Below are 114,471 nucleotides of genomic sequence, written 5' to 3' on the forward strand. Positions count from 1 at the left end.
CGCGGTGCCGGAATTGAAGGCGGCGCTGAAGAAGCACGGCCGCGAGGACATCATGATCATCGTCGGCGGCGTGGTCCCGCCGCAGGACTACGACGCACTCTATGCAGCAGGGGCCGAAGCGATCTTCCCACCCGGCACCGTGATCGCTGATGCCGCCGAGGAGCTGATCCACAAGCTCAACGTGCGCCTCGGGCATAGCGCCGCTGCGGAGTAGCTCAACGAGGCCAAGGGCTTTCCGGCAGAGAACCGGAACGCACCTTGCGGCGACCAACCTTCACGAGCGGGTGTCCGCCCGGCGCGTTCTGCGTCGGTTCATCTTGTGGCGCCTATGTCATGGCGCGGTCATGCCGGCGGCGTCCAAAACGAACATGAACTCATGGGTACTGATGTGACATATCATCGTGCAACCACGCGCGCAGGGCTGCTCCTGCGGATCGCGTTCCTCTCAGCCCTCGCGACGCTCGTCATCGCCTCGCCGTCCCATGCGGCTGATCCCAAGCCCGATGCGATCATCAAGAACAGGACCATCGAAGCCCGCGTGCTGCTCGACGACCAGATCAAGGCCGATCCTGCGCTCGCTGCCGATTGCCTCGCCGAGGGCAAGAAGTGGCTCGAGAAGAATGCGGCCGATGCCGCCGCCTCGCGCAAGCAGGATCCGCAATTCTTCCAGAACGGCGGCTGGGATTTCGAGCGCAAATACACGATCCGCTCGGTGGTTGCCGACCGCTATGTCAGTCTGGTCCGCGCCGACTACATGGATACCCACGGCGCGCATCCGAATTCGGGCGTCGACACCATCCTGTGGGACAAGTCGCAGGCCAAGCGTATATCGATCCGCCCGTTCTTCACCGAGACCGCCGACAACGGCGCGACGATGAAGGCGATGCAGAAGGCCGTGATCGCCTCGCTGCGAATCGAGAAGAAGAAGCGCGATGCGGGCGAGACGGCCACCAACGAGTGGTTCAAGGGCGTCGAGCCGAGCCTGCTCAAGATCGGCGCCGTGACGCTCGCGCCTTCGACCGAGGCCGGCAAGAGTTCCGGTCTCACCTTCCACTATCCGCCCTATGCTGTCGGCCCCTACGCCGAAGGCGAATATGTCGCCTTCGCGTCGTGGGAGACGCTGAAACCCTATTTGACACCGGAAGGCGCGCGGATTTTTGGTGGCATGCGACCGAAGGGCGACGAAGACGACGGGCAGTGATTCGTTGCGGCATGAACGAGGCGTTGCTCACAGCGCAACTGGTCCGGCCAGCTTGCCGCGCTGGTGCAAAGCTGCCAAAAGTGTCGCCATAGACAGGGCGTCCGACGTTACAGGCGCCTCTGGAAGGTGCTCATGTCTGCCATCACGCGCCGCGCCTTCGCGGCATCGTCCGTCGCTGCCGCCGCTCTTGGACTCAAGCCGGCACGCGCTGAGGCCTATCCGGCGCGGCCGGTGACCTTGATCGTGCCGTGGGGTGCGGGCGGCGGCACGGATGCAACTGCGCGCGTTCTCGCGACGATGCTGGAGAAGGAGCTCGGCCAGCCCTTCAACGTGGTCAATCGGGTCGGCGGCTCGGGCGTCGTCGGCCACACCGCGATCGCAACTGCCGCTCCCGACGGCTACACGATCGGCATGCTGACCGTGGAGCTCACCATGATGCACTGGCAGGGGCTCACCGACCTGACGCCGCGGAGCTTCACGCCGCTCGCCATGATGAACGAGGACGCGCCGGGCATTCAGGTTTCCTCTTCCTCGCCTTACAGGACGGCCAAGGAACTGGCCGTGGCCATCAAGGATGCGCCGCCCGGCAAGTTCATTGCGTCAGGTACCGGTCAGGGCGGCATCTGGCATCTCGCGCTGATCGGCTGGATGCAGGCGATGGGACTGCCGGCCAACCAGGTCGCCTGGGTGCCGTCGAACGGTGCCGCACCCGCGATGCAGGATCTTGCGGCTGGCAACATCGATCTCGCCACCTGCTCGGTGCCCGAGGCCCGTGCCACGATCGATGCCGGGAAAGCGCGCAGCCTCGCCATCATGGCGCAGGCGCGCAACCCTGTTTTCCCCGACGTGCCGACCCTGAAGGAAGCGATGGGGGTCGACTATTCGACCGGCGGCTGGCGGGGCATCGGCGGACCGAAGGGCCTGCCTCCGGAGATCGTGGCCAGGCTCACGACGACGGCGAAGAGGATCTTCGACTCCGCGGAGTTCAGGACCTTCATTGCCAATCGCGGCTTCGGCATGGCGTGGCGCGATGCCGGCCAGTTCGCCGACTTCATGGACAAGAGCGATGTCCAGATGGGCGCAACGATGAAAGCCGCCGGCCTCGCCAAGGGCTAACGTGTCGAGCAGGGTAAAGCCGGCCGCGTTGATCCCGGCCCCGGCCCTCGCCTGTCCCGCCCGGCCGTTGTAAAGCAGGGCATGACTCAGAAGAAGGCTTCGCTCGACGTCAAAGCCCTCGCCCGGGACGTCCGTTCCGGCAGCCGCGCGGCGCTCGCCCGCGCCATCACGCTCGTGGAGAGTCGGCGCGGCGACCATCAAGCGGCCGCGCGCGAGCTGGTGCAACTGCTGCTGCCGGACACCGGTAAGGCGGTTCGCGTCGGCATCACCGGCTCGCCGGGCGTCGGCAAGTCCACCACCATCGATGCGCTGGGCACCTATCTCATCGCGCAAGGCCACAAGGTCGCGGTGCTCGCGGTCGATCCGTCCTCGGCGCGCAGTGGCGGCTCGATCCTCGGCGACAAGACCCGGATGGCGCAGCTATCCGCGTCCGAGCACGCCTATATCCGCCCGTCGCCGTCATCCGGCACGCTTGGCGGCGTCGCCGCCAAGACGCGCGAGGCAATGCTGCTCTGCGAGGCGGCCGGATTCGACGTCGTGCTGGTCGAGACCGTCGGCATCGGGCAGTCCGAGACTGCGGTCTGCGACATGACCGATTTCTTCCTCGCGCTGATGCTGCCGGGCGGCGGCGACGAATTGCAGGGCATCAAGAAGGGCCTGGTCGAGCTCGCCGATATGATCGCGATCAACAAGGCCGACGGCGACACCCTCAAGCGCGCCAACATGACTGCCGCGGACTATCGCGGCGCGCTGCACATCCTCAGCCCCCGCTCCGAGCATTGGCATCCGCCGGTCGAGACCTATTCGGCGCTGACCGGCAACGGCATCGCAAAACTCTGGCAAAAAATCCTCGATCATCGCAAGGCGATGAGCGCGTCGGGCGATTTCGCCCAGCGCCGGCGCGAGCAGCAGGTGAAATGGATGTGGTCGATGCTGGAGCAGCGCATGCTGTCCCGGCTGCGCACCGAGGCCTCCGTCCGCACCAGGGTGAAGAAGATCGAGGCCGAGGTGGCCGACGGCCGTGTCACGCCGTCGCTCGCCGCCGAGCACATCATGGAGCTCCTGCAATGAGCGGCAAGCTTCGCGTCCTCCTCACCGGCTTCGGTCCATTCCCCGGCGCACCCTATAACCCGGCGCAGCCGCTGGTCGGGCGGCTGGCGCGGCTGCGCCGTCCGGCGTTCGACGGCGTCGAGCTTGCGACCCACATCTTCCCGGTGACCTATGCCGCGGTCGACCGGCAATTGCCGGAGGTCCTCGCGAAGGCGAGGCCCGATGCGCTTCTGATGTTCGGCCTCGCCGCGCGCACCTCGTACCTGCGCATCGAGACCCGCGCGCGTAACGCCGTCACCATGCTCTGGCCCGATGCCGCCAATACCCGTTCCCGCAAAGGCGCGATCAGGGCAAACGCGGACGCGATGATGTTCGGCGCGCACACCGCAAAGCTCTTGCGGGCCGCGCGACTGACCGGGATCGATGCGCGGGCCTCGCGCGATGCCGGCGCCTATCTCTGCAACTATCTGAGCTGGCGCGCGATCGAGAGCGTGAACGCCGGCGGGCCGAAGCTTGCGGCATTCATCCACATCCCGCTGCTGGCACGCACTGGCGCAGCACGGCGCAAGGGAGCGCCGCGCATCACGCTGGAGGAACTGGTCGATGCCGGCGAAGCTATGCTGATGGAAATGGTGAAGTTGGCGCGCCGGGATGCAGCTGCGTAGGGTGGGGTTAGCGCTCCGCGGGCTCCGTACTCGCGTTGAGATTATGGTGGGTTACGCCTTCGGCTGACCCACCCTACGGCACCGTGTTTGCGTAAACATTTAACCCTACCCAAAACAATTCTGCCGCCTACAGCCGCCCTGCCCCATTTCTGCGCTACCTAACGCTCGCGGATGCGTCCCGCGTCCGCTGGAGGACGCGTTATGGACCTCAGTCGCCGTCATCTCATCGGAGCTTCCACCGCCGGCGTTGCCGGTGCGCTGGCCATGCCCGTCGATGCCGCGCGCGCAGCCCCTCTGACGTCCGTGCTCGGGCGCGACGCCACACAGTATGGCGTGCGGCCCGGCAGCAGCGAGGACCAGACACGCGCGCTCCAGCGCGCCATCGACGACGCGGCGCGCGCGCAGGTGCCGCTGGCGCTGCCACCCGGCATCTACCGCACCGGTATGCTGCGGCTGCAAAACGGCTCGCAACTCGTTGGCGTGCGCGGTGCCACGAAATTGGTCTTCACCGGTGGTCCTTCGATCCTCCTCAGCGAAGGCGCCGGCTCGATCGGCCTTGCCGGCATCACCTTCGACGGCGGCGGCATTGCGCTGCCGACACGGCGCGGCCTCATCCACTGTCTCGGCGGACGCGACGTCCGCATTCTCGATTGCGAGATCACCGGCTCCGGCGGCAGCGGCATCTGGCTCGAGCAGATCGCCGGCGACATTTCGGGCAATGTCTTCACCAACATCGCCGTGACGGCTGTGGTCTCGTTCGATGCCAAGGGACTCATCGTCTCGCGCAACACGATTCTCGGCACCAACGACAACGGCATCGAGATCCTGCGCACCGCCATTGGCGACGACGGCACGCTGGTCGCCGACAACCGCATCGAGGACATCATGGCCGGCCCCGGCGGGTCCGGACAATACGGCAACGCCATCAACGCCTTCCGCGCTGGCAACGTCATCGTGCGCGGCAACCGCATCAAAAATTGCGATTACTCGGCGGTGCGCGGCAACTCAGCCTCCAACATCCAGATATCAGGCAACAGCATCAGCGACGTGCGCGAGGTCGCGCTCTACTCGGAGTTCTCGTTCGAGGCCGCGGTGATCGCCAATAACACGGTGGATGGCGCCGCCGTCGGCGTCTCCGTCTGCAATTTCAACGAAGGCGGCCGCATCGCGGTGGTCCAGGGCAACATCATCCGCAATCTGATCCCGAAGCGCCCCATCGGCACCGCACCCGACGACGATGCCGGCATCGGCATCTACATCGAGGCGGACACCTCCGTCACCGGCAACGTGATCGAGAACGCGCCGTCCTACGGCATCGTCGCGGGCTGGGGCAAGTATCTGCGCGACGTCGCGATCTCGGGCAACGTGATCCGCAAGGCCCTCGCCGGCGTCGGCGTGTCCGTCGTGCCAGGCGCCGGCACTGCGCTCGTCAACAACAACATGATCTCCGAAACTCCGCTCGGCGCGGTCGTGGGGCTCGACCATGCGCGCACCGTGACAACGGATTTGTCGGCTGACAGTGCGCAACGGTTTGCGCAGGTGGTAGTGGGTGGGAATGCGGTGCGGCGGTAAGTGCGACGACGCTAAAGTGGCTCCGCCGCGCGTGCTGACGCCACACCGTCATTGCGAGCACAGCGAAGCAATCCAGAATCGTTCCGCGCAGACAATCTGGATTGCTTCGCTGCGCTCGCAATGACGGAGGATGCGGACCTAAAACGCATTCCGCAGCAGCGGATATTTCGCTTCGATGCCGTCGAGGCTGAAGGTGAATTCGACCACGTGTTCGGGGATTGCGGGCACCGGCTCGGGGGCGATCGGGGCTTCGGTGATCCCGGCAAGCCGTTCGGGCATGCCGGCGAGGCCGACCGGCACGACCGTCTCCGGCACGATGTGCACGGCCTTCGGCTGTACGGTCTGGGCGTGCTCGCGCCGCACCGTTTCGCGTGACAGGACCGCCGGCGACCAGCCCAATGCGAACGTCCCGACGGGGCTCATCGCGGGCACGTCAGCGCCGTCGGCGAGCGCCCGCCACGTCTGCACGGCACGCTTGGCTTCCTGGATGTTTTCGAGAAAGGCGACTTCGGAGTGATAGCGGCGCCAGCGTCCGGTCTCGAACATTTCAGTGAGATGTTCCAACCGTTGCTCGGCGAGTGCGCACCAGCGCTCCGCGATGTCGCGGCCGCGAGCCACGCCTTGGCGATGTGTCATGAATGAGCCCGTCAGGAGAGAACAACGGACGCGGGACGCAACGCAGACGAATCAATTTAGACGTGACGTGATTATTTTGTGGAAAAGTTTTGACTTGTCCAGCGACGACACAAATTTCGGCGCGAAATTCCGTAGTCGTGCGGAGATTTCGTGGGCTTTTGTGGTCAAGCCCCGCACAAGCATGGCGGACTTGCAGCGCAATGCGCCGGGCGATTCGCAAACGATCATGTGCGCTGACTCAACCCGGAGCTGAAAGGCGGAGCGCTTCGGAAGATCGAGAGCCAAAAAGAAAAGACCCGTCCGGGGGGACAACCGGACGGGTCAAGCCATATGGGCGCTTGGGGTGGATGGGCGCTCGCGCCTGATATGACTGATGGGGAGGGATGACCGCTCCCACATCATTTGGTCGTGGCACAGAGCCGAACGTTCAAAACCCGCCGCGTGATTTTTTAACCTTCGCAGTCCGCGCATGTTTGCGGACAACTATCGTGCGGCAGGTCTATCCGATTGAGAAAGCGTGGATTTATCGCCGGCGCTGGACAGCGAGGGTTGCGCCAGCGCGCGTGTTCCAGGCTCTTCGCGACGTTCCGACGCATCTTCACGTTTTGTTGTCCCCGGCACCGCCGCAACCGGCGTCGCACCATCGACCGCAACCGCCATGACCGCGGCGTAAGCATCAGCCTCGCCGTCGCCGAACAGATCGTCGCGGCCCGGCGTTCCCAGGTCGCGGGCGGTCTTTACAAGAGTCAGGCGCAGCGCTTCCGGCTTCAAAGCGTAGTTGCGCTCCAGCAGCAGCGCCGCGACGCCGGAGACATACGCCGCCGAGAACGAGGTTCCCGATGTCATCTGGTATTTGCCATCCGGCGCCGGCAGGAAGATGTCGACGCCGGGCGCGGCGAGCGCGATGTGGCTGCCGCGATTGGAGGCGGAGAACAGCTTGTCCTGCGCATCGGTCGCGCTGACCGCGATCACGTTGGGATTGGCCGCGGGATAAAGCGGCGGCGATTTCGCGCCGGCATTGCCGGCCGCCGCAATCAGCACCAGCCCGCGCGCGGCGGTCGCCGCGATGGCGCGCTCGATCACCGCGTCCTTCGGACCTGCAAAGCTCATATTGACGATCTGCGCGCCGTGCTCGGCGGCGTAGTTCAGCGATCTCAGGATCACATAGGATGAGCTTTCGGCGCCCCCCGTGGTGCCGCCGAAGGCGCGGATCGCGATAATGCGCGCCTCGGGCGCGCTCCCCATCAGACGCGCATGCGACACGATCGCACCAGCGATACCGGTGCCGTGGACGTGCGGCCCTTCCTTGCTGCCGAGCGCATCGAAATTGTCCGCGATCGAGTTGGCAAGCTCGGGATGGCTGGTGTCGATCCCGGAATCGATCACCGCGACCGTGACGTTCGCGCCATGGACCAGCATATGCGCCTCCGGCAGGCGGAGCTTTGCCAGCGCATATTGCGCGGGGTCGCCTTCCGCGGGCACGCCCGCCTTCTGGTCCTGAAGCATGTAACGGAAATTCGGCTGCAGCGAGCGCACGCCGTTCGCAGCAGCGAATTCGCGGCGCACGGTGTCGTAGGGCCGGCCGTCGGTGATGCGGAACAGCCCGATGGTGGCGCCGATCAGCGGAAAGCTCTCCGACGCAATGCGGGTCAGGCCGTGGCTGCGCGCAAGCGCGTCGGCATCGGCCGTCGAAAGGTTGCTGTCGAGTTCCGCCACGAACTCATTGGCGATACTGCGCGACGTGGTCGCCGCCTGCGCCGTGTTGCGGCCGGAATTGCCGGCGCCCTTCTTGCCCGATTTGCCCGAACCGCCGCCGGCCGCACTCGGCTGGTCCAGGCATTCTCCGTCGGCGTCGCGATTAGGCGCGCTACAGGCCGGATAGAGATTGGGCGAATAGCGCACGTAAGGCAGCACCGCCGTGTGGGCCATGCGCGCCGTCAGCCGGGGCACCACCCTGGGTCCGCGATCGACGCTGGTTATCGCCCGCCCGGTGACGACGGGACCGCCGCGCCCCGTCACCGTCGGGCTGATGGTCGGAACGCGCGAGGGAATGCTGATTGTCGGCGTGCGCATGATCGCCTGCGCGTGCGCGACTTCGCCGCCGAAAGCGCCAAGCAAGAGAACTGCGCCCATCGACGAAGCGAAGACGCCCGCTCTCGACACGCTTTCGGACTTACGCTTCATGACTCTCGGCGCTTAGGGGGCCGCCACGGCGAGGTTGACGATCTTCTCGCGCTGCATCCTGCCGAGCAGCGAGGCAAGCTCGTCGTTGTTCATCGCCTTGTTGAACTGGAGGCGGAACATGCCGCCCTTGGCGCCGTCGACGATCGATGCCTGGTAGCTGTCGAGCAGCGTGGTGATGTCGGCGATGCGCGCGTCCGGCGTGAACCGCACCAGCGCATGCGCCGACGCCCCAGGCGAGGCACCGAGTTCGCGCGTGATCGGCGCGTTCGTGGAGAGCGAGGCGGTCTGGAAGGTCGAGCTCTGGTTCTTCACCAGCACGGCCCCGATGATACCGGCCTGGAGCAGCAGCGCGATCGCGCCGAGGCTCGCCGACCAGGCGAGCGTGCGTGGCGACAGGCTCGCGAAAAACGTCGAGATGCGTGTCGAGAGCGACAGCCCTCCGGGCCCGCGTGCGGGCTCCGCATCGATCGCGGCGAACAGTTTCTGCATCGCGCCGGCCGACGGAGCACCCAGGCTCTCGTTGAGATGGATGGTCTCTTCGTATTCGGCGCGGATCGCGGCGTACTGCCTCGCCAATTCAGGATCGCCGGCGAGGGCGTCCTCGACCCGGCGCGCGTCGCGCGGGTTCAGCGTGCCGGCAGCATGCCATGGCAGCAGCATCTCAATTTCACTGGGCTCTTGCTCCAGCATCTTCTTGCTCAATGCCATCATGGCCAGCCTCGCTCAACACCGGCTGCCTTGAGCAGCTCGGCCAGTTTCTTTCGCGCATAGAACAAGCGCGTCTTCACGGTGTTCTCCGGTATCCCGACGATTTCGGCCACCTCTTCCACGGACTTCTCGTGGTAGTAGACGAGATCGACGATTTCCCGATGGTCCGGCGACAGTGCCGTCAAACACTCTCGCAACGCTTCACTGGTATCCTTCTTCTGCACCGCCGTTTCCGGATCGTCGGACGTATCCTCGATCGCGTTGGCGGCCTCTTCGTCCAACTCAAGATCCTTCCTGCGCCGAAGCGCAGACAGGGCCTTGAATCGGGTGATTGCCAGCAGCCAGGTGGAAACAGCGGATCGGCCCTCGAACTTTCCGGCCTGACGCCAGACGTCGAGAAACACCTCACTGATCAGGTCCTCAGCGACCTGCTCATCGCGCACGAGCCTAAGCCCGAAGCGATAGACCCTGACATGGTGCCGCCCGTACAGCACCTGCATAGCGAGCCGGTCGCCTTGGGCGATCCGGGCGATAAGGACTTCGTCCGAAGCCGCCTGTGTCACGCTCAAAGGCCGTCTCGCAAAGTTGGTCGGGTCGAAACGGCAGGCGGTTCGACGGGTGATGCAAGAATCTTCAACCTACCGCGGTTGCACGGGGACATGTGTGATGTACCCCACATACGCGCGTATTCTTGCAGCCCCTGGGGGCTCGCTAAAAATGGTAACATAATACTATAACTTTTCCCTGCGGAGCGCACACGGGCGCGGCCCGATCTTACCAAGCCTCGATCCATAACGCAGCCTTGTGCAGCGTATTCGCCGGCCAATTGACTGTATCTCTGGACCTTACCGTTGACCTTATCCGTGGCCCATTGCCTGGCCAATTCCCTGGCCTATCGCCGACAATCCCTAATCGCTCGCTAATTTCCGTGTCGGATCAAGGCACTTACCCGGGCGGCCGGCCCGGATTCGCACCGCAAGGATACCAAACCTAAAGGCTTGCCACGTAGATTTTTGGACTGACATTCACCAATGGCAGGTTCATGAGCACGGCCGCGACATCCATCCCGGAGCGGAATGCCGCAGAGGTCGCGGATCTCGTCCTGTTTCCCGACCAGGCCACGCCAGAGGTCGTCGCGCGCCGCATGCGGCAGCGGCGCCAGATGTATGTCGGCCAGGCCGCGAGCTATTCGCTCGGCACATCCGTCCTGTTGATCTACGCCTATGGCGGGGCGATCTCGATGATCGTGCCGTCGCTGTTCTGGTTCGGCGGGCTGATGATCATCGGCAGCTTCGCGGTGCTGTCGGAGGCCGGCGTCGGCGAGCGCTACCGGGACCACTACCTGACCGTCTTCCAGATCTCGGCGCATATGGCGCTCCAGCTCGTCTTCCTGCTGGCGGTTCCGACGATCGGGGTCGCCTTCATCAGCGTGCTGTTCCTGATCTTCGCCTTCGGCACGCTGCGCATGACCTCGCAGCAGGCGATGCTGACCTGGGCGCTCGCGACCATAGGGCTCGGCTTCGTCTTCCTGATCTCCGACCTGCCGATCGGCATGCCGGTGACGAGCCGGCTCGAGCGCCTCGCATCGATGCTGTGCTTTGTCCTGGTGATCGGCCAGTGCGCCTTCCTCGGCCTGTTCGGCAGCACGCTACGCAAGATCCTGTACCGGCGCAGCATCGAGCTGAAGGCCGCCTATCAGCGCATCGAGGAGCTCGCCGAGCTCGACGAGCTCACCGGCTCGCTCAACCGCCGCTCGATCATGCGCGCGCTCGATGAAGAGATCGCCGGCGTGCGCGAGGCAAAAGCGCCCTGCTCGGCTGCACTCATCGATCTCGACTGGTTCAAGCGCATCAACGACGTCCACGGCCATCCGACCGGCGACGAGGTGCTGCGCACCTTCGCCATCACCATCTTCGCCAATATCCGCCCCAACGACCGTTTCGGCCGCTACGGCGGCGAGGAGTTCCTGCTGCTGATGCCGGACACGTCGGGCGAGGCCGCCATGCGCATGCTCGACCGCCTGCGCATGATCGTGGCCGAGCTCGACTGGAGCGCATTCGCGCCCGGCATGCATGTGACGATTTCCGCAGGCGTCGCAGCGCTGCGCGACAATGATAATGCCGACTCATTTCTCGCGCGCGCCGACAGCGCGCTCTATTCCGCCAAGGCGCAAGGACGCAACCGCATTGCGACCAGCTGACCAATCCATTTTTGCCCGGTGGCGCAGAAAGAGCCCCCGGACCGAACGCTCCAGGACAGGGCCATGAGATCGAAAGCCGCCAAAGTTTCCGAAAACCTGCTCGACGAATTGCAGGCGACGCTGTCCCACGGCACGGTTGCGCGCCGGGTCGAGACGCTGCGCCGCGTCACCGATCTCTTCATCACCGGCGCGGTGGACTATTCGGACGACCAGGTCGCCGTGTTCGACGACGTCTTCCAGTGCCTGATCGAACATATCGAGACCTCGGCCAAGGTGCTGCTCGCCGAGCGCCTGGCACCGATCGACACGGCGCCGGCCGTGACCATCCGCACGCTCGCGCTCGACGACGTCATCGACGTCGCCGGCCCTGTGCTGTCGAAGTCGGAACGGCTCGACGAAGCGACCCTGATTGAGATCGCGCGCAGCAAGAGCCAGGCGCATCTCGAGGCCATCTCGATGCGCCGCGTGCTGTCCGATGCGCTCACCGACGTGCTGGTGGCGCGCGGCGATAACGAGGTGGTGCAGTCGACGGTCAAGAATCCCGGCGCGCAATTCACGGAAAAGAGCCTTAGCGACCTGGTCGGACGCGCCGAACGCGACGACGACCTCGCAACTTGCGTGGGCCTGCGCCCGGACCTGCCGCGCCATCATTATCTGAAACTGATCGCGAAGGCGTCCTTGAGCGTGCGCAGGAAGCTCGAAGCCGCCAATCCCGGCCAGTCCGACGCGGTGCTCAGCGCGGTCCACGAGGCGGCGCAACGCGTTCGCGCGGCGACCATGACGCGGCAGACCGAAATGGCGCGCGCGCTGGTGAGATCGCTGTTCGATGACGGCCGTCTCAACGAGCACCAGGTCACGGCCTTTGCCGAACAGGGCAAATTCGACGAGGCCAATGCCGGGCTCGCGGCGCTCGCGGGCGTTCCGGTTGCGATCGCCGAAAACATGATGATCGAAACCCGCACCGAGGGCGTGATGATCCTCGCCAAGGTCGCCGGGCTCTCGTGGTCGAGCGTGCGCGCGATCATCGCCATGCGCGACAAGCTGTCCGGCCGCGATTTGACCGACCTTTTGAGCGCGCGAGACACCTACGAAGCGCTGCGCACCTCGACGGCGCAGCAGGTGCTGCGCTTCCACCGCATGCAGCAGAGCACGGCACCGGCGTAGCCGGTGCTAGTACTTCAGCACTTTTGATCCGATGAACGCGCCGATCGCGGTCACGAACGCGGCGGCGAGCGTGTACCAGGTCGCCACGAACAGCGGCGAATCATCGGTGCAGTGCGAGGCGTAGAGCGTCGCCGCCAGCCCCGCCGACAAAAGGCCGGCGAGCGCGCCGGCAAGCGCGGGCCGCGACGGCGCGCCGTGACGCAGGCCGAACAGCGCGCCCGCCAGCAGCGGTAGCGACATCGCAGGGATCGCCGACAGACACACCCTTGAATTCTTGCCGACGAGCCGCATCGTCATCGGCATCGCAGGCGCCATCATCATCTCGCCGCCGATCGCCACCGCAAGCAAGGCCACGGGGAGCAGCAGCAGCCAGCCCCAGCCGCGCATCAAGGCCTCGGGCCGCGACAGATGCAGACTGATCGCGATCGCGGGGATCGCGAGCGACAGGGTGACCGCGAACTTCATATCGAAGAACGGATTGTGCATCGCGCTCATCACGTCCGGCCGCACGCCGAGGAAGGTGGCGAAGATCAGGATCGAGAGCGGCGCGGCCACCAGCAGCGACAGCGCCAGCACGGCACCGACCTTCGGCGCACGATGAGCGTTGTCGGCCGCGAGCGTGCGAATGAGTTGATCGGTATCCATCTCATCTGTCCGGCAGTTTGGCGGTAAGCGCGGCCAGCCCCCGATGCAGCGCGACGCGCACCGCGCCTTCGCTCATCGACAACTTTGACGCGGTGTCCCTGATCGAGGCGCTGTCGACCGCAATCGACTGCAACACGTCACGCTGGCGCTGCGGCAGTGTCGCAAGCTGCGCCGCGACCTCGCCTGCGGAGGCCGTCTCCGGCGGAGCCTCGCCCGGCAACGTCTCGGCGAAATCGTCGATATTGACGAAGATCCGCCTGCCCCGTCGCCTTAGCGCGTCGATCAGCTTGTTGCGGGCGATCGCGAACAGCCAAGGGGCGAGAGGCGCTTCGCTATCCCAGGTATGCCGCTTCAAATGCACCGCCAGCAAAATGTCCTGCACGATATCCTCGGCTTGATCGGGAGGCTGGCCGGCCCGCGCGAGTCCGCGCCGGGCGGCAGCCCGCAGCACCGGCGTGACCGCCTTCAGCAGGCGATGATACGCCGCATCATCCCCTGCCATGGCCGACCGCATCAGGCCGGTCCATTCGTCCTCACGTCCGCGCACGCGCGCTCCCACCTAGCAATTCGGCCGCTCTTTCAATTTGTTACGCCCGCACCGCCCAGATCACGACTTCGTGATCAAGCTGAGGGTGTAGAATCCGGCCCGGCCCGCAAGTCGGGGAGGCTCATAACACCGATCCCTCCGGCTGGCATCCATCGGGCGCTTTGCGGGCCACCAATTGCCCCGGTTTTGCCCGGTCCAGCCCGAAGATTCCCTTTTTTTGCCCAGCTGTGGTCACGCCCAGGGGTCTCTGTTCGCCCCGGGATGGGCCAATTGGGGAGATCATCACAATGATCAAAGCCAGCGGGCGCGTAGCGTTGATTCTCGCCGCCGGACTCTTCGTCGCAGTCGGGGACACCGCACAGGCTGCACCGACCGCCGCGAGCGACACCAAGTCGGACAGCGCGAGCAATTCGAGCGAGACCGTCAAAGAAACCAAGCCTCGGCGTCACCACGCTCGTCACCACACCAGCAAGACGGCGGAGAAATCCTCCGACGACAAGGCAGGCAAGAGCGATAATAAGGACGCCGCGGCCGCCGAGAGCATCGCGCCGGCCTCCAGCGCCATGCCGCCCGCAGTCGCCAACGCCAATGCGCAGCTCGCCTCCGCCGATACGCCGACCGCCGCTGCGGCCACCGCCATGACGTCGCGGGCCAATGACAATTTGCAGGCCGCGGCAGACCAGGCGGCTGCAGCGCCGGACAGCCAGGTGGCCGCGTCAGATCAGCCGGATGATGCCACCCAGCAGCAGGATAACCCGCCTGCGCAAAAGGCCGTCGCGGCGACCGATGCACAGCCGCGCCCGGCTCCGGTGATGGCTGCCGCGAGCAGCGAAAACTCGGCCTGGGACCAGAGCTCGCTGATCGGCAAGATCTTCATCGGCTTCGGCGCGCTCCTGACGCTGGCCTCGGCCGCGCGCATGTTCATGGCTTGATTCTTGGCCTGATTCTTCGCTTGATTCTTGGCCTGAGCCGGTTCCGGGACGCGCGGCTCGCGCGTCCCGTCAGGCGTTTTCGCCCTCTTGAAGCCCACCCCGCCAACGGGCACATTGCCCGCTGAAATCGAAAAACGCGTGGGTGGAGCATGAGCACGTTCGAGCACATCATCGTCGAAAGCCAAGGCGCGGTCGGCATCATCAAGCTGAACCGCCCGAAGATGCTCAACGCACTGTCCTTCGGCGTCTTCCGCGAGATCGCCGCCGCCGTCGACGATCTCGAGGCCGATGACGCGATCGGCTGCATCGTCGTCACCGGCAGCGAGAAGGCATTCGCCGCGGGTGCCGACATCAAGGAGATGCAGCCGAAAGGCTTCATCGACATGTTCTCGGAAGATTTTGCCGCCATCGGCGGCGACCGCGTGGCGCGCTGTCGCAAGCCGACGATCGCCGCGGTCGCGGGCTACGCGCTCGGCGGCGGCTGCGAGCTCGCGATGATGTGCGACATTATCATCGCCGCCGACACCGCGAAATTCGGCCAGCCCGAGATCACGCTTGGCACCATTCCCGGGATCGGCGGCACGCAGCGCCTGACGCGCGCGATCGGCAAGTCCAAGGCGATGGACCTCTGCCTCACCGGCCGCATGATGGATGCGGCGGAAGCCGAGCGAAGCGGCCTCGTCAGCCGTGTGGTCCCTGCCGACAAGCTGATGGACGAGGTGATCGCGGCTGCCGAGAAGATCGCCGCGATGTCGCAGCCGGCGGCCGCGATGGCCAAGGAAGCGGTGAACCGCGCCTTCGAGACCACGCTCGCCGAGGGCATGCAGGTTGAGCGCAACCTCTTCCACGCCACCTTCGCGCTGGAGGACCGCTCGGAGGGCATGGCCGCGTTCATCGAGAAGCGCAAGCCGCTGAACAAGAATCGGTAAGGTTGGTGTAAGGCTCCCCATCCCTTCCCGCAAAATCCTGTGACGTAGCTGCAACAAGCGCGGATTTCATGGGACATTCACCCGCGGCAGTTTGCCTGCGGGACCGGCGCTGGTTAAACAGGTAAGAGGGCCGCCGTCGGCGGGGGCGGATAGCCGGGGTTGTTACGGGATCAGATGAAGGGGCGTGCCGCCAGAACTGGCCGCGTAAGGACGCGGCGCCGATCGGGCGTGGGTCATGTCCTTGTCACATGGACCGCGCTAACGGTTTCCTGCGCCCTCCCGGCCGCTGCGCTGGCCGAAGCGCTGCCGGAAGCGCTGGCAAAAGCCTATCAGACCAATCCGCAGCTCAATGCCGAGCGGGCGCGCCAGCGCGCCACCGACGAGAACGTGCCGCAGGCGCTTGCCGGCTACCGGCCGCAGATCGTGGCTAGCCTGAGCGCCGGCCTGCAATCGGTGCGCAACCTGCTTCCAGACAACACCATCCAGACCGCGACGCTGAAGCCCTGGACCATCGGCGTCACCGTGACGCAGACCCTGTTCAATGGCTTCCGTACCGCCAACAGCGTGCGCGTCGCCGAGCTCCAGGTGCAGTCGGGCCGTGAGGCCTTGCGCAATGTCGGCCAGGGCGTGCTGCTCGATGCCGTGACCGCCTACACCAACGTGCTCGCCAACCAGTCGCTGGTCGAGGCGCAGCGCTCCAACGTCGCGTTCCTGCGCGAGACACTCGCCGTCACCCAGCGCCGGCTGAACGCCGGCGACGTCACGCCGACCGATACGGCGCAGGCCGAGGCGCGCCTCAACCGCGGGCTTTCCGATCTCAACGCCGCCGAAGTCGCGCTTGCCGTCAGCCAGGCGACCTACGCCCAGGTGATCGGCAACCCACCGTCGCAGCTTCGGCCCGCCGAGGTCGTCGACCGCTATCTGCCGAAGAGCCGCGAGGACGCGCTCGCCATGGCGATCCGCGAGCACCCGGCGGTGATGGCGGCAGGCTTCGACGTCGACGTCGCCTCCACCAATATCCGCGTCGCCGAAGGCGCACTGCTACCGAGCGCCAATGTGCAGGGCAGCGCCAGCCGCAGCCGCGACGCCGACCCGACGCTCAGTACCCTCGGCACCGACCAGGCCTCCATCGTCGCCAACGTCACCGCGCCGATCTATGACGGCGGCACGGCCGCCTCGCAAACCCGGCAGGCCAAGGAGGTGTCGGCGCAAAGCCGCCTCGTGCTCGACCAGGTGCGCAACCAGGCGCGCACCGCCGCGACCAGCGCCTGGGTGGCGAACGAAGGCGCCAAGATCGCGGTCTCAGCCTCGGAGTCCGAGGTGAAGGCGGCGACCGTCGCCCTGCAGGGCGTGCAGCGCGAAGCCGCCGGCGGACAGCGCACCACCGTTGACGTGCTGAACTCGCAGGCCGACCTGATCCAGGCCAAGGCCCGCCTGATCGGCGCGCTGCGCGACCGCGTCATCGCCTCCTACACGCTGCTCAGCGCGGTCGGCCACCTCGACGTCAAGACCTTGAGCCTCAACACGCCCGACTATCTGCCCGAAGTGCACTATCACCAGGTGCGCGACGCCTGGCACGGCCTGCGCACGCCGTCGGGGCAGTGAATCGGGTAGGCTCCTCAAAACATCGAAAACAACCCCATGCAAAGTAGAATGGCTTCGCCGGCCAGGATTTGACGCGTCGGGCAAATCAGCAGCACCACTCCATCGTGAGCGGGGCCCACGACCGCGGTTCGCTTCAACGCCAAATCAACTCGCGCTAGAGTAGCGGTCCAATATCAACCGACTCATCCCGCGAGGCCTTTTGATCACTGGAATTCCTCGAGGTGCGGCCAAGCTGTGCGGCGCCCTCGTGCTGCTGGTCGTCGCAGCGGTCATCGCATTCCGGCTCGCGGCTTCCGCTCGCGAGACGGCAGGCCGTGCCGATCACGCGCCGTCGAGCGGGCATTGGGTGACGACGCGCTCGGGTGACGTGTTCATTCAGGAGAAAGGCCCGCCGGCCGGAATTCCGGTCGTGCTGTTTCACGGCACGGCGGCCTGGAGCGAGTTGTGGCGGGCGACGAGCGAAGCGCTCGCCGCCGGCGGTTATCACGTGATCGCGCTCGACCTGCCGCCGTTCGGCTTCTCGGATCGGCCGGGCGGCTACACGCGACAGGATCAGGCCGAGCGCGTCAGCGACGTGCTCGAGAAGCTCAATGCAGCACCCGCGATCATCGTCGGCCATTCCTTCGGTGCCGGTGCCGCGATTGAGCTTGTGCTGCGCTTCCCGGCGCGCGCCCGCGCGCTGGTCTTGGTGGACGCCGCGCTGGGGCTGACGGCCGAACCGTCCGATCCACCGGCAGCGCTGCGTCCGAAATGGCTGCGTGAAATGCTGGTGTCACTGACGGTCACTAATCCACTTGCCACGAAGATGCTGCTGCAATCGCTGATCGCGAAAAAGGATCGCGCCTTGCCTGAATATGTCGAGGTCCTGCAGCGGCCACTGACACGCCAGAACTCGACATCGGATATTGCCGACTGGGTCTATTATTTCGCAGGTACAGATCGCGGCGCGATCAGCGCCGACCGCGGCGCCTACGCGCGGCTCAAGCAGCCCGTCGCAATCCTCTGGGGCGAGATGGACACCGTGACGCCGCTCGCCCAGGCGCGCGACTTGAATGGTCTGCTGCCCCAGGCGCACCTCACTCTGCTGCCCGGACTCGGTCACATTCCGCAGATCGAAAATCCCGGCCAGTTCAATGACGCCCTGCTCAAGGCGCTCGGGACACTCTAAACTCGATCAAGATTCGAACTCACCGGAGGACTCATGGACATCATCAGATTGTGCGCCCTTGGCTATGCCGCACTGCTTGGTTTCGTGATCCTGACCGGTTACATCCCCGCCTTCATCGACCAGAACGACATGATCTTCGGCCTGTTTCGCCGCACTTGGTACGCCGACGGCCTGCATCTCGTCTCCGCGCTGTGGGCCCTTGCCTCGGCGCTGACCTCGCGACGCGCATCCGAGCTGTTCTTCCAGCTCTTCGGCGTCTTCTATTTCGCCGATGGCGTGCTCGGCCTCCTCACCGGCAGCGGCTATCTCGATTTCGGCATCCTCATCAACGGCGTGCTGAACCTGCCGCTGTCGACCCGCATCTTCGCCAATGCGCCGCATCTCGGGCTCGGCGGGCTTGCCATCCTGATCGGCTATCTCCTCGCACCGCGCACACGCCCGGCCCATGCTTAAGCGCTTGCGTCGCATCGTCCTCACGCTAGTCGTCCTGATCGTCGTCGCGATCCTGGGGCCACTCGCCTATATCGAGGGGACCTGCCAGCCCACATCCGACATTGCATCTGCGGTGACGGCCGCAGACCCGCTGCCGCCGATCGGCGAGAAGGGCTATCGCCGGCCGCTCGACAACACCTATTTCACCTTCCCCGAATGGTACATCGTCTATTCCTTCGAGGATTTTGGCCGTTTCCTCGACCAATCGAGCGAAAGCCATTTCGGCTATTTGCGTCACATCCTCGGCTTCTGGCAGAGCTTCTGCACCATCAACCGCGCGGTCCCGGCGAGCGCCGAGTCGCGCTTCGACGTGAAGATGATGATCTACGTCATCGGCATCAGCTACTCCGCCGAATACGCGATCAAGGGATTTTACGAGAACACGATCGGGCGCGCGTTCGAATGGATCAGGGGCGAGAAGCTCACGCCGCAGGATGAATATGCCCGCGCGGTGCTGCAGGACTATGCGGCCTTCCTCTACACCATTCCCTGGTACAAATATCCGTTCCGCGACACGCTGAACGGGCTAACGGCGATCTCGGCACCGACGCCGAGTGATTTGCGCACGTGGGAGCGCAATTTTGCGCTCGGCACCGAGTATTTCGTCAAGATCGGCTACGCCGCCGCGATTCAGAAGGCGCTCGATGCCAGCGATGACGACGAGCCACGCGACATCATGTTCGTGGTCGCGACGCTCCCGCAGGACGTGCTTGGCGCCGAGCCACGCATCACCCCGGTCCGGACGCTGCCACCGGATTGGCAGCTCGTGCAGGCGCCGCGCTACAAGGCGCTGAGCGAGATTTTGAACAAGCTGCTCGATGGCGGCCACCGCCTGGCGGAGATCGCCGGCAATCACGATATCCTCATCACCGTGATCGCGCCGAAAGGAACGGCTCTCGATATTCCCGACACTACGGAACTGTTTTCACTGGATCTGGACGCCAAACCCGGCTTCCGAAGGGCCGGCCTTAAGGCTAGGATCGACCGGCTCGTCGAGATCAAGCGCGAGCTGACGACCAAGGGTGCGAGCCTTGAGCACTTCTACGACTACTAGCCGGACGACACCCCGGCCGCTCCGCAGGGTCGCGTTTGCGGTCTCGCTCGTCGTCGCGGGCTGGCTTGCGCTTGTCGTTGCCCTGACTTTCGGCTCCGCGCCCGGCCGCTCGCTGGCCGTGATCGGGCCACAGGCGCAGGCGATCGCGGCAATCGCGAAGGCCGACGGTCGCGTATTGGCCTCGTACGCCTACGTCACCATCGCCCGCTCCAACGCCGCCGACTTCGTCGGCCGGCTCTACGCCGCCGGCGCCCTGCTGGTGCTCGATGCCGAGCAGGCCGGCGGCTGCAACGGGCTCGTGCCCAAGCGAAGCTGACGCGTCGTCAACTTGCCTCGTTCGCAGGCAATGCCAGCGGCCGTCGCCTCTGCACCCAGCGCCAGATCAAGTAGGCGAAGGCGATGAGTGGGGCCGACACGTAAAGGTATGGAACGCGAAGCTCGTTTTGGCTGAACAGGGCCATCGGATAGCGAACAGCAAATATTGGAATGACCTCGCCAGCCGAGTTGCTGGCGGCCTCCATCACCCAGATGTACGCCGTGTTCCAATTCACCGCGAGAGTCGGCGTGAGCCCCAACGGCATCGCGACGATGAGCGCCCACCTGCGCCAGCCGGTATGCCGCCTGAAGGCGATGGCGATCGCCCAGGCGGTGAGTCCGATCACGGATATCCAACCAGCAAGAAACAGGTACTGCACCGGCCCCTTGCCGAAGAAATGAAACGCGTTCAGCTCCCTCAGGGGCAAGGTATTGGAGGTGATGAAGAGGCCAGTGAACCGCTTTGAGGTGCCTTGCGTCTTGATCGTTGCGTCCACGATCACCCATTTGCCGGTCAACGTGTATTCCAAGATGATCCGGCTGTTGCTGTTGCCGTCGCCGCTTTGAACGAAGTGGGTTCCGGTCGCCGAGATCGTCTCGATCGAGGTCGGTTCGCTCGCGCCGATCAGGTCTGACATCTGACGCAGCTTGTCGTCGGGGGCTTGACCGATACGTGGATCGAGGCGCTCTCGGAACGCCGCAAGATCCTTCCCTGCCAGCAACGAAATGGTGGCCTTCGTCAGCGCGATATCGTCAGATATTCGCGCGTCCTCTGCGTCCAGCGCCATTGCCGGCACGGCCCAAAAGAGCAGTATCAAATCTGGTCATGCGCTGTGCTCGCAAATAAGGGGCGCTCACAATCCGCCGAGGCGGTGGCGGCGGCTTAGGAGGCGTATTTCTGATACATCGTGTTGGTGAAGAGACCGGCCGGGTCGTACTTGCGCTTGGCCGCGAAGAAGTCGTCGATTTGCGGATAGGACTTCTTGAGCTGATCGCGCGAATAATAGAGCTGGTACGGCAGGAAGAAGCGTCCCTGATTGGCGATGGTGAGATCGATCAGCTCTTCCGTCACCTTCTTCATGCGGAGGTTGCCCTCATCATCCGTCGGCTGGTTGATGTAGAGCACCAGCGAGAACGCCGGCTCCGGAGAGTATGTGAGGAAATTCTCCTCCTTGTGCACGACGCGGACCGACGCGTTCAGCAGGTTGGTCTTGTTGTCGAGCATGATCTTGCGCATGCCGTCGACGAACGCGACGAAGTTTTTGCGCGGGATGAAGTATTCGTGGAGAATGTCAGTCTCGTCCTGCAAGGCGTTGCGCAAGTACGGCACGGAGTCGTGCATGGGATTGTTGCGGCTGACGAGGCAGGCTTCGCCCGAGGCGATCGCTTTGGCGCGGGTGACCGTGCAGGTCTCCATCCGGTGCTCGATTTGCTTCTCGGACAGCCACTTCAGCTCCTGGAAGAATGGCCCCTGCTTGGACAGGTTGATGGTGAGCCGCCGGAGCTTCGTGCTGCTGACCTCCCCGAGCTCCTCGATCGCGAAATCGCTGCCGTCGACCTTGGTGTAGGTGTAGAGCAGCATCTCTTGCAGAAAGCTGCTCGGCGCGGTCGAGAGATGGCCGTACATCAGGCCGATGTTGGTGTCCTTCTCGATCTCGCCTGCGAACAGCGCCGGAAACGCCTTGTAGTCCAGCACGCGCCGTCCGGTCTGGTAGACCGCATTGTCGGCGATATCGAGCTCGGCCTCGACAATGACGCCGAACAGGCCGTAGCCGCCCACCACGAGGTTAAACAGCTCCTGGTTCTCCGTCGGCGAGGCGTTTTTGATCGAGCCGTCGGCCAGCATCACCTTCATCGCCTTGATCGAGCGGGCCAGCGCGCCGGCCTGGTGGTCCATGCCGTGGGCATTGACCGAGATCGAGCCGCCGACGCTGAAGATGTCGGTCGATTGCATCGCGCGCACAGCAAAGCGCGGATGCAGCGCGATCTGAATGTCGTGCCAGGTCGCGCCCGGCTGCACGGTGACGCTGTGCGCCGCCTCGTTGAGCGTGATGCGGTTGAAGCCGCGCATGTCCAGCACGATGCCGCCCTTGCGGAACGCCTGGCCGCCCATCGAATGGCGCACGCCAGCCGTCGTCACCGGGAGCTTGTTGGCGCGGGCGAATGCCAGCGTCTTGGCGATATCATCGACGCTATGCACCTCGACCACGCCAAAAATCTCGGTGCGGTTGAGGCAGCTCGCATCATTGATGCTGCCGCCGAGCTGGGACCACTTCACGCCTTGAAGCGGCGCGATCGCCCTCACCTTCTCCAGCTCGACCTTGCCCTGCTCGCCGATGTCATCCGCAGCACGGCAGTCCTTCGGACCGGTCGGATCGGCCGCCAGCGCCTGAAGCTTGCGGAAGCCATAAACACCAAACAGCGCGACGAGGACGGCAGCGGCCGAGACGCCTGCTTTGAACTTGCCAAAAGATTTTTGCATAAAGTGATTCCGGTGGGAGGGAGATGATCCGGGAGCGCGGATCATTAGTCAAACCGCCAGCCGTTGGGTTCAAGTCATTCTCGGGAAGCGATCATGAAAAGCTGCCGCATTCATCTGACGGGAGCGTCGGGCTCCGGCGTGACGACGCTCGGCCGGGCGCTTGCGGACCGGCTTGCACTGCCGCATCACGACAGCGACGATTATTTCTGGCTGCCGACCGCGCCGCCCTACCAGACCCTTCGCCCCATCCCTGAGCGCCTGCGTCTGATGCGCGAGATGTTCCTGCCACGCCTCGATTGGGTGCTGAGCGGATCGGTCACCGGCTGGGGCGACGAGTTCGTCGCGCATTTCGATCTCGTCGTCTTCGTGGTCACGCCGCGCGAGTTGCGGCTGACACGGCTGCGCGCCCGCGAGGCCACGCATTTCGGTGCAGCCGCAGTCGCGCCCGATGGCTGGCGCCATGAGGAAACCGAAGCCTTCATCGAATGGGCCTCGCACTACGAGGCCGGCGACCGCGAAGGCCGCAATCTCGCAAAGCATGAGGCGTGGCTCGCAGGCTTGCCCTGCCCGGTCGTGCGCGTCGACGGCGCGAGGCCCCTTGCAGAACTTGTCGAACAGCTATGCAGCGACGTGCGGCGACTGCCGGGCTGATGTGATATCGTCGCCGATACGTTCTCGGAACAACGAAGCAAGGAGACAACCATGCTCACCCGACGCAGCGTTCTGCTCGCCTCCCTGGCTGCCGAATGACCAGCAAAGCCCATGCCCGGGCGTCGCAGCCGTCGACATCAGTCAATTTCGACGTCCCGGCCCATGCCTGCGACTGCCACACCCACATCCACGGCGATCCCGAGAAATTCCCCTTCTTCGCCGGCCGCGTCTATACGCCGGAGCCGGCGTCACCAGAGGAGATGGTGGCGCTGCACAAGGCGCTGCATATCGAGCGCGTGGTGATCGTGACGCCGAGCGTCTACGGAACCGACAATTCGTCCACCCTGTTCGGCATGAAGGCCCGCGGCGCGACCGCACGCGGGGTGGCCGTGATCGACGACAAGACGACGGAGGCCCAGCTCGATGCGATGGGAGAGGACGGCTTCCGCGGCATCCGCATTAATCTGGCAACCGGCGGCATCAGCGATCCCAATGTCGGGCGCGCACGCTTCACGGCAGCCGTAGAACGCATGAAGTCGCGCGGCTGGCATGTGCAGCTCTACACCACGCTGCCGATGATCTCCGCGATCAAGGACCTCGTGACGGCCGCGCCGGTGCCGGCGGTGTTCGATCATTTCGGCGGCCTGGTGGCATCGCTAGGGATGGACCAGCCCGGATTTTCCGACCTCCTCGAGCTCGTAAAATCGGGCAAGGCCTATGTGAAGATCTCGGGCGCCTATCGCTCGTCAAAGCTCGCGCCCGACTACCAGGACATGGTGCCGTTCGCCCGCGCGCTGATCACGGCGAACCCCGACCGCATCGTCTGGGGTACGGACTGGCCGCATCCGGACTCCAGCCATGTCGAAGGACGAAAGGCCACGGACATCGCCCCGCTCTACCAAATCGACGACGGCCGCCTGCTCAACCAGCTCCCGGTGTGGGCGCCGGATGCAGACATCCGCAAGAAGATTCTGGTCGACAATCCAGCGCGGCTTTACCGATTTTGAAGGGCGCCTGGCACGCTGGCGTGCTCGTTCAGCCAGCGCGCGGATTTGCGGAGACCACCGAACGGGAACAAATGGAAGCCGATGATCTGCGAGGTCGCGGACTTCGGTGCGGCCTCGAGCCCGCGCACCACCTCGTCTGGCCCCGTCTCGGTGAGCAGCCGGCCATAGCGGCCGATCTTATTGCGCACGGCGCGGATCGAATTGCCGACGCCGCAGCGGAGTGCGAATTTCATCAGCGTGGCCGGACTCGCAGGACCCGCGAGGCCGATCACCACGGGAAGATCGATGGCTGCGATGCGAAGCTCGCCGAGCCAGTTAAGGATCGGCGCGACCTCGAAGCAGAACTGCGTGACGATGTCGACGGCAACTTGCCGCTCCCTGCCCCAGTCGCGCGATGCGGCGAGCGACTTCATCGTCTGCGCCGTATCGAGATAGGGATGTCCCTCAGGATGGCCGGCGACGCTGACGCGCGAGAAGCCGTGCGCCTCGATCAGGCCGCTTGCGGCGACATCGCGGCTCGACTTGAACGGCCCTTTGGCGATGGCGAGGTCGCCGGCAATCAGGAGGATGCGGTGGACGTCGGCCTCGCCGCGTAGCCGGCGGAAGAAATCGTCCAGCGCTTCGCGCGAGGTGATCTCGCGCGCCGCGATGTGCGGGACGGGGTTGAAGCCGGCGCGGCGCAGCGCGGCGGCAGTCTCGACATTGTGCTGGTAGTGGTCGCCCGGCAGGAAGGTGATGCTGACATCGATGTCGGGCGAAAAATGCTCGTGCAGCTCGTCGAGCTGATGCCCGCGCGAGGAGATTTCCACCGACGCCTTCGGCAGAAGTGCAGCGAGATCGCCGGAGAGAGACTGTTCGAGCGTCATCGTCATCGCGCGCTCCGATCGTTTACGCCGGCGCCCGGCGACGCGAGATCACATAGGTCTCGTCGTTGAACCAGAGCCCGCCGTGTTTTCTCACCACGCGATCGGTCGCCTCGAGATAGCGGCCGTCACGCACGACCTCGGACAGCCTGTCGTCCTCGATCTGCGCGACATAGATCGCAGCGTTCCAGGCCGCGAACAGTGTCGAGGTGCCGATCGGGCCGGAGACTTCATCGGGCAGCGTGTGCATGCGGTAGCGGAAGATCGCGCGCGCATCCGACGACGCATTGAAATTGTAGTGCCGCGCCGCCGAGCCGAGCTCGCGCTTGACCTCGCGCAGGATCGCATAACGGTCGGTGCCAAAGGGATCATCGCCGGGCCAGACCTGGTCGATGATCTCCATGCCGGGATCGCGGCCATGGGAATGGATGCCGATCAGACGACCGCCGGGACGCAAGGACCGCACCAGCGGCGTCACCACCTTCGAGGCCTTGAATTCGACGCTGGCGCGCGCCCGGTAGGGCTGTGAGGCGATAACGAGATCGTAGTCGGCCATCACGCGGCCGGGCCGCGGCATGATCGGATCGAGCAGGAAGGAATGGTCTTCGCGCCTGAGCGTCAGGATCACCGGCCGCATATAGACGGGATTGCCGGTCTTCTGGCTGATGCCGGCGCGCCAGTTCTCGGCGAGGAACGGCTCGAGCTCGCCGATCTGCTCGGCAAAGCCATGCGCGGTGTTGCCCGCGAGCGCGACGTCCTTCCACAGGAGGCCTTGCGCCGCGGTCGCCGAGCGCGGCGTCAGCCAGGGCGCTTCGCCGTAATAGAGGTTGGTCACGACCAGCACGGTTGCAGGATGCTCGAACAGGCGGTCGGCCATCTTCTCCAGCATCATGCGGACGTCTTCGTAGGAGATCTCCTTGGCCACGACATAAAGAGGCATTGCGGGGAAGCGCGCATGCAGCGCACGCATCACCCGCGACAGCACGGTGCCGTCACCGGAGCCGGCGTCGAACAGCCTGAGCGCCGGCGGCGACGGCTGGAGATTGGAGATCTCCAGCGAGATGCGGTTGGCGACCTCGGTCTTCTCGCTGCAGGTCGAGACGAACAGGAGATATTTCTGCCGGTTGTCGAAGAAGCGGAAGCCGGGCGGCGCGGCCTCGACCACGGGCGCCACGCCATTGGCCGCCTTCAGCGCGACGGTCGCGGAGCTGCCTGATGGCTCCGGCCGGTGCTCGCTGAGATAGGCGCGCACCTTGTCGAGCGTGCCTGTCGTGATCCTGGCGCCGTCGCGCAGGCGGGATACCAGCTTGCCGTCATTGACGACGAGCCGGCCGAAGGTCGATTCCGCCGTTCGGGTCGCACGGCAATAGTCCCGGATCTCGCCCAGGATCTGCTCCGCCGTGGCGGCCCCCCTGCCCGCCTGTTCCTCCATCCGCATGGCTGGTCTCTCCCGCGGTTTCCCTTGCCTCTAATCAAGGAACGCTGGGGGAGTTCGTCAACCACAAACCGAGTGGGCAGGAATTGTGGGCGTGTGCCCACAGGGGGATTAAACTAGCGGGCGCGGCGCGAGAAGAAGGAGATCAGGACCGGCAGCGTCACCAGGATGACGATCGGCGCCAGCATCATGCCGGTGACGACGACGACCGCGAGCGGCTTTTGCACCTGCGAGCCGATGCCTTCGGACAGCGCGGCCGGCAGCAGCCCGACGCCGGCGACCACGCAGGTCATCAGCACCGGGCGGAGCTGCAACTCACCGGTGCGCACCACCGCTGTCATGCGGTCAAGGCCTTCCTCAATGAGCTGGTTGAACTGCGAGATGATGATGATGCCATCCATCACGGCGATGCCGAACAGCGCGATGAAGCCGATCGCCGCGGAGACGCTGAACGCCGTGCCGGTAATCAGCAGACCCAGCACGCCGCCGAAGATCGCCATCGGGATCACGCTCATGGCGAGCAGCGTGTCGGTCATCGAGCCGAAATTGAACCAAAGCAGGATGCCGATCAGCGCCAGCGAGATCGGCACCACGATCGACAGCCGCCGAATAGCGTCCTGGAGGTTGCCGTACTCGCCGACCCATTCCATGTGCGATCCCGGCGGCAGTTGGACCTGCTCGGCGATCTTCTGCTGCGCCTCGCGGATCGCGCTGCCGAGGTCGCGCTCGCGCACCGAGAACTTGATCGGCAAATAGCGCTCCTGCTGCTCGCGGTAGATATAGGCCGCGCCCGAGACGAGGCTGATCGTGGCAACCTCGCTCAAGGGAATCTGCGTGACGGTGCCGTTCGGCCCGGGCGCGCCGATGCGCAGATTCTGGATCGCCTCGGCGCTCTTGCGGTATTCCGGCGCCAGGCGAACGATGATCGGGAAATGGCGGTCCGAGCCCGGCTCGTAGAGATCGCCCGCAGTGTCGCCGCCGATCGCGACCTTGATGGTCGCGTTGATGTCGCCGGGCGCCAGGCCATAGCGCGCGGCCTTGGCGCGATCGATATCGATCTGGATCGTCGGCTGTCCGAGCGAGGTGAACACCGCAAGGTCGGTCACGCCCTGCACCGTCGACAGCACCGATTTGATCTTGTTGGCAGTGTCGGTCAGCGCCTTCAGGTCGCTACCGAATAGCTTGATCGAGTTCTCGCCCTTCACGCCGGAGACGGCTTCCGACACGTTGTCCTGCAGATATTGCGAGAAGTTGAACTCGACGCCGGGGAAGTGGTCGTCGAGTTGCTTGAGCAACTCCGCGGTCAGCACTTCCTTGTCATGGGTGCCGGGCCATTCGCTTGCCGGCTTGAGCGGCGCGAAGAACTCGGCGTTGAAGAAGCCGGCGGCATCCGTGCCGTCGTCGGGACGGCCGTGCTGCGACACGACGGACTCGACCTCCGGCCGGGCGCGGATCAGCTTGCGCATCTCGTTGACGTAGGTGTTGCCCTCCTGGAGCGAGATGGTCGGCGGCAGCGTGGCGCGGATCCAGAGGTTGCCTTCCTCGAGCTTCGGCAGGAATTCGAGGCCGAGCAGGCGGCCGAGCGCCAGCGTCATGACGACGAGGCCGATGGCGGCACCCAGCACGATGTTGCGGTTGCTGACCGCCCAATGCAGCACCGGCGTGTAGATCCGGTGCAGGAACAGCATGATCCTGGTCTCGGTCTCCTCGACATGCGCAGGCAGGATGATCGCCGACAGCGCCGGCGTTACCGTGAAGGTCGCAAGCAGGCCGCCGGCGAGCGCATAGGCATAGGTGCGCGCCATCGGGCCGAAAATGTTGCCCTCGACGCCGGAGAGCGTGAACAGCGGCAGGAACGCCGCGATGATGATGGCCGCGGCAAAGAAGATCGAGCGCGACACGTCGGCCGCGGCCGACAGAATGGCATGGCTCTTCATGCCGAACAGCGTCTCCGGCGAGGCATGCTCAAGCTCGGAAAGCGGCGTGGTCTGCGTCAGGCGGCGGAAGATGGCCTCCACCATGATGACGGTTGCGTCCACGATCAGGCCGAAATCGATGGCGCCGACCGACAGCAGGTTGGCGGACTCCCCGCGCAGCACCAGGATGATCACGGCAAAGAACAGCGCGAACGGAATCGTGGCGCCGACGATCAGCGCGCTGCGCAGATCCCCCAGGAAGATCCACTGCAACAGCACGATCAGCAAAATGCCGACCACCATGTTGTGCAGCACGGTGTGGGTGGTGAGGTCGATCAGGTCCTTGCGGTCGTAGATGCGCTCGATGCGCACGCCGGGCGGCAGGATGGTCGAGTTGTTGATCTGCGCGACGAGCTGCTCGACGCGCTTGATGGTTGGCGTGCTCTGCTCGCCGCGGCGCATCAGCACGATGCCCTGCACGATGTCGTCGCTGTCGTCGAGGCCGGCGATGCCGAGCCGCGGCTTCTCGCCGACCGTGACGGTCGCGACGTCCTTGACCAGCACCGGGTTGCCGCCAGTCTGCGCCACCATGGTGTTGGCGAGGTCGTCGATCGAGCGGATCAGGCCGACGCCGCGCACCACGGCGGATTGCGAGCCGATATTGACGGTGTTGCCGCCGACATTGACGTTGGAATTGCTCACCGCCTGGAGCAGCTGCGGCAACGTCAGGCCGTTGGCCATCAGCTTGTTGAAGTCGACCTGGAGCTCGTAGGTCTTGGTCTTGCCACCCCACCCGGTGACGTCGATCACGCCGGGCACGGCGCGGAAGCGGCGCTGGAGGATCCAGTCCTGGATCGTCTTCAGATCGAGCACGCTGTAGTTCGGCGGGCCGACCAGGCGATAGCGGAAGATTTCGCCGATCGGGCTGAGCGGCGAAATCTGCGGCTGCACGTTGCCGGGGAGCGGCGCGAGCTGCGCCAGGCGGTTCAAGACCTGCTGGAGCGCCTCGTCATAGGTGTAGGCAAAGGAGAACTGGAGTTTGACGTCGGACAGGCCGTAGAGCGAGATGGTGCGGATGGTCGTCAGATTCTTCAGGCCTGCAACCTGGGTCTCGATCGGGATCGTGATGTAGCGCTCGATCTCCTCCGCCGACAGGCCCGGACTCTGCGTCACGATGTCGACCATCGGCGGCGTCGGGTCGGGATAGGCCTCGATATTGAGCTGGTTGAACGCGATCAGGCCGCCGATCAGCACGGCGACGAACAGGCCGACCATCAGGTAGCGGCGATTGACGGCAAGGGCGACGAGGCGATCCATTACAGGTCAGTTTTTCGCTGTGCGCTAACGGCAGTTTTGATGGCGCATGATCATGCGCTAGCTGCCAGAGGCCGCGCGATCGATGAACAGGCTGCCCTTGGTTACAATCTGTTCGCCCGGTTTCAGATTGCTTGTGACTTCGACGAGATCGCCGTTGACGAGTCCGATCTTGATCTGGCGCAGCTCGACCGACTTGTCCTCGCGCGCGACCCAGATGCGGACCTGGTCGCCCTCATAAATCAGGGCCTGCTTCGGCACCGCAGGCGCCGCGCGATCGCCGGCCGAATAGATCGTCACGTTGGCGAACATCTCCGGCTTCAGCAGATTTTCCTTGTTGTCGATGGTGGCGCGGACCAGAAGACGGCGGGTGTTGGGATCGATCGCGGCGGCGACGTAATTGATCTTGGCGGTGAAGGGACGGCCCGGCAGTGCCATCACATTCACGGTAATGTCCTGCCCGACACAGACGGCGGCCGCATCGCTCTCGCGCACGAACGCCGTGAGCCACACGGTCGAGAGATCGCCGATCACGAACACCGGATCGCTGGCGCCGGCGCTGACATACTGCCCGGGGCCGATCTTGCGCTGCACGACCGTGCCCGAGATCGGTGCGTAGATCGTGATCTCCGGATTGATGCTGCCCTTGTCCTGAAACGCCTTGATCGATTCGTCGGTGAAGCCGAGGATGCGCAGCTTGTTGCGCGCGGCTTCCAGCGCCGTCACCGACGAGCGCATGTCGTTCTGCGCCTGCACCTGCGTCGCTTCCGCCTGCTGATAATCCTTCAGCGGAACGGCGTGGCCTTCATAGAGATCCTTGGCGCGCTTGAACTGGATGTCGGCGAGCTCGAGCGCCGATTTTGCCTTGTTCTGCGAGGTGATCGCCGTGATGAAATCGTTCTGGGCCTGCACGGTGTCGGCGGCCTCGATCAGGAATAGCGGCTGGCCCTGCTTGACGCTCTCGCCGGGCTTCACGAGCAGCTTGGTGACCCGCCCGGCATAGGGCGAGAACACCGGCGTCGAACGGTCCTCGTCGACCGCGACCTTGCCCTCGGTGACATATTCGGCGCGGAAGGCCTTCTGCTTCACCGGCTCGATCGACAGCGTTGCCCATTCGGACGGCGTCGGCGTGAAGTTCTGCGCGTTCTTGCGCGACTGGCTGGAGACTTCCGAGTGGTTCTTTTCCTTGCCCCCCGCGTAGAGGTAAGCGGCGCCGCCAGCGGCGAGCATCAGTAAAACTACGGACGCGATCAGCCGTTGCTTTGTAAATACCTGCAATTGCTTGGTATTTTTGACTAACATGGGCCCCGGTCATTCTCGCGATGATTTCAGCAAGATACCTGCCTCATCGGTCGCGCTAATAGTGCCGATTTGCGATTTCAGACAACCTAAAAAACGCCGGTCGCCTTTCGGTTTGCGTTAAAATTTTGCCACGTCAGTTCTATGTCAGCTTCGTGTCAGCTAAGGCTCGGCCATTCCGGCGGGTGGCTGCCGAGCGGCATTGCCGGGCGCAGCCAATCGGCCGGGGTTTTCGACAGCATCGCCGAATGGCTGACCGCTTTCAACGTTCCGAAACCGGATGGCATGGTCTTGATGAACGCAGGATGTATGGCCGGCCCCGTAAGATCCGGGGTCTTCAGGCCGTCCGCGAGTCGGCCGAGATTCCACAACCAGCGCCCGGTTTGCGCCAGCGACACGCGCACGTGCCAGCTACCGCCCTCGCGGGCCTGACGTGCCTTCGCCATCATCGCGCCGAAGGCCATCAGATAGCCGGTGGCGTGGTCGAGCATCTGCGCGGGCAATTCCTTCGGTCCTTCGACCTCCGCGGCCTGCCCCTCTGCGTGGTTGAAGCCGGTTGCGGTCTGCACCAGCGAGTCGAAGCCGCGCCGCTCCGCCCAGGGACCGGCATGGCCGTAGGCCGACAGCGTGACATAGACGATGCCGGGATTGATCTTTGCCGCATCTTCCGGCGCGAAGCCGAGGGTGGCGAGTGATCGTGGACGATAGCCCTGCGAAAAGATGTCGGCCTCCGCGAGCAGCGCGCGCAGCTGCTTGCGCCCCGCATCGCTCTTGAGCTCGATGAAGGTCGTGAGCTTGCCGCGCCCGGTGTCGATGGTGAGCCAGGGAATGGCGGGAAGCTCGGGGCCAGACACCAGCAGCACATCCGCGCCATGGACGGCAAGCGTACGGCCCGCAACGGGGCCCGCGATGACTCGGGACAGATCGAGCACGCGCAGTCCAGCGAGCGGACGATCGCCTTTGGGCCAAGGCTTCGGCGATGCCTCGCCGATCTTCTCGATCGAGACGAGCGGCAGCTCGGCCAGCGCGCGCGCCTGCGGCAGCGCCATCCATTCGTCATAAGAGCGCATCAAGGCAACGACGCCGCCCGCCGCATAAACCGCGGTTTCGAAGTCCTCACCTTTCCATTGCATCAGCGCGGCCTGCACCTTTTCGCGCTCAGCCTCGCAACCGAGCACCTTGCAGACGGCGTCGCGATGGTGCGGGAAATTGGTGTGGCAGCGGACAAAGCGGCCGTCACCGGCCTTGTAGATTCCTGCGATCGCGTCCCATGCCGGTGGCGGCGGCTTGTCGTCGACACGCAAGTAACGTTCGGAGCGGCATTCGACGACGGCATGGCGCATGTCCACAATGACATCCTGCGCTTCGCCCGCGCGCAACTTCCATATCTCAGCGGCAGCGAGTCCCGCCGCAGCAATGCTCGCCTGCGCCGCAGCGGCGACCCGGAATGAGGACGGGATTTGCGGCTCCTCGCCGCTCAGCCGCACGCGCTCGACCACAGCGGCCTCGCCGCCGGCGGAGGTCCAGATGTCCTTCAGGATGTCGGCGGGGCTTTGCATGGCCATTGCTCTCCCGATAATTTCGGCAACATCGCATTAGCACGGAAAGGACTGCAATGGCTGCCATCGATCCCCTCACCGCGGGTGCCGTGTTGCTCGCCACCGCCGCCACCGATGCGGTCTACGTCATGTTCACCTCCGCCGTGGTCGCGCGCAAGCGCGTGCCGGCGGCGACCTGGAGCGCGATCTGGTACCTGCTCTCCTCCTACGCCGTGATCAGCTACACCGAGAACGCCACCTACGTCGTCTTCGCCGCGATCGGCTCCTGGGTCGGCGCCTTCGCGTCGCTCACCTTTCTGCATCGCCCGCCCGGCGGCCCGCCCGTGGGCGCGGCGCCGGAGTGACGGTCGAAACCCATTCGGAAATCGTAGGGTGGGCAAAGCGAAGCGTGCCCACCGCTTTCGTGCGGATTGAAGATGGTGGGCACGGCGCAAGCGCGCCTTTGCCCACTCTACAACTCGCGAGATGAAGCAGCTACATTCCACGCGACCAACAAAAAGGAGCCAACAATGGATCTCGGTCTCAAAGGGAAAAGCGCCGTCGTGCTGGGTGGCACGCGCGGCATCGGGCGGGCGATTGCCGCGACGCTGGCCGGTGAAGGCGCCAACGTCGCGGTGTGCGCCCGCAACGCCGAGCAGGTCGCAGCCACCGTGACCGAATTGAAAGCGACCGGCGTGCGCGCGACAGGTAGCGCGGTCGATGTGACCGATGGCGCGGCCCTGAAATCCTGGATCGACGGCGTCGCCGGGGAGCTCGGCGGCATCGACATGATGTTCTCAAACGCCGGGGCCATGGCGCAAGGCAACGACGTCGCCTCATGGGAGCAGAATTTCCGGCTCGATGTGGTCGGCGCGGTGTATGCATTCGAAGCGGCGCGGCCGTTCCTCGAGGCGAGCGGCGAGAAGGCTGGCGATGCAGCCTTTGTCATCATCTCGTCGATTTCAGCAGCGCAAGCCGATGCGGCCGGCTCCTACGGCCCGATCAAGGCGGCGCTGATCCACATGGCCAAGGGGCTGGCGCGGCAACACGCGAAGAAGAAGATCCGCGTCAACGTGGTGTCGCCCGGCACCGTCTATTTCAAGGGCGGCGTCTGGAACATGGTCGAGCAGAATATGCCCAAGCGCTACGAGGACGCCCTCGCCCGCAATCCGACGGGGCGCATGGCCACGCCGCAGGAAATCGCGAACGCCGCGGTGTTTTTGGCAAGCCCGGTGTCGTCGTTCACAACCGGCTCCAATCTCGTCGTCGATGGCGGAATCTCGAATCGGGTGAATTTCTAGGGGCTGGCGCGAGAGCGCTCACACGCATTCGATGTCATCCTGGCGAAAGCCAGGACGACGTTGGGGAGAGAGCGGATGAACCTCAATGAAAATCCCGCGACGGCGGCAGGATGCGGACATCGCGGGGGTGGCGGATTTTCTGCGCGGGCGCATCAAGGTGGTCGCGGCGGTCGTCGTTGAGGGGCTCGATCAGGGCGGCGCCCGCTGGCACCGGCTGCTTGCGGCTTAACGCATCATTGGCCAGCCCGACCAGATTGTGCGAGCGGTCGACCATGCGCTGGGCGATGAGATGCGTCACCTTTTCGGGGCTGCTCTGGATATAGCCCTCGACCAGGATGAGGCGCGCGCCCATCACCTCCTTGCGGTATTGCTCCATGATCTTGGGCCACACCACGACATTGGCGATGCCGGTTTCGTCCTCCAGCGTCATGAACACGACGCCGCTGGCGCTGCCCGGCCGCTGCCGGACCAGCACCACGCCGGCACAGCGAACGCGGCGCCGCTCGTTCTCATGACTGACGTCCTTGCAGGCGATGACGCGCTCGCGCGTGAACATCTCGCGCAGGAACTCCATCGGGTGGCCCTTCAGCGACAGGCGGATGGTCTGGTAGTCGGCGACGACCTGCTCCGGACGCGGCATCACCGGCAGCGGTTTTGCGTGCTCGTCCGGCTGCTCGCGCGCGGTGGCCGCCTCGAACAGCGGCAGCGGCACGTCATCGGGCAGGCGCCGCACCTGCCACAGCGCCTCGCGGCGGTCGAGCCCGAGCGAGCGGAAGGCGTCGGCATCCGCCAGCAGGATCAGCGCGCGCTTGGGCAGACCGGTGTCGCGGGCGAAGTCTTCGAGCGAGGTGAAGAGCCGGCGGTTGCGCGCAGCGACGATGCGGTCGGCCCAGTCCTGGGTTTTCTCCGTATTATTCCGAGCCGTTTCCACATTGTCATTCCGGGGCGCGCGCAGCGTGAACCCGGAATCTCGAGATTCCGGGTCTGGTGCTAACGCACCATCCCGGAATGACGGTGTTGTGGGCGCGCCCCCATTGCGCACTTGCGCAATGTGGAATGACAGCTGAGAGTGTTTCAGCCTCTCCTCATCCTCATCAAGCCAATGGAAGCCGTCGATCTGGCGGAAGCCCAAGCGCACGGCGCAATATTTGCCGTCGGTGTTCTCCAGCGTGTTCTGCGCGAAGCTAAAGGACACGTCGATCTCGCGCACCTCGACGCCGTTCTTGCGGGCGTCGCCGACGATCTGTGCCGGGGCATAAAAGCCCATCGGCTGCGAGTTCAACAGCGCGCAGCAGAACGCGTCGGGGTGATAATGCTTCAGCCAGGACGAGATGTAGACGAGCTGGGCGAAGCTCGCGGCATGGCTCTCCGGAAAGCCGTAGGAGCCAAAGCCCTTGATCTGGTCGAAACAGCTCCGGGCGAAGTCGGGGTCGTAGCCGCGCGCGACCATGTTGCCGATCAGCTTGTCCTCGTACTTGCCGATGGTGCCGACATTGCGGAAGGTTGCCATCGAGCGGCGCAGGCCGTTGGCTTCCTCGGAGGTGAATTTTGCCGCCTCGATCGCGATCCGCATCGCCTGCTCCTGGAACAGGGGCACGCCCATCGTCTTGTGCAGCACCTTGTAGAGCTCATCCTTGTCGCCATGCTCCGGTGACGGAGATGGATAGCTCACTTTTTCCTGGCCGTTCCGCCGCCGCAGGTAAGGATGCACCATGTCGCCCTGGATCGGCCCCGGGCGCACGATCGCGACCTCGATGACGAGATCGTAGAAGGTCCGCGGCTTCAGGCGCGGCAGCATATTCATCTGCGCGCGACTCTCGACCTGGAATACGCCGAGCGATTCTCCGAGGCACAGCATGTCGTAAACCTTGGGATCGTCCTGCGGGACGCTCGCCAAAACCCACCGCTGACCTTTGTGCTGGTCGATCAAGTCAAAACTCTTGCGGATGCAGGTCAGCATGCCCAGCGCCAGCACGTCGACCTTCATCATGTTGAGCGCGTCGACGTCGTCCTTGTCCCATTCGATGAAGGTGCGGTCGTCCATCGCGGCATTGCCGATCGGCACATAGGTGTCGAGCCGGTCTTGCGTGAGCACATAGCCGCCGACATGCTGCGAGAGATGGCGCGGGAATTCGATCAACTCGGTCGCAAGCTCGACCGCGAGGCTGATCATGGGATTGTTGGGATCAAGCCCGGCCTGCTTGACCTGCATGTCGTTGAGGCCCTTGCCCCAGCTCCCCCATACCGTGTCGGCGAGCGCCGCCGTGACGTCCTCCGTCAGGCCCAGCGCCTTGCCGACATCGCGGATGGCGCTGCGTGGACGGTAGTGGATGACGGTCGCGATGATCGCGGCGCGATGGCGGCCGTAGCGGCGATAGACATATTGCATCACCTCCTCGCGCCGCGAATGTTCGAAATCGACGTCGATATCAGGCGGCTCCAGCCGTTCCTTGGAGATGAAGCGCTCGAACAACAGATCGACCTTGGTCGGATCGACCGAGGTGATGCCGAGCACGTAACACACGGCCGAATTCGCCGCCGAGCCGCGGCCCTGGCACAAAATGTTCTGGCTGCGCGCATAGTGGACAATGTCATGCACGGTGAGAAAATAATGCGCGTATTTCAGCTCGGCTATCAGCGCGAGCTCCTTGTGCAGAGTGGCGCGGAGCTTGTCGTCGATCTTGCCGCCGAAATAAGTCTGCACGCCGGCCCAGGTCAGGTCCTCCAGATGCCCTTGCGCGGTCTTGCCCGGCGGCACCGGCTCGTCCGGATATTGGTATTTGAGCTGGTCGAGCGAGAAGTCGATGGCGCCTGCAAAGCGCATGGTTTCTGCGATCGCCGCAGGGAAATCGCGGAACAGCCGCGCCATTTCTCGGGGTGTTTTCAAAAACCGTTCGGCATTGGCCTCAAGCTTCCTCCCGATCGCCTCGATCGTGGTCTTTTCCCGGATGCAGGTCAGCACGTCCTGCAAGGGGCGGCGCGCGGGATGGTGATAGAGCACCTCGTTGGTCGCGAGCAGCGGCACTTTTGCCTTCACTGCGAGAGCATCGAGCCGCGCGAGGCGACGCCGGTCGTCGCCGCGATGGAGCAGGCTCGCCGCCAGCCACACGCCCTCGGCGCGGCTTGTCTTCAGTTTTCCCAGAACATTTAACGCTTGCCCCGCGTCAAAGCGATGCGGCAGCGTCAGGACCAAAAGCTGGCCTTCGGCAAACTCCAGGAGATCGGCGAAGGTGAGATGGCACTCGCCTTTCTCGATCCGCGTGATGTCATCGCCACGCTTGCCCCTGGTGAGAAGCTGGCAGAGCCGACCATAGGCCGCGCGATCGCGCGGATAGACCAGGATGTCGGGCGTATCATCGATGAAGACGATGCGCGCGCCGATCAGGAGTTTTGGCTTGTGCAGCACTTCCGTATTGTCGAGCTCTTTGTAGGCGCGGACGACGCCGGCGAGCGTATTGTGATCGGCAATCCCGATCGCGGGAATGCCCAAAATGCTGGCCTGATGCACATAGGCGCGCGGATCCGACCCGCCGTGCAGGAAGGAGAAGTTGGTGGTGATGCCGATCTCGGCATAGGCTGGCGTATTCATGCGAAGAGACCGTGCACAAACCAGTTGGCGGGAACGGACCTGCCCTCCTCGTCCACGAGCTCGCTGTCGTAGAGACCATCGCGAAAGATCCAGAACCGCAGGCCTTCGGCATCCTCGACACGAAAGTAGTCCCGCGTGAGCTGCTTGCCGTCCTGCCGCCACCATTCCATCGCGATGCGCTCGGGCCCTTCCACCCGCACCACCGCATGCAGCGCGCGCCGCCAGGTGAATTGATGTGGCGCTCCGTCCGGCACGGTCGCGAACGGCACCTTGATCGGTTCCGGCTTATCGAACAGCCGCAACGGGCGTAGCGGCGGCTCGCTCTCAACGCGCGATGGCCATTCAGTCTGCGCGGCAGCGGCGAGATGATGCTGCGCAGGCGCGGCGAGCACCGCGCACTCGGGAATATGCGTATCCTGCGGCAAGTGTACGACGACGCGCTTTCCGCCGATCCTCGCGGCGATGCGGTCGATCAGCGCGGCGAGTTCGTCATTGTCATGGACGTGCGCATCGAGATCGCGCTGCTCCTGCACCACAATCTCGGTGCGGCTCGCCGAGAGACGGACCATGTCGAAGCCGAAACCGGGATCGAGGGGATCGGCGAGCGCATCTAGCCGTTCGCGAAAGAGACGGTCGACGACTGCGCTTCGCGTCACCGGCCGCCCTGTCTCGACCATGATCGCGCGCACCATGCCGTCGGTGCGGAAGAAGGACGCCTCCAGCCGCCGCGCGCCCTTGCCTTGCTTCTCCATTGAGGCGATCAGCGTATCCGCGAGCCGCGACAGCGTCATCGCGATCATGGTGTCGGTCGCGATCGGCTCGGCGAAGCGTTTTTCCACGATGTAGTCAGGCAGCGGCTTTCGCGGGCTGATCGGCGCATCGCCCTGCCCCAGCGCATGCGCGAGCAGCGTCGAGAAGCGCGCACCGAAGCGCGCCGTGATCTCATGGGGGCTGCGCGAAGCGACATCGCCGATGGTCTTCAGGCCGGCGCGGCGCAGACCCGTGGTGATGGCGTCATCCGCGCCGAGCGCGGAGACCGGCAAGGCACTGATCGCTTCCGCCTCCGCGCCATCGGCGACGATGGTGCTAGGTGCCTGCCGCGTCAGCGTGCGCGCACAGATCGAGGTCGAAGCGATCGCCGCGCTGACCGCAAAACCCTGCCGCACCAGTGTACGGACGAGCGCCTGCAACAGGTTGGCCTCGCCGCCGAACAGATGCGCGCAGCCGGTGATGTCGAGGAAGAGGCCATGCGGGGGATCGAGCGCCACCAGCGGCGTGAAGCGGTCGCACCAGTCGGCGATATCCTCGAGCGTCCTGGCATCCGCCGCGACATCGGCGTCGAACACCTTTAATTCCGGACAGATGGCGCGGGCGTTCGCCAGCGGCTGGCCGATATGCAGGCCGAAGTGTCCAGCCGCTTCATCGAGCGCGTAGATCGAAAGCGCGTTGTTTTCCTTCGCAACGACGATGCTCGGCCCATCTTTTCGTTTTAACGCGTTTTCTTCACGCGAACCGGTGTCCACTTCGCTTGAAAACGCCTTATCCGGCCTTTCGCTGATGAGCGAAAGCACCCGCTTGATGCGATCGATGGGCAGGCGCGGCAGCCACAGGCTGAGGATACGCCGACGATTCACTGAACAGGCACTCATCACTTTTCCATTCCATGATCCACCGGCCGACTGGGCCATGACGATTGCGAACGAGCTCGGCATCGAAGCAAGGCGCGCCCCAGGCGCTCCACTGAGGTCCCGGCGGTGAATGCGCCGCCCGCAACATCCATCTGGTTTCCGCGGTCGACGGCAGAGGGTTTGCTGCCATCCGCAGCAGCAGCCCGGTCACGCCGGAAGCCTGGGCTGCAAGCGTCAGCTTGCGGCTCGCCACGAGATCGAACTGTTTCGTCTCGCCCCAGAGCTCGAGCACGACGGCGCCCAGCGCATCGCAGGCAAGCGCATCGGCTGACGTCCGCAGCGCGCTCTCGATATCGGCAGCGCGCACCATCACCACGCGGCGCGGATCGAGGCCGAGTTCGGCAAGCCCGCTCATCGACAGTGCGCCTGCCTCGATTTCCGAAAAATCCTGCCGCACCCACAGCAGCGGGCGATGCGCCATCACGCGCCCCGCAAGTCCGGTGACAAAACCCGTCGCGGCCGTGCCCTGGCGTCCCTCGCAAAACACTTCGTGGATCGCCGCACGTGCCAGCCCACCCTGCAAGGCCAGATCTGCCTGGGGGTGGCCGAGCGCCACGCGATCGCGATGATGCGCGGCATCCGACGTCTCGATGCGCTCGATCTGGCCGCGCAAAGCCGCAAGCGCGCTTGTGCGTGCGCTCATGCTCGCCGCTCCTTCTCGTGATGGTCGCCAGGATCGTCAGAAAGACAAACGATCGGCTGGCTCATTTGTTCATGATATGTTCTAATATAAAGCTAACAGCGCCGCCGGAGTCAATCGAATTGGCGGGCTCTCGGATTCATGAGCGAAATCAAGAGGATTCAAGTGCCATGTACCTCACCACTCTCGATCATGAGACGGATTTCGACGGCTGGCGCAAAGCCGCACGCGCGCTGGCACTGCATCACATCGCCCCCGTGGACGTGACGTGGGGCGTGCAAGGCCAGATCAAAGATCAAATGCCGCCCGGCCTGTCCGAAGCGCCGAGCCTGCCGCCGATCGAGATCGAAAGCACCTTCAACGTGCCGGCCAATTTCATCGAGCTTGCGCGCGTCGCGATCCTCAATCGCGACAGCGAACGCTTTGCGCTGCTCTATCGCCTGCTGTGGCGGTTGAAGGCCGATCATGACCTCTTGGGACGGATGACTGACCCTGATGTGGCGCTGGCCACCGCGATGGCAAACAGCGTGCATCGCGACGTGCAGCGGATGCGCGATGTCATCCGTTTTCGCGAGATCGGACGCGAGCAGAAGGCGCATTACGCCGCCTGGTTCGTGCCGGAGCATCACATCGTCGAATTCGCGGCGCCCTTCTTCGCGCGCCGCTATGCGGACATGCCCTGGTCGATCCTCACGCCCGACATCTGCGCCCATTGGGACGGCCACGTGATCTCGTTCACCCCGGGGATCAGCCAGACGGAGATGCCCGCACCAAGCCGCCTGGAGGAAACCTGGCGGCGCCACTTCCGCACCGACCGGCCGATCGCACCGGAAGCGCCAAAAAAGCGCGCGAGGAACCTCCCGGAAGCCTCGATACTTGAACCTCTGCTCGCCGATGCCGAACGCTGGACCGGCGGACGGAGCACGCCGCGTCCGGAGGCAGCCATGCCACGCAAACCCGCCGCCGATGATCTCGAAACGCTGCGCGAGGAAGCCGCGCATTGTCGCGCCTGCCCTCTCTACAAGGATGCGACGCAGACCGTGTTCGGTGAAGGCCCGAAGAGCGCCACCATCATGCTGGTCGGCGAACAGCCCGGCGACAAGGAAGACCTCGCTGGCTACCCCTTTGTCGGGCCCGCTGGAATGATGCTCGATCGCGCGCTGGAAGAGGCCGGCGTCGATCGCAAGAAGGTCTATGTCACCAACGCGGTGAAGCATTTCAAGTTTGTACCGCGCGGAAAAATCCGCCTGCACCAGAAGCCGAACACGCCGGAGATCCGCGCCTGCCGGCAATGGTATGAACGGGAACTGTCGGCCCTCCAGCCCAGCCTCGTCGTCGCGATGGGCGCGACCGCCGCGCAAAGCGTGTTCGGCAAGATCACGCCGATCGGCAAGAACCGAGGCCGGCTGATCGATCTTGCCGACGGCCGCAAGGCGCTGGTGACGGTGCACCCGTCCTATCTGCTGCGGCTGCCGGACCCCAAGGCCAAGGAGCTGGAATATCAGCGTTTTGTCGACGACCTGAAGATCGCAGCCGGATTCCGGGAAAAATCAGCACGGGCAGCGTGATGTAACTCACGCTGCGCCGCAGCGGATACCCGTGGAGAAACGTCGTCATTTCAACTGCCTGTCACATGCCGCGCGCAAAGTCGGGGCACAGGGACAGGAGAGTTTTCAATGAGTGACCTTGCTTTACCCGGCTCCATCGAGCCGGCCTTGCGGAGGGGCCCCGACCTCGACCGCGGTTTTCATCCGCTGACCGGCATTATCTACATGGGGGTCATCGCCGCGGCGCTGCTCTTCGTCGCCTACAGCATCTGGGTCGACGTCGATGCGACCGGCACGCAGGTCAAGAGCATTGCGCCCTTCCTCATGCTCTTCGTCGCGCTGCTGATCGCGCTCGGCTTCGAGTTCGTGAACGGCTTTCACGACACCGCCAATGCGGTCGCAACCGTCATCTACACCCGCTCGCTGCCCGCCCACGTCGCCGTGGTCTGGTCCGGCATGTTCAACCTGTTCGGCGTGCTGCTCTCGAGCGGCGCGGTCGCGTTCGGCATCGTCTCGCTGCTGCCGGTGGAGTTGATCCTCCAGGTCGGCTCCAGCGCGGGCTTTGCCATGGTGTTCGCGCTGTTGATCGCGGCGATCATCTGGAACGTCGGCACCTGGTATTTCGGCCTGCCGGCGTCGAGCTCGCATACGCTGATCGGCTCGATCATGGGCGTCGGCATCATGAATGCGGTCCTGCACGGCCGCAGCGGCACCTCGGGCGTCGACTGGACCCAGGCCACCAATATCGGCAAGGCTTTGCTGCTGTCGCCGCTGTTCGGGTTCGCGCTCGCCGCCGGCCTGCTCCTGATCCTGCGTACCGTGCTGCTGCGCGCCACGCCCGCTTTGTTCGGCGAGCCGAAGGGCGACCAGCCGCCGCCGTGGTGGATCCGCGGCATCCTGATCCTCACCTGCACGCTGGTGAGCTTCTTCCACGGCTCCAATGACGGCCAGAAGGGCATGGGCCTGATCATGCTGATCCTGATCGGCACCGTGCCGACGGCCTATGCGCTCAATCGCGCACTGCCGGCGAGCCAGATCGAGGCGTTCGTCGCGAACTCGGAGGCCGCGAGCAAGGTGATCGAGGCCAAGGCCGCCGGCTACAACGTCATCGGCAATCCGCGGCCTGCAGTGACCAACTACGTCGCTCAACACGAGGTCAACGGCGGCACGTTCCCGTCGCTCGCCGTGCTCGTGCGTGACATCGCAAAGCAGGTCACCACCTACGGATCGCTGGCGAAGGTGCCGGCCGAAGTCGTCGGCAACACCCGCAATGACATGTACCTCGTCTCGGAAGCAATCCGCTTCCTGATGAAGGACAAGGAGGCCGAGCTCAGCGCCAACGACGTCGCCGTGCTCACCGCCTACAAGGGCTCGCTCGACAGCGCCACGAAGTTCATCCCCGGCTGGGTGAAGATCGTGGTCGCCATCGCACTTGGACTCGGCACCATGGTTGGCTGGAAGCGCATCGTCGTCACGGTCGGCGAAAAGATCGGCAAGACGCACCTGACCTATGCGCAAGGCGCCTGCGCCGAGATCACCGCAGCCGCCACCATTGCCGCCGCCGACGTCTACGGCCTGCCGGTCTCGACCACGCACGTGCTGTCGTCCGGCATCGCCGGCACGATGGCGGCCAACGGCTCGGGCCTGCAATGGGCGACGATCCGCAACATCGCGATGGCCTGGGTGCTCACCCTGCCGGCCGCGATGATCATCTCCGGCGTGCTCTACTACGTGTTCTCGCGGGTGTTCTGAGCGCTACGCCACTCAACGACAAAGGGCCCGCGCATCGCGCGGGCCCTTTTTCCATTTCACCCTGGCTTGTGTGTGCTTACGAGGCCGCCAGCGAGCTTTCCACCAACTTGATCCAGTAGGACGTGCCGTAGACGATCGCCTCGTCGTTGAAATTATATGCGGGGTGATGGAGACCCGCGCTGTCGCCGTTGCCGCAGAAGATGAAGGCGCCGGGGCGCGCTTCCAGCATGTAGGCAAAATCCTCGCCGCCCATCAGCGGCGGCATCTCGTGCACGTTGGCATCGCCCGCGACCTGTTTGGCAACCGTCCGCGCGATCTCGGTCTGCGCGGCATGGTTGTTCACCACGGGATAATTCCTCTTGTAGTGCAGATCGATTTTCGCGCCGGTGATCTGTGCCACGCCCGCCACCACTTCGCGCACGCGCTTCTCGACGAGGGCGCGCACCTCGGGCGTCAGCGTGCGGATCGTGCCCTTGAGCTCAGCCGTCTGCGGAATGACGTTGCGGGCATTGCCGGCGTGGAATTCGCAGATCGAGATCACGGCCGAATCCAGGGGATCGATGCTGCGCGCGACGATCGACTGCAGCGCCGTGATGACCTGCGCGCCGACCAGAACGGAATCGACGCATTTGTGCGGGCGCGCGGCGTGGCCGCCGAGACCCTCGATCTTGATGTCAACCTCGTCAGTCGCCGCCATGATCGGCCCCTGCCGGATCGCGAACGAGCCGATGGGAATGCCGGGGCCGTTATGCATGCCGTAGACCTGGTCGATGGCAAAACGCTCCATCAGCCCGTCCTTGACCATGGCCGCGCCACCCGCGCCGCCCTCCTCGGCTGGTTGAAAGATCACGACCGCATCGCCGGCGAAATTGCGGGTCTCGGCGAGATAGCGCGCCGCGCCAAGCAGCATCGCGGTGTGGCCGTCATGGCCGCAAGCATGCATCTTGCCCGGATTCTTCGAGGCGTAAGGCAGGTTGGTCTGTTCCTCGATCGGCAGCGCATCCATGTCGGCGCGGAGGCCAATGGTCTTGATGCCCTCGCCCGCCGGCTTCTTGCCCTTGATCAGCCCGACCACGCCGGTCTGACCCATGCCGGTGACAACCTCATCACAGCCGAACTCGCGCAGGCGGTCCGCAACGAATGCTGCGGTGCGGTGAACGTCGTACAGCAGCTCCGGGTGCTGATGGATGTCCCGCCGCCAGGCCTGGATGTCAGGTTGAAGGTCGGCGACGCGGTTCACGATGGGCATGGAGGATCTCAAGCTTTCAGTTGGGAATACAGGACTGTCTACCATGCAAGCGGCGGTCCACCTAACTGCTTCGGACATGGCCTTGCCCGCCGTCATGCTTGGGCTTGTCCCGGACATCCACGACCGACTATTAGGACGGCAAGCGCGTGAATGCCCGGGACAAGCCAAAGACCGAGCCTGGGCATGTCGACCATCTGGGTGGAAGCAGAATGCCAAGGCGGCTCGAAGGTGAGTTTGACTACATTGTCGTCGGGGCCGGCACGGCGGGCTGCATCGTCGCCAACCGGCTCTCGGCTGATCCGAAGAACCGCGTCCTCATTCTCGAGGCCGGCGGCGACGACAACTGGATCTGGTTCCACATCCCCGTCGGCTATCTCTTCGCTATCGGCAACCCACGCTCGGACTGGATGTTCAAGACCGAGGCCGAGCCCGGGCTGAACGGCCGCGCGCTCGCCTATCCCCGCGGCAAGGTGATCGGCGGCTGCTCGGCGATCAACGCCATGATCTCGATGCGGGGACAAGCCGCCGACTACGACCATTGGCGCCAGCTCGGGCTCACTGGCTGGGGCTATGATGACGTGCAGCCGCTGTTCAAGCGGCTGGAGGATCACTTTCTTGGGCCGAGCGAGCATCACGGTGTCGGCGGCGGCTGGCGCATCGAGGCGCCGCGGCTGTCCTGGACCATTCTCGACGCGGTCGGAGATGCCGCAGAGGAGATGGGCATCAAGCGCATCCCGGATTTCAACACCGGCGACAATGAGGGCACGAGCTATTTCCACGTCAACCAGAAGCGCGGCCGGCGCTGGTCCTCGGCGCGCGGCTTCCTCAAGCCCGCGCTGAACCGGCCCAATCTGCGGCTCGAGAAGCACGTGCTCGTCGATCGTCTCATCATCGAGCAGGGCCGCGCCGTCGGCGTGCGCTTCATCCAGAATGGCGAGACCATCGAGGCGCGCGCCAGGCGCGAGGTGATCCTCTCGGCCGGCGCGATCGGCTCGATCCAGGTCCTGCATCGCACCGGCATCGGACCTGCCGACTGGCTGTCGCCGCTCGGCATCGACGTCGTGATGGACCGGCCCGGGGTGGGACGCAATTTGCAGGACCATCTGCAACAGCGCGCGATCTACAAGGTCGAGGGCGTGCGCACGCTGAACGAAACCTACTACAATCTGTTCCGCCGCGGCCTGATGGGGCTCGACTATGCTTTCCGCCGCCGCGGCCCCCTCACCATGGCGCCGTCGCAACTCGGCATCTTCACCCGTTCCGATGCGACGCGCTCGCGCGCCAACATCCAGTTCCACGTGCAGCCACTCTCGCTCGACAAGTTCGGCGATCCCCTGCACCGCTTCCCCGCGATCACGGTCAGCGCCTGCAATCTCCAGCCGACCTCGCGCGGCTCCGTACGCCTGCGCGCGGCGACGCCGGACGAGAAGCCGATCATCGCGCCGAATTACCTCTCGACCGAAGACGACCGCCAGGTCGCCGCCGACGCCATCCGCACCACGCGCCGCCTGATGCAGCAGAAGGCGCTGGCAAAATATCACCCGAGCGAATATCTGCCCGGCCCCTCCGTCGGCGATGACGATGCCTCGCTCGCCAAAGCCGCCGGTGATATCGGCACCACCATCTTTCATCCCGTCGGCACGGCGAAGATGGGCACGGCCAACGATCCGATGGCCGTCGTCGACGAACGCCTGCGCTTCTACGGCCTCGGCGGCCTGCGCATCGTCGATGCCTCGATCATGCCGACGATCACGTCAGGCAATACCAACACGCCGACTGCGATGATCGCCGAAAAGGGCGCGACGATGATTTTGGAAGATGCGAAGTAAACGCACCGCGGCATGATCACTCAGCATCGCCATTCGATCGGACCCGCCGGCGCGCAGATTGCGCTGGTGCAGTGGGGAGAGGGAGAGCGGCGCAAGCCGCCCGCGCTGCTGCTTCACGGCACCGGATTCGTCGCCGACGTCTGGAACGAAGTCGCCCACGATCTCGCATCGAGCTACACCGTCTATGCGCTTGATCGCCGCGGCCACGGCGCGAGCCACAAGCCCGGCGCCTATCACTTCCTCGATTACTCCGACGATATCTGCCGGGTGATTGAAGCGCTCGATCTCTCCGACATCTACGGCATCGGCCACAGCGCCGGCGCGACCGACCTGCTGCTCGCGGCAAAGCTCCTGCCCGCCCGTTTCACGCGCCTGTTCGTGATGGAGCCGACCGTGATGGACCCGCGCCAGCCGCGCGATGCATCGGCGGGATTGAGCGAATGGGCGAGCGCTGCCGTGCAAGGCGTGCTGCGGCGCCAGCGCGAGTTCGACGGTTTTGATGCCGTCTTCAAGCGCTACCGTGCCGCGCCTGCATTTGCGGATTGGACTGAGGCCTCGCTCTGGGCCTATGTGAAGCACGGCTTCAACCCCCTCGCGGATGGTCGGGTGCGGCTCTGCTGTACACCCGAGATCGAGTCCGCGATCCTGCGTCCCATCTTCGAAGCGATGGAGCAGATCTACACGGGCGATACGCGCGGCAACCCGTTCGGATACCTGACCGAGATCGACTGCCCGGTGCGCATTACGACCGCCGAGAAGTCGGGCGCGATCTACAAGCAGATGGCATCCCGCGCGGTGTCGCTCATTCCGCGCGTCAGTGCGGAGACCTTCGACGGCGTTGGCCATTGTGTGGCGCAGGAGGCGCCGGCCCTCGTGGTGCAGGCCGTGCTGGAGTTCTCGGCCTAGCCCTGCGGCCCTTTGCGAAACCTGAAGTCGCAGCAGGCTCCGCCTTCCATGATCGTCTGGCTGCGGGACAGCTCGAGTTCGTCGTTGAAGCCGGCCAGCATGGCATGGTCTCGATTGCAGTGGACGCGGGCGCCGAGATCCGCGAGACCCAGCTCCTTGTAGAACTCGGCGTATTGACAGCGCGTGACATTGAAATCGAGATGATCTTCGGACTCCGCGACCACCGTGACATCCATGCCGCCACCGCCGGCCCAGAGCTCCTGCGCCACGGTTCGCAGCGACGCAGTTGACTTTCCATAGGCTGCCGCCCACCTCGCGCCGTCCTCGGCGGCGAGCCGACGTATCGTTTCGTCAACGACTTCGCGCATTGCGCTTTGACCAAATCGGTCGCGCAACACCTGAATGAACGGAATCAGCACGCGCCCTTCGATCTTCCGGCGCTGCAGGTGGCTGATGGCAACTTCGCTCGTATCAACCATTGTCGACCGCCTCTTTCATGGACTGACATGTTTGTTTCACGCCGCCATCCACGGATCAAACCAGATCTTCTGAAGCGTTGACTTAGATTTTCTATGCCACGAAGATGTGCGCTTCCGGAGCGAGAGGGCGCTTTGTGCGATGGGCTATCGGTTCCTCCCCTGAACGGTCTGCGAGCGTTAGGAGCATCGGCACGTCACCTCAGCCCGTGATGCTGCCAGGACTGGCCGGATGCCGTGAGGTCCGGGCGCTCCGCAGGCTCCTCACACACATCTAGGGCATCGCCTTTCGGCCGTTGAGGCGTTGAGGACATTCGAGGTGCTGGCTTGACGATGCTGACGGAATTCGGTCGCGATATCTGGATCGCAGATGGTCCACACGTCTCGGTCGCGGGATTTCACTATCCCACCCGAATGGCTGTCATGAGGCTCCCGGACCAAAGCCTTTTCGTCTGGTCACCGACGAAGATCACGGAGAGCTTGCGAGAAGCCGTCGATGCCGTTGGCCAGGTCCGGCACATCGTTGCGCCCAATTCACTTCATCATCTCTTTCTTCCCGAGTGGAAGCGCGCCTATCCCGGAGCCAAGCTCCACGCCCCGCCTGGCCTGCGACAGAGGCGCGCCGATATCAGCTTCGACACCGACCTCGGCGATGTACCGAACGCGGATTGGGCCGGGCAGATAGATCAGGTCCAGGTGCGCGGCAATCTGATCACGACGGAGGTGGTGTTCTTTCATGCTGAGAGCCGAACCGTACTTTTCACCGATCTCCTCCAACAAATTCCATCTCATCTGCTGTCGGGGTGGCGGGCGACCGTTGCGAAGCTGGATCGCATGGTTGGGCCCGAGCCGTCGGTGCCGTACAAATTCCGGATTGCGTTTGCCAACCGACGCGTGGCGCGAGAAGCCCTCACGCGCGTTCTCGCGTGGCCTGCCGAAAAAGTACTGATGGCCCACGGAACGCCGATCGAGACGGATGCATCAGCATTTTTGCGGCGCGCATTTGCGTGGCTGAGCCCTTAAGCGGCAGATCTGAGGCCGCTGGACTTGCGGCCCTCGCTCACGAATTCGTCATCCCATCCAGGAATAAACCCGCCCCTCCCCCGATCACCTCCTCCGAAGCCCAATTCCGGGCGCAAGGAGAGGCGTGATGAGCGGACACGACCACGGGGACGACGGCGTCAACCGCCGCAAGGTGCTCGAATGCATGACCTGGGCCGGCACCGGGGTGCTCTGGACCATCACGGGCGGCGTGCCGCGCTCGCTCGGCATCGTCGATTCCGTCCAGGCCGCAGAAGCGCCCGGCATGACCTTTCTCCAGATCAGCGACAGCCATGTCGGCTTCGACAAGCCGGCCAATCCCAACGCGCTCGGCACGCTGGAGGAGGCCGTCAACAAGATCAATGCGATGCCGGCAAAGCCGTCCTTCATGATCCACACCGGCGACATCACCCACCTGTCGAAAGCCGCCGAGTTCGACAATGCCGAGCGCATCATCTCGCAGACCAAGCTCGACGTGCACTACGTGCCGGGCGAGCATGATTTCCTCGACGAGGAGGTGAAGTTCTATCGCGATCGCTATGGTCGCGGCACCAAGGGCCAGGGCTGGTATTCGTTCGATGCCGGCGGCGTGCATTTCGTCGGCCTCGTCAACGTCGTCGACCTCAAGGCCGGCGGGCTCGGCAATCTCGGCACCGAGCAGCTCGCATGGCTCGAGGACGATCTGCGCGGCAAATCGAAATCCACTCCGGTCGTGCTGTTCGCCCACATCCCGCTCTGGACCGTCTATCCGCAATGGGGCTGGGGCACCGAGGACGGCGCGCGCGCGCTCGAATACGTCAAGGGCTTCGGCTCGGTCACCGTGCTCAACGGCCACATCCACCAGGTGATGCAGAAGGTCGAGGGCAACGTCACCTTCCACACCGCACGCTCCACCGCCTTCCCGCAGCCCGCGCCCGGAGCTGCCCCCTCACCCGGCCCGATGAAGGTCGAGGACGCAAAGCTGCGCTCCATGCTCGGGGTCGCCAGCATCAACTTCAAGCAAGGCGATCAGCGCCTCGCCATCATCGACACGCCGCTCCAAGGTTGATTCAAGGCTGAACGGAAGCTGACCATGAAGACTCTCAATCGCCGCGACTTCGGTGTCGCCGTGGCCGCGGCCGTGCTGCTGCCCATCACCAACGCCCGCGCCGACGACATGGAGGTGCATATCGACAATTTCACCTTCCAGCCGGCCGAGCTCACGGTGAAAACCGGCACCACCATCACCTGGATCAACCGGGACGATATCCCCCACACCATCGTCTCGGCCGGCAAGTTCAGGTCGAAGACCCTCGACACCGACGACAAATTCGCGTTCACCTTCACGGCGGCCGGCGATTACAAGTATTTTTGTTCGCTGCATCCCCACATGACGGGGTTGATCAAGGTTGAGTAACGGCTCAAACCAAGGCATCACCATCCTGCCCGGCCAGTGGATTGACGCTGGCCGGGCGCGCGCGTCGAAAGCCGGCACCGGCGAAAAGGCAAAGCGAGCGGCGATGCCCTCCACCAGCGACGATCCCGACAAGGCGCGGCGCTTCCGTGAAGCGGCGCTGCCGCATCTGGACGACGTCTATACGCTCGCGCGCTATCTGCTGCGTGACGCCTCGGATGCTGAGGATGCCGTGCAGGAGTGCTACCTGCGCGCGCTGAAGCATTTCGACAGCTATCGCGGCCCGGCGATGAAGCCGTGGCTGTTCGCGATCCTGCGCAACGTCTGCAATGCCGAATATGCGCGTCGGGCGCATTCGCCCGCGGCGATCGAGGATATTCCCGAAGCGGCCGAGCAGCCGCCGATCTGGCGCGAGACTGAAGCAAATCCCGAAATTGACATGCTGCGCACGCGTGACGCGACGGCGATCAGAAAACTCATCGAGGCTTTGGCCGAACCGTTCAAGGAAACTTTTGTGCTGCGGGAGATCAACAACCTGTCCTATCGCGAAATCGCAGACGCCGTCGGCGCGCCGATCGGCACCGTGATGTCCCGCCTTGCCCGCGCCCGCGCCATGCTGCGCTCAGCCTGGATGGCGGAAGAGGAGCAACCGAAATGACCTGCGACGAGGCAAAGCTTCTGCTTCACGCACTGATCGACGGCGAGCTCGACGCCGGCCATACCAGCGAGGTCGAGGCGCACATCGCGGCCTGCCCGGCTTGTGCGGCCGAGCTCGCCGCCCAGCGCGAGATGAAGCACGTGCTCGCCGATACCGATTTGCGCTACACCGCGCCGGCAAACTTGCGTGCCCGCATCGAGGCCTCGCTGCCGCAGCCGCGCCAGCAGAGCCGCCGCGCGGTGCTGCGCGGCTTTGCGATGGGCTCGGCGGTCTCGGCGCTCGCCGCCACCGGCCTCGTGGCCATCGTGCTGCGCCAGGATGACCAGCAGCGCATCCTGTCCGAGGTCGTTTCCGCGCATCTGCGCTCGCTTCAGGCCGGTCATTTGACCGACGTCGTCTCCACCGACCAGCACACCGTAAAACCGTGGTTCAACGGCAAGCTCGACGTTGCCCCGCCCGTGATCGACCTAACCGCGCAGGGCTTTACGCTGGTCGGCGGCCGGCTCGATTATATCGACGCCCGCGCGATCGGCGCTGTGATCTACCGGCGCCGCCAGCACATCATCAACCTGTTCGTGTCGCAGACCGCAAGCGCCGAGCACCGCCCGCCGAAGACCCAGACCATGCAGGGCTTCAACTGCCGCCGCTGGGGCGACCGCGGCCTGAACTTCTGGGCCGTCAGCGATATCGGCGCCGACGAGCTCGCGGAATTCGTCGACAAGTTCGAGAGGGCGATGAAGGCGAATGTGGAGGGGTAAGGTTCCGTCGAACCACAACAACGTGGTTGCTGGCGCGCAAATCCTTTCCAAGGTCGTCCTGGCGAAAGCCAGGACCCATTACCACAGAATGCAGTTCTGTGATTGGTACTAGCCCCGAAGTTCTATGAGAGATCACGCGGTATGGGTCCTGGCTTTCGCCAGGATCGTGGAACCGATAGGTGGTCGCAATCCCGATCGCTATTGCGGCAAAGTAAGCCTGCCTACGCCGACCGCCTCACCGCATTGTCCACCAGCGTCTTGCCGAGCGACCAGATCGCGCCGGGGACCTTGTGGCTGCCGGCGATGACGTCGTCGAACGCCTTCTCGATCCAGTTGCAGTCTTCTTCGGTGATGGTGAGCGGCGGCAGCAGCTTGATGGTGTGGCTGCCGTGGCCGGCGACTTGCGTCAGGATCTTGTGGTCCTTGAACAGCGGCACGGTGATGAGCTGGCAGAACAGGCCCTTGTTCGCCGTCTCCAGCACGTTCCAGGACGCCCTCAAGCGCAGCGATTTCGGCGGGCCGAATTCGATGCCGATCATGAGGCCCTTGCCGCGCACTTCCTTCATCAGCTCATAGCCGGGCACCATGCGGGTGAGCGCGAGGCGAAGCTCGGCACCGCGCTTGGCGGCAGCCTCGATGAGCTTCTCGGATTCCATCACGTCCAGCGTGGCGATGCCGGCGGCCATCCCAAGGTCGTTCTTGGAGAAGGTCGAGCCGTGCACCACCGCACGGTCCATCTGGTTGAAGATCTTGTCGAAGATGCTTTTCCGCGTCAGCACCGCGCCGACCGGCACGTGGCCGCCCGAGAGCGACTTCGACAGCAGCACCATGTCGGGCTCGACATTCCAGTGCTCGACCGCGAGGAAGCGGCCGGTGCGGCCCATGCCGGTCTGGATCTCGTCGGCGATGAACAGCGTGCCGTATTTCTTGCAGAGCGCAGCCGCGCCCGGCAGGAACTCGTCGGTGGGCATGTTGACGCCCTTGCCTTGGATCGGCTCGACGATGAAGCCTGCGACCTCGCGCGAGGACAGCGCCTTTTCCAGCGCGGCGAGATCGTTGAACGGGATCGAGGTGCAGCCGGGCAGCAACGGCTCGAAGCCGCTGCGGAAATTCGAGTCCCCCGTCAGCGACAGCGCGCCGTAGGTCAGGCCGTGATAGGCGTGGGCGCAATAGACGATGCCTGGGCGCCCGGTGGCACCGCGCGCAAACTTGATCGCCGCTTCCACACTCTCCGCACCCGAATTGGCAAAGAACGCCTTGTCGAGATAGGGCACATATTTGAGCAGCCGCTCGGCGAGCACGCCGGCGAGCGTCGAGACGTCGAACTGAACGAGATTGGGCAGATCGGCGTCGAGCACGCTCTTCAGCGCCTCGCGCATCACGGGATGGTTGCGGCCGATCGCGAACACACCAAAGCCGGACAGCAGGTCGAGATAGCGCGCGCCATCGCGGTCGTAGAGGTACTGCCCCTGCCCCTTCTGGAAGCCGACGTCATAACCGATGGTCTTGAGCACCCGAACGAACTGCTCGTTCAGGTGACGCGTATGCAGGGAGCTGCGTTGCGCCTCGCGGTCAGCAAAGAGCTGGGCCATGTCTGGATTTGGAGTGTGCATCCGCTACATACTTCGGTTGATGGTCGTGTCGTCAACAGAAAACGGTCGTTGCGGCCTTTTGCCCTTTTTCGGACCATCTTCGCAAGCACAGCTTTAAATCATGTTGCACTGCCAAGGAACTATCATGCGTTTGGCCCTTTACTCCGGAATAATACTGGTTAGCGGTTTCAGCTGTTTGAACCCGGCCTTCGCGGCCGATCCGACCGGCGACTGGCGGGTCGCCGACGGCGTCGCCAACATCCGCGTGGCGCAATGCAATGGCAGCATGTGGGGCGCGGTGTCCTGGGAGAAGACCCCCGGCGGCCGCGATGAGAACAACCCGGATGTCTCAAAAAAGAGCAGGCCGACCCTGGGCATGGCGATCCTGATCGACATGAAGAAGAAGGCCGGCGCCGACCAGTGGGAGGGCCAAGTCTACAACGCCAAGGATGGCCAGCTCTACGCGTCGACCATCACACCCGCTGGCACGGACCAGCTCGAGATCAAGGGCTGCGTGCTCGGCTTTCTCTGTGGCGGCGAGACCTGGACCCGGGTCGGGCCGCCGATCCCGTCGAGCCCCGCCAACAGCATGGCCAAGGGCGCGCCGAAGACCACCGGCGCCGCGCCCAAGATGGCAGCGCCTGCCGCTCCCAAGAGCACCGGCGCGAGCGCAAAACCCGGTCAGAAGGCTGCCGCCGATCCCGTTGGCGACATCTGCCTACTCCCTGAGATTGCGGGGTTTGCCCATTAGGGCCGGCTGAAACAGCAGCACGGCGGCGAGCGTCGTCACCAGCGAAAGCGCGAGCAGCTTGCCCATGCTGGACGTGCCGGGATGGCTCGACAGCCACAGGCTGCCGAACGCGGTCGCCGTCGTCAGCGCGCTGAAAAAGATCGCCCGCGTCAGGCTGGTCTGCAGCAGGTTTGTCCTGCCGGAGCGCCAAGCCACGACATAGTAGATCTTGAAGGCGACGCCGACGCCGAGCAGCAACGGGAAGGCGACGATATTGGCGAAGTTGAGCGGCAACCCGATCAACACGCAGATCTCGAGCGTCACGGCTCCCGCAACCAGGAGCGGCACCAGCGTCATCAGCACGTCGGTGAAGCGCCGCAAGGTGATCCACAAGAGCAGGCTGATGACGACCAGCGCATAGATGCCCGCCATGATGAAGGCGCGCACGACCGTATCGCCCGATTTCAGGATCGACACCGGACCGCCGATCGCCATCGGCTCCGCTGCGAGCACCGCCGCGGCGAACTTGCGCAAGGTGTCGTTGTCGTTGGGATCGCCGCGCGGCAGCGCCTCGACGCGGATCACGCCGTCCTTGCTCTTCCAGGCATTGACCAGATCAGACGGAAGCGACTTCAGCGTGACCGGCTCGGCCTGCATCGCGTTCCTGAGCTGATCGAACACGATCTTCATCGGCGTAATGAAGACGTCCTGTGCCTTGTTGCGGGTCGCCTCGTCCGCGTTGGCCAGCTTCTCGAGCCCATCCGCAAGCCGCCGCGAGGCGGTAGCACCGGGTCCCTTGTCGTTGCCTGCAGTCCTGCGCAAGGCCTCGACCGAGGATTTCAGCGAGTCGACATTTTCCTGGTCCGAAGGCGCAGCGTCGACCTGATCCGGGTTGAGCGCGGGATTGATCACCTTGGCGCCCTGCGCGATCAGCTTCAGCTTCGGTGCCTGATCCGATGGCACGAAGCTGTCGAGGGACATCACCCGCAGCACCTCCGGCAGCTTCTCGAGCCTCGCCTCGATCTGCGTCGCCTGCTCTTCCGAATTGGTCAGCACGTTGATGGCGTTGGCGCCGGTGTTCGGATCCTTGCGCAGGTCAAGGAAGGTCGCGATCGACTCCGCCCTGGGGTTGCGCAGGTTCATCGGATTGAAGTCGAATTTCATGTAGTAGAGCAGCGGCAGGCCGCCGACGGCGAGGAGCAGCGTGCCGCCCACGATCACCACGCGGTGCTTCTCCAGGAAGTGATCGAGCGGCGCCAGGAAGGCGTAGCCGACCGGCTCCTTCTCGCCAGGCGGGTTCAAGAGCTTCAACAGTGCCGGCAGCACGGTGATCGAGGAGAGGAACGCCACCAGCATGCCGACACCGGCGATCTGGCCGAGCTCGGAAATACCCTTGTAATCGGTCGGCATGAAGCAGAGGAAGCCTGCGGCAGTCGCCATCGCGGCCAGCGACAGCGGGATCGCCGAACGCTTGGCGCCCAGCACGAGCGCAGAAGTGAGATCATTGACCTTGTAGCGTTCCGAGCGATAGCGGACGCTGTACTGGATGCCGAAATCGACGCCGAGACCGACGAACAGCACGGCGAAGGCAATCGAAAGCAGGTTGAGCGAGCCGACCATCATCAGGCCTGCGGCCGTCGTGATCGCGAGCCCGACGAACAGGTTCACGAACACGGCGAAGATGATCTTCGCCGAATGCAGCGCGAGCCAGAGGATCAGCAACACCACCAGGACGGTGCCGATGCCGTTAACGACGACGCCTTCCTGCACCGTGGCGTATTCCTCATTGGCGATGGGGACCGGACCGGTCAGGCGCACCCGCGCCTGGTACTTGGTCGGGAAATCAAGGTCGGCCGCGGCCTTGCGGATCGCATCCGTCGCGCCCTTGCCGGGCTCGAGCGCGTTGTAATCGAGGACCGGCTTGAACTCGATGAAGGCGCGCTTGTCCGAGTCGGAGAGCGGCTTGTCGCTGACGAGCTCGCGCCAGGAGAAGATTGCGTTGCCCTTGTTCAGGACCGTCTCAACCGTCTGCGCGATCAGGTTGAAGGGACGCTCGGTGTTGTCGAGCTTCACCTGGCCCCGTTTGACGCCGGCAAGCCCGGTCTCCAGCGCGCCGGTGAGGCCGCGGATCGAGGGATCGCCCGCCATGATCTCGATCAGGGGCGCTGCCGACTCGAACTGGCCGGTGATCTTGCCGACCTCTTCGGTCGGCAGGAACAGCAGCCCGTTCTTCTCGAAGAATTCGCCGGTGCCGAGCTGCTGCATCGACACGAAATTGGTCTTGTCGTCCCTCAGCTTGGCGTAGAGCGCGTCGGCCGCAGCCGTCGTCATCTCGGGCGTCGCCGCCTCGACGACGGCCAGAATGGTGGCGTCGCGATCGAAGGCACGATCGAAGGCCTGGTCGCGCTGCCGCCAGTCGAGATTTTGCGCGATCAGCGAGTTGATATCGGTGTTGATGGCGAAATGGCGCGCCGCGTAGTAGCCCGCGCCCACCGCCAGCAGGAGCCCGGCGATAACGACGAGGGTGGCAAATCGGGTGCAGGCTCGGACGATCGCAACGACTATAGTTTGCAGCACATCTATTCTTTCTGGCTTTCAAACAGCTTGCCGGAAACGCCCGCTGTTTATCGGAGTTCCCCGGCGAAACCTATCGCTGTTTTGGGCGGTTTGACCCGTCGGGAGGTTCGAGGAATTGACGGAAGTCAACGATCGCGCGGGCGGGTATAGACGGCCAGTTGAGGCGGTAAAGTGACGAAGGGGTGAGGATCTGCCTTAACCTTGCCGCATCATAGTACCGTTAATGGAACCGAGGACGCGATCCGCCTTCCCTCGCGGCCGTTTTTTTGACACAAGGCCCTGTGCCTCCATGCGCTTGGGGCCAAACGGACGGGTGGGCGGCTACCACCGGTGCGGAACCAATGGTGCGGATATTGCACTATTGGTGAGTATCGGGGTGCCGCCGGGGACAACTGAACGGATTTGGTGCAACTTGCGTGATGGACACCCTATGGAAATTTATCTAGCGCAGCCGCGCGGCTTTTGTGCCGGCGTGGTGCGTGCCATCGAGATCGTGGAGCGGGCGCTGGAGAAGTACGGCCCGCCCGTCTATGTGCGCCACGAGATCGTACACAACAAATACGTCGTCGAGAGCCTGAAGCAGAAGGGCGCGATCTTCGTCGAGGAGCTGTCCGAGGTTCCGCCGAAGGCAATGACTGTTTTCAGCGCCCACGGCGTGGCGCGCAGCGTCGAGGAAGAGGCTGCCGCGCGCGACCTTCCTGTGCTGAACGCGACCTGCCCCTTGGTCACGAAAGTTCACAATCAGGGGAAACGCTACATCTCCAAGGGCCGTACCCTGATACTGATCGGCCATGCCGGCCATCCCGAGGTCGAGGGAACCATGGGCCAGGTTCCGGGCCCCGTGCTGCTGGTCCAGAGCGTCGAAGAGGTTAAGGCCCTGATGCTGCCGGCCGATCGGCCAGTGGCCTACATCACCCAGACCACGCTGTCGGTGGACGACACCAGGGACATTATTGCGGCCCTCCAGGCCCGATTTACAGATATTCAAGGCCCTGACATCCGGGATATCTGCTATGCGACACAGAACCGCCAATCTGCGGTAAGGGATTTAAGTAAGCTGGTCGACGTGATCTTGGTGGTGGGCGCTGCCAATAGTTCCAACTCGAACCGGCTCCGCGAAATCGGCACTGAGGCCGGCGTGGCGAGTTATCTGGTCGCCGATGGCCGCGAGCTCAATCCGGAATGGTTGAAAGACGCCAAGACCGTCGGCATCACAGCCGGCGCCTCGGCACCTGAGGTTCTCGTGGATGACGTGATCGAAGCCCTGCGACGGATCGGACCGGTTTCGGTCTCGGTGCTGCCAGGGCGCGAGGAAAACATCGAATTTCGGCTTCCGGCGGAACTCGCCGCAAGCTGACCTACCTGAATTCCAAGCCCAGAAAGAAACGTGTGATGGCAATACCCTTCTTCAAGGAAATGCGTATCGGCGGCTATTTGGTCAAGCAGAAACTGCTTGGCCGCAAACGCTATCCGCTCGTGTTGATGCTGGAGCCGCTGTTTCGCTGCAATCTCGCCTGCGTCGGCTGCGGCAAGATCGACTATCCGGACGCGATCCTCAACCGCCGCATGACGGCGCAGGAGTGCTGGGACGCCGCGGACGAATGCGGCGCGCCGATGGTGGCGATCCCCGGCGGCGAGCCGCTGATCCACAAGGAGATCGGCGAGATCGTACGCGGCCTGGTGGCGCGCAAGAAGTTCGTCTCGCTCTGCACCAACGCGCTTCTGCTCGAAAAGAAGCTAGACCTGTTCGAACCCTCCCCGTACCTGTTCTTCTCGGTGCATCTCGACGGGTTGAAGGATCACCACGACAAGGCGGTGTCGCAGAAGGGCGTGTTCGACCGCGCCGTGTCCGCGATCAAGGCGGCGAAGGCGCGCGGCTTCACGGTCAACGTCAATGCGACCATCTTCGATGGCCATCCGGCGGAAGAGATCGCAAAGTTCCTGGACTTCACCACCGAGCTCGGCGTCGGCGTCTCGATGTCGCCCGGCTACGCCTATGAGCGCGCGCCGGACCAGGAGCACTTCCTCAACCGCACCAAGACCAAGAAGCTGTTCCGCGACGTCTTCGCGATGGGCAAGGGCAAGAAGTGGAACTTCATGCATTCCGGCCTGTTCCTCGACTTCCTCGCCGGCAACCAGGAATACGAGTGCACGCCCTGGGGCATGCCCGCGCGCAACATCTTCGGCTGGCAGAAGCCCTGCTATCTGCTCGGCGAAGGCTATGCCAAGACCTTCAAGGAGCTGATGGAGACCACCGACTGGGATTCCTACGGCACCGGCAAGTATGAGAAGTGCGCCGACTGCATGGCGCATTGCGGCTACGAGCCGACGGCGGCGACGGCGGCGCTGACGAACCCGATCAAGGCGGCCTGGGTCGCAATGCGCGGCGTCAAGACCTCGGGTCCGATGGCGCCTGAGATCGACCTCTCCAAGCAGCGTCCGGCGCAGTACATCTTCTCGGAGCAGGTCCAGAAGAAGCTCTCCGAGATCCGCCGCGACGAGGCGCTCGCCGCCCAGGAGAAGGCCTCGACCGCCGCGTAAGCGGCTGGACATCGACGACAACAAAAAGGCCCGATCGCGTTGCGATCGGGCCTTTTTTGTTTGTCCGCTTCGAATAGTTTGTCCGATTCAAAACCGCTCAGACGGTCTCGGGAACAGGCCCCTCGCTGCCGATCAGGAAATCGCGGCTGACGCGCAAGGAGCGCAGCGCACGGTTGAAGTCGATGCCGGTCGAGACCAGCGCGCGCACCGTCGCCGGATTGCGCACCACGCCGAACAGGATGGTCGCCACATCGATCTGTCCGTTCGGCTTGATCGCGGCACGCGCCAAGGCCGGCAGCGCACGATGGGCGGGATCGCTGATGACCCGCAGCGCGGCGAACGGCAGGCCCGCCTGAGCGGCATAGGCAGCCGCGATATGGCTCTCCATGTCGACAGCTGCTGCACCGGTTTCCGAATGGAGCGCGGCCTTGCATGACCGGCCGGTGACCATCTCCTCGGCGCCGGCAAGGCTGCCGCGCACGACCCGGCGGCGACCGGAGGTCAGCTTGTCGATGAGGTCTTCGCTGAGCGACAGGCCGGCGGCCCAGCGGGCATCGCCCGCCAGCACCTCGGTCGCGACCACGACGTCGCCCGAGCGGAGCGTCGGGTCCAGCCCGCCTGCCACGCCGAAGGAGATCACGCCGCGGATGCTCTCGGGATCCACCACCGTGAGCAGCGCTCGCAGCTGCGTCGGGCTGCTGGAAGAGCAGATAACGGCCATGCCCGGGCCGGCCGCGATGCGGGCCTCCTGAACCAGACCGGTCACAATAAGTATCGGCCGCAGGTCTATTGCATTACCCGCGGAGCCCCCGTCCCCCGTCCCCAAAGTCACATTCCGACCCCTACCACCCTGCTGTTGGTGTTCCGCAAGTTCCGATACCGCGCCAGCGCCCACAGCGGGAAGAACTTCGGGTAACCATGATAACGTAGATAGAACACGCGGGGGAAGCCTGTGGCGGTATACCGCTGCTCGTCCCACAGTCCTTTTTCGTTCTGTGTTGCAATCAGGTACTCCACCCCACGGGCGACGGCCGGGTGATCAACCTCGCCTGCCGCCATGAGAGCAAGCAAGGCCCATGCCGTTTGCGAGGCGGTCGAGGGAGCGGCCTCCCAGCCCTTGTAGTCGAGCCGGTAGCTAACGGCGTCCTCGCCCCAGCCGCCGTCCTTGTTCTGGATCGAGACCAGCCAGTCGGCGGCCTTGCGAATCATCGGGTCGGTGTGGCCGATGCCGGCCGCATTCAGCGCGCACAGCACCGACCACGTTCCGTAGATGAAATTCATGCCCCAGCGGCCGTACCAGGAGCCCTCCGGGTGCTGGGTCCGCCGGAGATAGGCGACCCCATCGGCCATGTGCTTGCTGGTCTTCTCGGTCTCGCCCAGCTGGGCCAGCATCGAGATGCAGCGCGCGGTAACGTCCTCGGTCGGCGGATCGAGCAGCGCGCCATGGTCGGAGAACGGGATGTTGTTCAAATAATATTCGAGGTTGTTCACATCGAAGGCAGCCCAGCCGCCATCGTCGCTCTGCATGCCCTCGATCCATTCCCGGCCGCGGTCGATCGCGGCGTCATAGCCGGCCGTGCCGTGCTCCCGGCGCATGCGGTCCATCGACATCACCACGACGGCGGTGTCGTCGAGATCGGGATAGTGGGCATTGTTGTACTGGAAGGCCCAGCCGCCGGGACGCGTCTCGGGCCGCTTCACCGCCCAGTCGCCCTTCACATCGAGCTCCTGCTTTGGGATCAGCCAGTCGAGGCCCTGCTTCGCGGCCGGTACGGCTTGTGTGCCGCCGGCCTCGAGCAGCGCGTGAGCGCTGAGCGTCGTATCCCAGATCGGCGAGACGCAGGGCTGGCAATAGGCTTCGTCGTCCCTGATCACGAGCAGCTTGTCGATGCCCCGGCGCGTGGTCGCGCGCGGCGGATAGCTCTCGTCCTTGCCGAGCGCGTCATACATCATGACGATGTTGGCCATCGGCGGATAGATCGCGCCCATGCCATCCTCGCCGTTCAGCCGCTCCTCGGTGAAGGCGAGCGCCGCGTCGATCGCGCGCTTGCGCAGGCTCTTGGGAAACATCGGCTCGATGACGCGCAAGATGGCATCGAGCGAGCGGAACAGCACGAACCAGGCCATGCTCTGGTGCGGCGCCTTGGCGGTCATGCCGATCGAGCGCGGATCCTGGAGGAACAGCTCGTCGATGCCGACGCCTTTCGGATTCCGCGCGCGCGGCTTGAGCGCCGCAAGCACCATCAGCGGCACCATGGTGGTGCGCGCCCAATAGGAGATCTTGTTGAGGTGAAACGGCGACCAGAACGGCAACAGCACGATCTCGACCGGCAGCACCGGCACTGCGCGCCAGCTCACCACGCCGAACATCGCCAGCGTGAAGCGGGTGAAGACGTTGCTATGAATCGCACCGCCGCGCGAACGGATCGCCTCGCGCGCCCGTACCATGTGCGGCGCATCGATGGAATCGCCGATCATCTTGAGCGCAAAGTAAGCCTTCACGCTCGCGCTCATGTCGAACTCGCCGTCATGCACCAAGGGCCAACCGCCATGGGCGCCCTGCACGCGGCGCAGATAGTTGCCGATCTTGGCCTCGAGCGCGGCATCGACCGGCTCGGCCAGATGATGCCGCAACAGGACATATTCGGCCGGAATGGTGCAATCGGCCTCGAGCTCGAACACCCAATGGCCGTCGGATTGCTGGAAGCCGAGCAACCCTTGCGTGGCCGACGCAATGCTCGATTCCAAGACTTCGCGGGTAGTCGCGCTCTTGTTCACGGAATGCATCTCGCTCGATATCTCCGATAGTTGTCTGGATAATTGACCGGGACCAAAGCCCGTCAGGTCCGCTGTGCGGCCAGGACCAAATCGGCGGCGCGATCGCCGGACCGGACCGATCCCTCAATGGTTGCTGGCAATCCCGTAGCAGTCCAGTCGCCGGCAAGAAACAGGTTTTTCAGCGCGGTGACCGGCCCGGGACGCAAGGCATTCTGCTCGGGCGTGGCGGCAAAGGTGGCGCGGCGCTCGCGCACGATCTGCCAGGGTGGCAGCTCGCCGGCAACGCCGCCCGCCATGCAGACATCGTTCCAGATCGTCTGCGCGAGTTCTTCGCGCGGCATCTCGACCAGCCGGTCGCCATTGCTGATGGTGACGGACAGCCGGTTCGGGAACGCGAACAGCCACTCTACGACCCCGCCGATGACGCCCAGGATGGGGGCCGAGCCCGGCGGCGGCTCAAAGCGGAAATGCGCATTCACGATGGCGCGGAATTGCGTCGGCGTTTTCACACCCGGCAGCAGCGAAGCGGCGGCACGTGGCGGCACCGCCATCACGATCACATCGTCTGGCGCGATCGCGACGACGTCCTCGCCGCCGAAATTGAGCGCGCTGACCTTGCCGTCCGTGGTCGTGAACGAGCGCAGCTCGTGGCCGAGCTGCACGGAGTGACCGCGCTCGGTCAAGAACTTCACCGCGGGCTCGATCAGCACAGCGCTCAGACCGTCGCGCGCGATCAGCGGGCGGCAGGCCTGACCGCCGGCGAGCAACGTCTCGCGCACGATCGCGCCGGCAAGCCCCGCCGAACCCTCGGGCGGATCGACGTTGAGCGCCGCGAGCAACAGCGGCTGCACCAGGCGCTGATACAGCACGCCCTCGCAGGGGATCGACTTGCCGACCAGCGTCTCCTCCGACGCCCAGATCAGCGGCGCGAGCTTGAGATAGTCGGTCAGTCCGGTGTCGGGGACACGGCGGCTCTCGTCGAACACCCAGCCCGGCAGGCGGCTGTCGCCGAGATCGAGCTGCCAGCGCTGCCCCGTCTTCAGATCAACGAAGGGAAACTGCGCGCGCGCCGGGCCCACCAGCCCCGCTTCGGTGCCGATCGAGCGCGCATAGGCGAGCGCGTGGCGATTGCCCGACAACAGGAGATGGTTGCCGTTGTCGATGACGAGATTGGTCGCGCCGTCGAAATAGGAGCGGCAGCGGCCGCCGGCCTGCTGCGTCGCCTCGTGCACGGCGACCTTGAAGCCGGCATTGGCGAGCCGCACGGCGGCAGAGAGGCCGGAAATTCCGGCGCCGATGATGTGAGCTGTCTTTGACATCAGAAAATTGCGTAGCGGAGTAGGATGGCGATACGTGTGATCTTGGATACACGCACCGGCGTGCGGGGCGCGGCAAAGCCGCGTTCGAGCAAGAGGTCCAGAATGGCGTGATAATATTTCGACATGATCCGCGGCGCACGCACCGCGCGGCGCTTGTTGCGCGCCATGATCTCGTCCGACTTCTCGAAATGCGCTTTCGCGCGCTGGGCGAGCGGCAGGCAGACCTTTGGCAGGGCGCGCTCGGCGATCACGCGCTGCGGATCATTGGAGGTGATGCCGGCATGCAGCAGGCCTTCGCGCGGCAGATAGAGCCGGCCGAGGCCGGCGTCCTCGTCGATATCGCGCAGGATGTTGGTGAGCTGGAGCGCGCGGCCGAGATGATAGGCGAGCAGGATGCCATCCTCTTCCGGCATGCCGAACACCCGCACCGACAGGCGTCCCACGGCACTTGCGACGCGATCGCAGTAAAGATCGAGGACTGCCATGTCCGGCGCGCGGATGTCCTGCGGCACGTCCATCTCCATGCCATCGACGATGGCGAGGAAATCCTCCCGCTTCAGTCCGAAGGTCTTCACGGAAGCGACGTAGTCGGCGAGCCGCGCCGGCGGATGGCCCTGATAGAGCGCATCGATGTCGTTGCGCCATTCCTGAAGCGCGGCGAGACGTTCATCGCGCGGGCCGTTGGAATCGGCGATGTCGTCGACCTGGCGGCAGAAGCTGTAGATCTGGAACATCGCCTCGCGCTGGTCGCGCGGCAGGATCCGCATCGCGGCGTAGAACGAGCTGCCGGATGCGGTCGAGCCATAACTGGCGCCGGGCGTGGTCGCCTCAAGCGTCATGGGCCGGCCCCGGATTGGAGATTGGCCTGCGCCCGAAGGCGCGACGGCCGATTTCACCGGCGATGCCGGCGAGGCTGAAGGTAAGGAGCTCGAGCTTGTTCAGATGCACACGCTCGCGCAGGGGATCGCGCACCTTGAGCAGGCGCACGATGCGGTCGGCATAGGCCTGGATCACCGAGATATCGACGCCCAGGCGGAAGTCCCGCACTTCCGCGGAAAGCGACTTGCTCTCGTTCAGGAGCTCTTCGTTGCGTGCGGCGAGCGCCTGGAGGCAGGCCAGCATCTGCGGCGGCGAATGATCGCCGCCGAGCTGCTCGACCGAGGCGCCGCTTGCGGCCAGCGCATCGCGCGGCAGATAGACGCGGTTGAGCGCGCGAAAATCCTTGCCGCAATCCTGGAGGTGATTGTTGATCTGCAAGGCGGCGCAGAGCGCATCCGAAGCGACCCAGGTCGAGGTCGCCTCGCCGTGCACGTCCAGCATGAAGCGGCCGACCGGCATCGCCGAATAGCGGCAGTAGTGGATGACCTCGTCCCAGGTCTCGTAGCGCAGCTTCGTCACGTCCATGCGGAAGGCGATCAACACGTCGAGCGCATGACGCGGCGGCATACCGCGCTCGGCCAGCGCACGGCGGAGAACGACGGCCTCGGCCTGCGTGTCGCCGTTGCCGTTGAGCTCGGCCTCGAGCAGGTCGAGATAGGCGAGCTTCTCCTCAGGCGGCAACGTCGCATGGTCGGCGATATCGTCGGCGGTGCGGACGAAATTGTAGAAGGCGAGGATCAGCGCGCGGTGACGCGGATGAATGATCCACGACGCGACGGGAAAATTCTCGTCGCGGTCACCCTTGCCGGATCGCAATTCGCTCGCAGAGGTCATCGAGGACTGGTTAACAATCGTCTGAACAGGAAGGCTTTTTTAGGCGCGGCCGGCCGAGCCGTCGCGGCCCCCATATAGGGGAATATGCCCGCAAAACCAACCTGTCTCGCGGGTCCCTGCCCTCACGAATCGAGGCCGCCGCAAAGGCGGGCCCGTGAACGCTCCACGGGCCCCGCGAAAGCTTACTGGTTGTGGGTCTTCAGGACCTGATCGCAAGCCTGCGAGATCTTGGCCCGATTCTCCTTCAAGCAGGCCAGAATCGTGAAATCGCCCTGATCGATGACCGGACGGCAGAATTTCTGCACGTCGCGCGTGCAGGCCTTCTGCTCTTCGGCGGTGCCGCGCCCCTGCTGGGGCTGCTGGGCGAACGCCGCGGTCGAAAGGGATGCCGACAGCAGGGTGAGAGCGAGGAGATATTTACGCATTGTAGTCCTTCATTCTGGCGGCAGAATCTCTCCGTTCCCGGACAGCACAGGGCGGACGACCGGAACGGATTGTTCTGATGGCGTTGCCGCGGAGCGCGCAGCAGTGGAGACAGCACAAGCACTGGTAAATGCGGCCAAATTGGCACCAAATCCACCAGATCGCGCCTTCGCACGGCCTTCATTGGCAGATCTAAGGGATTGATACTATGAGATTATTTAGGCAGGCGGTGTTTTGCCATGGACCTGTTGCAGACATGCATCGCAAGCCCTTGCGCACGTCATCGAAAAGGCACAGCTGAAACCCTGCGCGGAACGGCGAAAACGGCCGCAATCGTTCGCCGTCCTGACACCTCGCAGGGTTATGGTTTGAACCTGCCAGCAGATGGGGACACTAAACCTTCGATGCGGCGAGACGTTCTGTTAGGAGCGAACGTCATTCAAAAAACGGGATATTCGAACATGAAATTCTTTGGACGGTCTGGACTGGCGATCAAGGCGGCAGGCATTGGCGCCGCGCTGCTCTTCTCGGTTTCGGCGAGCCATGCTCAGTCGTCCGGACCCTTTGCCGGCTTTGACGGCGCGTGGTCGGGCACCGGCACCGTGGCGCTGTCCGACGGCTCGACCGAGCGCATCCGCTGCAAGGCGGACTACAAGGTCGCGGCCAGCGGTCTCGGCCTGAAGCAGGCGCTGCACTGTGCTAGCGATAGCTACAAGTTCGACCTCACCAGCGACGTGACGAGCCAGGGCGACCGCATTTCGGGCAATTGGAGCGAAGCCAGCCGCAACATCTTCGGCAATCTGCAGGGCACCGCCGGCGGCGGCCAGATCGACGTGTTCGTCGAGGCCAACGGTTTTGCCGCTAACCTGACGCTGCGCACCAACGGCAACAAGCAAACGGTGCAGATCAGCTCCAAGGGCGAGATCCGCGGCGTCAACATCACCATGGTGAAGAGCTGAAGCGCTTCCCTCACCCGTTGACTGGACAACATGGCCCCTGGTTCTCGCGAGCCGGGGGTTTTTCATGACATGGACCCTATTCGCAGAACCCTGCTCAAGGCGGTCGGCTTCCTCGCCCCGCATGCCGCCTTCGCGGGTGATGCGCCGGTGACGGAAATGCAAGCGCCCGCAGTCAAGCCGCGTCACGTGCTCTGCTTTCTCGGCCAGGACGAAAGCCTGCTGCATCCGCCGAGGGACGTCGTGAAGACGATCGAGGATTTCGGCTTCGAGATCGACCGCACCTATTCGCAAGCCAAGCCCGATCCGCATATGCCACGGTCGTTTTCTGTCTGCTGGGATCGCGTGTTTCCGCTGGCCTGGACGGCCGCCGATGAGCAGGCCGTGGTCAACCACAAGTCGGTGCTCTACCTGCTGAGTCCTCCGATGGATCAGCAGAAGCGGTTGCCTATTCGGCGGCGGCCCTGCGCATCGTCGAGGAGATGATCGAAGCGGGCGCAACGGCCGTGAAGGGCGAGAGCGCGGGGGTCGCGCATGGCCTCGAGCGTTGGCGAAACCTGGCTGATCAGGCACGCAAGGGCGCGACAACCGGCCAGGGTCTTGCCGTGACTCCCGCCTTGGCCAAAGCGTGCCGCCTCGCCTTTGCCAAGCGCCCGCTCAGCGGCGAGCGCTACAACGAGACGGTCGGTTACCACCTCGTCGGCCTGCTCGAGGTCTATGTCGCCAGAGCCGGCGACGGCGATTGGGGCACCGTGATGATCATGGAGGAGATCGCCAACGAGATGGCCGAACGCGGCATCGAGGCGACGCTCAAGGCGCGCAAGCTCGCAGTCTCACACGAGACGAAATACCGCGAGGACGACTTCAAGTTCGATCCGTACGGGATCGTCCGTATCGAGGCGTGAGCAAGAGGCGGCATGAGCCGTCTCGCTCAGATCGCGCGCTTGTCCGGCCCTTGCAGCTTCTCGTGCAGGTTGATCAGCCACATCGCCGTCGGGCGCAGGATGAAGAGGTCGGCAACGAGCGCTGCAACCATCGAGAAGGCGCTGAGCCAGCCGAATAGCCGCAGCGACGGCAGGTCCGAGAACACGGTGACGACGAGGCCGCAGGCCAGCACCACCGTGGTCAGGATCAGCGCCGGGCCGACCAGCACGGTCGCGCGCTCCACCGCGAGCGCCGAACCGACGCCCGGCTTGCTCTCCAATCGCAAGCGGTTGAGGAAGTGGATGGTTGCGGAGAGGCCAAGGCCGAATGAGACGGTGAGCGCGACGACGCTGGCGAATTGCAGCCCCTCGCCCATCGCCCACAGCACCGTTCCGGACATCACGACCGGGAAGATGCCCGGCAGGATGCAGGCGAACATCACCACCCAGGAGCGGAAGGCGAGACCAATGAAGATCGCGACCAGCGCGAATTCGACGGTGAGGCCGCGGTTCAGCTTCTCGATCATACCGGCCGAGTTGCGCGCGGCGATGGCGGCGAGACCCGTGACGGCGACCTCGTAGCCGGGATGCTTCTTGCGGACGGCGTCGAGCTCGGCATCGAGCTTGTCGACGATCGGCAAGAGCTGGCTGGAGTCCTTGTCCGGCACGCGGCCGGCCACGACCACCGCATCCTGCTCGGCGTCGATGAAACGCCGCACCAGATGCTCGGGGATGACGTTGACGTATTCCTTCAGGGTCGCGACATCGTCGCTGCCGGCCTTTTCCGCCAGCCATCGGCGGAGCGTCTCCAGCGACCAGACGTTGCCGACACCCGCCGCCTTCTCGACGGTCGCGTGCACATCCGCGATGGTTTGCAGCGTCTCCGGCGAATAGAGCGATTCACCCTTGGGGAACGTGATCAGCACGTTGACCGGGTTGGCGCCGGTCAGCTTGGCGTCGAGCCGGTTGCTGGCGGCAACCGCCTGGCGCTTGTCCGGCACCTGGTCGGCGAGCCGGTAGCGCGGCTGCAGATTGGCGTAGATGACGCCGAGGCTGGCGACGAACAGCAGCGCAATCAGGCTGAACAGGCCGGGCCGGCCGACCATGCGCACCGCGATCCAGTAGCAGAAATTGCGCAGCGCCTGCACACCGGCATCAGCGCTCTGGAACTTGACCGCAAAGATCTTCTCGTTGCGCACGAAGAGAACGCCGAACACCGGCACCAGCGACAGCACCGTGACCAGCGCGATGATGGTGGCGGCAAGGCCGGCCTCGCCGAACTTGCGGATCAGGTCGGAGTCGGAGAACTGCAGCGCGATGAAGGAAATGCCGGCGGTGCCGTGCGTCAGCACGCAGGCCGGGCCCACCACCAGCACCGCGTTCTTGAACGCGGTGAACTTGTCCTGGCCCGCGATCAGCCGGTCGCGCGCGGCGAAGGTGAGCTGCATCGAGTCCGAGAAGCTGATGACCATGATGAGCGGCGTCATCACGTTCAGGAACATGTTGAGATTGAAGTTGGCCCAGCCGAGCGCGCCGAGCGCGATCAGGATCGCGATCATCGGCGGGAATGCCGCCACCACCATGAACGAGATCTTGCGGAAGAAGATGATCGCGATGATGCAGCCGGCGAGAATGCCGAGGATGTTGTAGGTGAGGCCGTCGCGCTCGACCGCGTTGCGGATTTCGAGCTGCATCACCGGCACGCCAGAAAGCTGCACGCTGAGGCCGGTGTCGCCGAGATCCTCCTTCATCAGCGCGCGGATGTCGCCGACGGTCTTGGTCAGCTTGCTGGAGGCGACCACTTCGGGATCGAGCGAGAGCACGATCAGCGCGAGCGTGCCGTCCTCGGACAAGAGCTTGCCGCGGATGATCTCGTTGTTTTTGACGGTCTCGATGAACTGGTCATAGGCCGCGCCCTCGGGCAGCTCGGCCGGGAACAGCGCCGCCGGCAGCTTGCCCGGCGCCGGCGCCTGGCGTGCCGAGAACAGCGAGACCAGGCCGCGCGTGCCCTCGACCAGCTGCATGTCGGTGACGAAGTCACGCAGTTTCTCGAGGTTGTTGCGCGCCAGCAAGGTCTTGCCCTCGACCACGACGAGGACGTCGAACTCCTCGGCCGGGAACTTCTTCGTCACCTCTTCGTACTGGCGGAATTCCCGCGTGTTGGAGCGGAACAGCTGCGACAGCGAATCGTCGATCTTGATCCGCTCGATGCCGAAGACGGCACCGACGATCAGTGCGATCAGGATCAGGCAGGACAGGACCGGCGCGCGGACGGCAATCAGCCCGATGCGTTCAAGTCCAAAAGCGATGGAGGACGAAGGTCCCTGCTCGACCTTGTCGACATGAACCTCACTCTCGCTGTGCTTTTCGAGCATGCCTTGTCCAGTTCCTAAATCGGCTCGGTTGGTGAGCTTATGCGCCCCGCATATCGGCTGGAAAACGCCACACAGATGGGAGGCTTGCCCTTTGAAAAAGCGCGGGAAATCGCCGCGAGGGGTTTAGCAGGTCGGCACGCCCCCTCGCAAGCGCGCGCTGGGCAACAAAATCGATCAAGATGCGGCAATTTCGGCCCTTGATGGCTCATTCTGGCAGCGCTGTGCCGATTCGCGCCGGCAGATCGCCGCTCTCGTCCTTCAGCGCCACGCCGGTCACGTCCCGCGACAGGCCTGCGCGGACCAGCCAGGCGATCTTGAAGGCCGCCTCGTCACAACTGAGCCCAGCCCGATGGATGTTGGAGACGCAATTGCGCTCGGCATCGGTACGGCCGGGTTTTGGCGCAAAGGTCAGATAGGCCCCGAGACTGTCGGGGGCCGACAGGCCCGGCCGCTCGCCAATCAGCATCACGACCATGGCTGCGCCGAGAATGGCGCCGATTTCGTCGCCCAGCGCCACACGTGCGCCTGAGGCGACAACGATGTGGTCAACTGCGACAGGCGGCGTATCGGCGAGGTCCGGCAGCAGCGCGCGCAACAACCCAATCGCGTGCGCATGCACCGCCGTCGGCGACAATCCGTCGCCGATCACGATTACAAGCCGGCCGGGATCCGCGGCGCGCGACGCGAGATGCTCGGCGCATGTCGGCTCGAGCTGGCGTCCGAGATCCGGCCGCCGCAGATAGTCGCCGCGATCGGCGGCGCGGCTCCTCGTCGCAACAGCGGGAACGCCGAACTCGGCGAGTTCGGCGATCATCCGCTCGACATCGAAGACGGCATGCACGGCGTCGCGGGCGCGCGCGTGATCGAGCGTGAAGTCGAGCAGCGGCTTGGTCGGCAGGCTCGCCCCGCTGCGCCCGAGCGCCACGCGCGCGGGCGTCAACGTCCGCAGGTCCAGGGTCGGGCGGCTCGGAACGGCAGGGCTAGACATGTCGCATCATTCAGCGGGAACGGACGCCTCGCGCAGCCGCAGCGAGTAGTTCGACGCGTTCTGCTGGCCGCTCGATGCCGCGCGCGCAAAGGTGATGAGATGGTGCGCGATCATGGTGCACCCGATCAGGCCTTCGAGATCGCCGCGCCTGATCCGGCCCAGCGCAAACTTCCAGAACACGCGTTTGTAGTCGCCGAGCACGCCGACCTTCCAGAAGATGTTGCGCAACATGACGAGACCGCGCCTGATGTTGGGCCAGGTCTTCATCTCCGCAGGCACCGGCACCTTGATGCGGTTGGCATAGGTGTAGTCACACTGGTGCTGATAGCGCGCATAGACCTTCTCGGGCGCGTAGGCCCGCTCCATGCAGAACTTCCAGGACGCCACGACATCGTCATAGGGCAACAGGAAGTTGACGTTGGAATCGCGGCCTTCATCGTTGATCAACCGGCCCTCACGCTCGAGCCGGTCCCACAGCGGCGTCTTCGGCAGCGCCTGGAGCAGGTTGATCGTGAGCAGCGGAATGCGGGATTCCTCGACGAACGAAAGCAGCGCATCCGACGTGTTCGGCTTGTCGGTGTCGAGCCCCATGATGATGCCGGACACCACCTCCATGCCGTAGGAGTTGATGGTACGCACGCCCTCAAGGATCGGGACCATCATGTTGTGGTCCTTCTGCATCGCGTGCAACGCGTCGGGATCGGGCGTCTCGATGCCGCAGAAGATGGTGATGAAATAGGCCTCGCGCATCTTCTCGAGGATTTCCGGGCGCTTGGCGATGTTGAGCGTCGCCTCGCAGGCGAGCCGCATCACATAGCCGGTCTTCTTCTGCCACTCGATCAGATGCGGCAACAGGTCCATCGCCGCCTTGCGGTTGCCGATGAAATTGTCGTCCACGAAATAGACCGTGTCGGTCATGCCGCATTCGCGCAGGCGGTTGAGTTCGGCGATGATCTGCTGCGGCGTCTTGATGCGCGGGTTGCGCCCGTAGAGGCCGGGGATGTCGCAGAACTCGCACTGATAGGGACAGCCGCTGGAATACTGGATGCTGCCGAGGAAGTATTTCTTCACCTCCGCAAGCTCGTAGGCGGGGATCGGAAACTCGGTCATCGGCACGCGGTCGTTGGTCGTCAGCACCACCTGCTGCGCCGGGCGCGCGATGTCGCGCGACAGGATCGCGATCAGCTCATTGGTGGCGTCGCCGAGCTCGCCGACATGGAGATAGTCGAAGGACGGATAGTAATCCGGGCAGGCGCTGACCGAAGGGCCGCCGAGCGCAACCGGCAGATCGTGCTCATGGGCGCGGCGGCAGATGTCGTTCATCTGCTGGCGCTGGATGTGCATGCCGCTGACGAAGACCGCCTCCGCCCATTCGAACTCCTCCTTCGTCGCCGGACGGAGGTTCTCGTCGACGAACTTCACCTGCCACTCCCTGGGCAGATAGGCGGAGATCAGCAGCAGCCCCTGCGGCGGCATGAAGGCCTTGACGCCATCGGTCAGGGGATAGGCGTGCTCGAATGTGCCGAAAGACGATGTGTAGCGCGGAAAGACGCAGAGAATGTGCCGGACCGTTCCGTTGCTTTCAGCGCGCATCGAACTTCCCCCAACGACCTTCTACAAACCGTGCAGAACAGACATAGAGACACATAACGTAACGCTGGGCCCGAAATTCCTCAATATTGTGGCATGGGCCTAATTCATGAGACGCCGCAATGGTTTCCCCGGTTCACGCTGATTGTCCGTGATCATGCGAAATTCGGGCCGGCTTCAAGCAATCAGGCGTGAGGCAAAATCGGGTAGCAGCCCCGCATCACGAGCAAGTCGGAAATCGGCACCCGCAATCCCGCTCTTCGCCAGCCAGTCGTCGAACTCCGGCGCGCGGTGCAGGCCGAAGACGTCGCGGACGTAAAGCGCGTCATGGAAGGAGGTCGACTGATAGTTCAGCATGACGTCGTCGGCGCCCGGCACCCCCATGATGAAGGTGACGCCGGCGGCAGCCAGCAGCGTCAGGAGATTGTCCATGTCGTCCTGGTCCGCTTCGGCATGGTTGGTGTAGCAGATGTCGACCCCGAGCGGCAGGCCGAGCAGCTTGCCGCAGAAATGATCCTCGAGCCCGGCGCGGATGATCTCCTTGCCGTCATAGAGATATTCCGGGCCAATGAAGCCGACCACGCTGTTGACCAGCAGGGGCTGATACGAGCGGGCGACCGCATAGGCCCGCGCCTCGCAGGTCTGCTGGTCGACGCCGTGATGGGCATTGGCCGACAACGCCGAGCCCTGGCCGGTCTCGAAATACATCACGTTCTGCCCGACCGTGCCGCGCCTCAGCGACCGCCCGGCCTCGTGGGCTTCGCCGAGCAAAGTGAGATCGATGCCGAAGCTGCGGTTGGCGGCCTCGGTCCCGGCGACCGACTGGAACACCAGGTCGACCGGCACGCCCTGCCCGATCAGCGACAGCGTCGTCGTCACATGGGTGAGCACGCAGCTCTGGGTCGGGATGTTGAGCCGCGAGATGATCTCGTCGAGCAGCCCCAGCAACTGGCCGATGGTCGCGGGGTCGTCGCTCGCCGGGTTGATTCCGATGCAGGCATCGCCCGCGCCGAGCAGAATGCCGTCAAGGATCGAGGCGGTGATGCCCTTGGCGTCGTCGAAGGGATGGTTGGGCTGGAGCCGCGTGCTCATCCGCCCCTTCAGCCCGATGGTGTTGCGGAACGATGTGATCACCTCACATTTGCGCGCCGCCAGGATCAGATCCTGGTTGCGCATGAGCTTCGACACCGCGGCCGCCATCTCCGGAGTGATGCCGTGGGCCAGCATTCGCAAACCTTCCGTCGTCGCGGCGTCCGACAGCAGCCAGTCGCGGAAGCCGCCGACGGTAAGCGCGGCCACCGGCGCGAAGGCCCTTGCATCGTGGGTGTCGATGACGAGGCGCGTCACCTCGTCGGCCTCATACGGGATCACCATCTCCTGGAGGAATTGGCCAAGCGGAACGTCGGCGAGCGCCATCCGCGCCGCGATCATCTCTTCGGCGCTGGCAGCCGCGATCCCGGCCAGCCGGTCACCGGAGCGCGGCGGGGTCGCCTTGGCCAGGAGGTCGCGCAGATCGGCGAAAACATAGGTCGTGGCATCGATGGTGTGGCGGTAGACCAAAAGCCCCTCCGGCGTCAGTCGGCCAATGGCCGATGCAGACCTAACCCAGCTCCGAGGAATACGTGCCTGGCGGCAGCCGTGCATGCCGATCTTTGCAGCATGTCAGCCTATCCCCGGACGCGCATTGCCCAAAACCGACAGCGTCTCCAACAGACTGATATCCCTTGTATTTTCTAAGACAAAGGACGGACACGCAACCCGGGCGCGTTAACGGCGCGTCCACCTTCATTCTGCATAGTTTTGTATCAATTTTACCGTTCGTGCTCACCGATCGCACGTAAAGGCCATTCGGATCGCTGGAAGCCATGACAACTGACCGCACTGGGAATGCCGCCGGCCTGGCAGGCCGTTTCACCCTTGCTACCAGGCTCTATTCGATTTTCGCGCTGTTTGCGCTGCTCACCGCAGGGATCGCGGTGCTGTCGGACTACAACAGCCGCCGCGGTGCCGAGCTCACGGCTGCGATCGAGACCGCGAACGCGGCAGCGCTCAACGTCGAGCGTGTCAACTCGCTGGTTTACGCCGTGGTGATGGAATCCCGCGGCGTCTACATGTCGACGGATCCAAAGGCCGTGAAGAAGTTCGGGGACGGCCTGCTCAAGTTCAACGACGAGATCCTCGGCGTGGTGAAGGGCTGGGAAGCCATCGTCAGGACCGACGACGCCGAGCAGTTCGCAACGTTCAAGAAGCGCATCGAGCAGTTCATCGACTTCCGGAAAGAACTGGTTCGCCGCGCCTATGAGATCGGTCCGGCTGCTGGCCGCGAATGGGGCGACAACGACGCCAATCGCAGCGTGCGGTTGGCGTTGAACAAGGATCTCGAGGCGCTGTCCAAGGTCTACGCCCAGCGCGCCAAGCAGATTGCGCAGGAGACCGAGACCAATCGCACGCTCTCCTTCGTGCTGACGTGCCTCGGCGGCGTCGCGCTGGCGCTCGTCGTCATCGGCATCGTCATCATCGCGCGCTCGATCGCCCGTCCGCTCTCGGCGATTACCGCGACCATCAAGCGGGTCGCCGACGGCGAAGAGAATGTCGTGGTGCCGCATACCGAGCGTGCCGACGAGATCGGCGCGCTGGCGCGCGCGATCCGGCTTTTTCAGGAGGCGATGGACCGCAATCGCAACCTCGCCTCGCAGGTCTCCCAGGACTCCGCGGCGCGCGACGAGCGCGCTCGCCACATCGAGACCTCGGTCGAGGCCTTCCGCGAAGCAATCGGCATGGTCATGCGGGGCCTCGCCGACAACGCGTCGGCGATGCGCGAGACCGCGCAGACCATCACCCGCGTCACGGCAGATGCCAACACGCGCGCCGGTACGGCGGCGAGCGCCACCGAGCAGGCCTCGCACAACGTCACGGCGGTGGCGGGTGCGGCGGAAGAGCTGTCGGCATCCGTCGAGGAGATCGGCCGTCAGGTGCGGCAATCGGCGAGCGCCGTCGAGCAGACCGGCCAGCGCACCGAGAAATCGATCTCCGAGATCGAGAGCCTGGCAGCCGCCACACAGCGCATCGACGGCGTGCTCAATCTGATCCAGGCGATCGCCGAGCAGACCAACCTCCTCGCGCTCAACGCCACCATCGAGGCGGCGCGCGCCGGCGACGCCGGCCGTTGCTTTGCCGTCGTCGCCCATGAGGTCAAGGCGCTCGCGGGGCAGACGGCGAAGGCGACCGCGGAGATCAGCGAGAACGTCGGCATGATCCAGTTCTCGACCCGCAACGCGGTCGAGGCCGTGCGCGAGATCGGCGGCGCTGTGCGCGAGATCAACGACGTCACCTCGGCCATCGCAGGCGCCATCGGCCAGCAGGACTCCGCGACCCGCGAAATCTCCGCCAACGCGCAATCCGCTGCGCAAGGCAACGAGACCCTGGTCGCCAACATCACCTCGCTGCGCGACGCCATCGGCGAGACCGACACCGCGGCAACCTCCGTGCTGACCGCGGCAGGCAGCCTGACCGCAACGGCCGAAACCCTGTCGCGCGAGGTGGAAAAATTCTTCCAGAATTTGCGCTCGGGCCCGGCCGAGCGCCACATCGCCAAGGCGAGCTAGCTCCCCGCATCATTCGACGCTGCGCCAGGAGCCCTTGTAGGAGCGTCGCAGCAGCGCGAACAGACTTCCGCCGGTCACCGCGCCTAGCAGATAGACGACGACGGTGAGCACCGCGAGCGGCAGGCTGAGGTTCACCCTGAAGAACGAGACCTTCACGGTCTCGAAATTCTGCGCGGCGAACACCACGATCGCGACCGCGAACAGGATGATGATGGCGAGATAGACCCAACGCATGAAGCACTCCCCTTCGGCCGCGCGCAGGATCGCGCGGTCAACCGCGACTTGAAAATCAGCCCTTCCTCGCGCGCCTTAAGTGCCGCGCCGCAGGCTGAAGCCGAGGCTCAGCCAGCCCGCGCCGGCAAAGATCAGGTCGATGCCGAGGAACAGGCCGAGGATGTAGACGCTGTTGACCGGCCAGCGAGCCAGGATCAACAGGCCGAGCAACAGCGTGATGACGGCCGAGAGCGCGACCCAGATCCAGGGGCTCTCCCGCTTCATGCTGAAGGCAAGAAACAGCCTGACGACGCCGGAAGCGATCAGCGAGGCACCGAGGAACAGGGTCAGCAGCACCGCAGCAAACAGCGGGTTCTCGAAGGTCAAAAAGCCCGCGATGACGTAGAGAACGCCGAGCAGCGCCCAGATCAGGAACTTGCCCCAGCTCTTCATCTGGAAAGCGCCGATCACCTCGGTCACGCCAGCCACGATCATCATAACGCCGACCACCAGCACGCTCGCGACCGTCGCGATCACCACGCTGCCGAGCGCAATGAAGCCGGCAATGACGTAGACGACGCCGAGCGCGACGATCCAGCCCCATTTCGGGCGCAACGCCGCGATGCCGGAGCCCAAGCCTAGTCTGTGAGACATATCCGAAGCAGTTGTCATGACGGCCACTCCTACATGCGAGCCCCCACGGCACACGTCAGGATAGCATGAGCCCGGCGGGGGCGACAGCCAGAAGAGCAGCCGCCGCAGGCGCCACCGTTGATACAGGTCAAGGCCGCCAAGGCGCGCTTCAGGCGCGCGACCGCTCCATCTCAAGCTCGGCCTTCAGACTGTCGAGATCGCGATAAATTGACGCGACCGCGAGCACACGGCCGCCGTTCCGGTACCGGAGCAGGCAGTCCTTGCCCGGGATGCTGCCGTCGACCTTGATGTCTTCCCAGCCTTCGGCGTGGCCGACATAATTGATCGGCACGTCATAGTGCTGGCTCCAGAAGAACGGCACGGCGTCGTAGCGTTCGCGCCGGTCGAGCATGTTTCGCGCCGCGGTCTGCCCCTGCCGCTCGGCAACCACCCAGTGCTCGACGCGAATGTTGGTCCGAGAATGCGGGTCCGGCCAGCGCGCGATGTCGCCGGCCGCAAAGATGCCGGGCGCGCTGGTTTCGAGGTAAGCATCGACCGTCACGCCGCGATCGATCGCAAGCCCGGCCCGCTCGGCCAGTTCGAGGCGCGGCTTGACACCGATGCCGACCACCACGAGGTCCGCCTCGATCACGCCGCCACTTTTCAGGTGCGCGCGGCGGCCATCGAGTTTCTCCACGGTGTCCCTGAGGTGGAAATGGACGCCGTTCTCTTCATGAAGAGCACGGACGAAATCGCCCATCTCGGCTCCCAGGATGCGCTCCATCGGCCGTTCCTCCGGTGCGACGACGTGAACCTCGAGCTTGCGCGCCCGCAAGGAGGCGGCGACCTCGAGGCCAATGAAGCTCGCCCCGATCACCAGCGCGCGTTTGGCGCTGCCCGCTGCCGTGATGATGGCACGGCTGTCGGCGACCGATCGCAGGGTGTGGACATGCGGCTGGTCGGCACCAGGAATCTGTAGCTTCACGGGCTCGGCGCCGGTCGCCAGCAGCAGCCGGTCGAACGGCACCTTGTCGCCGTTGCCCAACGTCACATGACGTTGTTTCGGATCGAGCGCGGCGACGGAAGTGTCGAGCCTGAGCTCGATGCCTGCGTCCGCGTAATAATCCTCTGGCCGGAGCGGCAGCCAATCTTCCGGCGCATTGCCAGCCAGATAGTCCTTCGACAGGTTCGGCCGGTCGACCGGCAAGGCACTGTCGTTGCTGAGCACGGTGATGCTGCCGGCAAAGCCCTCGCGGCGAAGCATTTCGGCCGCTGCAAATCCCGCCGCGCCGCCACCGACGATGACAAACCGGTCCGGCGTCGGCGCGGAGCGATGCGGCGCGGCCTGTGGTGGCGCCTCTCGCTTGCGACGCACGATGATCTCGTCCTTCTCGCGTTCGACCTCCCAGACCGCCAGCGCATTCAGCGCCGGCGCTGCGACCGCCTCGCCGGTGCGCAGCGAGAAGCAGGCGTGATGCCAGGGGCATCGGATGGTGTCGTCGACCACGAGCCCCTCGGCGAGCGGACCATGATAGTGCGTGCAAGCCGGTTCGATCGCCACGACCTCGGCGCCGAGCTGCACCAGGAGAACGTCTTCGCCACCGACATGGCCGAGCAGCTTTCCGTTGTTGAAATCGGCGAGGTTCACGCCCTTGGCTAGATCGGGTCCACTCGGCTTCTTCTCATCGCTCATGCGCCGTCTCCCGTGGCTTTGCGTCTCAATCGTCCGAGTTGGCGAGGCCCAGCAGCTCCTGCCGCGTCAACGCGTTATCGCGAAACACGCCGAGCATGCGACTGGTGACGAGATCGGTGCCCGGTTTGTGCGCGCCGCGCGTGGTCATGCAATGATGCGTGGCCTTGATAATCACGCCGACGCCTTGCGGCCTCAGCACGTCATTGATCGAGTTGGCGATCTGCGCCGTCATCTTTTCCTGGATCTGGAGGCGCCTGGCGTAGATGTCGACCACCCGCGCGAGCTTGGAAATGCCGACGACGCGCCCCTGCGGAATATAGGCGACCCAGGCACGTCCGACGATCGGCGCCATGTGGTGCTCGCAATGGCTCTCGAAGCGAACGCCGCGCAGCACGATCATCTCGTCATAGCCCTCGATCTCCTCAAAAGTCTTTTGCAGGATTTCGGTCAGGTCCTGCTCGTAGCCGGCAAAGTATTCCCGAAACGCACGCGCCACCCGGTCCGGCGTCTCGCGCAGGCCGTCACGTGCGGGATCATCGCCCGCCCAGCGGATCATGGTACGGACGGCGTCCTCGACCTCCGCCTGGCTCGGGACCTCTGCCGGCGCTTGCGCGAGTGCAACGCGTTCCAGCCGTCGCGCTTGTCTTTCCATATGAACTCCTCCCCCTGACTAGCCGCTGGCAATTGCGTCGCGGTACCAAGGCTTGGACGGCGCCAACGGAAAAAGGTTCCGGGGATAGGGGAAAAATCAGAGCGGCTCGGAACCAGGCTTACCTGTTTGCGGCCTTGCGCAGGTCGAGCACGGCCTGCGCCCATTCGGCGGGCCGCTCCTGCGGCAGGTTGTGACCTGCCCCGTTGAACACGCGCCGTTCGAAAGAGCCCTCGAACTTGTGCGCGTGATGGGCGGTGCCACGAATGACGCCGTCGTGATCGCCGTCGATCGCGATCGTCGGCACGCGGATCGGCGGCTGCATGGCAAGCTGTACCTCGATTTCCGCATAGGCGGGATCGCCCTCGACCAGCGCATAGCGATGCCGGTAGGAGTGGATCACGACGTCGACGAAGTCCGGATTGTCGAAGGCAGCTGCGCTTCGGTCGAACGTCGCATCATCGAACGCCCAGGTCGGCGACCACATCGACCAGAGCTGGCGGGCAAAGCCGCGCCGGTTGCGCTCCAGCGCGCGCCGGCCGCGTTCGTTGTGAAAGAGATATTGATACCAGAGCGCGGCTTCCTCCGGCGGCGAAGCCGGCTCCATCGATCGCGCGATGTTCTGGATGTTGTAGGAATTACCGGAGACGAGCCCGACCACGCGCTCCGGATGGAGCGCCGAGACCACGCAGGCCGCGCGCCCGCCCCAGTCATAACCGCCGACCATTGCGCGCTCGATCTTCAGAGCATCCATGAACGCCAGGAGGTCAGCGCCGAGCGCCGCCTGCTCGCCCGAGCGCAACGTCTTGTCGGACAAAAACCGCGTCCCGCCGTATCCGCGCAGCGACGGCACCAGCACCCGCGCACCGGATTGCGCGATCAGCGGCGCGGTCTCCGCATAGGCGTGGACGTCGTAGGGAAAACCATGGCTCATGATGCAGGGCCAGCCATCCGGCGCGCCGAATTCGAGATAGGCGATTTCGAGAACGCCGGCGGTCACTGTTTTCGGTTGCATTCTTGCGACAACCCTCTTGCAAAAAAACGATATTGTAGCCCGGATGAGCGTAGCGATATCCGGGACCGCGGAGCGAGCAACCCGCATGTCGCTCCGCTCATGCGGGCTACGCGGCTACAAGGCTCCGACCTACTTCTGCGGTCCCGACAGCGGAATGTCGCGCTCGGCGCGGAACACGTTGCTGTAGAGGTTGGCGATCCACTGCCGGCCGATGTCGGTCTGGTTGAGATAGCCGATCTCGGTCTGGATATGCGGAGCGACGCTGTCCCAATAGAATTGCGGATAGCGATGCACGATGTCGGCGGGCGAGTCGTAGCCGAGCTGGCGGTTGATACCGACCTCCTCGAATTCATAGTAGAGCGCGTTGGCCTTGCGCAGGTAGTTGGGATCGCCGAGCTGGCCGATAAAATCAGCAGCGCGCAGGATCGAGGCGTCGGCATCGTAGTCCTGGCCGTCCCGGGCCGGAAACCGCGTGCCTTCGATGGCGCGCGCAATGCGCTCCGGGTCGAGCCCCGGAATGTGCTGCAGCCGCCGCATCACGTAAAGCTTCGATCGGTCGACGTGATACATCATCAGGCTGGCATCGGAGGAACCACGCGGCAGCGCGATCTTGGTGCCGGCGGCGTCGATCAGGAAGCCATCCTTATCATCCTCCTCGAACAGGCCGCGCACATAGCCGATGTCATGGGCAAGGCAGGCGATCAGGACGTGGATGAAATCCTCCGCCTCCATGTGGGTATGGAGATATCGGCCATTCAGGATGGCGTGGCCCGCCAGTGTCACGAGCATTGTATGCTCGATATTGTGATAGAGCGCATCGCTGTTGCCGATACATTCCATCGCGGTACGCGTCGCGCCCTCGATCGTCCTCGCGGAGGACTCGTCGTACCGGCGACGCATGAACGAGCCGAGCAGCTTTTCCAGAGATTCGGCAGCCAGTCTCGGTAACGTGATCATGGATGCAGCCCCGTCGTCGGTGGTGTTCCCACGCCAACTCCTGACGCCTCGTTTCTCCTCGCCCCGGGGGCAGCATAGCCCATCTCGGCCCGGCTGACCAAATCTCCAATGGAGACGTAGCGAAAAGATTTGTGTTGCGCGACGGTCTTCCCGTGGTCAGCGGTGCATCTGGTGACAATTCCTACTCCACCAGCAGCACGTCCACGGCGACGCCGAGCTTCTGCTTCGGCGAGCCGACGATGATGCCGTCGACCGGCGAGACGTCGGAGAAGTCGCGGCCAACCGCGAGCACGATGTGATCGTTGGCGACCAGGAGATCGTTGGTCGGATCGAGCCCGACCCAGCCGAGCTCAGACCCGCACCATAGCGACACCCAGGCGTGCGTGGCATCGGCGCCTTGCAGGCGCGGCTGGCCGGGCGGCGGGATGGTGCGCAAATAGCCGCTGACATAGGCCGCCGGCAGCCCGAGCCCGCGAAGCCCGGCGATCATCACATGGGCAAAGTCCTGGCAGACGCCGTGGCGTTTGTCGAACACCTCGTTGAGCGGCGTCGAGATCACCGTCGCCTTCGGGTCGTAGCGAAATTCGCTGCGGATACGATGCATCAGATCGACGGCGCCGGCGAGGATACCGCCGCCGGGCGCAAAGCTCATCGCAGCATAGGCGCTGACGGGACGCAGCACCGGCACCAGAGGGCTCGCAAACACGTAGCCGACCGGTGACGATGGCCCGAGGCTCGTCGCCTCGAAAGCGATGTCACGGATGCTTTCCCAGGGCGGACTGAAGGCATCGCGCGGCGGCGGATTTCGCGACACCGACACGCGGGAGCGGGAATCGATGCGCAAATTGCGATGCGAAACTTCGATCACGACGCTCTCGGTCAGCGTGCCGAAGAAATCGCGCCTGGCATGGCGGTCCGCAGGCCGCGGCCGGATCTCGACGTGGTGCGAGATCAGCTCTTGCCCGTCGCCGCTCTTCGGCTCCAGCCGTAGCGTGCAGCGGGCGAAGCTGACCGGACTCTCGTAGGAATAGGTCGTGACGTGACGGATGTCGTAGATCACGCCAGCCCCGTCAGCTTTTCCGGCCGGCTGGCATTGGGGCCATGCGGGAAGTAATGCAGCCCGATCGCCTCCGCGAGGTTGAGCAGGTCCTGCTCCAGCGAGAACAGCGACTTGACCTCGAGCTTCTCCGCCTCGGCTGTGGCGAGCATCGCCTGCACGGCGACTGCAAGTCGTTGCGGCTTCTCGATCAGGCCGTACTCCTTCAGGCTCGGCAGCGCTGCGATGTGCTCGTTCAGGCTTGCGACCTGGAAGGCGACCGAGCGCGGATTGTAGGTGTCGAGCACCGCGAGATCGCGTACCGGCGCGAGCACCGGCGCCAGCAGATAGCGCGAGCGATAGGTGATCTGGCAATCGACCAGCGTCAGTAGCACGTCGAGGTCCTCATCGCCCGCCTCGTCATAGGCGAACTGTCGCGCGAAGCGCGTGGTGTTGATGGCGCGCTCGGCGCGGCGCCCCATGTCGAGGAAACGCCAGCCGGCAGCGCGATTCATGTTCTCCTGCGCAAGGCCGGCGAAGCTCGCGAGCTCCTGCAAGGTGAGCTCGGCAGCGCTGAGCACGCTGTCGTCGTCCTCGACCTCATAGGCGAGCCGCTCGGCCATCTCGGTGATCACCTGCCAGGCATCGGGCGACAAGCGCTCACGCAGGCCGGTTGCCGTGCGTTGCGCGGCCCGCACCAGCGACAGCGCAGAGCCGAAACGGTCAGGGCTTTGCAGTGCTTCGGCGGCGATCCGTCCAGGAGCCGTGCGCGAGGCTTGGGAGATCGCGCCCCAGGCGACGAGGATGCGCTGGATGCGCTCGGCCGACTGCATCGCGGCCGATGCGCCCTTGTTGTTGGGCCCGCGCATCGGCGAGCCGAGCGCGCGCACCAGCCGCAGCGTGGCCTCGGCGCGTTCGAGATAGCGGCCGAGCCAAAACAGATTGTCCGCCGCACGACTCGGCAGCACGCCCGCGATGCGACGGATCCGCACCTTGTCGGTTGCCGGCAGCAGCGTCGCGGTCGAGACCTGCTTCTCCGAAACGACCCAGACGTCGGCGGCACGCGCTCCATCGCCCATCGAGACGGCGCGCGCGTCGGCCTGTTCGGCGATCCGGCAGAAGCCGCCGGGCATGATGGTCCAGCCGTCGGGCGTGGCGGCAGCGAACACGCGCAGCACGAAGGGGCGCGGCGTGAGTTGCCCCTGCTCCCACACAGGCATCGTCGACAGCCGCACCACCTCCTGGCCGACATAATCCATGCCGCGCCCGCCGATGGCGTCGATCAGGCGCTGGCGCTCGGATGCGTCGAGCTCGCTCGCAAGCACAGGTCCCGTGCTGTGGAAGCCGGGAACGCCACGGCGATAGGCGCCCTCGATTGCGACCTCGTCGAGCCGTGCCAAAACCTCCTCGCGCGCCGAGCGCTGGCCGCACCACCAGGTCGCGATATGCGGCATCTTCAATTCCTCGCCGAGCAGGCGACGGCTCAACGCCGGCAGGAAGCCGAGCAACGCCCTCGCCTCCAGCACGCCCGAGCCGGGCATGTTGGCGACGACGACGCCATCCTTGCGCAACACGTCGACCAGCCCGGGCACACCCAACCGCGAGGACGCATCGAGCTCGAGCGGATCGAGCGAATTGGAATCGACCCGGCGCAAGAGCACGTCGAGCCGCTTGAGGCCTGCGACGGTGCGGATGTGAATGCGGTTGTCGCTGACCGCGAGATCGTCGCCCTCGACCAGCAGGAAGCCGAGATAGCGCGCCAGCGTCGCGTGCTCAAAGTAGGTCTCGCTGAAGCTGCCGGGCGACAGCACGCCGATGCGCGGCTCGTCGCGATCGGCGCTGGCGCGAAGTGAGTCCCGAAACGCCTCGAAGAACGGCGCAACGCGCGGCACGTTCATCGACTTGTAGAGGTCGGCGAAGGCACGCGACAGCACGAGGCGGTTCTCCAGCGCGTAGCCCGCCCCGGACGGCGCCTGCGTGCGGTCGCCGAGAACCCACCAGCGCCCGTCGGGCCCGCGGCCGACATCGGCGGCGTAGATCGACAGGTACCGCCCGCCGGGCGGCGCCACGCCGCAGACGGGCCGCAGATATTCGGGGCTGCCGGCGATCGCGGCGGCAGGGAGCGCACCCTCGGCGACCAGCCTGCCCTCGCCATAGATGTCACGCAGCACGAGTTCGAGTAGCTGGGCACGCTGCTTGATGCCGGCCGAGAGCTGCTGCCAGTCGGCCTCGTCGATCAGGAGCGGCAGGTGGCTGAGTGACCAGGGCCGGTCGGCGCTGTCGCCTGGTGCGCGATAGGTGACGCCGGCCTCGCGCAAATGGCGGTCGGCCATGGCAAAGCGCCGCTCGATCTCGTCGGGCGCCAGCGCACCAAAGGCGTCGAAGAAACGGCTCCAGACGGCGCGCGGGGCGCCATCGGGACCCAGGAATTCGTCGGGGATGCCGGGCAGACGGCTATAGTCGCGGACCCATTGCGCGACGCGGCGCTGGCTGAGGCGCCTGCCCGCCTGGCCTTCTCCGTCGGTCGCGCCTTCGCCCATGCACCACTCCCTGCAGCATCACCATACTCAATGCAGGAGCGGCGTGCGCAAGTCGAGGGTCAGCGGAAACTCAATTGTGCGTTCCTCCGGCGGCGGCTGGCTGGGACCTGGCGTATGACCGTGGTCCTGGAAGCGCGCAAGCCGCCGCGCCTCGGCCTCGTAGGTGTTGACCGGCTTGGTGTCATAGTTGCGGCCCCCGGGATGGGCGACGTGATAGACGCACCCGCCGAGCGAGCGGCCGTTCCAGGTATCGATGAGGTCGAACGTCAGGGGCGCGTGGACGGGTATCGTCGGATGCAGGCCGGAGGCTGGCTGCCAGGCCTTGAAGCGGACGCCGGCCACGGCTTCCGCCGAGCGACCGGTCGGGGTCATCGGCAGGCGGCGGCCGTTGCAGGTCACGACATGGCGGCCTTCGATGAAGCCTTCCGCCTTCACCTGAAGCCGCTCAACTGAACTATCAACGTAGCGCACGGTGCCGCCGGCCGAGCCCTCCTCGCCGAGCACATGCCAGGGCTCCAGCGCCTGGCGCAATTCCAGCGTCACGCCGCCATGATGGACCCGGCCGAAGGCAGGGAAACGGAATTCGAGCTGGGCCAGATACCATTCCGGCTCAAAGGGATAGCCGGATTGCTTCAACTCAGAAAGTACGTCAACGAAATCCTCCCAGATGAAGTGAGGCAGCATGAAGCGGTCATGCAGCGCCGTGCCCCAGCGTACGAACTTGCCGGCTTGTGGCTCGCGCCAGAGCTTTGCGATCAGCGCGCGGATCAGGAGCTGCTGGGCCAGCGACATGCGCGGATCGGGCGGCATTTCGAGCGCGCGGAATTCGACCAGGCCGAGCCGCCCGGTCGGGCCTTCCGGCGAATAGAGCTTGTCGATGCAGATCTCGGCGCGGTGGGTGTTGCCGGTGATGTCGACGAGCAGGTGCCGGAACAGACGGTCCACCAGCCAGAGCGGCGTCTGGTAGCCCGGCGGCGGCACGTGCGAGAGCGCGATCTCGAGCTCGTAGATGCTGTCATGGCGCGCCTCGTCGATGCGCGGCGCCTGGCTGGTCGGGCCGATGAACAGGCCGGAGAAGAAATAGGACAGCGACGGGTGGCGCTGCCAGTACAGCACGAGGCTCTTCAACAGGTCGGGCCGGCGCAGGAACGGCGAGTCCTGCGGGCTCGAGCCGCCGACCACGATGTGATTGCCGCCGCCGGTGCCGGTGTGGCGACCATCGACCAGGAAGCGGTTGGCACCGAGCCGCACCTTCGCAGCGTCCTCATAAAGACCGGACGTGATGTCGACCGCCTCGCGCCAGTTCTTCGCCGGCTGGATGTTGATCTCGATCACACCGGGATCGGGCGTCACCTTGATGACGTCGATACGCGGATCGAACGGCGGCGGATAGCCCTCGACATGGACCGGAAGCTGCATCTCCTCGGCGGTGTCTTCGAGCGCGGCGATCAGCTCGAGATAATCCTCGATCCGCTCGACGGGCGGCATGAAGGCGCAGAGCACACCGTCACGGATTTCGACCGCCATCGCGGTGCGCACTGGGATCGTCATATTGAGATATTCAGGCGCCACCCGCGGCGGCGACGGCGGCCGCGGCATGCGGCTGAACACCGGCAGTTGCTTGCGCACCTCCATCGGGTCCTGCTCGATGACGTAGGGATATTGATTGGGCGGGACGTAACCGAGCGAGCCCATCGGCAGCCGCAGCCCCAAGGGCGAGTCGCCCGGCGTCAGGAACAGATGGCTGCGCCGGAGCCCCCAGCGTTCGCTGCGCCAGCGCGGCGGCGCATTCCAGCGCTGCACCGGCAGCACGAACCCGCGCGGCGTGCCGAGCCCCTGGTCGAACACCCGCGCCATGCGCGCACGCGCTTCCGGGTCGGACAGCTTGGAGTCGGAGGGATCGACATTGACGGGAAGGTCGGCTTCCTTCTGCAGCCAATAGGCGGGATCCTCATAGGCCGGCATGATGTAGGCGGGATCGAGCCCGAGCCGCGCCGCCGTGCCCTCCATGAAGGCCTCGGCGTCCCTGACCTCGGCGCGGCGGGGAGTTTCGACCTTCGCGATCAGGTCGGCATTCTTCCAGATCGGCACGCCGTCCTTGCGCCAGTACAAGCCGAAGGCCCAGCGCGGCAGGCTCTCGCCCGGATACCATTTGCCCTGCCCGTAGTGCAGCAGACCGCCCGGCGCAAAGCGCGTGCGCAGACGGCGGATCAGATCGTCGGCGAGCGCGCGCTTGGTCGGGCCGACGGCCTCGGTGTTCCACTCCGGCGCTTCGAGATCGTCGACGGACACGAAGGTCGGCTCGCCGCCCATGGTGAGCCGCACGTCCTGCGCGGCGAGGTCGCCGTCGACCTGCTCGCCGAGTTCGTTGAGGCGCGTCCAGGCTTCATCAGAGAAAGGCTTTGTGATGCGAGGCGCTTCGCGGATTCGCCTCACGCTCATGTCGAAGGCGAACTCGACCTCGGCAAAGCCGGCGCTGCCGGAGATCGGCGCCGCCGACCGGTAATGCGGCGTGGCGGCTACGGGAATGTGCCCCTCGCCTGCCAGCATGCCGGACGTGGCGTCAAAGCCGATCCACCCTGCACCTGGCAGATAGACCTCGGCCCAGGCGTGCAGGTCCGTGAAATCCTTCTCGACCTCGGGTGGTCCCTCGATCGGATCGATGTCGGGACGGATCTGGATGAGGTAACCGGAGACGAAGCGCGCCGCGAGACCGAGATGGCGCAGCGTCTGGATCAGGAGCCAGGCGGAGTCACGGCAGGAGCCTGCGCCTGAGGCGAGCGTTTCCTCCGGCGTCTGCACGCCAGGCTCCATGCGGATGATGTAGCGCACCCGCTCCTGGAGCTTGCGATTGAGCTCGACCAGGAAGTTGACGGTGTTGCTGGCCTCGCGCGGGATCGACGCAAGATATTCGGCAAACAGCGGACCGGGCGTGATGGTCTCGAGATAGGGCGCGAGCTCGGTCTTCAGATCCTTGGGGTACTGAAACGGAAAGCTGTCGGCATAGGGCTCGACGAAGAAGTCGAACGGGTTGACCACGGTCATCTGCGCCGTGAAATCGACCTCGATCCTCAGCTCCGTCGTCTTTTCCGGAAAGACGTAGCGCGCCAGCCAGTTGCCTTGCGGGTCCTGCTGCCAGTTCACGAAATGATTGGGCGGGGTGACCTTGAGCGAATAGCTCAGGATCGGCGTCCGCGTATGCGGCGCCGGCCGCAAGCGGATGGTCTGCGGGCCGAGATCGATCGGACGGTCATACTTGTAGTGCGTGACGTGGTGTAATGCGACGTAGATCGACACGGATGCGGTGCTCCAGCAGCTTTTTTAAGCAGAACACCTGATGTCATCGCGATCAAGCACTAACAACGGGCAGCGCGTGCCTACAAGGCGTGCGAATGGCGAGTCGCGAATGGCGAATAGTCGAGTAAATCCTCTATTCCCTACCCCCTATTCGCTATTCGCCTCTCTCACATCGTCGCGCCGATCACCCAGGGCGCGAACTCGGCGCCGCCGAAGTCGAAGCTCTCACTCTTGGTCGGCTGTCCCGAGGCCGTCTTCAGAATGAGATCGAAGATGCGCTGGCCGCATTGCTCGACCGTCTCGGAGCCTTCGAGGATGGTGCCGCAATTGACGTCCATGTCCTCTTCCATGCGCTTGTACATGGGCGTGTTGGTCGCAAGCTTGATCGACGGCGCGGGCTTGCAGCCAAACACACTGCCGCGGCCCGTCGTGAAGCAAACGAGATTGGCGCCGCCTGCAACCTGGCCGGTCGCGGCAACCGGGTCGTAGCCGGGCGTGTCCATGAACACAAAGCCCTTCTTCGTCACCGGCTCTGCATAGCGCAGCACGTCGACGAGATTGGTGGTGCCCGCCTTGGCCATCGCGCCGAGTGACTTCTCGAGAATCGTGGTGAGGCCGCCCGCCTTGTTGCCGGGGCTCGGATTGGCGTTCATCTCGGCGCCTTCGCGCTCGGTATATTCTTCCCACCAGCGCATGAGATCGACGAGCTTTTCGCCGACTTCGCGGCTGACCGCGCGGCGCGTGAGCAGATGTTCTGCGCCATAGGTCTCCGGCGTCTCCGACAAAATCACGGTGCCACCGTGACGCACGATGAGATCGCTGGCCGCGCCGAGCGCGGGATTGGCTGATACACCGGAATAGCCGTCCGAGCCGCCACACTGCAGCGCCACAGTCAGCTCGCTCGCCGGTACCGCTTCACGTTTCACGTTGTTGGCGTCAGCGAGCGCCTCCCGCACGAAGGCAACGCCCGCCTCGACCGTCTTGCGGGTGCCGCCGACCTCCTGGATGTCCATCGCGCGCAAGCGCCCGGCGAGTTTCTGCTCCTCCATCAAGCCGCCGATCTGGTTCACCTCGCAACCAAGGCCCAACACGATCACGTGCGAGAAATTGACGTGCCGCGCGTAGCCGCCGAGCGTGCGGCGAAGCAGCGCCAGCGGCTCGTTCTGCGTCATGCCGCAACCGGTCTTGTGGGTCAGCGCAACGACGCCATCGACGTTGGGGAATTCGGCCAGCGGATTTTCACCGGTGAAAGGATTCTTCTTGAAGACGTCGGCGACGAGGCCAGCGACATGCGCACTGCAATTCACCGAGGTGAGGATGCCGATATAGTTGCGCGTGGCGATGCGGCCGTCGGGGCGGCGGATGCCCTCGAAGGTCGCCGGCAGGTCGAAATTCGGCGTCGGCTTGACGTCGGCGCAATAGGCATAGTCCTTGGAAAAATCGCCCATGCCGCAATTCTGCGTGTGCACGTGCTGGCCGGGCGCAATCGGCGCGGTGGCAAAGCCGATGATCTGACCGTAGCGCTTGACCGGCTCGCCCACCGCAATCGGCTTGATCGCAACCTTGTGCCCGGACGGGATGCGGTCGACCGTCGTCACGCCGTCAGCCACCACCGTTCCGGGTGGCAGACTGGAACGCGCGATCACCACGCCATCATCGGGATGCAGGCGGATGACGGGGGCTGGGGTCATGATCGTTCTCCTTGGTCTTCAAAAGTATCGTGCCCCGGATGCTGCGCAGCGCGCAAGCGGTGCGCTGCTGATGCGGGGCCCACGCATGACGTCGGCAACTGGGTCCCGGCTCTGCGGTGCAACGACCCGCTTATGGCGCTGCACCGCGTCCGGGACTCGCGAGATCAAGCCTTGCCGCCGGAATCCTTCCGGGTCTGGTTCACCTGCATCTTGGCGTAGGTCGACATCAGACCGACCTCGTTCGACAGCGTCACCAGCTTGAAGCCCATGTTGATCGCGCGCGCGGCACCTTCCGCGCCGCTGCAATGGATGCCCGCGTTGAGGCCGCGCTTGCCGCATTCCTTGATGATCTTCTCGTAGATCGCGAGGATCTCCGGCTCGGTACGGTCGAGCTTCGGCTCGAGCCCGTAGGAGAAGCCTAGGTCGGACGGGCCGATATAGACGCCGTCGATGCCCTCGACGTCGAGGATCGCTTCCATGTTCTCGACCGCGGTCCTGGTCTCCATCATCGGCAGCAGCACGGTATCGTCGTTCGCCGTCTTCTGGTAAGTGCCCGCGGTGCCATACATGCCGGCGCGGATCGGCCCGTTGGAGCGCACACCCTTCGGCGGATATTTGGAATAGGAGACGAGGTTCCTGGCCTCCTGCGGCGTATTGATCATCGGGCAGATCACACCATAGGCGCCGCCATCGAGCACCTTGCCGATGATGCCGGGCTCGTTCCAGGGCACACGCACCATCGGCGTCACGGGATGCTTGTCCATCGCCTGGAAGCACTGAACCATCGACAGATAGTCCTGCACGCCGTGCTGCATGTCGACGGTGACGCTGTCGAAGCCGCACTGCGCGATCACCTCGGCCGAGAAGCCGGAGGGGATCGCGAGCCACGCATTGACCACGGCCTTGCCCGACTTCCAGATCTCTTTGACTTTATTCGCCACGTTGCCTTCCTTCCCTGTTGGTCTTACTCGCCGTCATTGCGAGCGAAGCGAAGCAATCCAGAATCCGTCCGCGGCAACACTCTGGATTGCTTCGTCGCTGGCGCTCCTCGCAATGACGAAATTGAACTAGCTCGTCGCCCTCTGGATGCTGACCTCGCTGACACCGACATCGCGGGCGGTATCGACTATCGCCGCCCAGGTGTCATCCGGCAAGGGCACGCCGTTCCTGGTGCGCTCGGCCCGGGTCTTCCGTTCGGGGTCGCCGGGGATCAGGACCTGCTCGACGCCGGCCATCGGCTTGGTGGCCCGGATGAAGTCGATATAGCGCGACACTTCGGCGTCGAAAACATCGGACGTGTCGATCACCTTGGGGTCGACAAAGAACGCAAGCATGCCGTTAGCGAAGCGGCGGCCGCCTGAGGTGGCGCCGGTTCCGGTCAGCGCGCCGCCGAGCAGCTCGCAAATGAACGCAAGGCCCGAGCCCTTGTGCTCGCCAAAGGCGCGAATCGCGCCCGTCCCCCGGGTGTGATCGCGCTGGCCGTCGGGCGTATACGGCCCATAGAGAACGACCGGGTCCTCGCTTAAACTGCCGTCGGAATCGACCAGCGCGCCCTTGGGCAGCTTCTTGCCGCCGCGGCTTGCGACCAGCACCTTGCCCTCGGCGACGATCGAGGTCGCAAAGTCCAGGACGATCGGATCCTGGCCCTCGCGCGGAATGCCGACGCAATAGGGAGCAGTCGACAGCCGCTTCTGAACGCCGCCGAACGGCGCGACCAGAAGCGAGCCGGCAGCGTTGACAAAATAGACCGAGACCAGCCCCTCAGCCGCAGCCATCTCGGCCCAGTCGCCGACGCGGCCGATATGGCCGGCATTACGCAGGGCGACCGCGGCGAGGCCCGCCTTCTTGCACTTCTCGATGCCGATCTTCACCGCTTGCGGCGCAACCGTCTGGCCATAGCCGAACTTGCCGTCGACCACCGCGAGCGAGGGCGTATCGAGCACAACCTCGGCGCTCTGGTTCGGCACCACATTCCCAGTCATCTTCCAGCGGATATAGACGGGCACGCGGATCACGCCGTGGCTGTCATGGCCGGTGAGATTGGCCGTCGTCAGATAAGTCGCGATGCGCCTGGCTTCTTCCGGCGACGACTCCGCATGCGAAAACACCTCCGTGACGAAGTCGATCAGCTTCTGAACCTGAATGATGACCATAACGGGCCTGTTTGCCTCTTCCTTGTTCCCTGCCGGATGAAACCGCTGAGATGCGGCATCAGTGGCGGCGCCGATTTTGGGCAGATCGGCTTGGGCGGCACTTTGAGCGAAAAAAAGCGGCCGTGTCCATGGTTCTCGCCGCTTGCGCGCGCATATCTGGTTTCACTCCTCGGCTATTGCCTCGTCCGCGCTTCCAAGTCCTGCAAGGCTCTGCTCGAGCTCGCCCAGCATCTCCTGAAGATCAGCGAGCTTGCGTGTGCCAAAGCGTCGCGTGATCTCGGCGTAAATCGCTTCCGATGTCGGCGCCACGACCGCCATCAGCTTCACGCCCTTCTCGGAGATCGACACCATGCTGCGGCGCTGATCCTCTTTCGCCGTCTTCCGCTCGATCAAGTGGCGGGCTTCGAGATCGCGCAGGATGCGCGACAGGCTGGGCCCGAGGAGAAACGCCGTACGCGCGAGTTCCGTGACCTCGACCGCGCCGATGGCCGCGAGCGCGCGGAGGATGCGCCATTGCTGCTCGGTGAGGCCATGTTGGCGCAGCGAAGGACGGAACTGCCGCATGACCGCCTCGCGCGCCCTCAACAACGACATCGGCAGCGAGCGCGAGAACTCGCGCATCGGCACCTGTCGGGCGGCAGGCCCGCTTCCGTTCGCAGGATCAGTCGGTTTCTTCTTCGCCATGACGCCCGCGCTCAAGTCCCAAAATGTTTGCACTGCAGCAAACCCGAATTGGGTTTGACGAATTCATTTAACATGTTAAGTATCTCTCGGCACCACGATTTGTAAGATCACAGATGGCGCTTTCCAACGACGATATTCTGAGCTGCGCGAGGCGTCTGCACCAGGCGGAGAAGACGCGCACGCAAATCAGGCAGCTCTCGCAGGACTATCCCGCGATCACCATCGCCGATGCTTACGCGATTCAGAAGGCGTGGGTCGACATCAAGCTCGCTGAGGGGCGTATCGTCAAAGGCCACAAGATCGGCCTGACCTCGAAGGCGATGCAGAGCGCGCTCAGCATCGACGAGCCGGATTCCGGCGTGCTGCTCGATGACATGTTCTTTGCCGATGGCGGGCTGGTGCCGACGGATCGCTTCATCGGCACCCGTGTGGAAGCCGAGCTTGCCTTCATCATGAGCAAGCGGCTTTCGGGCCCCGACTGCTCGATGTTCGACGTGCTCAACGCCACCGACTTCGTGGTGCCCGCGCTGGAAATTCTGGACACGCGGATCGAGCGTGTCGATCCCAAGACCAAGGCAACGCGAAAAATCTTCGACACCGTCGCCGACAATGCGGCCAATGCCGGCATCGTGCTCGGCGGCCGGCCGATCCGCCCGCTGGAGGCTGACCTGCGCTGGATCGGCGCGCTCTGTTTCAAGAACGGCCAGCTAGAGGAGACCGGCCTTGCGGCCGGCGTGCTCAATCATCCCGCGACCGCCGTTGCCTGGCTCGCCAACAAGATCGCGCCGCTCGGCCTTGCGCTCGAGCCGGGGCAGGTCGTGCTCGCTGGCTCCTTCATCCGTCCGATCGAGACCCGCAAGGGCGACACAATTCAAGCCGATTATGGCGCCTACGGCTCGGTGAGCTGCTACTTCGCCTGACAAACGAGAAGCACAGGAAGCGAAACCGCCATGCCGCATTTCTCGATCGAATATTCGGCCAACCTCGACGACCGCGTCGATATGAGCGCGCTGTGCGAGGTCGTACGCAAGGCGGCGGTCGAGACCGGCATCTTCCCGCTCGGCGGCATCCGGGTCCGCGCGATCAGATGTGAGTCTTACGCAATCGCAGACGGTCGAAAGGACCTTGCCTTTCTCGACATGGTACTGCGCATCGGCGAGGGCCGTGACCTGCCGACACGCCAGAAAGCCGGCGAGCACGTCTTCCAGGCGCTCTCCAGGCATCTTGATCCCGTCTTCGCGAGCTCGAAGTTCGCCCTGTCGTTCGACATGCAGATCAACGACAAGGAGACGAGCTGGAAGCGCAACAACATCCACGACGCCCTGAAAGTGGAGGCTGCCCATGGATAAGCCCATGCCGAAAGCCGATGTGTTCCAGGCCAACCGCGAGCGCACGGCGCCGCTGCTGAAGAAGCTCCGGGCCGACGGCATCGGTCACATGATCGGCGGCAAGACCGTCGCCTCGATCTCGGGCGAGACCTTCGAGACGAAGTCGCCGGTCGATGGCGCCACGCTCGCGAGCGTTGCCCGCGGCAATGCCGAGGATATCGACCGCGCCGCGACCGCTGCCGCGACTGTCTTCAAGTCCTGGCGCGACATGGGCCCTGCGATGCGGCGCAAGCTGTTGCATCGGGTCGCCGACGCGATCGAGGACAATGCCGACGACATCGCCGTGCTCGAATGCATCGACACCGGCCAGGCCTATCGCTTCATGGCAAAGGCCGCGATCCGCGCGGCCGAGAATTTCCGCTTCTTCGCCGACAAATGCGCAGAGGCTCGCGACGGCCTCAACACGCCGAGCGATGAGCATTGGAACGTCTCCACGCGCGTGCCGATCGGCCCCGTGGGCGTGATCACGCCCTGGAACACGCCGTTCATGCTTTCGACCTGGAAGATCGCCCCAGCGCTCGCGGCCGGCTGCACCGTCGTGCACAAGCCGGCCGAGTGGTCGCCGGTCACCGCCGATCTCCTCGCCAAGCTTGCCAAGCAGGCCGGCATTCCCGATGGCGTGCTCAACACCGTGCATGGCTTCGGCGAAGAGGCTGGCAAGGCGCTGACCGAGCACCCCGCGATCAAGGCGATCGGCTTCGTCGGCGAAAGCGCGACGGGCTCGGCGATCATGAAGCAAGGTGCGCCCACGCTGAAACGCGTGCATTTCGAGCTCGGCGGCAAGAACCCGGTGATCGTGTTCGACGATGCCGATCTCGACCGCGCGCTCGATGCCGTCGTGTTCATGATCTACTCGCTCAATGGCGAACGTTGCACGTCATCGAGCCGTTTGTTGATCCAGGAGAACATCGCGGAGAAGTTCGTGGAGAAACTGACCGCGCGCGTGAAGGCACTCAAGGTCGGTCATCCCCTCGATCCCGCAACCGAAATCGGGCCGCTGATCCACGAGCGACACCTCGCAAAGGTCTGCTCCTATTTCGACGTCGCGCGGCAGGACGGCGCGGTGATCGCCGTCGGCGGCAAGGCCTATGACGGCCCGGGCGGCGGACACTACGTCGAGCCGACGCTGGTGACCGGTGCACACAGCAAGATGCGTGTCGCGCAGGAGGAAGTGTTCGGCCCGTTCCTCACCGTACTCCCCTTCCGCGACGAGACCGACGCGATCGAGATCGCCAACGACATCCGCTATGGCCTCACCGGCTATGTCTGGACCAACGACATGGGCCGCGCGCTACGCGTCGCGGACGCGCTCGAAGCCGGCATGATCTGGCTGAACTCGGAGAACGTCCGCCATCTGCCGACGCCGTTCGGCGGCATGAAGGCCTCAGGCATTGGCCGCGACGGCGGCGACTATTCGTTCGACTTCTACATGGAAACCAAGCACGTCTCGCTCGCGCGGGGCACGCACAAGATTCAGAAACTGGGAATTTAGAACCACCGTCGTTCCGGGGCGACGCAAAGCGTCGAACCACAGATGCGCAATTGCGCATCGGGGAACCTCGAGATTCCGGGTTCGGTCCTGACGGACCGCCCCGGAATGACTGGCTTAGAGAGGGGAAACGCAATGCCCGCACCGCAACACGTCTTCGAGCCGCCGTTCAACATCATCCGCTCGAGCCACGCCGTGCTCGACGTGACCGATCTGAAGCTCAGCCGCGAGTTTTACGAGACCACCGTCGGACTGCATGTCGAGGATGCCGACGACAACGTCGTGTACCTGCGCGGTGCGGAAGAGCATCAGCATCATTCGCTGGTACTGCGAAAGGCCGCCGTGCCAGCCTGCAACCGCCTCGGCTTCAAGGTCGGCAACGAGAAGGATCTCGACAAGGCGGCGGCGTTCCTCGCCGAGAACGGCCTCAAGCACGCCTTCGTCGACCAGCCCTTCCAGGGTCGCACGCTGCAATTCACCGATCCCTTCGGCTTCCAGATCGAGCTCTACGCATCGATGGAGAAGCGGCCACATCTGCTCCGGCGCTACGATCTCTACAGGGGATGCCACCCGCAGCGGCTCGATCATTTCAACGTCTTCGCAGCCGAAGTGCAGGACACCGTCGATTTCTACGCGCGGCTCGGCTTCCGCCTCACCGAATATGCCGAAGAGGATGGGCCGAACGGCCGCATCGCCGCCGCCTGGATGCATCGCAAGGGCAACGTCCACGACTTCGCCATCACCAACGGCAAGGGCCCGCGCCTGCATCACTTCGCCTACTGGACACCGACGGCAATGAACATCATCCATCTCTGCGACGTGATGGCCTCGGCGGGCTTCGTGAAGAACATCGAGCGCGGTCCAGGCCGCCACGGCATCTCGAACGCGTTCTTCCTCTATGTCCGCGACCCCGACGGCCATCGCCTCGAGCTCTACACCAGCGACTATTTTACGGGCGATCACGACCATGAGCCGCTGCGCTGGTCGCTGCGCGATCCGCGCCGGCAGACGCTGTGGGGCGCGCCCGCCCCGCGCTCGTGGTTCGAGCAGGGCTCGCCGTTCACGGGACAGGCCGTGCGCGAGCCCAAATTCGTGGCCGACGTGCTGGTGGCGGACTGAGTGATGACAGCCCCTCGCCTCGCCACCTATTCCGTCCAGGGTGCAACCAAATATGGTGCCGTCGTCGACGGCGGCATCGTCGATCTCTCCGCGCGCCACGCCAAGGACTATCCGACACTGCGCGAGGTGATCGCAGCCGGCAAGCTGGCAAGCTTTGCAGAAGAAGCTGCCGGCCGTACGCCGGATCATGCGATCGCCGACATCACCTGGCTGCCGCCCGTGCCTGCGCCGGAAAAGATCATCTGCATCGGCGTCAACTATCCCGACCGCAATGCCGAGTACAAGGACGGCCAGGACGCACCGAAATATCCGAGCATGTTCATGCGCTCGCCCCGCTCCTTCGTCGGCCACGACACCCCGCTGGTGCGCCCACGCGCATCCGCGCAGCTCGACTATGAAGGCGAGATCGTGCTGGTGATCGGCAAGGCCGGCCGGCACATCCCGGAAGCCGCGGCGCTCGACCATGTCGCGGCGATCACGCTCTGCAACGAGGGCTCGGTGCGCGACTGGCTGCGGCACGCCAAGTTCAACGTCACCCAAGGCAAGAATTTCGATTCCAGCGGCAGCCTCGGCCCGTGGCTCGTGCCCTACACGCAGGAATCCCAGCTTGCCGATGTGCGTCTGACCACGCGCGTCAACGGTGAGCTCCGGCAGGACGACCGCTCCGGCCGGCTGATCTTCCCGTTCCGCTACCTCATCAACTACATCTCGACGTTCGCAACGCTCGTCCCCGGCGACATCATCGTCACGGGAACGCCGACCGGCGCCGGCGCGCGCTTCGATCCGCCGCGCTATCTGAAGCCCGGCGATGTCATCGAAGTCGAAGCCGACGGCATCGGCCTGTTGCGCAACGGCGTCGTCGACGAAGCCTGACATCTGGATTGGAAGACAACCATGACCACCCTCACCGGCGGCGAAGCGATCGTAAGCGGCCTTGTCGCGCATGGCGTCGACACCGTGTTCGGCCTGCCGGGCGCGCAGGTCTATGGGCTGTTCGACGCCTTCCACCAGGCACAGCTCAAGGTGATCGGCGCGCGGCACGAGCAGGCCTGCGGCTACATGGCGTTCGGCTATGCGCGCGCGAGCGGCAGGCCCGGCGTGTTCAGCGTGGTGCCCGGCCCCGGCGTGCTCAATGCGAGCGCTGCGCTCCTCACCGCCTTCGGCTGCAACGAGCCGGTGCTGTGCGTCACCGGCCAGGTGCCGACGGCCTTTCTCGGCAAGGGCCGCGGGCACCTGCATGAAATGCCGGACCAGCTCGCGACCCTGCGCAGCTATGTGAAATGGGCTGATAGAATCGAAGCGCCGGCCAACGCGCCGACGGTCGTCGCGCGCGCGTTCCAGGAGATGCTGTCGGGACGTCGCGGCCCCGCCTCGGTCGAGATGCCCTGGGACATCTTTACGCAGCGCGCCGACACGGCGTCTGCGCAGGTGTTTGCGCCCTTGCCTCCACCGCAACCCGATCCTGACGCCGTGAAGCAGGCCGCTAGCCTGATCAAGGCTGCGAAGGCGCCGATGATCTTCGTCGGCAGCGGCGCAATCGATGCGCGCGAGGAGATCCTCGAGCTCGCCGAGATGATCGATGCCCCCGTCGTCGCGTTCCGAAGCGGTCGCGGCATCGTCTCCAATGCGCACGAGCTCGGGCTCACCATGGCGGCCGCCTACAAGCTGTGGCCGAACACTGATCTCATGATCGGCATCGGCACGCGCCTGGAGTTGCCGACCATGTCGCGCTGGCCTTATCGTCCGGACAGATTGAAGAGCATCCGGATCGATATCGACCCGGTCGAGATGCGACGCTATCCGGCCGACGCGCCGGTCATTGCCGATGCCAAGGCCGCGACCGCAGATCTCGTCGCTGCCGTGCGCAAAGTTGGCTACAGCAAGACCAATCGCCGCCGCGCCGCGATCCGTGAGGCCTCCGCCTCCGCGCAAGTGGAGATCCAGCGCATCCAGCCGCAGATGGCGTATCTCAACATCCTGCGCGAGGTGCTGCCGGCGAACGCGATCGTCACCGATGAATTGTCGCAGGTCGGCTTCGCCTCCTGGTACGGCTTTCCGATCTACGAGCCGCGCACCTTCATCACCTCGGGCTATCAGGGCACGCTCGGCTCCGGCTTCCCTACTGCGCTCGGCGCCAAGGTCGCCAATCCCGACAGGCCGGTCGTTGCGATCACCGGCGACGGCGGCTTCATGTTCGGCGTGCAGGAGCTTGCCACCGCCGTGCAGTTCAACATCGCCGTGGTGACGCTGGTGTTCAACAACAACGCCTATGGCAACGTGCGGCGCGACCAGCGCGAGCGCTTTGACGGCCGCGTGGTGGCGTCCGACCTCGTCAACCCGGATTTCGTCAAGCTCGCGGAGTCCTTTGGCGTCGCGGCCGCGCGCGTGACCTCACCGGATCATTTCGAGGCCGCACTGGAAAAGGCGCTCGTCCATGGCGGGCCGTATCTGCTGTCGATCGAAGTGCCGCGCGACTCGGAAGTCAGCCCCTGGGCGTTCATTCATCCGCCGAAGCCGTGATGTCGTTCCGGGGCGATGCGTAGCATCGAACCCGGAACCTTGAGATTCTCAGGTGCGCAATCGCGCACCATAGTTCGCGCTAACGCGCGCCCCGGAATGACAACGGAACCGTCAGCGCGTCTTGCGGAAGGTCAGATTGATCCGTTGACGGCCGAGCAGCGCATGCTCGCCGTCGGCAAGCGGCGCCACGCCATGATAGGCGAGCCGGGAGGATCCGCCCCACACCACGACATCGCCGTGCACCAACCGGAAACGGCGCGGTCTGTCGCTGCGCGCCATGCCACCAAACAGGAAGATCGCGGGAAGCCCGAGCGAGACCGACACGATCGGCGCTGAGAGATCCAGCTCGTCCTTGTCCTGATGCAGCGACAGCCGCGTGCCCGGCTCGTAGCGATTGACGAGGCACGCATCGGGCGCGAAGCCGGGAAAACCTCCCTCCTCGGCCGCGCGTCTCGCCAGGTCTCGGAATATCGGCGGCATCGCCGGCCACGGCTTTTCGGACAACGGATCGATCGGATCATAGCGATAACCGGTGTGATCGGTGATCCAGCCGCGCTCGCCGCAATTCGTCATCGCCACCGACATCTGGTAGCCGCCGGGCGTCGTCATCTGCCGAAACGACGACTGCGCCGTGATCGCGCGGACGGCGGCGATCAGCTCGTGCTCGATCGTCCCCGCAAATCCACGCAGCAGCACGGCTCCGTCCCCGACGTCTTCGCGCGACGGCTGCGCCTCGGCGAGAATATCGAACAAATCCGCCGTCAACGATCGCGCTCACTTTGCATCATGGAAGATCACACCCAGCGTGTGGCGCTGTCCGGACCGAATCCGGCTGACACCATGGCGCAGATTAACCCGATACGTGCGGCGCGTCCCCTGCACCGGGCGATGATGCACGGCAAAAGCCACCGCATCGCCCTGCAATAGCGGCACGACCTCGGCGCGCGACTGCATGCGCGGACGCTGCTCAGTCAGCACGAACTCGCCGCCGGTGAAATCGCGCCCGGCCTCGGAAAGCAGAATCGCGACCTGGATCGGAAACACGTGCTCGCCATAGAGATCCTGGTGCAGGCAGTTGTAGTCGCCGGCCTCGTATTGCAGCAGCAGCGGCGTTGGCCGGCTCTGGCCGGCATCGTGGCAGCGCTTGAGGAACGCCGAATGCGCCGCGGGATAACGGATATCGATCCCCATCGCCTCGTTCCAGCGATTGGCGATGCCGTGCAGATGCGCGTAGAGCGCCGGGCGAAGCTGCGCGATCAGGTCGGGGAGCGGATAGGAGAAATACTTGTACTCGCCGCGGCCAAAACCATGGCGGCTCATCACGATGCGGCTGCGGAAGTTTGCGTCGTCGGGATAGAGCGCGGCGATGTCACGACATTCCTCGGGTGCGAGCAGGCCCTTCAGGACGGCGCAGCCCTGCGCGTCGAGTTCGCCGGTGATCTGGGGCCAGTCGAGGGTGTCGACGTGGGCGGCGAGGTCGGCTGCCTCCTCTAGATCGGCGGAAACACGTTGCGCGATTGCCATAGCGATATCCTATCCACTTTTAGTCATTCCGGGGCGCGCCTCTTGGCGCGAGCCCGGAATCCATACTCCCGATCGTGGTTATGGATTCTCAGATGCGCAATTGCGCATCCTAGCTCGCGACTTCGTCGCGCCCCGGAACGACTGAAGTGGGTGTGGCAGATCACGGCCGCCATAACCACCCGATTTCCGTGAGCCCCAACCGCCCCAATTCCGTCCGGTTCCAACGCGAATTTGTGCCCGTTACCGGCTACTTCATTCCAACGCAACCGATGCGCAGATTTCTCATCATTGCCGCCAGGACGGTGCTGGCCGTGCTCTCGTTCGCGGCTGTGGGTCTGCTCGCCTTCGCCGGCTGGCTGGTCTGGCACTACGATTACGACATGGGACTGCCGACCGAAGCTCAGCTGGCGGCGATTGCGCCGACAGGCCCGGCGTGCAGGACCGATCCAAAGCGCGCCTATATTCCCCTCGTCGATATCCCGCCTCTGCTCCGAGACGCCGCAATCGCTTATGAACAGCCTGACTTCTACGAAGCCTGGTCGCTGAATCCGATTGCTGAAATTGCATTTGCCGTGGGCACTGGCCGCAGCCCCAGACCGGCCGGCATCACGCAATCCGTCGCGCGCTGCCTGCTGTCGCTCTCCCCGGGAACCGACCGACAGATCGACCCCATCGCCTCGATCTTCTTCATGCAGCGTGTCACCCGCAACCTGTCCCGAGACAGGATCCTTGAGATCTATCTCAATGAGAGCTATCGGGGCCGCGGTGCATATGGCGTGGCGGCCGGGGCGGAAGCCTACTTTGGAAAGCCACTCCCGGACATCGATGTCGATGAAATCGCGTTCATCACGGCGCGCGCGCGACAACCCAACCCAAGTCGATCTTTCGACACGCGTTCCCGAGATCACGTCATCGATCGCATGCAGACGGCCGGATTGATCAGCGAGACGCAGGCGGCAGCGGCAAAGAGCCGGCTGCTGCTGCTCAAGGACACGACGGGCGCTCAGGCCCAGCCGGTCAATCAATGATCGCGCCGATCAGCCAAGCACCGGCAACGTGATCACGTTATAGGCGTGCCGGATCGTGCGCCCCAGCACGGGATCCTCCAGCTCGAACTCGAAGCGGTCGGCCGGGCGGATGCCGCCCTTGGCGGCGAAGGTGCCGCCGAACATGGCGCAACCGTCAGGCAGATTCTTGCCGTCGAAGCCGCGCGCGATCAGCTCGGCAACCGGTAGCATCGCATCCAGCGTGCCCTCCTGGTAGAGCACACGCTCGCCGTTGATCCAAGCGTACGAGCGCAGGACCATCTTGTCCCAGTGGCCGATCACGTCCTCGAGTTCCCACAACACGGGCGCGACGACCTTGTCGCACATCTGCTTCGAGACGGTCACGCTGTAGGCCTCGACCTTGCGGTCGGTGTGGTCGGAGCCGCAGCCGACGAAGATGCGGCCCTGCCAGCCGATCAGCACGAACTCGACCTCGCCGGAGGACTCGCCGCCGGAACATTCGATGCTGTCTTCCATCGTCAATCGCCGCGCCGAGACGCGGTAGTAGATCGGCGTCGATGCTGGCCGCGCAATGCCGACCGCCTCGAGCTCCGCGATGTGCTTGTCGCGCGCGACGGGATCGCGGCCGGTCCAGCCGGCAATGACGGCCTGGTCAATCGCAAGCGTCAGCGGCGTTGTCGTGTCCTGGGCGTCGACGGTGAAGGTCAGGTCAAACACGGATCACGGCCTCCATGCCGGCAGCAAGCTCGAAAATGCGATGGTCCGATCCGCCGGCGCCCGCCAGCATCAGGCCGACGGGAACATCACCCGCGCGATGAGCAGGCAACGAGATAGCGCAGCCATCGATCATGTTGATCAGTGTGCAGTTGCGCAGGGCACGCAAGTTAGCCGTGGTGAACGCCTTGTCGTCGGCAAGGTCGGCGATCTTCGGCGGCGTATTGGCAGTGGTCGGCAGCACCAACGCGTCATAGGGCGCGATCCGCGCATTGACCCGCGCGATCAGCGAGCGGCGCTCGTTGAGGAGATCGATGTAGTCGGCCGCGCTCTGCGCCTCGCCGCGCATGATCCGCACCGCGACGCGAGGATCATAGACGTCGCCCTTGGCCGTGATGAGATAGCGGTGCCAGGCGTAGCTTTCGGCGGCCGCAAAGCCGCCCTTGGCGTTCATCGGGCCGATGTCGTGGAATTCCGACATCTCGATGCGCTCGATGGTAGCGCCGTGACTGGCGAGCGCTTCCAGCGCCCGCTCGAAGGTCTGCGCGACGGCTGTGTCGAGGTCGTCGAGCGCAATGGTGGTCGGCACCGCAAGCCGCATGCCCTTCACCGGCCGCGGCTTGAGCGGAACGATCGGCTCGTCCGCCAGCACGGCGTCGAGTACGGCGCAGCAACTGACCGTTCGCGCCAGGGGGCCGATGCTGTCGAGCGAGAATGACAGCGGCACTGAGCCATCGAGCGGCACGCGACGCTGCGTCGGCTTGTAGCCGACGATGCCGTTATAGGCCGCCGGGATGCGGCAGGAGCCGCCGGTGTCGGTGCCGAGCGCAGCATGAGCCATGCCGTCCAGCACGGACACTGCCGCGCCGGAGGACGAGCCGCCGGGCACGTGGCCCTCGGCCCGGTTCCAGGCCCCCTTCGGCGTGCCGAAATGCGGATTGATGCCGATGCCGGAATAGGCGAACTCGGTCATGTTGGTCCGCCCCATCACCACGAAGCCGGCGCGGCGCAGCCGCGCCACCACCGCCGCATCGTGCTCCGCCGGATCGGAATCGTCGAGCGCGCGGGAGCCGGCGCGCGTCGTCTGTCCCTTGATGTCGAAGAGGTCCTTGATCGAGATCGGAATGCCGGCATAGCGCGACGGCACCGCGTTGGCCTTGCGCAAGCCATCCATCGCATCAGCCGCGGCGAGCGCCGCTGCCTTGTCGACATGGACGAAGGTACGTTGGCCTTCGCCGGCCGGATCGGCGATCCTGGCGAGGCATTCCTCAACCAGCTTTCGGGAGGTCGTACGGCCGCTCTCGAGGTCTTCGGCAAGCTTCGCCAGTGTCGGAAAGTTGGGCATGTCTGTCTCACGGAATATTGGCACGCGCAATCTATCGCGCTGACTCAGTTCGACACAAGCATTGTGCGCGCGGCGGTATACTTACCATGCACACACATCGCTGGACCGTTGACGCCCAATAGTCAATTGTCGCATCAAGATCGAAACGGGCAGGCGCGAAGCCTGTGCCATGGGGAGGACTTGCTTGGGAGGATCTGCCGCAATGGCCGAACCGCAGCGCGCGCGACCGAAACCGACGCCGGAGACGCAGCATTTCTGGGACGGCACGAAAGCGGGCGAGCTGCGCCTGCAACGCTGCGACGCCTGCGCGCATGTCTATTTCCCGCCGCGTCCGTTCTGCCCCTCCTGCGCCTCGCGCAAAGTCTCTGTCTTCAAGGCGAGCGGCAAGGGTTTTCTCTACAGCTACGTGATCAATCACCGCCCCGCCGCGCCGGGCTTCACGCCGCCTTACGCGATCGCGGTGGTCGAGCTTGCGGAGGGACCGCGGATGATGAGCAACATCATCGACTGTCCGCAGACGCCGGAAGCGCTCGAGCTCGACATGAAGCTCGAGGTCGCCTTCCAGAAGCTCGACGACGCCATCACCCTCCCCGTGTTCCGTCCGGCGAAGGGATAGGCCATGCGCAGGAACCAAGTCGCCGTCGTGGGCGCGGCCGAAACAACCGAGCTCGGCGTCATCCCCAACATGTCGCAGCTCCAGCTTCATGCGGATGCAGCGCTCAATGCCATTGCGGACGCTGGGCTGAAGCTCTGCGACATCGACGGCTTTGCCACCGCCGTCGAGACCCCGCAGCAGGTCTGCCATTATCTCGGCATCAAGCCGACCTGGGTCGACGGTACGTCGGTCGGCGGCTGCTCGTTCATGCTGCATGTCCGTCACGCGGCCGCAGCGATCGAGGCCGGCCTGTGCAAGACCGTGCTGATCACCCATGCCGAGAGCGGCAAGTCGATGATCGGCAAGCAGCCGCGCTTTACCGCGCCGGACAGCCTCAACGGCCAGTTCGAGGCCCCCTTCGGCGTCTACGGCCCGCCCAGCATGTTCCCGATTCCCGTGCTGCGCTTCATGAAGACCTACGGCATCACCCACGAGCAGCTTGCGATGGTGGCGGTGGTGCAGCGGGAATGGGCGGCGAAGAATCCGCGCGCGATGATGAAGGAGCCGATCACGGTCGCTGATGTCCTCAACTCGCGCATGATCGCCTATCCGTTCCGGCTGCTGCAATGCTGCCTCGTCACCGACGGCGGCGGCGCGCTGATCCTGACCTCGGCCGACCGCGCCAAGGATTTTCCGCGCAAGCCGGTCTACATCATGGGCACCGGCGAAAGCGTCGAGACGCCGATGGTCAGCCAGATGGAGACCTTTAATTCCTCGCGTGCCTTCAAGGTCGCGGGGCCCCTTGCCTTCAAGGAGGCCGGCATCGCGCATGGGGACGTCGACCATCTCATGATCTACGATGCCTTTGCGCATCTGCCGCTGTTCGGCCTCGGCGATCTCGGCTTCATGCCCTATGAGGAGACCGGCAGTTTCATCGCCGACGGCAACACGCGGCCGGGCGGCAAGCTACCGCTCAACACCAATGGCGGCGGCCTCTCCTACATGCATTCGGGCATGTACGGCATGTACGCGCTGCAGGAGAGCGTGCGCCAGATGCGCGGCATCGCGCCGGCGCAGGTGCCCAACGCAAAGATTTCGGTGTGCCACGGCGTCGGCGGCATGTTCGCGGCGTCCGGCACGATCGTGTTTACGAACGAAAGGTAGGCACCTGTCATTCCACATTGCGCAATTGCGCAATGGGGGCGTCGCGTAAGTGACGAGCCCGGAATCCATAACCACGATCGGGAGTATGGATTGCGGGCCTGCGCCTTGCGGCGCATCCCGGAATGACGACGGAAGTTGGATCGATAGCGGAGAACCCACATGACGAATTCACTGCAGGACAAGGTCGTCGTCGTCACCGGCGCAGGGCGCGGCATCGGACGGGAGATCGCGCTGCTGTGCGCGGCCGAGGGCGCCAAGGTCGTCGTCAACGATCCCGGCGGCGCATCGGATGGCTCGGGCTCCAGCGCCGCACCCGCCGAGGAGGTGGTCGAGGAGATCAAGAAACGCGGTGGCACGGCGGTCGCCAATTTCGAGAGCGTCGCGGAAGCCATTCCCGCCAGCAAGATCGTCAAGACCGCGACCGATCATTTCGGCCGGCTCGACGGCGTCGTCAACAACGCCGGCATTCTGCGCGACATGATCTTCCACCGCATGAGCGTGGAAGCCTTCGAGGCCGTCATCAAGGTGCACCTGATGGGCTCGTTCTACGTCTCCCACGCCGCCGCACGGCTGTTCCGCGAGCAGGAGAGCGGCTCCTTCGTGCACTTCACCTCGACCTCCGGTCTGATCGGCAATTTTGGCCAAGCCAACTATGCCGCCGCCAAGCTCGGTATCGTCGGCCTGTCGAAGTCGATCGCGCTCGACATGAACCGCTTCAACGTGCGCTCGAACTGCGTCTCGCCGTTCGCCTGGAGCCGCATGATCGGCACGATCCCGACCGAGACCGAGGCCGAGAAGGCACGCGTGGCGAAAATCCAGAAGATGGGGCCCGAATTGATCGCGCCGGTCGTCGCCTATCTCCTCAGTGACGCCGCCAAGGACGTCACCGGGCAGATCTTTGCCGTGCGCATGAACGAAATCTTCCTGATGAGCCAGTCGCGCCCCATCCGCTCGGTCCAGAGCAGCGACGGCTGGACGCCGCAGTCGATCGCCGAGCATGCGATGCCGGCGCTCAAGGGCTCGTTCTACAAGCTCGATCGCTCGGCCGACATCTTCACCTGGGATCCGGTGTGAGCATCCTTTGGTCATTCCGGGGCGGCTCGCAGAACCGAACCCGGAATGACAGGCGGTGAAGCTAGCCCGTATTCCGCAAGCCCGCCGAGATGCCGTTGATGGTGAGCTGAATACCGCGCAGCACCTGCTCGTCCGGATTCTGCGCGCGGTGCTCCTTCAAGAGCTCGACCTGCACGTGGTTGAGCGGGTCGAGATAAGGGAAGCGGTGGCGCACGGAGCGCTCGAGCAGAGGGTTGCCCTGGAGCAGCCGGTCCTGGCCCATGATATCGAGCAGCGTCTCGATGCATGAATGCCATTCGCGGCGGATGCGGCCGAAAATCTTTTCGCGCAAGGCTTCGTCCGGCACGAGCTCCGCATAGCGCGAGGCGATCGCGATCGAGCTCTTTGCGAGCACCATGTCCATGTTCGACAGCAGCATGCGGAAGAACGGCCATTCCTTGTAGAGCTCTTTGAGGAACGGCATGCCCTTGTCGGGATGCTCCGCGATCCAGGTCTCGACCGCGCTGCCAAAACCGTACCAGCCAGGCAGCATCAGGCGGCACTGCGCCCAGGAGAACACCCAGGGGATCGCGCGCAGATCCTCGATCGCGCGGGTCTTCTTGCGCGAGGCCGGGCGGCTGCCGATGTTGAGCGTCGCGATCTCGTTGATCACGGTCGACGACCAGAAATAATCGACGAAGCCGTCGGTCTCGTAGACGAGGCCGCGATAGGCCTTGAATGCGAGGCTCGACAGTTCATCCATCGCGGCCAGATATTCGCGCCGCGGCGCGCTCTGGCGCGGATGCAACAGGCTCGCCTCCAGCGTCGCAGCCGCAAGGATCTCCAGATTGTTGCGGCCGACTTCGGCGTTGGAATATTTCGACGAGATGATCTCGCCCTGCTCGGTGATGCGGATCTGGCCGTTCACAGCGCCACCCGGCTGCGCGATGATGGCGTCATAGCTCGGTCCGCCACCACGGCCAACCGAGCCGCCGCGGCCGTGGAACAGGCGCAGGCGCACGCCATGGCGCTCGAACACTTCGACGAGATTGATCTCCGCCTTATAGAGCTCCCAGCCCGAGGTGACGAAGCCGCCATCCTTGTTGCTGTCGGAATAGCCGAGCATCACCTCCTGCACGCTGCCGCGGCTGTCGACCAGACGGCGGTAGTCGTGCAGCGAGAGCATGCGGTCCATGATGCCGGAGGAGGCCTGCAAGTCCTCGATGGTCTCGAACAGCGGCACGACGTTGATGGCGCTGCGCCCCGACGGATTGACGAGACCGACCTCCTTGAGCAGAACGGCCACTTCGAGCATGTCCGACATGCCCTTGCACATCGAGATGATGCACTGGGGGATGGCGTCCGAGCCGAACTTCGCATGTGCTTCCGCGGCGGCATGGAAGACGTTGAGCTCGCCCATCGTCTCGTCGCTGTATTTGACGAATTGCGAGACCAGCGAGCGCGTGCTGCGCAATTCGTTGGTGAGCAGCGCAATGCGCGCCTCCTCGCCGAGCGCGAGATAGGACATGCCGGGGTTTGCCGCATCGATCAGCTCGGCGATGGTGCGCTCGTGCACCGCCGAGTTCTGGCGGATGTCGAGCCTTGCCAGATGGAAGCCGAAGCAATCCACCGCGCGCCGCAACAGTCGCAAGCGGCCGCGGGCGATGACGCGGGCATTGTTCGAGATCAGCGAGCGGTGCAGCACGTCGAGATCGGCCTGCAATTCCCTGACGCTCTCGTACGGCGCGCCCTTGCCGACCGGCCTGCGGGTGATCTCGACCTGGAGCTTTTCGGCCGTCGCGGTCAGACGGGCATAAATGCCGGAGACCGCGAGGCGATAGGGCTCGCCGCTCCGGTGCGGCGAAGTGTCGGGCGAGCGCTCGGCGAGCGCGCGCAGCTCCTCGGAAACGTCGGCGAGATGCGCCGCGATCGACAATTCCGAGCCGAGCACGTGCAGCTCGTTGAGATAGAACTGCATCACCCGGCTCGATTGCAGCCGCAGCGTGCCGCGCATCACGTCGGCGGTGACGAACGGATTGCCGTCGCGGTCGCCGCCGATCCAGCTTCCCATGCGCAGGAACGAGGCGAGCTCGGCGGCCGCCTGCTCGCCGCCCTCCTCCAGCCGGTCCTCCAGCGCGTTGATGAGGCGCGGGACCTCGCGAAGGAAGGTGTAGTCATAGAACGACAGGCCGTTGCCGACCTCGTCGAGCACGGTGAGCTTGGTCCGGCGCAACAGATTGGTCTGCCACAGCGTCAGCACCTCGCGCCGCAACTGCTCGTCGCTGGCCGCGGCCTCGTCTGCCGTCATGGCAAGGCGCTCGCGGCTGTCCAGCAGCGCCGCGATCTCCATCTCGCGGTCCATGGTGCTCTTGCGGCGGACCTCGGTCGGATGCGCCGTCAGCACCGGGCTGACGAGGGCCTCCTTGAAAAAGTTGCGTAACGCGTCGGCGCCCACGCCCGCGCTCTTGGCATGGCCCAGCGTCTCGGCCAGTACGCCCGATCCGCCGCGTGATCCAGTTTCCTTGGCCGCGCTGCGGGCGCGCATCTGGCGGATGTTGTTCTGGTCCTCGGCGATGTTGGCGAGGTGCGAGAAATAGCTGAAGGCGCGGACGATGCGCAGAGTATCGGGGATCGACATGCTGTCGAGGATCTGCTCGAGCTCGCGGCGGGCGAGCCGGTCCTCGTCACGGTGGAACCGGATCGAGGTCTGGCGGATGCGCTCGACCAGGTCGAACACGTCCGCGCCCTCCTGGTCACGTACCGTGTCGCCGAGGATGCGCCCGAGCAGGCGGATATCGTCCCGCAGCCGGACATCCGCCTCCAGCGCCTGGGCCTCCTCGGCGCGGTTGGAACGGTCGATCGCTGCGTCCGATGGTACGGTCTGGAGGGACATGGCTAAATTCCCTTCGAAGTCCCTTGGCTTCCCGGCCCAGCGAGTGTGCAAGTTTTTTGCCGCGGTGCAAGATAAACTTGGAGGCGGCGCACACCGGAGCCAAACGGGCAAAGTCGTACAGATGGTTTGCCCGAACGGTGCAAGCGGACTTCCATTTCCTCGAAATCAACCCCATGCAAAGTAGGGCTTGCCCGACGCATCCAAACAGAAACACAAGATATTGTGGCCCGTCGGCGCTAGGCCGGTACGATCGCTTTGCCGATCGGCCAGAGCGCGATGCCCGCGAGCTTCAGGTGGGCCCAGGCGAAGGGGATGCCGATGATGGTGACCGCCAGGATCACGGCGGTAACGAGGTGGCCGAGCGCCAGCCACCAGCCGGCGAGCAGGAACCAGATGATATTGCCAAGCAACCCGAGCGGGCCAGTGCCGATATCGCTCGCGCCGGTGACCTCGTCGCGCCGCACCGCCTTTGAGCCGAACGGCAGCAGCGTGTAGACGGCGATGTTGAACGCCGCCCGCGCCCAGGGCAGGCCGACGATGGTGATGGCCATGATGACGGAAGCCACCAGCCAGCCGAACGCCATCCAGGCACCGCCGATGAGAATCCAGAGCAAGTTGAGCAAAATAGAAACCGGAGCCATGGGATAATCCGCGGTCAATGATCGTGCTTGTATAAGCCCGAAAGCTATCGCTGCGAAGACATCTCCGAGATCCGCTCCCGTTTGACCACGCGCAACTTTCGCCACCCACTCGTGGCGGCGAGGCTCGTCGGAAATGAAGCGAAGCACATCTCGATTGATCTAAATCAACATCGCAGGATGCGACTTCTAGTTTCAATTTGGCGCGTGAGGAGATTTCGCCATGCGCGGGTTCAAGTACCTCTCGATCGCAACTTTTCTGCTCGTTGGAGGTCCGCTGTCGGACAGCGTGCCTTTCCGCTCAATTGCAAAAGCTGCCGACGAAACGCCCAAGGACATGCTGGCAGCTCAAATCCGCAGCCAAGGTATCGTTTGCAACAAGCCTCAGCGTGCGAACCGGGACACCGCGCGATCAAAGCCGGATCACGAGGTCTGGGTTCTGACGTGTGACAACGCAACGTACAGGATCAGCCGATATCCCGACATGGCTGCAAAGGTGGAGCAATTGCGATAGCCACATCGTCGATCAAGGGCTCGATAAGCCATGCCGGGTTCAGGTCCATCCCGCAGCCGGAGAAAGCAATGCCCAAATCGATCAACGAAAACAACTCGAACTCAGACAAGAGCAAGCTCAATCGCCGCGATATGTTGATGGCCAGCACCGCCGTTGCAGAGCGCACGGGGTGGCCCGACAGCGGGACCAAGTTCGGGGCACAACAATATTTCGACTGGTTCAAATACGAATTCTGGCGGTTCGCATTCGTTCAGCATCAGATCTTCCGGCCCGCCTGCTCCCAATAGGGGTCGCGCAGGCGGCGCTTGAAAATTTTTCCGGAATCTTCGCGCGGCAATTGGGCTCGGATCTCCACGTGCTTCGGCACCTTGTAGTCGGCCAAGTGTGCCTTCAGGCTGGCGCGGATGGAAACCTCATCCAGTGTCACGCCGGCTTGCGGCTCGACCACCGCCATCAGCGCCTCGCCGAACTCGGCATCGGGGATGCCGAATACCGCGCAATCGTGCACGCCGGGGATGGCGTGCAGCACGGCTTCGATCTCGGCCGGATAGATGTTGACGCCGCCCGAGATCACCATGTCGCGCTTGCGGTCGCAGATGAAGACGTAGCCGTCCGCGTCGATATAACCAACATCGCCCGAGGTGATGAAGCCGTCGCGGTCGATCTCGGTGCGCTTGTCCGGCTTGTTGTGATAGGTGAAGTCCGCGCTCTCGCGCATGCGCGAATAGATTTCACCGATCTCGCCGACGCCGAGCACGCGGCCATCTTCGCCAATGAAACGCAGCTCGGCGCCGGGCGAGATTTTGCCGACCGTGCCGGGCTTCTTCAACGCATCCTCTGACGTGGCGAAGGTCACGGCGCCGGATTCGGTCGAGCCGTAGAATTCGTGGATCACCGGCCCCCACCATTCGATCATGGCGCGCTTGACGTCGGGCGGGCACGGCGCGGCGGCGTGGATCACATGGCGCAGCGAGGAGACGTCGTATTTTTCGCGCACCGCCTCGGGCAGCTTCATCAGGCGGATGAACATGGTCGGCACCATGAAGATGGTGTCGATCGAAAGGCGCTCGATCAGCGCCAGAAACTCTTCCGGCTCGAACCGCGGCATCAGCACCAGCGCGCCGCCGAGCCGCCCTGCGCGAATGCCGAACGAGTTCGGCGCGGAATGATAGAGCGGTCCCGGCAATAGCGCGCGGGATCCGGGCTTCAGGCCATAGATCATCGCGCGCATGCGCTCTCCGGCAGCTTGCTGCTCCGGCGTCGGCGCGTGCCGGCGCACGCCCTTCGGATGGCCCGTGGTGCCCGACGTGTAGATCATGTTCATCGGCTGCGGCACGACGGGACCGTCATAGGGCTGGAATTGCGCAAGCCATGCCTCGAAATCGATCGCAAAATCCGGTGTTGCCGGATGACCGGGATCGATCTTGTAGGTGTTCAATATCTCAGGCGGCGTCGGCACGCTGAGCACGATGACGCCTTCAGGGATCGCCTCACGCAGGCTATGCAGCATGTCGGCATGCGCGATCAAAACCCGCGTGCCGGAGTCTTGCAGGATGTAGTTGATCTCGTCCGGTTTGAAATGCCAGTTGATCGGAACGCCGTAGGCACCCAGCCGCATCGCCGCGTAGGCGGCTTCCAGGAAGGCGATGTCGTTGCGCATGAGCATGCAGACGCAATCGCCTTGTCTGACGCCGAACTTGGCGAGGCCGCTTGCGATGCGGTTCGCGCGGTCGGCGACTGCGGCGTGGCTGCGGCGACGCTCGCCGGAGGCGAGGCCAAGGAAGAGTTGGGACGTTTCGCTCATTGTTGTTTTCCGATCTTTCGTCGGGTTGTGGTGATGTGGGTAGATGTCATTCCGGGGCGGCTCGAAGAGCCGAACCCGGAATCTCGAGGTTCCGGGTCTGGTCCTTCGGACCATCCCGGAACGACGGAAGGCTAATCCGCAAACCTCGGTGCGCGCTTCTCCATATTGGCCCGAACGGCTTCGGTCTGGTTCGCACTGCCGATCAGTTTTTGCTGCTCGACGGATTCGGCGAGCAGCGCGGGAGCCGGATCGACCGAAAGAGTATTCAGCATGCGCTTTGCCGCGCGGATCGCATCCGGGCTCTTGCCGGCGATCTCGCGCGCGACTTCGAGCGCCGCGATGCGCGGATCATCGCAAATACGCGTTGCGAGGCCGTATGACATCGCCTCCTGCGCCGAGAAGATGCGCCCCGTGTAAGTGAGCTCGCGCAGAATGTCGTCTCGCACGAGCGAAGCCAGGATCGGCGTGCCCGCCATGTCGGGCACGAGGCCCCATTTGATCTCCATGATCGACATCCGCGTATCGGGCGCGACGAAGCGCATGTCGGCGCCGAGCGCGAGCTGGAAGCCGCCGCCGAAGGCGACGCCATGCACCGCCGCGATGACGGGCACCGGGAGCTGACGCCAGCCCCACACCGCCTGCTGCGCAAAATTCGCCTTGCCGTGCGTGCGCGCGGTGAGATCGCGATTTTCGCCACCCGGAATTCCGTTGCCGCCCTTCTCCTTCATGGCGGCAAAACGACCCATGTCGAGGCCGGCGCAGAACGCCCGCCCCTCGCCTGAGAGCACCACGGCGCGCACGCCTTTTTCTTTGGAAAGACGGTCGGTTGCGTCGACCAATGCCTGAAACATCGCCTGATCCAGCGCATTCATCTTGTCCGCCCGCACCAGGCGCACGTCGGCGACGCCTTCCGAAATCGAAATCGAGACGCGCTCTTCCATCGACGAATTCTCCCCTGATCTTGAACGGCAGCCGCTTTACAGAAAGGCGGCGGCCGGATTTAGTCAATCGACCAATTAACTCATAAATCCACCGAGGGGAAACGCCATGTTCAAGGAAAATCTTCTGGCCGGCCGGCGCATCCTTGTGACCGGCGGCGGCACCGGTCTCGGCAAATCGATGGCGGCGCGCTTTCTCCAGCTCGGCGCCGAGGTGCACATCTGTGGCCGGCGCAAGATCGTGTGCGACGAGACCGCGACCGAGCTGATGGATCTCTACGGCGGCCGCGTCACCAGCCACGGGGTCGACATCCGCAACGCGCTCGCGGTCGAGGAGATGATCGAGAACATCTTTCGCGATGGCGCGCTGACCGACCTCATCAACAACGCCGCCGGCAACTTCATCTCGCGCACGGAAGAGCTCTCGCCGCGCGGCTTCGATGCAGTCGCCAACATCGTCATGCACGGCACGTTCTACGTGACGCACGCGGTGGGCAAGCGCTGGATCGCCGCGAAGCAGCCGGGCAACGTCGTCTCGATCACCGTGACCTGGGTGCGCAACGGCTCGCCTTACGTCGTGCCGTCGGCGATGAGCAAGTCGGCGATCCACGCCATGACGATGTCGCTTGCGACCGAATGGGGCCGCCACGGCATCCGGCTGAACACGATCGCGCCCGGCGAAATTCCAACCGAGGGCATGAGCAAACGCATCAAGCCGGGCGATGAGGCCGGCGCGCGCACCAAGGCGATGAACCCGATGGGCCGCGTCGGCACCATGGAGGAACTACAGAACCTCGCTGTGTTCCTGATCTCCGGCGGCTGCGACTGGATCAACGGCGAGACCATCGCCATGGACGGCGCGCAGGCGCTCGCCATGGGCGGCAATTTCTACCAGCTCCGCGACTGGAGCGACGACGACTGGAACACCGCCCGCGAGAGTATCAAGGCGCAAAACGAGAAGGACCGGGCCGCGCGGGGGTGACCTCGTGCCCCGGACGCAGCGCAGCGCGCCGCACTTGCGGCGTGGTGCGCTGCTGAGCCGGGGCCCATCTCGGCCACATCAAGTCTGGGTCCCGGCTCTGCGCAGCAACGCTCCGCGTTGCAGCGCGTCCGGGACACGAAACCATCCAGCCTTTACCTTGTCTTCGCGCGAAGACTTTCCGGCGCCAACTGCGCGAGCCGGATAGAGCGGGGAAGGACCGGCGGGTGAATTGATCTCAATCGTCGTCCCGGGGCGCGCACAGCGCGAGCCCGGGACCCATAACCACAGGATGTGGTTTGGCGAAGACTCTTAACTCCGATCTCGCGCCACGATTTCTCCCTGGGGGTATGGATCCCGGGCTCGCGCTTCGCGCGCACCGGGACGACTCGGGGAGAGAGACATCGCACTAAGCGCCATTCAACGCGCGTTATCCGCAAGTCTCAATGCTTTCCCGGCCCCATATACCCAAACAAGAATCCCGCCACCTTCCGCATCTGGATTTCCTCGCTGCCTTCGGTGATGCGGTAGCGGCGGTGGTGGCGGTAGATGTGCTCAAAGGGCTTGTGGCGTGAATAGCCCATGCCGCCATGGACCTGCA

Annotated in this window: 98 protein-coding genes and 2 pseudogenes (1 of these 100 only partly in view); 48 read left to right on the top strand and 52 right to left on the bottom strand. The window is 64.5% G+C overall.

Going from position 1 to position 114,471, the window contains the following annotated elements; all coding sequences use genetic code 11:
* The 6 genes and pseudogenes from NLN62_RS00005 to NLN62_RS00030 all read left to right on the top strand — a co-directional run.
* Window positions 1–214 (top strand): annotated as a pseudogene (locus NLN62_RS00005) (hypothetical protein); the annotation flags it as partial.
* A gap of 162 nt (window positions 215–376) precedes the next feature.
* On the top strand, window positions 377–1,201 hold the full coding sequence (locus NLN62_RS00010) for an RsiV family protein (protein WP_254106930.1): 825 nt from the start codon (window positions 377–379) through the stop codon (window positions 1,199–1,201).
* A gap of 132 nt (window positions 1,202–1,333) precedes the next feature.
* Window positions 1,334–2,317: a tripartite tricarboxylate transporter substrate binding protein gene (locus tag NLN62_RS00015; RefSeq protein ID WP_254106931.1), complete on the top strand. Its 984-nt coding sequence runs from the start codon at window positions 1,334–1,336 to the stop codon at window positions 2,315–2,317.
* A gap of 81 nt (window positions 2,318–2,398) precedes the next feature.
* Window positions 2,399–3,388, top strand: coding sequence for a methylmalonyl Co-A mutase-associated GTPase MeaB (gene meaB, locus NLN62_RS00020; protein WP_254106932.1), 990 nt, complete (start codon window positions 2,399–2,401; stop codon window positions 3,386–3,388).
* On the top strand, window positions 3,385–4,032 hold the full coding sequence (locus NLN62_RS00025; protein WP_254106933.1) for a pyroglutamyl-peptidase I: 648 nt from the start codon (window positions 3,385–3,387) through the stop codon (window positions 4,030–4,032). The genes meaB and NLN62_RS00025 overlap by 4 nt, the downstream gene beginning before the upstream one ends.
* Before the next feature lie 201 nt (window positions 4,033–4,233).
* Window positions 4,234–5,604: a TIGR03808 family TAT-translocated repetitive protein gene (locus tag NLN62_RS00030; protein ID WP_027528151.1), complete on the top strand. Its 1,371-nt coding sequence runs from the start codon at window positions 4,234–4,236 to the stop codon at window positions 5,602–5,604.
* A 138-nt stretch (window positions 5,605–5,742) separates the two neighbouring features.
* Here the strand turns inward: NLN62_RS00030 and NLN62_RS00035 are convergent, their stop codons facing one another.
* Window positions 5,743–6,240, bottom strand: coding sequence for a TIGR03809 family protein (locus NLN62_RS00035; RefSeq protein WP_156944951.1), 498 nt, complete (start codon window positions 6,238–6,240; stop codon window positions 5,743–5,745).
* On the opposite strand from NLN62_RS00035, the gene NLN62_RS00040 reads away from it, so the two are divergent.
* Window positions 6,239–6,493, top strand: a complete 255-nt coding sequence (locus tag NLN62_RS00040; RefSeq protein ID WP_254106934.1) for a hypothetical protein — start codon at window positions 6,239–6,241, stop codon at window positions 6,491–6,493. The genes NLN62_RS00035 and NLN62_RS00040 overlap by 2 nt on opposite strands.
* 230 nt (window positions 6,494–6,723) lie before the next feature.
* On the opposite strand, the gene NLN62_RS00045 is transcribed toward NLN62_RS00040, so the two are convergent.
* Genes NLN62_RS00045 through NLN62_RS00055 form a run of 3 tightly spaced genes read right to left on the bottom strand, consistent with a single transcriptional unit; the run spans window position 6,724 to window position 9,701 of the window.
* Window positions 6,724–8,424, bottom strand: a complete 1,701-nt coding sequence (locus NLN62_RS00045) for a S8 family serine peptidase (RefSeq protein WP_254106935.1) — start codon at window positions 8,422–8,424, stop codon at window positions 6,724–6,726.
* Window positions 8,425–8,436: 12 nt separating this feature from the next.
* Window positions 8,437–9,135 (bottom strand): hypothetical protein, encoded by a 699-nt coding sequence (locus NLN62_RS00050; protein ID WP_254106936.1) that lies wholly within the window; start codon window positions 9,133–9,135, stop codon window positions 8,437–8,439.
* Window positions 9,132–9,701 (bottom strand): sigma-70 family RNA polymerase sigma factor, encoded by a 570-nt coding sequence (locus tag NLN62_RS00055; protein ID WP_027528155.1) that lies wholly within the window; start codon window positions 9,699–9,701, stop codon window positions 9,132–9,134. Before NLN62_RS00055 ends, NLN62_RS00050 begins: the two co-directional genes overlap by 4 nt.
* A 473-nt stretch (window positions 9,702–10,174) precedes the next feature.
* Here NLN62_RS00055 and NLN62_RS00060 point away from each other — a divergent pair, with 473 nt between their 5' ends.
* On the top strand, window positions 10,175–11,332 hold the full coding sequence (locus NLN62_RS00060) for a GGDEF domain-containing protein (RefSeq protein WP_027528156.1): 1,158 nt from the start codon (window positions 10,175–10,177) through the stop codon (window positions 11,330–11,332).
* 63 nt (window positions 11,333–11,395) lie between these two features.
* Window positions 11,396–12,496 (top strand): DUF2336 domain-containing protein, encoded by a 1,101-nt coding sequence (locus NLN62_RS00065; RefSeq protein ID WP_027528157.1) that lies wholly within the window; start codon window positions 11,396–11,398, stop codon window positions 12,494–12,496.
* Window positions 12,497–12,502: 6 nt separating this feature from the next.
* On the opposite strand, the gene NLN62_RS00070 is transcribed toward NLN62_RS00065, so the two are convergent.
* Window positions 12,503–13,141 (bottom strand): NrsF family protein, encoded by a 639-nt coding sequence (locus NLN62_RS00070; protein WP_027528158.1) that lies wholly within the window; start codon window positions 13,139–13,141, stop codon window positions 12,503–12,505.
* Between the two features lies 1 nt (window position 13,142).
* Window positions 13,143–13,688: a sigma-70 family RNA polymerase sigma factor gene (locus tag NLN62_RS00075; RefSeq protein ID WP_254106937.1), complete on the bottom strand. Its 546-nt coding sequence runs from the start codon at window positions 13,686–13,688 to the stop codon at window positions 13,143–13,145.
* Window positions 13,689–13,975: 287 nt separating this feature from the next.
* Between NLN62_RS00075 and NLN62_RS00080 the strand changes: the two genes are divergently transcribed.
* The 7 genes from NLN62_RS00080 (at window position 13,976) to NLN62_RS00110 (ending at window position 20,184) form a co-directional block, all read left to right on the top strand.
* Window positions 13,976–14,620, top strand: coding sequence for a hypothetical protein (locus NLN62_RS00080; RefSeq protein WP_027528160.1), 645 nt, complete (start codon window positions 13,976–13,978; stop codon window positions 14,618–14,620).
* A 149-nt stretch (window positions 14,621–14,769) separates the two neighbouring features.
* On the top strand, window positions 14,770–15,549 hold the full coding sequence (locus tag NLN62_RS00085; protein ID WP_027528161.1) for an enoyl-CoA hydratase: 780 nt from the start codon (window positions 14,770–14,772) through the stop codon (window positions 15,547–15,549).
* Between the two features lie 174 nt (window positions 15,550–15,723).
* Window positions 15,724–17,154: a TolC family outer membrane protein gene (locus NLN62_RS00090; RefSeq protein ID WP_027528162.1), complete on the top strand. Its 1,431-nt coding sequence runs from the start codon at window positions 15,724–15,726 to the stop codon at window positions 17,152–17,154.
* Between the two features lie 199 nt (window positions 17,155–17,353).
* The gene (locus NLN62_RS00095) at window positions 17,354–18,322 is read left to right on the top strand and encodes an alpha/beta fold hydrolase (protein ID WP_254106938.1); all 969 of its coding nucleotides are present in this window, start codon (window positions 17,354–17,356) and stop codon (window positions 18,320–18,322) included.
* 33 nt (window positions 18,323–18,355) lie between these two features.
* Complete coding sequence (locus tag NLN62_RS00100; protein ID WP_027528164.1) at window positions 18,356–18,775, top strand: hypothetical protein; 420 nt, start codon at window positions 18,356–18,358, stop codon at window positions 18,773–18,775.
* Entirely contained in the window at window positions 18,768–19,868 is a 1,101-nt protein-coding gene (locus NLN62_RS00105) for a hypothetical protein (protein WP_051390294.1), read from the top strand. Before NLN62_RS00100 ends, NLN62_RS00105 begins: the two co-directional genes overlap by 8 nt.
* Window positions 19,846–20,184, top strand: coding sequence for a hypothetical protein (locus NLN62_RS00110; protein WP_156944952.1), 339 nt, complete (start codon window positions 19,846–19,848; stop codon window positions 20,182–20,184). Before NLN62_RS00105 ends, NLN62_RS00110 begins: the two co-directional genes overlap by 23 nt.
* A gap of 7 nt (window positions 20,185–20,191) precedes the next feature.
* Here NLN62_RS00110 and NLN62_RS00115 read toward each other — a convergent pair whose 3' ends face one another.
* Together NLN62_RS00115 and NLN62_RS00120 are read right to left on the bottom strand one after the other, a co-directional pair.
* Entirely contained in the window at window positions 20,192–20,971 is a 780-nt protein-coding gene (locus NLN62_RS00115; RefSeq protein ID WP_027528166.1) for a hypothetical protein, read from the bottom strand.
* Between the two features lie 95 nt (window positions 20,972–21,066).
* Window positions 21,067–22,665 carry an FAD-binding oxidoreductase gene (locus tag NLN62_RS00120; RefSeq protein ID WP_027528167.1) on the bottom strand — a complete coding sequence of 533 codons (1,599 nt, stop codon included), beginning with the start codon at window positions 22,663–22,665 and terminating at the stop codon, window positions 21,067–21,069.
* A 93-nt stretch (window positions 22,666–22,758) separates the two neighbouring features.
* Here NLN62_RS00120 and NLN62_RS00125 point away from each other — a divergent pair, with 93 nt between their 5' ends.
* Together NLN62_RS00125 and NLN62_RS00130 are read left to right on the top strand one after the other, a co-directional pair.
* Window positions 22,759–23,316, top strand: a complete 558-nt coding sequence (locus NLN62_RS00125) for a hypothetical protein (RefSeq protein ID WP_254106939.1) — start codon at window positions 22,759–22,761, stop codon at window positions 23,314–23,316.
* Window positions 23,317–23,367: 51 nt separating this feature from the next.
* Window positions 23,368–24,323, top strand: a pseudogene (locus tag NLN62_RS00130) (amidohydrolase family protein).
* Here the strand turns inward: NLN62_RS00130 and NLN62_RS00135 are convergent.
* From NLN62_RS00135 to NLN62_RS00155, 5 genes are all read right to left on the bottom strand, one after another.
* Window positions 24,311–25,195 (bottom strand): methylenetetrahydrofolate reductase, encoded by an 885-nt coding sequence (locus NLN62_RS00135; protein WP_254106940.1) that lies wholly within the window; start codon window positions 25,193–25,195, stop codon window positions 24,311–24,313. The pseudogene NLN62_RS00130 and the gene NLN62_RS00135 sit on opposite strands and share 13 nt — an antisense overlap.
* A 16-nt stretch (window positions 25,196–25,211) precedes the next feature.
* Window positions 25,212–26,624 (bottom strand): hypothetical protein, encoded by a 1,413-nt coding sequence (locus tag NLN62_RS00140; RefSeq protein WP_254106941.1) that lies wholly within the window; start codon window positions 26,622–26,624, stop codon window positions 25,212–25,214.
* Window positions 26,625–26,737: 113 nt separating this feature from the next.
* A complete protein-coding gene (locus NLN62_RS00145; RefSeq protein WP_027528171.1) occupies window positions 26,738–29,854 on the bottom strand; it encodes an efflux RND transporter permease subunit in 3,117 nt (1,038 codons plus the stop codon).
* A gap of 57 nt (window positions 29,855–29,911) precedes the next feature.
* Window positions 29,912–31,153, bottom strand: coding sequence for an efflux RND transporter periplasmic adaptor subunit (locus tag NLN62_RS00150; protein ID WP_254106942.1), 1,242 nt, complete (start codon window positions 31,151–31,153; stop codon window positions 29,912–29,914).
* 155 nt (window positions 31,154–31,308) lie between these two features.
* Window positions 31,309–32,709 carry a CoA transferase gene (locus NLN62_RS00155; RefSeq protein WP_254106943.1) on the bottom strand — a complete coding sequence of 467 codons (1,401 nt, stop codon included), beginning with the start codon at window positions 32,707–32,709 and terminating at the stop codon, window positions 31,309–31,311.
* 56 nt (window positions 32,710–32,765) lie between these two features.
* Between NLN62_RS00155 and NLN62_RS00160 the strand changes: the two genes are divergently transcribed.
* On the top strand, window positions 32,766–33,053 hold the full coding sequence (locus NLN62_RS00160; protein ID WP_027528174.1) for a hypothetical protein: 288 nt from the start codon (window positions 32,766–32,768) through the stop codon (window positions 33,051–33,053).
* A gap of 165 nt (window positions 33,054–33,218) precedes the next feature.
* Window positions 33,219–33,989 (top strand): SDR family NAD(P)-dependent oxidoreductase, encoded by a 771-nt coding sequence (locus NLN62_RS00165; protein WP_254106944.1) that lies wholly within the window; start codon window positions 33,219–33,221, stop codon window positions 33,987–33,989.
* A gap of 82 nt (window positions 33,990–34,071) precedes the next feature.
* Here NLN62_RS00165 and NLN62_RS00170 read toward each other — a convergent pair whose 3' ends face one another.
* The 3 genes from NLN62_RS00170 to NLN62_RS00180 are packed head-to-tail and all read right to left on the bottom strand — an operon-like array spanning window position 34,072 to window position 39,909.
* Window positions 34,072–37,578, bottom strand: a complete 3,507-nt coding sequence (locus NLN62_RS00170; RefSeq protein ID WP_254106945.1) for an error-prone DNA polymerase — start codon at window positions 37,576–37,578, stop codon at window positions 34,072–34,074.
* Complete coding sequence (locus tag NLN62_RS00175; protein WP_254106946.1) at window positions 37,575–39,227, bottom strand: DNA polymerase Y family protein; 1,653 nt, start codon at window positions 39,225–39,227, stop codon at window positions 37,575–37,577. The genes NLN62_RS00170 and NLN62_RS00175 overlap by 4 nt, the downstream gene beginning before the upstream one ends.
* Window positions 39,118–39,909, bottom strand: coding sequence for an ImuA family protein (locus NLN62_RS00180; RefSeq protein ID WP_254106947.1), 792 nt, complete (start codon window positions 39,907–39,909; stop codon window positions 39,118–39,120). The genes NLN62_RS00175 and NLN62_RS00180 overlap by 110 nt, the downstream gene beginning before the upstream one ends.
* Before the next feature lie 167 nt (window positions 39,910–40,076).
* On the opposite strand from NLN62_RS00180, the gene NLN62_RS00185 reads away from it, so the two are divergent.
* Both NLN62_RS00185 and NLN62_RS00190 read left to right on the top strand, forming a co-directional pair.
* The gene (locus NLN62_RS00185; protein WP_254106948.1) at window positions 40,077–41,474 is read left to right on the top strand and encodes a UdgX family uracil-DNA binding protein; all 1,398 of its coding nucleotides are present in this window, start codon (window positions 40,077–40,079) and stop codon (window positions 41,472–41,474) included.
* Window positions 41,475–41,582: 108 nt separating this feature from the next.
* Window positions 41,583–43,205, top strand: coding sequence for an inorganic phosphate transporter (locus NLN62_RS00190; protein WP_027528180.1), 1,623 nt, complete (start codon window positions 41,583–41,585; stop codon window positions 43,203–43,205).
* A 76-nt stretch (window positions 43,206–43,281) separates the two neighbouring features.
* Here NLN62_RS00190 and NLN62_RS00195 read toward each other — a convergent pair whose 3' ends face one another.
* The gene (locus NLN62_RS00195; protein ID WP_254106949.1) at window positions 43,282–44,454 is read right to left on the bottom strand and encodes a M20 aminoacylase family protein; all 1,173 of its coding nucleotides are present in this window, start codon (window positions 44,452–44,454) and stop codon (window positions 43,282–43,284) included.
* 209 nt (window positions 44,455–44,663) lie between these two features.
* Between NLN62_RS00195 and NLN62_RS00200 the strand changes: the two genes are divergently transcribed.
* Together NLN62_RS00200 and NLN62_RS00205 are read left to right on the top strand one after the other, a co-directional pair.
* Complete coding sequence (locus tag NLN62_RS00200; protein WP_254106950.1) at window positions 44,664–46,283, top strand: GMC family oxidoreductase; 1,620 nt, start codon at window positions 44,664–44,666, stop codon at window positions 46,281–46,283.
* A 12-nt stretch (window positions 46,284–46,295) separates the two neighbouring features.
* The gene (locus NLN62_RS00205; RefSeq protein WP_254106951.1) at window positions 46,296–47,189 is read left to right on the top strand and encodes an alpha/beta fold hydrolase; all 894 of its coding nucleotides are present in this window, start codon (window positions 46,296–46,298) and stop codon (window positions 47,187–47,189) included.
* Here NLN62_RS00205 and NLN62_RS00210 read toward each other — a convergent pair.
* A complete protein-coding gene (locus tag NLN62_RS00210; RefSeq protein WP_035665312.1) occupies window positions 47,186–47,668 on the bottom strand; it encodes an L-2-amino-thiazoline-4-carboxylic acid hydrolase in 483 nt (160 codons plus the stop codon). The genes NLN62_RS00205 and NLN62_RS00210 overlap by 4 nt on opposite strands.
* 420 nt (window positions 47,669–48,088) lie before the next feature.
* Here NLN62_RS00210 and NLN62_RS00215 point away from each other — a divergent pair, with 420 nt between their 5' ends.
* The 5 genes from NLN62_RS00215 to NLN62_RS00235 all read left to right on the top strand — a co-directional run bounded on the left by NLN62_RS00215 (window position 48,089) and on the right by NLN62_RS00235 (window position 51,515).
* Complete coding sequence (locus tag NLN62_RS00215; protein WP_371933092.1) at window positions 48,089–48,688, top strand: DUF4336 domain-containing protein; 600 nt, start codon at window positions 48,089–48,091, stop codon at window positions 48,686–48,688.
* Window positions 48,689–48,815: 127 nt separating this feature from the next.
* Window positions 48,816–49,754, top strand: a complete 939-nt coding sequence (locus tag NLN62_RS00220; protein ID WP_027528184.1) for a metallophosphoesterase — start codon at window positions 48,816–48,818, stop codon at window positions 49,752–49,754.
* A gap of 24 nt (window positions 49,755–49,778) precedes the next feature.
* On the top strand, window positions 49,779–50,102 hold the full coding sequence (locus NLN62_RS00225; protein ID WP_027528185.1) for a cupredoxin family copper-binding protein: 324 nt from the start codon (window positions 49,779–49,781) through the stop codon (window positions 50,100–50,102).
* Between the two features lie 103 nt (window positions 50,103–50,205).
* Window positions 50,206–50,757, top strand: a complete 552-nt coding sequence (locus tag NLN62_RS00230) for a sigma-70 family RNA polymerase sigma factor (RefSeq protein ID WP_027528186.1) — start codon at window positions 50,206–50,208, stop codon at window positions 50,755–50,757.
* Complete coding sequence (locus NLN62_RS00235; RefSeq protein WP_027528187.1) at window positions 50,754–51,515, top strand: anti-sigma factor; 762 nt, start codon at window positions 50,754–50,756, stop codon at window positions 51,513–51,515. The genes NLN62_RS00230 and NLN62_RS00235 overlap by 4 nt, the downstream gene beginning before the upstream one ends.
* A gap of 221 nt (window positions 51,516–51,736) precedes the next feature.
* Here the strand turns inward: NLN62_RS00235 and hpnO are convergent, their stop codons facing one another.
* On the bottom strand, window positions 51,737–53,128 hold the full coding sequence (hpnO, locus tag NLN62_RS00240; protein ID WP_027528188.1) for an aminobacteriohopanetriol synthase HpnO: 1,392 nt from the start codon (window positions 53,126–53,128) through the stop codon (window positions 51,737–51,739).
* A 124-nt stretch (window positions 53,129–53,252) separates the two neighbouring features.
* On the opposite strand from hpnO, the gene NLN62_RS00245 reads away from it, so the two are divergent.
* Complete coding sequence (locus tag NLN62_RS00245) at window positions 53,253–53,858, top strand: DUF2147 domain-containing protein (protein WP_027528189.1); 606 nt, start codon at window positions 53,253–53,255, stop codon at window positions 53,856–53,858.
* Here the strand turns inward: NLN62_RS00245 and NLN62_RS00250 are convergent.
* Window positions 53,826–56,414: an MMPL family transporter gene (locus NLN62_RS00250; RefSeq protein WP_027528190.1), complete on the bottom strand. Its 2,589-nt coding sequence runs from the start codon at window positions 56,412–56,414 to the stop codon at window positions 53,826–53,828. The two genes, NLN62_RS00245 and NLN62_RS00250, sit on opposite strands and share 33 nt — an antisense overlap.
* Before the next feature lie 430 nt (window positions 56,415–56,844).
* Between NLN62_RS00250 and ispH the strand changes: the two genes are divergently transcribed.
* Together ispH and hpnH are read left to right on the top strand one after the other, a co-directional pair.
* The gene (gene ispH, locus NLN62_RS00255; RefSeq protein WP_027528191.1) at window positions 56,845–57,771 is read left to right on the top strand and encodes a 4-hydroxy-3-methylbut-2-enyl diphosphate reductase; all 927 of its coding nucleotides are present in this window, start codon (window positions 56,845–56,847) and stop codon (window positions 57,769–57,771) included.
* A gap of 35 nt (window positions 57,772–57,806) precedes the next feature.
* Window positions 57,807–58,955 (top strand): adenosyl-hopene transferase HpnH, encoded by a 1,149-nt coding sequence (hpnH, locus tag NLN62_RS00260; RefSeq protein ID WP_254106952.1) that lies wholly within the window; start codon window positions 57,807–57,809, stop codon window positions 58,953–58,955.
* A gap of 97 nt (window positions 58,956–59,052) precedes the next feature.
* Here the strand turns inward: hpnH and NLN62_RS00265 are convergent, their stop codons facing one another.
* The 6 genes from NLN62_RS00265 to NLN62_RS00290 all read right to left on the bottom strand — a co-directional run bounded on the left by NLN62_RS00265 (window position 59,053) and on the right by NLN62_RS00290 (window position 65,190).
* Window positions 59,053–59,787, bottom strand: a complete 735-nt coding sequence (locus tag NLN62_RS00265; RefSeq protein ID WP_254106953.1) for a phosphorylase — start codon at window positions 59,785–59,787, stop codon at window positions 59,053–59,055.
* Complete coding sequence (gene shc / locus NLN62_RS00270) at window positions 59,784–61,742, bottom strand: squalene--hopene cyclase (RefSeq protein ID WP_254106954.1); 1,959 nt, start codon at window positions 61,740–61,742, stop codon at window positions 59,784–59,786. Before shc ends, NLN62_RS00265 begins: the two co-directional genes overlap by 4 nt.
* 53 nt (window positions 61,743–61,795) lie before the next feature.
* Window positions 61,796–63,052 (bottom strand): hydroxysqualene dehydroxylase HpnE, encoded by a 1,257-nt coding sequence (hpnE, locus tag NLN62_RS00275; RefSeq protein WP_027528195.1) that lies wholly within the window; start codon window positions 63,050–63,052, stop codon window positions 61,796–61,798.
* Window positions 63,052–63,891, bottom strand: a complete 840-nt coding sequence (gene hpnD, locus NLN62_RS00280) for a presqualene diphosphate synthase HpnD (RefSeq protein ID WP_254106955.1) — start codon at window positions 63,889–63,891, stop codon at window positions 63,052–63,054. The genes hpnE and hpnD overlap by 1 nt, the downstream gene beginning before the upstream one ends.
* Entirely contained in the window at window positions 63,881–64,765 is an 885-nt protein-coding gene (gene hpnC, locus NLN62_RS00285; RefSeq protein WP_254106956.1) for a squalene synthase HpnC, read from the bottom strand. The genes hpnD and hpnC overlap by 11 nt, the downstream gene beginning before the upstream one ends.
* 182 nt (window positions 64,766–64,947) lie before the next feature.
* Window positions 64,948–65,190 (bottom strand): hypothetical protein, encoded by a 243-nt coding sequence (locus NLN62_RS00290; RefSeq protein ID WP_027528198.1) that lies wholly within the window; start codon window positions 65,188–65,190, stop codon window positions 64,948–64,950.
* 459 nt (window positions 65,191–65,649) lie between these two features.
* Here NLN62_RS00290 and NLN62_RS00295 point away from each other — a divergent pair, with 459 nt between their 5' ends.
* The 3 genes from NLN62_RS00295 (at window position 65,650) to NLN62_RS53180 (ending at window position 67,049) form a co-directional block, all read left to right on the top strand.
* Window positions 65,650–66,147: a hypothetical protein gene (locus NLN62_RS00295; RefSeq protein ID WP_027528199.1), complete on the top strand. Its 498-nt coding sequence runs from the start codon at window positions 65,650–65,652 to the stop codon at window positions 66,145–66,147.
* 69 nt (window positions 66,148–66,216) lie between these two features.
* Window positions 66,217–66,630: a hypothetical protein gene (locus tag NLN62_RS53175; RefSeq protein ID WP_371932890.1), complete on the top strand. Its 414-nt coding sequence runs from the start codon at window positions 66,217–66,219 to the stop codon at window positions 66,628–66,630.
* Window positions 66,627–67,049: a hypothetical protein gene (locus NLN62_RS53180; RefSeq protein ID WP_371932891.1), complete on the top strand. Its 423-nt coding sequence runs from the start codon at window positions 66,627–66,629 to the stop codon at window positions 67,047–67,049. Before NLN62_RS53175 ends, NLN62_RS53180 begins: the two co-directional genes overlap by 4 nt.
* Before the next feature lie 26 nt (window positions 67,050–67,075).
* On the opposite strand, the gene NLN62_RS00305 is transcribed toward NLN62_RS53180, so the two are convergent.
* The 4 genes from NLN62_RS00305 to NLN62_RS00320 all read right to left on the bottom strand — a co-directional run bounded on the left by NLN62_RS00305 (window position 67,076) and on the right by NLN62_RS00320 (window position 73,580).
* Window positions 67,076–69,442 carry an RND family transporter gene (locus NLN62_RS00305; protein WP_027528201.1) on the bottom strand — a complete coding sequence of 789 codons (2,367 nt, stop codon included), beginning with the start codon at window positions 69,440–69,442 and terminating at the stop codon, window positions 67,076–67,078.
* Between the two features lie 205 nt (window positions 69,443–69,647).
* Window positions 69,648–70,430 (bottom strand): ethanolamine ammonia-lyase subunit EutC, encoded by a 783-nt coding sequence (gene eutC, locus NLN62_RS00310; protein WP_027528202.1) that lies wholly within the window; start codon window positions 70,428–70,430, stop codon window positions 69,648–69,650.
* A 6-nt stretch (window positions 70,431–70,436) separates the two neighbouring features.
* Window positions 70,437–72,023 (bottom strand): B12-binding domain-containing radical SAM protein, encoded by a 1,587-nt coding sequence (locus NLN62_RS00315; protein ID WP_254106957.1) that lies wholly within the window; start codon window positions 72,021–72,023, stop codon window positions 70,437–70,439.
* Between the two features lie 174 nt (window positions 72,024–72,197).
* On the bottom strand, window positions 72,198–73,580 hold the full coding sequence (locus NLN62_RS00320; RefSeq protein WP_254106958.1) for an ethanolamine ammonia-lyase subunit EutB: 1,383 nt from the start codon (window positions 73,578–73,580) through the stop codon (window positions 72,198–72,200).
* Window positions 73,581–73,885: 305 nt separating this feature from the next.
* Between NLN62_RS00320 and NLN62_RS00325 the strand changes: the two genes are divergently transcribed.
* On the top strand, window positions 73,886–75,625 hold the full coding sequence (locus NLN62_RS00325; protein ID WP_254106959.1) for a methyl-accepting chemotaxis protein: 1,740 nt from the start codon (window positions 73,886–73,888) through the stop codon (window positions 75,623–75,625).
* A gap of 9 nt (window positions 75,626–75,634) precedes the next feature.
* Here the strand turns inward: NLN62_RS00325 and NLN62_RS00330 are convergent, their stop codons facing one another.
* The 13 genes from NLN62_RS00330 to hpaR all read right to left on the bottom strand — a co-directional run bounded on the left by NLN62_RS00330 (window position 75,635) and on the right by hpaR (window position 92,186).
* Window positions 75,635–75,859: a hypothetical protein gene (locus NLN62_RS00330; RefSeq protein ID WP_254106960.1), complete on the bottom strand. Its 225-nt coding sequence runs from the start codon at window positions 75,857–75,859 to the stop codon at window positions 75,635–75,637.
* Between the two features lie 75 nt (window positions 75,860–75,934).
* Window positions 75,935–76,510 carry an HdeD family acid-resistance protein gene (locus NLN62_RS00335; RefSeq protein WP_027528207.1) on the bottom strand — a complete coding sequence of 192 codons (576 nt, stop codon included), beginning with the start codon at window positions 76,508–76,510 and terminating at the stop codon, window positions 75,935–75,937.
* 130 nt (window positions 76,511–76,640) lie between these two features.
* Window positions 76,641–78,164 (bottom strand): FAD-dependent oxidoreductase, encoded by a 1,524-nt coding sequence (locus tag NLN62_RS00340; protein WP_254106961.1) that lies wholly within the window; start codon window positions 78,162–78,164, stop codon window positions 76,641–76,643.
* Window positions 78,165–78,189: 25 nt separating this feature from the next.
* On the bottom strand, window positions 78,190–78,816 hold the full coding sequence (gene folE, locus NLN62_RS00345; protein WP_254106962.1) for a GTP cyclohydrolase I FolE: 627 nt from the start codon (window positions 78,814–78,816) through the stop codon (window positions 78,190–78,192).
* Window positions 78,817–78,934: 118 nt separating this feature from the next.
* Entirely contained in the window at window positions 78,935–79,828 is an 894-nt protein-coding gene (locus NLN62_RS00350) for an alpha/beta fold hydrolase (RefSeq protein ID WP_254106963.1), read from the bottom strand.
* 129 nt (window positions 79,829–79,957) lie between these two features.
* Window positions 79,958–80,785 carry an HD domain-containing protein gene (locus NLN62_RS00355; protein ID WP_254106964.1) on the bottom strand — a complete coding sequence of 276 codons (828 nt, stop codon included), beginning with the start codon at window positions 80,783–80,785 and terminating at the stop codon, window positions 79,958–79,960.
* Between the two features lie 181 nt (window positions 80,786–80,966).
* Window positions 80,967–81,845 (bottom strand): transglutaminase family protein, encoded by an 879-nt coding sequence (locus NLN62_RS00360; RefSeq protein ID WP_254106965.1) that lies wholly within the window; start codon window positions 81,843–81,845, stop codon window positions 80,967–80,969.
* Complete coding sequence (locus NLN62_RS00365; RefSeq protein ID WP_027528213.1) at window positions 81,842–84,361, bottom strand: circularly permuted type 2 ATP-grasp protein; 2,520 nt, start codon at window positions 84,359–84,361, stop codon at window positions 81,842–81,844. The genes NLN62_RS00360 and NLN62_RS00365 overlap by 4 nt, the downstream gene beginning before the upstream one ends.
* A gap of 27 nt (window positions 84,362–84,388) precedes the next feature.
* Entirely contained in the window at window positions 84,389–87,658 is a 3,270-nt protein-coding gene (locus tag NLN62_RS00370) for a DUF2126 domain-containing protein (RefSeq protein WP_254106966.1), read from the bottom strand.
* A gap of 167 nt (window positions 87,659–87,825) precedes the next feature.
* A complete protein-coding gene (locus tag NLN62_RS00375) occupies window positions 87,826–89,349 on the bottom strand; it encodes a UxaA family hydrolase (RefSeq protein ID WP_254106967.1) in 1,524 nt (507 codons plus the stop codon).
* Between the two features lie 164 nt (window positions 89,350–89,513).
* Window positions 89,514–90,290, bottom strand: a complete 777-nt coding sequence (locus tag NLN62_RS00380) for an HpcH/HpaI aldolase/citrate lyase family protein (protein ID WP_027528216.1) — start codon at window positions 90,288–90,290, stop codon at window positions 89,514–89,516.
* A 126-nt stretch (window positions 90,291–90,416) separates the two neighbouring features.
* Window positions 90,417–91,502, bottom strand: a complete 1,086-nt coding sequence (locus NLN62_RS00385; RefSeq protein WP_254106968.1) for a malate/lactate/ureidoglycolate dehydrogenase — start codon at window positions 91,500–91,502, stop codon at window positions 90,417–90,419.
* A gap of 162 nt (window positions 91,503–91,664) precedes the next feature.
* A complete protein-coding gene (gene hpaR / locus NLN62_RS00390) occupies window positions 91,665–92,186 on the bottom strand; it encodes a homoprotocatechuate degradation operon regulator HpaR (protein WP_027528218.1) in 522 nt (173 codons plus the stop codon).
* Window positions 92,187–92,299: 113 nt separating this feature from the next.
* On the opposite strand from hpaR, the gene hpaH reads away from it, so the two are divergent.
* The 6 genes from hpaH (at window position 92,300) to NLN62_RS00420 (ending at window position 98,702) form a co-directional block, all read left to right on the top strand.
* On the top strand, window positions 92,300–93,106 hold the full coding sequence (hpaH, locus tag NLN62_RS00395; RefSeq protein WP_254106969.1) for a 2-oxo-hept-4-ene-1,7-dioate hydratase: 807 nt from the start codon (window positions 92,300–92,302) through the stop codon (window positions 93,104–93,106).
* Between the two features lie 30 nt (window positions 93,107–93,136).
* On the top strand, window positions 93,137–93,535 hold the full coding sequence (locus NLN62_RS00400; protein ID WP_254106970.1) for a 5-carboxymethyl-2-hydroxymuconate Delta-isomerase: 399 nt from the start codon (window positions 93,137–93,139) through the stop codon (window positions 93,533–93,535).
* On the top strand, window positions 93,528–95,066 hold the full coding sequence (hpaE, locus tag NLN62_RS00405; RefSeq protein ID WP_254106971.1) for a 5-carboxymethyl-2-hydroxymuconate semialdehyde dehydrogenase: 1,539 nt from the start codon (window positions 93,528–93,530) through the stop codon (window positions 95,064–95,066). The genes NLN62_RS00400 and hpaE overlap by 8 nt, the downstream gene beginning before the upstream one ends.
* A 132-nt stretch (window positions 95,067–95,198) precedes the next feature.
* Window positions 95,199–96,182 (top strand): 3,4-dihydroxyphenylacetate 2,3-dioxygenase, encoded by a 984-nt coding sequence (hpaD, locus tag NLN62_RS00410; RefSeq protein WP_027528222.1) that lies wholly within the window; start codon window positions 95,199–95,201, stop codon window positions 96,180–96,182.
* A gap of 3 nt (window positions 96,183–96,185) precedes the next feature.
* Complete coding sequence (locus NLN62_RS00415) at window positions 96,186–97,055, top strand: fumarylacetoacetate hydrolase family protein (RefSeq protein ID WP_027528223.1); 870 nt, start codon at window positions 96,186–96,188, stop codon at window positions 97,053–97,055.
* A 21-nt stretch (window positions 97,056–97,076) separates the two neighbouring features.
* Window positions 97,077–98,702, top strand: coding sequence for a thiamine pyrophosphate-dependent enzyme (locus tag NLN62_RS00420; RefSeq protein WP_254106972.1), 1,626 nt, complete (start codon window positions 97,077–97,079; stop codon window positions 98,700–98,702).
* A gap of 111 nt (window positions 98,703–98,813) precedes the next feature.
* Here NLN62_RS00420 and alkB read toward each other — a convergent pair whose 3' ends face one another.
* Together alkB and NLN62_RS00430 are read right to left on the bottom strand one after the other, a co-directional pair.
* Entirely contained in the window at window positions 98,814–99,467 is a 654-nt protein-coding gene (gene alkB, locus NLN62_RS00425; RefSeq protein ID WP_254106973.1) for a DNA oxidative demethylase AlkB, read from the bottom strand.
* 9 nt (window positions 99,468–99,476) lie between these two features.
* The gene (locus tag NLN62_RS00430) at window positions 99,477–100,226 is read right to left on the bottom strand and encodes a 2OG-Fe(II) oxygenase (protein ID WP_254106974.1); all 750 of its coding nucleotides are present in this window, start codon (window positions 100,224–100,226) and stop codon (window positions 99,477–99,479) included.
* A 152-nt stretch (window positions 100,227–100,378) separates the two neighbouring features.
* Between NLN62_RS00430 and NLN62_RS00435 the strand changes: the two genes are divergently transcribed.
* Window positions 100,379–101,254 carry a transglycosylase domain-containing protein gene (locus tag NLN62_RS00435; RefSeq protein ID WP_254106975.1) on the top strand — a complete coding sequence of 292 codons (876 nt, stop codon included), beginning with the start codon at window positions 100,379–100,381 and terminating at the stop codon, window positions 101,252–101,254.
* A 9-nt stretch (window positions 101,255–101,263) separates the two neighbouring features.
* Here NLN62_RS00435 and NLN62_RS00440 read toward each other — a convergent pair whose 3' ends face one another.
* Both NLN62_RS00440 and NLN62_RS00445 read right to left on the bottom strand, forming a co-directional pair.
* Window positions 101,264–101,950 (bottom strand): DUF2848 domain-containing protein, encoded by a 687-nt coding sequence (locus tag NLN62_RS00440; protein ID WP_254106976.1) that lies wholly within the window; start codon window positions 101,948–101,950, stop codon window positions 101,264–101,266.
* The gene (locus NLN62_RS00445; RefSeq protein ID WP_254106977.1) at window positions 101,943–103,292 is read right to left on the bottom strand and encodes an amidase; all 1,350 of its coding nucleotides are present in this window, start codon (window positions 103,290–103,292) and stop codon (window positions 101,943–101,945) included. The genes NLN62_RS00440 and NLN62_RS00445 overlap by 8 nt, the downstream gene beginning before the upstream one ends.
* A 202-nt stretch (window positions 103,293–103,494) precedes the next feature.
* Between NLN62_RS00445 and NLN62_RS00450 the strand changes: the two genes are divergently transcribed.
* From NLN62_RS00450 to NLN62_RS00460, 3 genes are all read left to right on the top strand, one after another.
* Entirely contained in the window at window positions 103,495–103,908 is a 414-nt protein-coding gene (locus NLN62_RS00450; RefSeq protein ID WP_254106978.1) for a Zn-ribbon domain-containing OB-fold protein, read from the top strand.
* 3 nt (window positions 103,909–103,911) lie between these two features.
* A complete protein-coding gene (locus NLN62_RS00455) occupies window positions 103,912–105,051 on the top strand; it encodes a thiolase (RefSeq protein ID WP_254106979.1) in 1,140 nt (379 codons plus the stop codon).
* A 159-nt stretch (window positions 105,052–105,210) separates the two neighbouring features.
* A complete protein-coding gene (locus tag NLN62_RS00460) occupies window positions 105,211–106,125 on the top strand; it encodes an SDR family NAD(P)-dependent oxidoreductase (RefSeq protein WP_027528231.1) in 915 nt (304 codons plus the stop codon).
* Between the two features lie 61 nt (window positions 106,126–106,186).
* Here the strand turns inward: NLN62_RS00460 and ppc are convergent, their stop codons facing one another.
* Both ppc and NLN62_RS00470 read right to left on the bottom strand, forming a co-directional pair.
* A complete protein-coding gene (gene ppc, locus NLN62_RS00465) occupies window positions 106,187–108,997 on the bottom strand; it encodes a phosphoenolpyruvate carboxylase (RefSeq protein WP_027528232.1) in 2,811 nt (936 codons plus the stop codon).
* Between the two features lie 236 nt (window positions 108,998–109,233).
* Window positions 109,234–109,638, bottom strand: a complete 405-nt coding sequence (locus NLN62_RS00470; protein WP_027528233.1) for a YccF domain-containing protein — start codon at window positions 109,636–109,638, stop codon at window positions 109,234–109,236.
* A 579-nt stretch (window positions 109,639–110,217) separates the two neighbouring features.
* On the opposite strand from NLN62_RS00470, the gene NLN62_RS00475 reads away from it, so the two are divergent.
* The gene (locus NLN62_RS00475) at window positions 110,218–110,436 is read left to right on the top strand and encodes a hypothetical protein (RefSeq protein ID WP_254106980.1); all 219 of its coding nucleotides are present in this window, start codon (window positions 110,218–110,220) and stop codon (window positions 110,434–110,436) included.
* Here the strand turns inward: NLN62_RS00475 and NLN62_RS00480 are convergent.
* Together NLN62_RS00480 and NLN62_RS00485 are read right to left on the bottom strand one after the other, a co-directional pair.
* Window positions 110,406–111,953, bottom strand: coding sequence for an acyl-CoA synthetase (locus NLN62_RS00480; protein WP_254106981.1), 1,548 nt, complete (start codon window positions 111,951–111,953; stop codon window positions 110,406–110,408). The genes NLN62_RS00475 and NLN62_RS00480 overlap by 31 nt on opposite strands.
* Window positions 111,954–112,084: 131 nt before the next feature.
* Complete coding sequence (locus NLN62_RS00485) at window positions 112,085–112,894, bottom strand: crotonase/enoyl-CoA hydratase family protein (RefSeq protein WP_254106982.1); 810 nt, start codon at window positions 112,892–112,894, stop codon at window positions 112,085–112,087.
* A gap of 106 nt (window positions 112,895–113,000) precedes the next feature.
* Between NLN62_RS00485 and NLN62_RS00490 the strand changes: the two genes are divergently transcribed.
* The gene (locus NLN62_RS00490) at window positions 113,001–113,873 is read left to right on the top strand and encodes an SDR family oxidoreductase (protein ID WP_027528237.1); all 873 of its coding nucleotides are present in this window, start codon (window positions 113,001–113,003) and stop codon (window positions 113,871–113,873) included.
* Window positions 113,874–114,313: 440 nt separating this feature from the next.
* Here NLN62_RS00490 and NLN62_RS00495 read toward each other — a convergent pair whose 3' ends face one another.
* A protein-coding gene (locus NLN62_RS00495) for an acyl-CoA dehydrogenase family protein (protein ID WP_254106983.1) crosses the window boundary here: on the bottom strand, window positions 114,314–114,471 show its end. 1,117 nt of this gene lie beyond the right edge of the window; the window shows 158 of its 1,275 coding nt (coding positions 1,118–1,275); its start codon lies beyond the right edge, outside the window; its stop codon occupies window positions 114,314–114,316.

It is taken from the genome of Bradyrhizobium sp. CCGUVB23 (assembly GCF_024199885.1).
Classification (GTDB): Bacteria; Pseudomonadota; Alphaproteobacteria; order Rhizobiales; family Xanthobacteraceae; genus Bradyrhizobium.

What these genes read in the sequence shown, in the direction of transcription:
- NLN62_RS00010 (WP_254106930.1), top strand. Translation starts at nt 377, where the DNA reads ATGGGTACTGATGTGACATATCATCGTGCAACCACGCGCGCAGGGCTG.
- NLN62_RS00015 (WP_254106931.1), top strand. Translation starts at nt 1,334, where the DNA reads ATGTCTGCCATCACGCGCCGCGCCTTCGCGGCATCGTCCGTCGCTGCC.
- meaB (WP_254106932.1), top strand. Translation starts at nt 2,399, where the DNA reads ATGACTCAGAAGAAGGCTTCGCTCGACGTCAAAGCCCTCGCCCGGGAC.
- NLN62_RS00025 (WP_254106933.1), top strand. Translation starts at nt 3,385, where the DNA reads ATGAGCGGCAAGCTTCGCGTCCTCCTCACCGGCTTCGGTCCATTCCCC.
- NLN62_RS00030 (WP_027528151.1), top strand. Translation starts at nt 4,234, where the DNA reads ATGGACCTCAGTCGCCGTCATCTCATCGGAGCTTCCACCGCCGGCGTT.
- NLN62_RS00040 (WP_254106934.1), top strand. Translation starts at nt 6,239, where the DNA reads ATGAATGAGCCCGTCAGGAGAGAACAACGGACGCGGGACGCAACGCAG.
- NLN62_RS00035 (WP_156944951.1), bottom strand. Translation starts at nt 6,240, where the DNA reads ATGACACATCGCCAAGGCGTGGCTCGCGGCCGCGACATCGCGGAGCGC.
- NLN62_RS00045 (WP_254106935.1), bottom strand. Translation starts at nt 8,424, where the DNA reads ATGAAGCGTAAGTCCGAAAGCGTGTCGAGAGCGGGCGTCTTCGCTTCG.
- NLN62_RS00050 (WP_254106936.1), bottom strand. Translation starts at nt 9,135, where the DNA reads ATGATGGCATTGAGCAAGAAGATGCTGGAGCAAGAGCCCAGTGAAATT.
- NLN62_RS00060 (WP_027528156.1), top strand. Translation starts at nt 10,175, where the DNA reads ATGAGCACGGCCGCGACATCCATCCCGGAGCGGAATGCCGCAGAGGTC.
- NLN62_RS00065 (WP_027528157.1), top strand. Translation starts at nt 11,396, where the DNA reads ATGAGATCGAAAGCCGCCAAAGTTTCCGAAAACCTGCTCGACGAATTG.
- NLN62_RS00070 (WP_027528158.1), bottom strand. Translation starts at nt 13,141, where the DNA reads ATGGATACCGATCAACTCATTCGCACGCTCGCGGCCGACAACGCTCAT.
- NLN62_RS00080 (WP_027528160.1), top strand. Translation starts at nt 13,976, where the DNA reads ATGATCAAAGCCAGCGGGCGCGTAGCGTTGATTCTCGCCGCCGGACTC.
- NLN62_RS00085 (WP_027528161.1), top strand. Translation starts at nt 14,770, where the DNA reads ATGAGCACGTTCGAGCACATCATCGTCGAAAGCCAAGGCGCGGTCGGC.
- NLN62_RS00090 (WP_027528162.1), top strand. Translation starts at nt 15,724, where the DNA reads ATGAAGGGGCGTGCCGCCAGAACTGGCCGCGTAAGGACGCGGCGCCGA.
- NLN62_RS00100 (WP_027528164.1), top strand. Translation starts at nt 18,356, where the DNA reads ATGGACATCATCAGATTGTGCGCCCTTGGCTATGCCGCACTGCTTGGT.
- NLN62_RS00105 (WP_051390294.1), top strand. Translation starts at nt 18,768, where the DNA reads ATGCTTAAGCGCTTGCGTCGCATCGTCCTCACGCTAGTCGTCCTGATC.
- NLN62_RS00115 (WP_027528166.1), bottom strand. Translation starts at nt 20,971, where the DNA reads ATGGCGCTGGACGCAGAGGACGCGCGAATATCTGACGATATCGCGCTG.
- NLN62_RS00120 (WP_027528167.1), bottom strand. Translation starts at nt 22,665, where the DNA reads ATGCAAAAATCTTTTGGCAAGTTCAAAGCAGGCGTCTCGGCCGCTGCC.
- NLN62_RS00125 (WP_254106939.1), top strand. Translation starts at nt 22,759, where the DNA reads ATGAAAAGCTGCCGCATTCATCTGACGGGAGCGTCGGGCTCCGGCGTG.
- NLN62_RS00135 (WP_254106940.1), bottom strand. Translation starts at nt 25,195, where the DNA reads ATGACGATGACGCTCGAACAGTCTCTCTCCGGCGATCTCGCTGCACTT.
- NLN62_RS00140 (WP_254106941.1), bottom strand. Translation starts at nt 26,624, where the DNA reads ATGCGGATGGAGGAACAGGCGGGCAGGGGGGCCGCCACGGCGGAGCAG.
- NLN62_RS00145 (WP_027528171.1), bottom strand. Translation starts at nt 29,854, where the DNA reads ATGGATCGCCTCGTCGCCCTTGCCGTCAATCGCCGCTACCTGATGGTC.
- NLN62_RS00150 (WP_254106942.1), bottom strand. Translation starts at nt 31,153, where the DNA reads ATGTTAGTCAAAAATACCAAGCAATTGCAGGTATTTACAAAGCAACGG.
- NLN62_RS00155 (WP_254106943.1), bottom strand. Translation starts at nt 32,709, where the DNA reads ATGCAAAGCCCCGCCGACATCCTGAAGGACATCTGGACCTCCGCCGGC.
- NLN62_RS00160 (WP_027528174.1), top strand. Translation starts at nt 32,766, where the DNA reads ATGGCTGCCATCGATCCCCTCACCGCGGGTGCCGTGTTGCTCGCCACC.
- NLN62_RS00165 (WP_254106944.1), top strand. Translation starts at nt 33,219, where the DNA reads ATGGATCTCGGTCTCAAAGGGAAAAGCGCCGTCGTGCTGGGTGGCACG.
- NLN62_RS00170 (WP_254106945.1), bottom strand. Translation starts at nt 37,578, where the DNA reads ATGAATACGCCAGCCTATGCCGAGATCGGCATCACCACCAACTTCTCC.
- NLN62_RS00175 (WP_254106946.1), bottom strand. Translation starts at nt 39,227, where the DNA reads ATGAGTGCCTGTTCAGTGAATCGTCGGCGTATCCTCAGCCTGTGGCTG.
- NLN62_RS00180 (WP_254106947.1), bottom strand. Translation starts at nt 39,909, where the DNA reads ATGAGCGCACGCACAAGCGCGCTTGCGGCTTTGCGCGGCCAGATCGAG.
- NLN62_RS00185 (WP_254106948.1), top strand. Translation starts at nt 40,077, where the DNA reads ATGTACCTCACCACTCTCGATCATGAGACGGATTTCGACGGCTGGCGC.
- NLN62_RS00190 (WP_027528180.1), top strand. Translation starts at nt 41,583, where the DNA reads ATGAGTGACCTTGCTTTACCCGGCTCCATCGAGCCGGCCTTGCGGAGG.
- NLN62_RS00195 (WP_254106949.1), bottom strand. Translation starts at nt 44,454, where the DNA reads ATGCCCATCGTGAACCGCGTCGCCGACCTTCAACCTGACATCCAGGCC.
- NLN62_RS00200 (WP_254106950.1), top strand. Translation starts at nt 44,664, where the DNA reads ATGCCAAGGCGGCTCGAAGGTGAGTTTGACTACATTGTCGTCGGGGCC.
- NLN62_RS00205 (WP_254106951.1), top strand. Translation starts at nt 46,296, where the DNA reads ATGATCACTCAGCATCGCCATTCGATCGGACCCGCCGGCGCGCAGATT.
- NLN62_RS00210 (WP_035665312.1), bottom strand. Translation starts at nt 47,668, where the DNA reads ATGGTTGATACGAGCGAAGTTGCCATCAGCCACCTGCAGCGCCGGAAG.
- NLN62_RS00215 (WP_371933092.1), top strand. Translation starts at nt 48,089, where the DNA reads ATGAGGCTCCCGGACCAAAGCCTTTTCGTCTGGTCACCGACGAAGATC.
- NLN62_RS00220 (WP_027528184.1), top strand. Translation starts at nt 48,816, where the DNA reads ATGAGCGGACACGACCACGGGGACGACGGCGTCAACCGCCGCAAGGTG.
- NLN62_RS00225 (WP_027528185.1), top strand. Translation starts at nt 49,779, where the DNA reads ATGAAGACTCTCAATCGCCGCGACTTCGGTGTCGCCGTGGCCGCGGCC.
- NLN62_RS00230 (WP_027528186.1), top strand. Translation starts at nt 50,206, where the DNA reads ATGCCCTCCACCAGCGACGATCCCGACAAGGCGCGGCGCTTCCGTGAA.
- NLN62_RS00235 (WP_027528187.1), top strand. Translation starts at nt 50,754, where the DNA reads ATGACCTGCGACGAGGCAAAGCTTCTGCTTCACGCACTGATCGACGGC.
- hpnO (WP_027528188.1), bottom strand. Translation starts at nt 53,128, where the DNA reads ATGCACACTCCAAATCCAGACATGGCCCAGCTCTTTGCTGACCGCGAG.
- NLN62_RS00245 (WP_027528189.1), top strand. Translation starts at nt 53,253, where the DNA reads ATGCGTTTGGCCCTTTACTCCGGAATAATACTGGTTAGCGGTTTCAGC.
- ispH (WP_027528191.1), top strand. Translation starts at nt 56,845, where the DNA reads ATGGAAATTTATCTAGCGCAGCCGCGCGGCTTTTGTGCCGGCGTGGTG.
- hpnH (WP_254106952.1), top strand. Translation starts at nt 57,807, where the DNA reads ATGGCAATACCCTTCTTCAAGGAAATGCGTATCGGCGGCTATTTGGTC.
- shc (WP_254106954.1), bottom strand. Translation starts at nt 61,742, where the DNA reads ATGCATTCCGTGAACAAGAGCGCGACTACCCGCGAAGTCTTGGAATCG.
- hpnE (WP_027528195.1), bottom strand. Translation starts at nt 63,052, where the DNA reads ATGTCAAAGACAGCTCACATCATCGGCGCCGGAATTTCCGGCCTCTCT.
- hpnD (WP_254106955.1), bottom strand. Translation starts at nt 63,891, where the DNA reads ATGACGCTTGAGGCGACCACGCCCGGCGCCAGTTATGGCTCGACCGCA.
- hpnC (WP_254106956.1), bottom strand. Translation starts at nt 64,765, where the DNA reads ATGACCTCTGCGAGCGAATTGCGATCCGGCAAGGGTGACCGCGACGAG.
- NLN62_RS00290 (WP_027528198.1), bottom strand. Translation starts at nt 65,190, where the DNA reads ATGCGTAAATATCTCCTCGCTCTCACCCTGCTGTCGGCATCCCTTTCG.
- NLN62_RS00295 (WP_027528199.1), top strand. Translation starts at nt 65,650, where the DNA reads ATGAAATTCTTTGGACGGTCTGGACTGGCGATCAAGGCGGCAGGCATT.
- NLN62_RS53175 (WP_371932890.1), top strand. Translation starts at nt 66,217, where the DNA reads ATGGACCCTATTCGCAGAACCCTGCTCAAGGCGGTCGGCTTCCTCGCC.
- NLN62_RS53180 (WP_371932891.1), top strand. Translation starts at nt 66,627, where the DNA reads ATGATCGAAGCGGGCGCAACGGCCGTGAAGGGCGAGAGCGCGGGGGTC.
- NLN62_RS00305 (WP_027528201.1), bottom strand. Translation starts at nt 69,442, where the DNA reads ATGCTCGAAAAGCACAGCGAGAGTGAGGTTCATGTCGACAAGGTCGAG.
- eutC (WP_027528202.1), bottom strand. Translation starts at nt 70,430, where the DNA reads ATGTCTAGCCCTGCCGTTCCGAGCCGCCCGACCCTGGACCTGCGGACG.
- NLN62_RS00315 (WP_254106957.1), bottom strand. Translation starts at nt 72,023, where the DNA reads ATGCGCGCTGAAAGCAACGGAACGGTCCGGCACATTCTCTGCGTCTTT.
- NLN62_RS00325 (WP_254106959.1), top strand. Translation starts at nt 73,886, where the DNA reads ATGACAACTGACCGCACTGGGAATGCCGCCGGCCTGGCAGGCCGTTTC.
- NLN62_RS00330 (WP_254106960.1), bottom strand. Translation starts at nt 75,859, where the DNA reads ATGCGTTGGGTCTATCTCGCCATCATCATCCTGTTCGCGGTCGCGATC.
- NLN62_RS00335 (WP_027528207.1), bottom strand. Translation starts at nt 76,510, where the DNA reads ATGACAACTGCTTCGGATATGTCTCACAGACTAGGCTTGGGCTCCGGC.
- NLN62_RS00340 (WP_254106961.1), bottom strand. Translation starts at nt 78,164, where the DNA reads ATGAGCGATGAGAAGAAGCCGAGTGGACCCGATCTAGCCAAGGGCGTG.
- folE (WP_254106962.1), bottom strand. Translation starts at nt 78,816, where the DNA reads ATGGAAAGACAAGCGCGACGGCTGGAACGCGTTGCACTCGCGCAAGCG.
- NLN62_RS00350 (WP_254106963.1), bottom strand. Translation starts at nt 79,828, where the DNA reads ATGCAACCGAAAACAGTGACCGCCGGCGTTCTCGAAATCGCCTATCTC.
- NLN62_RS00355 (WP_254106964.1), bottom strand. Translation starts at nt 80,785, where the DNA reads ATGATCACGTTACCGAGACTGGCTGCCGAATCTCTGGAAAAGCTGCTC.
- NLN62_RS00365 (WP_027528213.1), bottom strand. Translation starts at nt 84,361, where the DNA reads ATGGGCGAAGGCGCGACCGACGGAGAAGGCCAGGCGGGCAGGCGCCTC.
- NLN62_RS00375 (WP_254106967.1), bottom strand. Translation starts at nt 89,349, where the DNA reads ATGACCCCAGCCCCCGTCATCCGCCTGCATCCCGATGATGGCGTGGTG.
- NLN62_RS00385 (WP_254106968.1), bottom strand. Translation starts at nt 91,502, where the DNA reads ATGGTCATCATTCAGGTTCAGAAGCTGATCGACTTCGTCACGGAGGTG.
- hpaR (WP_027528218.1), bottom strand. Translation starts at nt 92,186, where the DNA reads ATGGCGAAGAAGAAACCGACTGATCCTGCGAACGGAAGCGGGCCTGCC.
- hpaH (WP_254106969.1), top strand. Translation starts at nt 92,300, where the DNA reads ATGGCGCTTTCCAACGACGATATTCTGAGCTGCGCGAGGCGTCTGCAC.
- NLN62_RS00400 (WP_254106970.1), top strand. Translation starts at nt 93,137, where the DNA reads ATGCCGCATTTCTCGATCGAATATTCGGCCAACCTCGACGACCGCGTC.
- hpaE (WP_254106971.1), top strand. Translation starts at nt 93,528, where the DNA reads ATGGATAAGCCCATGCCGAAAGCCGATGTGTTCCAGGCCAACCGCGAG.
- hpaD (WP_027528222.1), top strand. Translation starts at nt 95,199, where the DNA reads ATGCCCGCACCGCAACACGTCTTCGAGCCGCCGTTCAACATCATCCGC.
- NLN62_RS00415 (WP_027528223.1), top strand. Translation starts at nt 96,186, where the DNA reads ATGACAGCCCCTCGCCTCGCCACCTATTCCGTCCAGGGTGCAACCAAA.
- NLN62_RS00420 (WP_254106972.1), top strand. Translation starts at nt 97,077, where the DNA reads ATGACCACCCTCACCGGCGGCGAAGCGATCGTAAGCGGCCTTGTCGCG.
- NLN62_RS00430 (WP_254106974.1), bottom strand. Translation starts at nt 100,226, where the DNA reads ATGGCAATCGCGCAACGTGTTTCCGCCGATCTAGAGGAGGCAGCCGAC.
- NLN62_RS00445 (WP_254106977.1), bottom strand. Translation starts at nt 103,292, where the DNA reads ATGCCCAACTTTCCGACACTGGCGAAGCTTGCCGAAGACCTCGAGAGC.
- NLN62_RS00450 (WP_254106978.1), top strand. Translation starts at nt 103,495, where the DNA reads ATGGCCGAACCGCAGCGCGCGCGACCGAAACCGACGCCGGAGACGCAG.
- NLN62_RS00455 (WP_254106979.1), top strand. Translation starts at nt 103,912, where the DNA reads ATGCGCAGGAACCAAGTCGCCGTCGTGGGCGCGGCCGAAACAACCGAG.
- NLN62_RS00460 (WP_027528231.1), top strand. Translation starts at nt 105,211, where the DNA reads ATGACGAATTCACTGCAGGACAAGGTCGTCGTCGTCACCGGCGCAGGG.
- ppc (WP_027528232.1), bottom strand. Translation starts at nt 108,997, where the DNA reads ATGTCCCTCCAGACCGTACCATCGGACGCAGCGATCGACCGTTCCAAC.
- NLN62_RS00470 (WP_027528233.1), bottom strand. Translation starts at nt 109,638, where the DNA reads ATGGCTCCGGTTTCTATTTTGCTCAACTTGCTCTGGATTCTCATCGGC.
- NLN62_RS00475 (WP_254106980.1), top strand. Translation starts at nt 110,218, where the DNA reads ATGCCCAAATCGATCAACGAAAACAACTCGAACTCAGACAAGAGCAAG.
- NLN62_RS00480 (WP_254106981.1), bottom strand. Translation starts at nt 111,953, where the DNA reads ATGAGCGAAACGTCCCAACTCTTCCTTGGCCTCGCCTCCGGCGAGCGT.
- NLN62_RS00485 (WP_254106982.1), bottom strand. Translation starts at nt 112,894, where the DNA reads ATGGAAGAGCGCGTCTCGATTTCGATTTCGGAAGGCGTCGCCGACGTG.
- NLN62_RS00490 (WP_027528237.1), top strand. Translation starts at nt 113,001, where the DNA reads ATGTTCAAGGAAAATCTTCTGGCCGGCCGGCGCATCCTTGTGACCGGC.